This is a genomic window from Candidatus Rhodobacter oscarellae (assembly GCF_001078595.1).
GTDB classification, from domain to species: Bacteria; Pseudomonadota; Alphaproteobacteria; order Rhodobacterales; family Rhodobacteraceae; genus Rhodobacter_B; species Rhodobacter_B oscarellae.
This window is the reverse complement of the sequence record NZ_LFTY01000002.1, coordinates 3735533-3849172: the sequence shown is the minus strand read 5'-3', so window position 1 is coordinate 3849172 and position 113640 is coordinate 3735533. Positions and strand designations below refer to the sequence as shown.

General features: G+C 59.9%; 103 protein-coding genes, 1 tRNA gene and 4 pseudogenes (2 of these 108 only partly in view). 51 read left to right on the top strand and 57 right to left on the bottom strand.

Annotated features, from left to right (window positions below):
- The 5 genes from AIOL_RS23105 to AIOL_RS23085 all read right to left on the bottom strand — a co-directional run.
- Nucleotides 1–63: the start of a DUF4189 domain-containing protein gene (locus tag AIOL_RS23105; RefSeq protein ID WP_235439145.1), read on the bottom strand. 264 nt of this gene lie to the left of the window's left edge; only the first 63 of its 327 coding nucleotides appear in the window; it begins with the start codon at nucleotides 61–63; its stop codon lies off the left edge, out of view.
- A gap of 172 nt (nucleotides 64–235) precedes the next feature.
- Nucleotides 236–4756, bottom strand: a complete 4521-nt coding sequence (gene gltB / locus AIOL_RS23100) for a glutamate synthase large subunit (protein ID WP_049645137.1) — start codon at nucleotides 4754–4756, stop codon at nucleotides 236–238.
- 170 nt (nucleotides 4757–4926) lie between these two features.
- A complete protein-coding gene (locus tag AIOL_RS23095; protein WP_235439144.1) occupies nucleotides 4927–5343 on the bottom strand; it encodes a GFA family protein in 417 nt (138 codons plus the stop codon).
- Nucleotides 5340–5759 carry a GFA family protein gene (locus AIOL_RS23090; protein WP_049645136.1) on the bottom strand — a complete coding sequence of 140 codons (420 nt, stop codon included), beginning with the start codon at nucleotides 5757–5759 and terminating at the stop codon, nucleotides 5340–5342. Before AIOL_RS23090 ends, AIOL_RS23095 begins: the two co-directional genes overlap by 4 nt.
- Before the next feature lie 133 nt (nucleotides 5760–5892).
- Nucleotides 5893–7326 (bottom strand): NAD(P)-dependent oxidoreductase, encoded by a 1434-nt coding sequence (locus AIOL_RS23085; RefSeq protein ID WP_049645135.1) that lies wholly within the window; start codon nucleotides 7324–7326, stop codon nucleotides 5893–5895.
- Nucleotides 7327–7550: 224 nt separating this feature from the next.
- Here AIOL_RS23085 and AIOL_RS23080 point away from each other — a divergent pair, with 224 nt between their 5' ends.
- Nucleotides 7551–8354, top strand: coding sequence for an undecaprenyl-diphosphate phosphatase (locus AIOL_RS23080; protein ID WP_049645134.1), 804 nt, complete (start codon nucleotides 7551–7553; stop codon nucleotides 8352–8354).
- A complete protein-coding gene (locus AIOL_RS23075; RefSeq protein ID WP_394298932.1) occupies nucleotides 8351–9493 on the top strand; it encodes a DSD1 family PLP-dependent enzyme in 1143 nt (380 codons plus the stop codon). Before AIOL_RS23080 ends, AIOL_RS23075 begins: the two co-directional genes overlap by 4 nt.
- Here the strand turns inward: AIOL_RS23075 and AIOL_RS23070 are convergent.
- Entirely contained in the window at nucleotides 9490–10467 is a 978-nt protein-coding gene (locus AIOL_RS23070; RefSeq protein ID WP_049645132.1) for a complex I NDUFA9 subunit family protein, read from the bottom strand. The genes AIOL_RS23075 and AIOL_RS23070 overlap by 4 nt on opposite strands.
- Before the next feature lie 119 nt (nucleotides 10468–10586).
- On the opposite strand from AIOL_RS23070, the gene AIOL_RS23065 reads away from it, so the two are divergent.
- From AIOL_RS23065 to AIOL_RS23050, 4 genes are all read left to right on the top strand, one after another.
- Nucleotides 10587–10673: transfer RNA gene (locus AIOL_RS23065), tRNA-Leu, on the top strand.
- A 359-nt stretch (nucleotides 10674–11032) separates the two neighbouring features.
- Nucleotides 11033–12130, top strand: a complete 1098-nt coding sequence (locus tag AIOL_RS23060) for a site-specific integrase (protein ID WP_049645131.1) — start codon at nucleotides 11033–11035, stop codon at nucleotides 12128–12130.
- A gap of 4 nt (nucleotides 12131–12134) precedes the next feature.
- Nucleotides 12135–12524 (top strand): hypothetical protein, encoded by a 390-nt coding sequence (locus tag AIOL_RS23055; protein WP_160314556.1) that lies wholly within the window; start codon nucleotides 12135–12137, stop codon nucleotides 12522–12524.
- 74 nt (nucleotides 12525–12598) lie between these two features.
- The gene (locus AIOL_RS23050; protein ID WP_152912659.1) at nucleotides 12599–13009 is read left to right on the top strand and encodes a hypothetical protein; all 411 of its coding nucleotides are present in this window, start codon (nucleotides 12599–12601) and stop codon (nucleotides 13007–13009) included.
- A gap of 69 nt (nucleotides 13010–13078) precedes the next feature.
- Here AIOL_RS23050 and AIOL_RS23045 read toward each other — a convergent pair whose 3' ends face one another.
- The 9 genes from AIOL_RS23045 to AIOL_RS23010 all read right to left on the bottom strand — a co-directional run bounded on the left by AIOL_RS23045 (nucleotide 13079) and on the right by AIOL_RS23010 (nucleotide 23155).
- Nucleotides 13079–13633: a recombinase family protein gene (locus AIOL_RS23045; protein ID WP_049645128.1), complete on the bottom strand. Its 555-nt coding sequence runs from the start codon at nucleotides 13631–13633 to the stop codon at nucleotides 13079–13081.
- A 360-nt stretch (nucleotides 13634–13993) separates the two neighbouring features.
- Nucleotides 13994–15388 (bottom strand): MFS transporter, encoded by a 1395-nt coding sequence (locus AIOL_RS23040; protein ID WP_049645127.1) that lies wholly within the window; start codon nucleotides 15386–15388, stop codon nucleotides 13994–13996.
- Entirely contained in the window at nucleotides 15388–16083 is a 696-nt protein-coding gene (locus tag AIOL_RS23035) for an RraA family protein (protein WP_049645126.1), read from the bottom strand. The genes AIOL_RS23040 and AIOL_RS23035 overlap by 1 nt, the downstream gene beginning before the upstream one ends.
- A gap of 96 nt (nucleotides 16084–16179) precedes the next feature.
- Nucleotides 16180–17070, bottom strand: a complete 891-nt coding sequence (locus AIOL_RS26180; RefSeq protein ID WP_082152755.1) for a LysR family transcriptional regulator — start codon at nucleotides 17068–17070, stop codon at nucleotides 16180–16182.
- 523 nt (nucleotides 17071–17593) lie between these two features.
- Nucleotides 17594–18496, bottom strand: coding sequence for a sulfurtransferase (locus AIOL_RS23025; RefSeq protein ID WP_049645124.1), 903 nt, complete (start codon nucleotides 18494–18496; stop codon nucleotides 17594–17596).
- 21 nt (nucleotides 18497–18517) lie between these two features.
- The gene (locus AIOL_RS23020; protein ID WP_049645123.1) at nucleotides 18518–19177 is read right to left on the bottom strand and encodes a peroxiredoxin; all 660 of its coding nucleotides are present in this window, start codon (nucleotides 19175–19177) and stop codon (nucleotides 18518–18520) included.
- Nucleotides 19178–19556: 379 nt separating this feature from the next.
- Entirely contained in the window at nucleotides 19557–20753 is a 1197-nt protein-coding gene (locus AIOL_RS23015) for a winged helix-turn-helix domain-containing protein (RefSeq protein ID WP_160314555.1), read from the bottom strand.
- A 120-nt stretch (nucleotides 20754–20873) separates the two neighbouring features.
- Complete coding sequence (locus tag AIOL_RS25625) at nucleotides 20874–21023, bottom strand: hypothetical protein (protein WP_160314554.1); 150 nt, start codon at nucleotides 21021–21023, stop codon at nucleotides 20874–20876.
- Nucleotides 21024–21133: 110 nt separating this feature from the next.
- Complete coding sequence (locus AIOL_RS23010; protein WP_049645121.1) at nucleotides 21134–23155, bottom strand: BTAD domain-containing putative transcriptional regulator; 2022 nt, start codon at nucleotides 23153–23155, stop codon at nucleotides 21134–21136.
- A gap of 242 nt (nucleotides 23156–23397) precedes the next feature.
- Between AIOL_RS23010 and AIOL_RS26380 the strand changes: the two genes are divergently transcribed.
- From AIOL_RS26380 to AIOL_RS22980, 8 genes are all read left to right on the top strand, one after another.
- Complete coding sequence (locus AIOL_RS26380; RefSeq protein ID WP_049645120.1) at nucleotides 23398–23640, top strand: DUF1127 domain-containing protein; 243 nt, start codon at nucleotides 23398–23400, stop codon at nucleotides 23638–23640.
- Nucleotides 23640–24176 carry a YgjV family protein gene (locus tag AIOL_RS23000; protein WP_049645119.1) on the top strand — a complete coding sequence of 179 codons (537 nt, stop codon included), beginning with the start codon at nucleotides 23640–23642 and terminating at the stop codon, nucleotides 24174–24176. Before AIOL_RS26380 ends, AIOL_RS23000 begins: the two co-directional genes overlap by 1 nt.
- Nucleotides 24177–24301: 125 nt before the next feature.
- Nucleotides 24302–24616 carry a DUF1127 domain-containing protein gene (locus AIOL_RS24675; RefSeq protein ID WP_160314553.1) on the top strand — a complete coding sequence of 105 codons (315 nt, stop codon included), beginning with the start codon at nucleotides 24302–24304 and terminating at the stop codon, nucleotides 24614–24616.
- On the top strand, nucleotides 24601–24894 hold the full coding sequence (locus AIOL_RS22995) for an STAS domain-containing protein (RefSeq protein ID WP_049645118.1): 294 nt from the start codon (nucleotides 24601–24603) through the stop codon (nucleotides 24892–24894). The genes AIOL_RS24675 and AIOL_RS22995 overlap by 16 nt, the downstream gene beginning before the upstream one ends.
- Before the next feature lie 466 nt (nucleotides 24895–25360).
- Nucleotides 25361–26914 carry an AMP-binding protein gene (locus AIOL_RS22990; RefSeq protein ID WP_049645117.1) on the top strand — a complete coding sequence of 518 codons (1554 nt, stop codon included), beginning with the start codon at nucleotides 25361–25363 and terminating at the stop codon, nucleotides 26912–26914.
- 80 nt (nucleotides 26915–26994) lie between these two features.
- Nucleotides 26995–27189, top strand: coding sequence for a hypothetical protein (locus AIOL_RS26045; RefSeq protein ID WP_235439142.1), 195 nt, complete (start codon nucleotides 26995–26997; stop codon nucleotides 27187–27189).
- Nucleotides 27167–28018, top strand: a complete 852-nt coding sequence (locus tag AIOL_RS22985; protein WP_160314552.1) for a DMT family transporter — start codon at nucleotides 27167–27169, stop codon at nucleotides 28016–28018. The genes AIOL_RS26045 and AIOL_RS22985 overlap by 23 nt, the downstream gene beginning before the upstream one ends.
- Nucleotides 28019–28434: 416 nt before the next feature.
- The gene (locus AIOL_RS22980; RefSeq protein ID WP_152912658.1) at nucleotides 28435–29460 is read left to right on the top strand and encodes a hypothetical protein; all 1026 of its coding nucleotides are present in this window, start codon (nucleotides 28435–28437) and stop codon (nucleotides 29458–29460) included.
- On the opposite strand, the gene AIOL_RS22975 is transcribed toward AIOL_RS22980, so the two are convergent.
- Nucleotides 29420–30985, bottom strand: a complete 1566-nt coding sequence (locus tag AIOL_RS22975; RefSeq protein WP_049645114.1) for a winged helix-turn-helix domain-containing tetratricopeptide repeat protein — start codon at nucleotides 30983–30985, stop codon at nucleotides 29420–29422. The genes AIOL_RS22980 and AIOL_RS22975 overlap by 41 nt on opposite strands.
- A gap of 149 nt (nucleotides 30986–31134) precedes the next feature.
- Between AIOL_RS22975 and AIOL_RS22970 the strand changes: the two genes are divergently transcribed.
- From AIOL_RS22970 to AIOL_RS26375, 3 genes are all read left to right on the top strand, one after another.
- Nucleotides 31135–32070: a homocysteine S-methyltransferase family protein gene (locus AIOL_RS22970; protein WP_049645113.1), complete on the top strand. Its 936-nt coding sequence runs from the start codon at nucleotides 31135–31137 to the stop codon at nucleotides 32068–32070.
- Between the two features lie 112 nt (nucleotides 32071–32182).
- On the top strand, nucleotides 32183–32800 hold the full coding sequence (locus AIOL_RS22965) for a hypothetical protein (protein WP_049645112.1): 618 nt from the start codon (nucleotides 32183–32185) through the stop codon (nucleotides 32798–32800).
- 383 nt (nucleotides 32801–33183) lie between these two features.
- The gene (locus AIOL_RS26375; protein WP_369094746.1) at nucleotides 33184–33474 is read left to right on the top strand and encodes a GNAT family N-acetyltransferase; all 291 of its coding nucleotides are present in this window, start codon (nucleotides 33184–33186) and stop codon (nucleotides 33472–33474) included.
- 617 nt (nucleotides 33475–34091) lie between these two features.
- Here the strand turns inward: AIOL_RS26375 and AIOL_RS22955 are convergent.
- On the bottom strand, nucleotides 34092–35132 hold the full coding sequence (locus AIOL_RS22955) for an IS110 family transposase (protein ID WP_049641990.1): 1041 nt from the start codon (nucleotides 35130–35132) through the stop codon (nucleotides 34092–34094).
- Nucleotides 35133–35467: 335 nt separating this feature from the next.
- On the opposite strand from AIOL_RS22955, the gene AIOL_RS22950 reads away from it, so the two are divergent.
- The 3 genes from AIOL_RS22950 to AIOL_RS24665 all read left to right on the top strand — a co-directional run bounded on the left by AIOL_RS22950 (nucleotide 35468) and on the right by AIOL_RS24665 (nucleotide 39564).
- On the top strand, nucleotides 35468–35920 hold the full coding sequence (locus AIOL_RS22950) for a MucR family transcriptional regulator (RefSeq protein ID WP_049645110.1): 453 nt from the start codon (nucleotides 35468–35470) through the stop codon (nucleotides 35918–35920).
- Nucleotides 35921–36434: 514 nt separating this feature from the next.
- Nucleotides 36435–37016, top strand: coding sequence for a toll/interleukin-1 receptor domain-containing protein (locus tag AIOL_RS24670; RefSeq protein WP_082152751.1), 582 nt, complete (start codon nucleotides 36435–36437; stop codon nucleotides 37014–37016).
- Nucleotides 36973–39564: a KGGVGR-motif variant AAA ATPase gene (locus AIOL_RS24665; RefSeq protein ID WP_082152750.1), complete on the top strand. Its 2592-nt coding sequence runs from the start codon at nucleotides 36973–36975 to the stop codon at nucleotides 39562–39564. The genes AIOL_RS24670 and AIOL_RS24665 overlap by 44 nt, the downstream gene beginning before the upstream one ends.
- Before the next feature lie 546 nt (nucleotides 39565–40110).
- On the opposite strand, the pseudogene AIOL_RS22940 reads toward AIOL_RS24665, so the two are convergent.
- Nucleotides 40111–41106, bottom strand: a pseudogene (locus AIOL_RS22940) (IS110 family transposase); the annotation flags it as partial.
- A 172-nt stretch (nucleotides 41107–41278) separates the two neighbouring features.
- Here AIOL_RS22940 and AIOL_RS22935 point away from each other — a divergent pair.
- Nucleotides 41279–42678 (top strand): annotated as a pseudogene (locus AIOL_RS22935) (transposase).
- A gap of 191 nt (nucleotides 42679–42869) precedes the next feature.
- On the opposite strand, the gene AIOL_RS22930 reads toward AIOL_RS22935, so the two are convergent.
- The 3 genes from AIOL_RS22930 to AIOL_RS22920 form a co-directional block, all read right to left on the bottom strand.
- The gene (locus tag AIOL_RS22930; protein WP_049645108.1) at nucleotides 42870–43199 is read right to left on the bottom strand and encodes a putative quinol monooxygenase; all 330 of its coding nucleotides are present in this window, start codon (nucleotides 43197–43199) and stop codon (nucleotides 42870–42872) included.
- A 4-nt stretch (nucleotides 43200–43203) separates the two neighbouring features.
- The gene (locus AIOL_RS22925) at nucleotides 43204–43845 is read right to left on the bottom strand and encodes a LysE family translocator (RefSeq protein ID WP_049645107.1); all 642 of its coding nucleotides are present in this window, start codon (nucleotides 43843–43845) and stop codon (nucleotides 43204–43206) included.
- A 131-nt stretch (nucleotides 43846–43976) separates the two neighbouring features.
- The gene (locus AIOL_RS22920; RefSeq protein WP_049645106.1) at nucleotides 43977–44984 is read right to left on the bottom strand and encodes an AraC family transcriptional regulator; all 1008 of its coding nucleotides are present in this window, start codon (nucleotides 44982–44984) and stop codon (nucleotides 43977–43979) included.
- 115 nt (nucleotides 44985–45099) lie between these two features.
- Between AIOL_RS22920 and AIOL_RS22915 the strand changes: the two genes are divergently transcribed.
- Both AIOL_RS22915 and AIOL_RS22910 read left to right on the top strand, forming a co-directional pair.
- A complete protein-coding gene (locus AIOL_RS22915) occupies nucleotides 45100–46470 on the top strand; it encodes a flavin-containing monooxygenase (RefSeq protein ID WP_152912657.1) in 1371 nt (456 codons plus the stop codon).
- Nucleotides 46467–47366 (top strand): SDR family NAD(P)-dependent oxidoreductase, encoded by a 900-nt coding sequence (locus AIOL_RS22910; RefSeq protein ID WP_049645105.1) that lies wholly within the window; start codon nucleotides 46467–46469, stop codon nucleotides 47364–47366. Before AIOL_RS22915 ends, AIOL_RS22910 begins: the two co-directional genes overlap by 4 nt.
- A gap of 1189 nt (nucleotides 47367–48555) precedes the next feature.
- On the opposite strand, the pseudogene AIOL_RS22905 reads toward AIOL_RS22910, so the two are convergent.
- The 11 genes and pseudogenes from AIOL_RS22905 to AIOL_RS22855 form a co-directional block, all read right to left on the bottom strand.
- Nucleotides 48556–49614: pseudogene (locus AIOL_RS22905) on the bottom strand (IS110 family transposase).
- Nucleotides 49615–49725: 111 nt separating this feature from the next.
- The gene (locus AIOL_RS22900) at nucleotides 49726–50754 is read right to left on the bottom strand and encodes a serine hydrolase domain-containing protein (RefSeq protein ID WP_049645104.1); all 1029 of its coding nucleotides are present in this window, start codon (nucleotides 50752–50754) and stop codon (nucleotides 49726–49728) included.
- A gap of 210 nt (nucleotides 50755–50964) precedes the next feature.
- Nucleotides 50965–51999: a serine hydrolase domain-containing protein gene (locus AIOL_RS22895; RefSeq protein ID WP_049645103.1), complete on the bottom strand. Its 1035-nt coding sequence runs from the start codon at nucleotides 51997–51999 to the stop codon at nucleotides 50965–50967.
- A gap of 30 nt (nucleotides 52000–52029) precedes the next feature.
- Nucleotides 52030–52692: a hypothetical protein gene (locus AIOL_RS22890; RefSeq protein WP_049645102.1), complete on the bottom strand. Its 663-nt coding sequence runs from the start codon at nucleotides 52690–52692 to the stop codon at nucleotides 52030–52032.
- A 32-nt stretch (nucleotides 52693–52724) separates the two neighbouring features.
- Nucleotides 52725–53576 (bottom strand): SDR family oxidoreductase, encoded by an 852-nt coding sequence (locus tag AIOL_RS22885; RefSeq protein WP_049645101.1) that lies wholly within the window; start codon nucleotides 53574–53576, stop codon nucleotides 52725–52727.
- On the bottom strand, nucleotides 53573–53800 hold the full coding sequence (locus AIOL_RS25325; RefSeq protein WP_152912656.1) for a hypothetical protein: 228 nt from the start codon (nucleotides 53798–53800) through the stop codon (nucleotides 53573–53575). Before AIOL_RS25325 ends, AIOL_RS22885 begins: the two co-directional genes overlap by 4 nt.
- Before the next feature lie 11 nt (nucleotides 53801–53811).
- Complete coding sequence (locus AIOL_RS24660) at nucleotides 53812–54171, bottom strand: glycine zipper family protein (RefSeq protein ID WP_082152747.1); 360 nt, start codon at nucleotides 54169–54171, stop codon at nucleotides 53812–53814.
- A gap of 244 nt (nucleotides 54172–54415) precedes the next feature.
- The gene (locus tag AIOL_RS22870; RefSeq protein ID WP_082152746.1) at nucleotides 54416–55609 is read right to left on the bottom strand and encodes a helix-turn-helix domain-containing protein; all 1194 of its coding nucleotides are present in this window, start codon (nucleotides 55607–55609) and stop codon (nucleotides 54416–54418) included.
- A gap of 56 nt (nucleotides 55610–55665) precedes the next feature.
- Nucleotides 55666–56322 (bottom strand): hypothetical protein, encoded by a 657-nt coding sequence (locus AIOL_RS22865; protein WP_049645097.1) that lies wholly within the window; start codon nucleotides 56320–56322, stop codon nucleotides 55666–55668.
- Nucleotides 56313–56900 carry a hypothetical protein gene (locus AIOL_RS22860; RefSeq protein ID WP_049645096.1) on the bottom strand — a complete coding sequence of 196 codons (588 nt, stop codon included), beginning with the start codon at nucleotides 56898–56900 and terminating at the stop codon, nucleotides 56313–56315. Before AIOL_RS22860 ends, AIOL_RS22865 begins: the two co-directional genes overlap by 10 nt.
- A 404-nt stretch (nucleotides 56901–57304) precedes the next feature.
- A complete protein-coding gene (locus tag AIOL_RS22855) occupies nucleotides 57305–57877 on the bottom strand; it encodes a Crp/Fnr family transcriptional regulator (protein ID WP_049645095.1) in 573 nt (190 codons plus the stop codon).
- A gap of 78 nt (nucleotides 57878–57955) precedes the next feature.
- Here AIOL_RS22855 and AIOL_RS22850 point away from each other — a divergent pair, with 78 nt between their 5' ends.
- On the top strand, nucleotides 57956–58504 hold the full coding sequence (locus AIOL_RS22850; protein WP_152912655.1) for a hypothetical protein: 549 nt from the start codon (nucleotides 57956–57958) through the stop codon (nucleotides 58502–58504).
- A 295-nt stretch (nucleotides 58505–58799) separates the two neighbouring features.
- Here the strand turns inward: AIOL_RS22850 and AIOL_RS22840 are convergent, their stop codons facing one another.
- The 3 genes from AIOL_RS22840 to AIOL_RS22835 form a co-directional block, all read right to left on the bottom strand.
- Complete coding sequence (locus AIOL_RS22840) at nucleotides 58800–60140, bottom strand: tetratricopeptide repeat protein (protein WP_049645092.1); 1341 nt, start codon at nucleotides 60138–60140, stop codon at nucleotides 58800–58802.
- A 105-nt stretch (nucleotides 60141–60245) separates the two neighbouring features.
- Nucleotides 60246–60491 carry a hypothetical protein gene (locus AIOL_RS25320; RefSeq protein WP_152912654.1) on the bottom strand — a complete coding sequence of 82 codons (246 nt, stop codon included), beginning with the start codon at nucleotides 60489–60491 and terminating at the stop codon, nucleotides 60246–60248.
- A 150-nt stretch (nucleotides 60492–60641) separates the two neighbouring features.
- A complete protein-coding gene (locus tag AIOL_RS22835; RefSeq protein ID WP_049645091.1) occupies nucleotides 60642–62198 on the bottom strand; it encodes a winged helix-turn-helix domain-containing tetratricopeptide repeat protein in 1557 nt (518 codons plus the stop codon).
- 324 nt (nucleotides 62199–62522) lie between these two features.
- Between AIOL_RS22835 and AIOL_RS22830 the strand changes: the two are divergent.
- A pseudogene (locus AIOL_RS22830) lies at nucleotides 62523–63999 on the top strand (IS1182 family transposase).
- Nucleotides 64000–64402: 403 nt separating this feature from the next.
- Here the strand turns inward: AIOL_RS22830 and AIOL_RS22825 are convergent.
- The 3 genes from AIOL_RS22825 to AIOL_RS22815 form a co-directional block, all read right to left on the bottom strand.
- Nucleotides 64403–64813: a hypothetical protein gene (locus tag AIOL_RS22825; RefSeq protein ID WP_152912653.1), complete on the bottom strand. Its 411-nt coding sequence runs from the start codon at nucleotides 64811–64813 to the stop codon at nucleotides 64403–64405.
- A 628-nt stretch (nucleotides 64814–65441) separates the two neighbouring features.
- Nucleotides 65442–67580, bottom strand: a complete 2139-nt coding sequence (locus AIOL_RS22820) for a hypothetical protein (RefSeq protein ID WP_152912652.1) — start codon at nucleotides 67578–67580, stop codon at nucleotides 65442–65444.
- Nucleotides 67580–68764, bottom strand: coding sequence for a phosphatase PAP2 family protein (locus AIOL_RS22815; RefSeq protein WP_082152744.1), 1185 nt, complete (start codon nucleotides 68762–68764; stop codon nucleotides 67580–67582). Before AIOL_RS22815 ends, AIOL_RS22820 begins: the two co-directional genes overlap by 1 nt.
- A gap of 213 nt (nucleotides 68765–68977) precedes the next feature.
- Here AIOL_RS22815 and AIOL_RS22810 point away from each other — a divergent pair, with 213 nt between their 5' ends.
- Both AIOL_RS22810 and AIOL_RS22805 read left to right on the top strand, forming a co-directional pair.
- Nucleotides 68978–70567 carry a hypothetical protein gene (locus AIOL_RS22810; protein ID WP_152912651.1) on the top strand — a complete coding sequence of 530 codons (1590 nt, stop codon included), beginning with the start codon at nucleotides 68978–68980 and terminating at the stop codon, nucleotides 70565–70567.
- 210 nt (nucleotides 70568–70777) lie between these two features.
- Nucleotides 70778–71137: a hypothetical protein gene (locus tag AIOL_RS22805; protein WP_152912650.1), complete on the top strand. Its 360-nt coding sequence runs from the start codon at nucleotides 70778–70780 to the stop codon at nucleotides 71135–71137.
- A 235-nt stretch (nucleotides 71138–71372) separates the two neighbouring features.
- Here AIOL_RS22805 and AIOL_RS22800 read toward each other — a convergent pair whose 3' ends face one another.
- A complete protein-coding gene (locus tag AIOL_RS22800; protein ID WP_152912649.1) occupies nucleotides 71373–71714 on the bottom strand; it encodes a hypothetical protein in 342 nt (113 codons plus the stop codon).
- Nucleotides 71715–72072: 358 nt separating this feature from the next.
- Between AIOL_RS22800 and AIOL_RS22795 the strand changes: the two genes are divergently transcribed.
- The 6 genes from AIOL_RS22795 to AIOL_RS22775 all read left to right on the top strand — a co-directional run bounded on the left by AIOL_RS22795 (nucleotide 72073) and on the right by AIOL_RS22775 (nucleotide 78250).
- Entirely contained in the window at nucleotides 72073–72903 is an 831-nt protein-coding gene (locus tag AIOL_RS22795; protein WP_160314551.1) for a glycosyltransferase family 2 protein, read from the top strand.
- A 605-nt stretch (nucleotides 72904–73508) separates the two neighbouring features.
- Nucleotides 73509–74117 (top strand): hypothetical protein, encoded by a 609-nt coding sequence (locus AIOL_RS25315; protein ID WP_152912648.1) that lies wholly within the window; start codon nucleotides 73509–73511, stop codon nucleotides 74115–74117.
- A complete protein-coding gene (locus AIOL_RS25310) occupies nucleotides 74108–74566 on the top strand; it encodes a hypothetical protein (RefSeq protein ID WP_152912647.1) in 459 nt (152 codons plus the stop codon). Before AIOL_RS25315 ends, AIOL_RS25310 begins: the two co-directional genes overlap by 10 nt.
- 456 nt (nucleotides 74567–75022) lie before the next feature.
- Complete coding sequence (locus AIOL_RS22785; protein WP_049645082.1) at nucleotides 75023–75439, top strand: VOC family protein; 417 nt, start codon at nucleotides 75023–75025, stop codon at nucleotides 75437–75439.
- A gap of 129 nt (nucleotides 75440–75568) precedes the next feature.
- Complete coding sequence (locus tag AIOL_RS22780; protein WP_049645081.1) at nucleotides 75569–76318, top strand: SDR family NAD(P)-dependent oxidoreductase; 750 nt, start codon at nucleotides 75569–75571, stop codon at nucleotides 76316–76318.
- 894 nt (nucleotides 76319–77212) lie between these two features.
- Nucleotides 77213–78250, top strand: coding sequence for a ketopantoate reductase family protein (locus tag AIOL_RS22775; protein ID WP_049645080.1), 1038 nt, complete (start codon nucleotides 77213–77215; stop codon nucleotides 78248–78250).
- A 202-nt stretch (nucleotides 78251–78452) separates the two neighbouring features.
- Here AIOL_RS22775 and AIOL_RS22770 read toward each other — a convergent pair whose 3' ends face one another.
- The gene (locus AIOL_RS22770) at nucleotides 78453–78767 is read right to left on the bottom strand and encodes a MocE family 2Fe-2S type ferredoxin (RefSeq protein WP_049645079.1); all 315 of its coding nucleotides are present in this window, start codon (nucleotides 78765–78767) and stop codon (nucleotides 78453–78455) included.
- Between the two features lie 200 nt (nucleotides 78768–78967).
- Between AIOL_RS22770 and AIOL_RS22765 the strand changes: the two genes are divergently transcribed.
- A complete protein-coding gene (locus AIOL_RS22765; protein ID WP_049645638.1) occupies nucleotides 78968–80455 on the top strand; it encodes an FMN-binding glutamate synthase family protein in 1488 nt (495 codons plus the stop codon).
- A gap of 39 nt (nucleotides 80456–80494) precedes the next feature.
- Here the strand turns inward: AIOL_RS22765 and dapA are convergent, their stop codons facing one another.
- Entirely contained in the window at nucleotides 80495–81370 is an 876-nt protein-coding gene (dapA, locus tag AIOL_RS22760) for a 4-hydroxy-tetrahydrodipicolinate synthase (protein ID WP_049645078.1), read from the bottom strand.
- Nucleotides 81371–81484: 114 nt separating this feature from the next.
- On the opposite strand from dapA, the gene AIOL_RS22755 reads away from it, so the two are divergent.
- Entirely contained in the window at nucleotides 81485–83590 is a 2106-nt protein-coding gene (locus AIOL_RS22755; RefSeq protein WP_053101352.1) for a lytic transglycosylase domain-containing protein, read from the top strand.
- A 38-nt stretch (nucleotides 83591–83628) separates the two neighbouring features.
- Here AIOL_RS22755 and AIOL_RS22750 read toward each other — a convergent pair whose 3' ends face one another.
- A complete protein-coding gene (locus AIOL_RS22750; protein WP_049645077.1) occupies nucleotides 83629–84540 on the bottom strand; it encodes a DMT family transporter in 912 nt (303 codons plus the stop codon).
- On the bottom strand, nucleotides 84537–85199 hold the full coding sequence (gene mnmD, locus AIOL_RS22745; protein ID WP_049645076.1) for a tRNA (5-methylaminomethyl-2-thiouridine)(34)-methyltransferase MnmD: 663 nt from the start codon (nucleotides 85197–85199) through the stop codon (nucleotides 84537–84539). The genes AIOL_RS22750 and mnmD overlap by 4 nt, the downstream gene beginning before the upstream one ends.
- Nucleotides 85200–85253: 54 nt before the next feature.
- Between mnmD and AIOL_RS22740 the strand changes: the two genes are divergently transcribed.
- Entirely contained in the window at nucleotides 85254–86294 is a 1041-nt protein-coding gene (locus AIOL_RS22740; RefSeq protein WP_049645075.1) for an NAD(P)/FAD-dependent oxidoreductase, read from the top strand.
- On the opposite strand, the gene AIOL_RS22735 is transcribed toward AIOL_RS22740, so the two are convergent.
- Entirely contained in the window at nucleotides 86291–86767 is a 477-nt protein-coding gene (locus AIOL_RS22735) for a potassium channel family protein (RefSeq protein WP_235439141.1), read from the bottom strand. The genes AIOL_RS22740 and AIOL_RS22735 overlap by 4 nt on opposite strands.
- A 39-nt stretch (nucleotides 86768–86806) precedes the next feature.
- Here AIOL_RS22735 and smpB point away from each other — a divergent pair, with 39 nt between their 5' ends.
- Nucleotides 86807–87283 (top strand): SsrA-binding protein SmpB, encoded by a 477-nt coding sequence (smpB, locus tag AIOL_RS22730; protein ID WP_049645635.1) that lies wholly within the window; start codon nucleotides 86807–86809, stop codon nucleotides 87281–87283.
- A 186-nt stretch (nucleotides 87284–87469) separates the two neighbouring features.
- Here smpB and AIOL_RS22725 read toward each other — a convergent pair whose 3' ends face one another.
- The 3 genes from AIOL_RS22725 to hisA form a co-directional block, all read right to left on the bottom strand.
- Nucleotides 87470–88891 (bottom strand): metallophosphoesterase family protein, encoded by a 1422-nt coding sequence (locus AIOL_RS22725; protein ID WP_049645074.1) that lies wholly within the window; start codon nucleotides 88889–88891, stop codon nucleotides 87470–87472.
- Nucleotides 88892–89028: 137 nt separating this feature from the next.
- Nucleotides 89029–89487 (bottom strand): DUF2867 domain-containing protein, encoded by a 459-nt coding sequence (locus AIOL_RS22720; protein ID WP_049645073.1) that lies wholly within the window; start codon nucleotides 89485–89487, stop codon nucleotides 89029–89031.
- A gap of 239 nt (nucleotides 89488–89726) precedes the next feature.
- Nucleotides 89727–90467, bottom strand: coding sequence for a 1-(5-phosphoribosyl)-5-[(5-phosphoribosylamino)methylideneamino]imidazole-4-carboxamide isomerase (gene hisA, locus AIOL_RS22715; protein ID WP_049645072.1), 741 nt, complete (start codon nucleotides 90465–90467; stop codon nucleotides 89727–89729).
- 131 nt (nucleotides 90468–90598) lie between these two features.
- On the opposite strand from hisA, the gene AIOL_RS22710 reads away from it, so the two are divergent.
- Nucleotides 90599–90985: a DUF2147 domain-containing protein gene (locus AIOL_RS22710; RefSeq protein WP_049645071.1), complete on the top strand. Its 387-nt coding sequence runs from the start codon at nucleotides 90599–90601 to the stop codon at nucleotides 90983–90985.
- A gap of 259 nt (nucleotides 90986–91244) precedes the next feature.
- Here AIOL_RS22710 and AIOL_RS22705 read toward each other — a convergent pair whose 3' ends face one another.
- Nucleotides 91245–91721, bottom strand: a complete 477-nt coding sequence (locus AIOL_RS22705) for a hypothetical protein (protein WP_049645070.1) — start codon at nucleotides 91719–91721, stop codon at nucleotides 91245–91247.
- Between the two features lie 331 nt (nucleotides 91722–92052).
- On the bottom strand, nucleotides 92053–92808 hold the full coding sequence (locus tag AIOL_RS22700; RefSeq protein ID WP_049645634.1) for an SDR family oxidoreductase: 756 nt from the start codon (nucleotides 92806–92808) through the stop codon (nucleotides 92053–92055).
- A 421-nt stretch (nucleotides 92809–93229) separates the two neighbouring features.
- On the opposite strand from AIOL_RS22700, the gene hisF reads away from it, so the two are divergent.
- The 3 genes from hisF to AIOL_RS22685 are packed head-to-tail and all read left to right on the top strand — an operon-like array spanning nucleotide 93230 to nucleotide 94709.
- Nucleotides 93230–93988: an imidazole glycerol phosphate synthase subunit HisF gene (hisF, locus tag AIOL_RS22695; protein WP_049645069.1), complete on the top strand. Its 759-nt coding sequence runs from the start codon at nucleotides 93230–93232 to the stop codon at nucleotides 93986–93988.
- A complete protein-coding gene (locus tag AIOL_RS22690) occupies nucleotides 93985–94404 on the top strand; it encodes a hypothetical protein (RefSeq protein WP_049645068.1) in 420 nt (139 codons plus the stop codon). The genes hisF and AIOL_RS22690 overlap by 4 nt, the downstream gene beginning before the upstream one ends.
- Nucleotides 94401–94709 carry a phosphoribosyl-ATP diphosphatase gene (locus tag AIOL_RS22685; RefSeq protein ID WP_049645067.1) on the top strand — a complete coding sequence of 103 codons (309 nt, stop codon included), beginning with the start codon at nucleotides 94401–94403 and terminating at the stop codon, nucleotides 94707–94709. The genes AIOL_RS22690 and AIOL_RS22685 overlap by 4 nt, the downstream gene beginning before the upstream one ends.
- A gap of 225 nt (nucleotides 94710–94934) precedes the next feature.
- Here the strand turns inward: AIOL_RS22685 and AIOL_RS22680 are convergent, their stop codons facing one another.
- The 5 genes from AIOL_RS22680 to AIOL_RS22660 all read right to left on the bottom strand — a co-directional run bounded on the left by AIOL_RS22680 (nucleotide 94935) and on the right by AIOL_RS22660 (nucleotide 101020).
- A complete protein-coding gene (locus tag AIOL_RS22680) occupies nucleotides 94935–96239 on the bottom strand; it encodes a TRAP transporter large permease (RefSeq protein WP_049645066.1) in 1305 nt (434 codons plus the stop codon).
- Nucleotides 96232–96648, bottom strand: coding sequence for a TRAP transporter small permease (locus AIOL_RS22675; RefSeq protein ID WP_049645065.1), 417 nt, complete (start codon nucleotides 96646–96648; stop codon nucleotides 96232–96234). Before AIOL_RS22675 ends, AIOL_RS22680 begins: the two co-directional genes overlap by 8 nt.
- Before the next feature lie 102 nt (nucleotides 96649–96750).
- Entirely contained in the window at nucleotides 96751–97734 is a 984-nt protein-coding gene (locus tag AIOL_RS22670; protein WP_049645064.1) for a TRAP transporter substrate-binding protein, read from the bottom strand.
- An 88-nt stretch (nucleotides 97735–97822) separates the two neighbouring features.
- Nucleotides 97823–99568 (bottom strand): thiamine pyrophosphate-requiring protein, encoded by a 1746-nt coding sequence (locus tag AIOL_RS22665; RefSeq protein ID WP_049645063.1) that lies wholly within the window; start codon nucleotides 99566–99568, stop codon nucleotides 97823–97825.
- A 3-nt stretch (nucleotides 99569–99571) separates the two neighbouring features.
- The gene (locus tag AIOL_RS22660) at nucleotides 99572–101020 is read right to left on the bottom strand and encodes an aldehyde dehydrogenase (RefSeq protein ID WP_049645062.1); all 1449 of its coding nucleotides are present in this window, start codon (nucleotides 101018–101020) and stop codon (nucleotides 99572–99574) included.
- A 106-nt stretch (nucleotides 101021–101126) separates the two neighbouring features.
- On the opposite strand from AIOL_RS22660, the gene AIOL_RS22655 reads away from it, so the two are divergent.
- Nucleotides 101127–101867 carry an IclR family transcriptional regulator gene (locus AIOL_RS22655; RefSeq protein WP_049645061.1) on the top strand — a complete coding sequence of 247 codons (741 nt, stop codon included), beginning with the start codon at nucleotides 101127–101129 and terminating at the stop codon, nucleotides 101865–101867.
- On the opposite strand, the gene AIOL_RS22650 is transcribed toward AIOL_RS22655, so the two are convergent.
- A complete protein-coding gene (locus AIOL_RS22650; protein WP_053101349.1) occupies nucleotides 101864–102523 on the bottom strand; it encodes a nucleoside/nucleotide kinase family protein in 660 nt (219 codons plus the stop codon). The two genes, AIOL_RS22655 and AIOL_RS22650, sit on opposite strands and share 4 nt — an antisense overlap.
- A 2-nt stretch (nucleotides 102524–102525) precedes the next feature.
- Nucleotides 102526–103146 (bottom strand): response regulator transcription factor, encoded by a 621-nt coding sequence (locus tag AIOL_RS22645; RefSeq protein ID WP_049645060.1) that lies wholly within the window; start codon nucleotides 103144–103146, stop codon nucleotides 102526–102528.
- Nucleotides 103147–103316: 170 nt separating this feature from the next.
- Between AIOL_RS22645 and AIOL_RS22640 the strand changes: the two genes are divergently transcribed.
- The 6 genes from AIOL_RS22640 (at nucleotide 103317) to AIOL_RS22615 (ending at nucleotide 108955) form a co-directional block, all read left to right on the top strand.
- Nucleotides 103317–103808 carry a molybdopterin-dependent oxidoreductase gene (locus tag AIOL_RS22640; protein ID WP_049645059.1) on the top strand — a complete coding sequence of 164 codons (492 nt, stop codon included), beginning with the start codon at nucleotides 103317–103319 and terminating at the stop codon, nucleotides 103806–103808.
- A 52-nt stretch (nucleotides 103809–103860) separates the two neighbouring features.
- Entirely contained in the window at nucleotides 103861–106359 is a 2499-nt protein-coding gene (locus AIOL_RS22635) for a hybrid sensor histidine kinase/response regulator (RefSeq protein ID WP_049645058.1), read from the top strand.
- Nucleotides 106360–106388: 29 nt separating this feature from the next.
- Complete coding sequence (locus AIOL_RS22630) at nucleotides 106389–107093, top strand: ABC transporter permease (RefSeq protein WP_049645057.1); 705 nt, start codon at nucleotides 106389–106391, stop codon at nucleotides 107091–107093.
- Nucleotides 107090–107803: an ATP-binding cassette domain-containing protein gene (locus AIOL_RS22625; RefSeq protein WP_049645056.1), complete on the top strand. Its 714-nt coding sequence runs from the start codon at nucleotides 107090–107092 to the stop codon at nucleotides 107801–107803. Before AIOL_RS22630 ends, AIOL_RS22625 begins: the two co-directional genes overlap by 4 nt.
- A complete protein-coding gene (locus AIOL_RS22620; protein WP_049645055.1) occupies nucleotides 107800–108603 on the top strand; it encodes a substrate-binding domain-containing protein in 804 nt (267 codons plus the stop codon). The genes AIOL_RS22625 and AIOL_RS22620 overlap by 4 nt, the downstream gene beginning before the upstream one ends.
- Nucleotides 108604–108727: 124 nt before the next feature.
- The gene (locus tag AIOL_RS22615; protein WP_049645054.1) at nucleotides 108728–108955 is read left to right on the top strand and encodes a hypothetical protein; all 228 of its coding nucleotides are present in this window, start codon (nucleotides 108728–108730) and stop codon (nucleotides 108953–108955) included.
- A gap of 333 nt (nucleotides 108956–109288) precedes the next feature.
- Here the strand turns inward: AIOL_RS22615 and AIOL_RS22610 are convergent, their stop codons facing one another.
- Nucleotides 109289–110332 carry an IS110 family transposase gene (locus AIOL_RS22610; protein WP_049641827.1) on the bottom strand — a complete coding sequence of 348 codons (1044 nt, stop codon included), beginning with the start codon at nucleotides 110330–110332 and terminating at the stop codon, nucleotides 109289–109291.
- Nucleotides 110333–110398: 66 nt separating this feature from the next.
- Here AIOL_RS22610 and AIOL_RS22605 point away from each other — a divergent pair, with 66 nt between their 5' ends.
- From AIOL_RS22605 to AIOL_RS22595, 3 genes are all read left to right on the top strand, one after another.
- On the top strand, nucleotides 110399–111217 hold the full coding sequence (locus tag AIOL_RS22605; RefSeq protein ID WP_049645053.1) for a hypothetical protein: 819 nt from the start codon (nucleotides 110399–110401) through the stop codon (nucleotides 111215–111217).
- A 105-nt stretch (nucleotides 111218–111322) separates the two neighbouring features.
- On the top strand, nucleotides 111323–111892 hold the full coding sequence (locus AIOL_RS22600; RefSeq protein WP_049645052.1) for a hypothetical protein: 570 nt from the start codon (nucleotides 111323–111325) through the stop codon (nucleotides 111890–111892).
- 55 nt (nucleotides 111893–111947) lie between these two features.
- Nucleotides 111948–113640, top strand: partial view of a methyl-accepting chemotaxis protein gene (locus AIOL_RS22595; protein ID WP_152912646.1) — the 5' portion only. It continues 101 nt past the right edge of the window; the window shows 1693 of its 1794 coding nt (coding positions 1–1693); its start codon is at nucleotides 111948–111950; the stop codon falls past the right edge of the window.

Below are 113640 nucleotides of genomic sequence, written 5' to 3'. Positions count from 1 at the left end.
GACGGCCACCGCGCCCCAGCACACCCCATAGGTGCAGCCCGCCGCCACGGGCGCGCTAAACACGGCTAGAAAAAGGATTATCGCCGCCCCGAGGCGGCTGGAAATTTGCAAAGCAATCATGCGACCCACCCAGATCTATCTGCCAAAAAAGATGCATATCCTGTTAAAGTTTGCAACGAAAAAGGGCCGAAACACGTGTTCCGGCCCCGATTCCACGATCTTGGACTGCGTCGCGCTAGGCGATCTCCACTCCGGGCTCATCGCTCAGCGGGTGCGCAAGGTGAGCCAGCATCTCTTTGGGGCAGATCTGCAGGAAGTTCGTCCGCTCGCGGTCCCAATGGGTCAGCAGCTCCATCGCCAGCTGGCTGCCGGTCTCCTCGGCGTGGCGCTCCACAAGGCCCTCAAGCTGTCCCATCCAATGATCCACGGTCACCGGGCAGGTCACCAGGGTCTCCATGTTCATCAGGTCCTGCGCGGTGCCCTCGGGGTCATAAAGATAGGCCATGCCGCCCGTCATGCCGGCGCCGAAATTGGCCCCGATGCCGCCCAGGATGACGGCCACGCCTCCGGTCATATACTCGCAGCCGTTCGAGCCGCAGCCCTCGACCACCACGCTAGCGCCAGAGTTGCGCACGCAGAACCGCTCGCCCGCGCGGCCCGCCGCAAACAGGTAGCCATCCGTGGCCCCGTATAGCACCGTGTTGCCGATGATGGTGTTCTCGGCCGCCACCAGCGGCGAGCTCATCGGCGGGCGCACCACCACGGTGCCGCCGCTCAAGCCCTTGCCGACATAGTCGTTGGCGTCGCCCGAGACCTCCAGCCGCAGCCCCGGCGCCGCGAAGGCCCCCAGCGACTGCCCGGCAGAGCCCGTCAGCTTGATCGACAGATGGTCGGGCTGCAGCGAATTGCGCATCCCGAAGCGCTGCACGATATGGCTCGAGACCCGGGTGCCGACCGTGCGGTGCGTGTTTTGCACCGCGTAGGAAAGCTGCATCTTCTCGCCATCATCCAGGAAACGCTGCGCGTCGCGCACGATCTCGGCGTCCAGCGTGTCCGGCACCTCCTCGCGCTCGCGCTCGCGGTCATAGACGATGTCCATGGCGCCATCGACCGTGATCAACAGCGGGTTCAGATCCAGATCGTCCAGATGCGCCGAGCCGCGGCTGACCTGGCCCAGCAGGTCGGCGCGCCCGATCACCTCGTCCAGGCTCCGCGCGCCGAGGCTCGCGAGGATCTCGCGCACCTCCTGGGCGTAGAAGGTGATCAGGTTGACGACCTTATCCGCCGAGCCGGTGAACTTCTCGCGCAGGCGCTCGTCCTGGGTGCAGACGCCCACCGGGCAGGTGTTGGACTGGCACTGCCGCACCATGATGCAGCCCATGGCGATCAGGGCGGCGGTGCCGATGCCGTATTCCTCGGCCCCCAGCATGGCGGCCATCACGATGTCGCGGCCGGTGCGCAGGCCCCCGTCCGTGCGCAGGGTCACCCGGTCGCGCAGGTTGTTCATCGCCAGCACCTGATGTGCCTCGGTCAGGCCCATCTCCCAGGGCAGGCCGGCATATTTGATCGAGGTCGCGGGGCTGGCGCCGGTGCCGCCGTTATGCCCTGAGATCAGGATCACGTCGGCCTTGGCCTTGGCCACCCCGGCGGCGATGGTGCCCACGCCGCTGGCGGCCACCAGTTTCACCGTCACCTTGCAGCGCGGGTTGATCTGCTTGAGGTCATAGATCAGCTGCGCCAGGTCCTCGATCGAGTAGATGTCGTGATGCGGCGGCGGGCTGATCAGTGTCACGCCGGGGGTGGAGTGCCGCAGGCGCGCGATCAGCTCGGTCACCTTCATGCCGGGCAGCTGCCCGCCCTCGCCGGGCTTGGCGCCCTGGGCGACCTTGATCTCTAGCTCTTCGCAGTGGTTGAGGTACTCGGCGGTCACGCCAAAGCGCCCAGAGGCCACCTGCTTGATCTTGGCGCTTGGGTTGTCGCCGTTGGCCTCGGGCGTGAAATGCGCCGGGTCCTCGCCGCCCTCGCCGCTGTCGGACTTGGCGCCGATGCGGTTCATGGCGACGTTCAGCGTCTTATGCGCCTCCGGGCTCAACGCGCCCAGGGACATGCCCGGCGTCACGAAGCGCTTGCGGATCGAGGTGATGCTCTCGACCTCCTCAATCGGCACCGGCGCGCCCATGGCCTTAAAGTCCATCAGGTCGCGCAGATGGATCGGCGGGTTAGAGCGCATCTTGGCGCTGTATTGCTTCCAGACCTCATAGCTCGCGCGGTTGCAGGCGGCCTGCATCATATGCATGGACTGCGCCTCCCAGGCATGGGTCTCGCCGGACCGGCGCGCCTTGTAGAAGCCGCCGATGGGCAGCACGTCCTGCTGGCCCAGCCAGCCGCGGGCGTGCACCTCGATCAGCTTCTTCTGGATGCCGTTGATGCCGATGCCGGAGATGCGGCTATGCATGCCGGGGAAGAACTCGGCCACCAGGGCGCGGCTCAGGCCCACGGCCTCAAAATTCAGCCCGCCGCGATAGCTCGACATCACCGAGATGCCCATCTTGGACATGATCTTGAGCAGCCCCGCATCCACCGCGGCGCGGTAGCGGCCCATCACCTCGGTCAGCGCGCCGTCCAGCAGCCCGCGCTCGATGCGGTCGGCCAGGCTGTCCTCGGCCAGGTAGGCGTTCACCACCGTGGCGCCGCAGCCGATCAGCACGGCGAAGTAATGCGGGTCGATGCATTCGGCGCTGCGCACGTTGAGCGAGCAGAAGGTCCGCAGCCCTTTGCGCGTCAGCCAGCTATGCACGGCGCTCGTGGCCAGGATCATTGGCATGGCGACCTTGCCCGGGCCCTGATGCTGGTCGGTCAGCACGATATGCGCAGCACCAGAGCGCACGGCGTCCTCGGCCTCGGACCGGATGCGGTCCAGCCCGGCCTGCAGGGCGCCGTCCAGCGCGAAGGTGCAGTCGATCTCGACCACGTTGCCGCCAAAGCTCTCGACCAGCTTGTCGAACTGCGCGTTGGCCACGAAGGGGCTGTCCAGCACCAGGATCTCGGTCTGGCTGCCGTCCTCGTCCAGCACGTTCTTGAGGTTGCCGAACCGGGTCTTCAGGCTCATCACGCGGTACTCGCGCAGGCTGTCGATGGGCGGGTTGGTCACCTGGCTAAAGTTCTGCCGGAAGAAATGGCTCAGCGGGCGGTATTTCTCGGACAGCACCGCGCTGGGCGTGTCGTCGCCCATGCTGGCGATCATCTCTTTGCCGTCCTCGGCCATCGGCGCCAGGACCTGCTCTAGCTCCTCCAGCGAGTACCCCGCCGCGATCTGGCGCTTGCGCAGCTCGGCGCCGCTGAACAGGGGCGCCTCTGTGACGCTCGCCAGCGCCTCGTCGAGATCGGTGATCTTGCCCACCCACTCGCCGAAGGGCAGCGCGCGGGCCAGCTTGTCCTTGATCTCGGTGTCGTGGAACAGCGTGCCCTTCTTCATGTCGACGGCCAGCAGCTGGCCGGGGCCAAGCGCGCCCTTCTCGACCACGCGGGCCTCGTCGGTGGGCACCATGCCCGCCTCGGAGCCCGCGATCACCAGCCCGTCGCCGGTGACCACATAGCGCATCGGGCGCAGCCCGTTGCGGTCCAGCCCGGCGCAGACCCAGCGGCCATCGGTCATGGCCAGGGCGGCGGGCCCGTCCCAGGGCTCCATCACGGCGTTGCAATAGGCGTACATGTCGCGCCAGGATTGCGGCAGCTCTTGCGCCTGCTTGGACCAGCTCTCGGGCACCAGCATGGTCTTGGCCATCGGCGCGGAGCGCCCGGCGCGCACCAGCACCTCGAACACGCTGTCCAGGGCGGCGCTGTCCGACGACCCGGACGCGATGATCGGCTTGATGTCCTCGGCATGGTCGCCAAACGAGGCGCTGGCCATGCGGATCTCATGGCTCTTCATCCAGTTGGTGTTGCCCTTCAGCGTGTTGATCTCGCCGTTATGGGCCAGCATGCGGAAGGGCTGCGCCAGCCACCATTGCGGGAAGGTGTTGGTGGAATAGCGCTGGTGGTAGATCGCAAAGGCGCTCTCGAACCGCTCGTCCTGCAGGTCGGGGTAGAAGTCAGCGACCTGCTCGGCCAGCATCATGCCCTTGTAGATGATCGAGCGGCAGCTCAGGCTCGCGATGTAGAGCCCCTGCATCGTCTGGGTGGCCTTCTCGATGCGGCGGCGGATGACGTAAAGCTCGCGCTCAAAGGTCTCCTCGTCCACGCCCTTGGAGTTGCTGATCAGGATCTGCTCGATCTCGGGGCGGGTGGCGTTGGCCTTCTCGCCCAGGCAGGCGACGTTCACCGGCACGTGGCGCCAGCCGTAGATGTAGTAGCCCATGCGCAGGACTTCGCTTTCCACCACGGTGCGGCAGGCCTCCTGGGCGCCGAAATCGGTGCGCGGCAGGAACACCTGGCCCACGGCGATCATCTCGTCGGTGTTGGGCGTGTGGCCGGTGCGCTCGACCTGCTCAAAGAAGAACGGCACAGGGATCTGCACATGGATGCCCGCGCCGTCGCCGGTCTTGCCATCGGCGTCCACCGCGCCGCGGTGCCAGACGGCCTTGAGCGCGTCGATGCCATTCTCGACCACCTTGCGGCTGGGCTTGCCGTCGATGGAAACCACGAGCCCCACGCCGCAGGAGGCGTGCTCGTCATCTTCGCGGTAGAGCCCGTGCTCGGCCATATAGGCGCGCTTGGCCTGCTCTTGGGCGACCCAGTTGGCGTCATATTTGGTCATATCGTAACCTCCATACTCGTCGATCTGCGCGGCTGGCTTGGATCAGCTCAGCGCGCCGCAGTCGAACCGTCCTTTATTCTTCAAGAAACCCGGCTCGCCGGGATGTATCACCTGCTCCAGCGCGCGCCTCCTGGCGCGACGGGCCCCGCGGGCCTGGTCCCGGGTATCACTTATCGGCCCGCCCCGTCGCTCGGGCCGGTGAAGAACGCCACGATCTCGGCGCCGGTCATCTGGCGGCGCTCGCCCGCGAAGGCGTAGCCGGCGGGCTTCTGGTCGATCCAGACCTCCAGCGCGATGGGCATCTCGCCGGTGTCAAAGAGCCCTGCGGCGAAGCGGTGCGGCCCGGCGGGGTCGGTCATGCGGTACCACAGGCCGGAGCCGCATTCCGCGCAATGGGCGCGCTCGGCCCAGTCGCTGGTCTGCACGACCTTCGCGGGGCCGGTGATCTTTGCGCCGGGCTTGGCCTCGACCGCCACGAAGGGGCCAGAGCACCAGCGGCGGCACATCTCGCAATGGCAGGCCGTCAGATTGTCGCGCGCCAGCTCGGCGGTCACGGTGACCGCGCCGCACATGCATTGCCCCTTCATTCCCTCGCCTCCCGATAGGCGCGCAGTTTCTCTTGCTCCTGCGCCTCTGTCGACTGCCCGGCGGCCTCCCAATGCGGCAGCCAGTCCGGGCGGTGGTCGACAAAGATCTCTTCGCCCATCGTGAACCCGGACTGGTCCTCGAAGAGCCCGACGGGCAGGTCGGTGATCCCGCCGCCCTGCATCTTCCAGTAAAGCGTGCTGCCGCAGGTCTTGCAGAAGGCGCGCTCGCCCCATTCGCTGGCGCGGAAGCTTGCGATGTGATCGGCGCCAGAGACGGTCACGTTCTTGACCAAGGCAATGACAAGCGGCCCGCCGCCGGTCCAGCGCTGGCATTGCTTGCAATGGCAGGCCTGGATCTTGTCAGAGGCGATCTCGGCGTCGAATTCAACCGCGCCGCAGAGGCAATGCGCTTTCATCGTTCCTTAATCCTTTAGGTCAGGACCTGCGACCTGTTGCGCGATCCGGTCAATGTGCGTGCCAGACGATTGCCCGACAAAAGTCCGACGTTTTGCCGACGTTTTGCCGACAGCGAATTTCTCGCCCAAACCGTCATTCCGCCGCCATCACAGTGGGCGCGTTCAGGTACTCCAGGATGCTATCGGCGGCCTCTCGGCCGTCGCGGATCGCCCAGACAACCAGGCTGGCGCCGCGCACGATGTCGCCCGCCGCATAGACGCCCTCCAGCGAGGTCGCATGGGTGCGGAAATCGGCCTTCACGGTGCCCCAGCGGGTGACCTCTAGCCCGTCCACGCCCCAAAGCTTGGGCAGGTCCTCGGGCTCAAAGCCCAGCGCCATGATCACCAGGTCGGCGCCCTCGACGTAATCGGCGCCCTCGATGACCTCAGGCGCGCGGCGGCCGCTGGCATCCGGCGCGCCCAGGCGCATCTTCTGCACCATGACGCCCTCGATGCTGTCACCGGTGAAGCCCTTGGGCGCGGTCAGCCAGACGAACTCGACGCCCTCTTCCTCGGCGTTCTGCACCTCGCGTTGGCTGCCCGGCATGTTCTCGCGGTCGCGGCGATAGAGGCATTTCACGCTGGTGGCGCCCTGGCGCACCGCGGTGCGCACGCAGTCCATCGCGGTGTCGCCGCCGCCGATCACCACGACGCGCTTGCCCGCGGCGTTCAGCTCGCCGTTGTCGAACTCTTCTACCTCGTCGCCAAAGCTCTTTTTGTTGCTGACGGTCAGGTAATCAATCGCCCGCACGACGCCCTCGGCGCCGACGCCGGGGGCCTGCAAGTCCCTTGATTTATAGACCCCCGTGGCGATCAGCACCGCGTCATGCTTGCCGCGGATCGCCTCAAAGCTCAGGTCCTCGCCGACATTGCAGTTCAGCACGAACTCCACGCCGCCCTCGATCTGCTGGTCGACGCGCTTCATCACCACGTCCTTCTCCAGCTTAAAGCCGGGGATGCCGTAGGTCATCAGCCCGCCGGCGCGGTCATAGCGGTCGTAGACGGTGACCTGCACGCCCTGGCGGCGCAGCGCGTCGGCGGCGGCCATGCCGCCGGGGCCCGCGCCGATGATGGCGACGCTCTCGGCGCGCTCCTGGGGGGCCACGATGGGCTTCACCCAGCCCTGCTCCCAGGCCATGTCGGTGAGGTACTTCTCGATGGCGCCGATGGTCACGGTGCCGTGGCCGGATTGCTCGATGACGCAGTTGCCCTCGCACAGGCGGTCCTGCGGGCAGATCCGGCCGCAGACCTCGGTGAAGGTGTTGGTGGATTGGCTCAGCTCATAGGCCTCTTGCAGGCGGCCTTCGGCGGTGAGTTTCAGCCAGTCGGGGATGTTGTTGTGCAGCGGGCAGTGGCTCTGACAGTAGGGCACGCCGCATTGGCTGCAGCGCGCGGCCTGCTCGGCGGCCTTCTCGCGGGCGTACTCGGCATAAATCTCGTGGAAATCCTCGTTACGTATGCTCGCGTCACGCTTTTCGGGCATGTCACGGGCGACGTCTACGAATTGAAGCATGCGTTGCTTGGACATAGCGGCTAGATCTCCCTGGCTCCGCGCGTGGAGCGCCCGTATAGGCCACCCGTTTGCAGAAATAAAGTCAGTTAGTGTGACCTTTTTTCGAAGTTTAGACGGAAATCGGCGGAAATGCCACGCCGCGGGTGCGAATTTAGGTAAGCAGAGGTGACCTAAATGAGTGCTTTTCCGGGAATCCCAAACGGTTAGTGTGCCCAAAACGAATCGGCGGACCCGTTAATATGCCCCTTCTACACCTTTTCTTGGTTGCTGTGATCCAAGGGATCACCGAGTTCCTGCCGGTTTCCTCCTCCGGTCACCTTATCCTGCTGCCGAATGTCACCGGTCTTGCCGATCAGGGCCAGGTGATCGACGTGGCGGTGCATCTGGGCACGCTGGGCGCGGTGATCCTGTACTTCTGGCGCGACGTGCGGCTGGCGCTGTCGGGCCTGCCGGGGCTGGTCACCGGTCGGCTGGAGAGCCCGGGCGCGCGGCTGGCCTTCCTGCTGATGATTGCCACGATCCCGGTGGTCATCGTCGGTGCGATCCTCGCCGCCACCGGCCTCGATGATGCGCTGCGGCGCATCGACGTGATCGGCTGGACGATGCTGGTCTTCGGCGTGCTGCTCTACTGGGCCGACCAGCGCGGCGGCACGGCGCTGCAGGATCGCGACTGGAACAGTCGCCACGCCTGGATCTTCGGACTTTGGCAGGCGGTTGCGCTAATCCCCGGCACCTCGCGCTCGGGCATCACGATCACCGCGGGGCGGCTTCTGGGCTACGACCGGCACGGCGCGGCCAAAATCGCCATGCTGATGTCGATCCCAACGATCCTGGCCTCAGGTGCGCTGAAGGGCGCCGAGGTGGTCGCCACCGCCGACATCCAAGCCGCCCGCGACGGCGCGATCGCCGCGGGCTTCGCCTTTGTTTCGGCCCTGCTGGCATTGGCGATTATGATGCGCCTTTTGCGTTCGGTCAGCTTCACACCCTACGTGATTTACCGCGTCCTGCTGGGCGTGATTTTGCTATGGATTGCATATACATGACCCTCGATGACCTAGAGCTTGGCTATGACATTCCCGCCCGCCCTGGCATGATGGAGGCCGAGATCCTGACGCCCGCTTTGGTGCTCGACCTGGACGTGCTGGAGCGCAACCTCGCCACCATGGCCGCCGAGGCAAAGGCGCATGGCATGCGTCTGCGCCCGCATGGCAAGATGCACAAATCCGTGGACGTGGCGCGGTTGCAGATGGCGCGCGGCGCGGTTGGGCTCTGCGCGCAGAAGGTCTCCGAGGCCGAGGCCTTCGCCCGCGGCGGCATCCCCGATATTCTGGTCTCAAACCAAGTGACCGACCCGGCAAAGCTCGACCGGCTTGCCGGGCTGGCGGCCAAAGGCACGCGGATCTCAGTCTGTGTGGACGACATGCAGAACGTCTCAGCGATATCGGCGGCCGCGACCACCCACGGCATAGAGCTTCACTGCCTGGTAGAGATCGACAGCGGCGCCGGGCGCTGCGGGGTCACCGAGCCGCAGGAGGCCGTCGCCCTGGCGCGCGTCATTGAGGGCGCCCAAGGACTGCGCCTCGAGGGGCTGCAATCCTATCAGGGCGCCGCACAGCATATCGCGGACCCCGCTCAGCAGGCCGAGACACTCGCCAGAGCCGAGGACCTGACCGCGCGCACCGTGGCGGCGTTGGCCGATGCGGGCCTGCCGCCCGAGGTGGTGACCGGCGGCGGCACGGGCTCCTACCGCACCGAGAGCGCCTCGCCGCTCTTCACCGAACTGCAATGCGGCTCTTACGCCTTCATGGATGCCGATTATGGCCGCATTGAGGACCATAAGGGCCAGCGGCTCGACCAACGGTTCGGCTATGCGCTCTTCGTTTTGGCCAGCGTGATCAGCGTGGCGAAACCCGGCCAGGCGGTCTGCGATGCGGGGCTAAAGTCGCTCGCCGTGGATAGCGGCCTGCCGCGCTGCGCCGATGACGACCTCAGCTATCTGGGCGCCTCAGACGAGCATGGCCAGATCGCGGATCCCGCCAACCGGCTGCGGCTGAACGACAGGCTGCGGCTGATCCCGGGCCATTGCGACCCCAATGTGAACCTGCATGACTGGTTCGTGGGCCTGCGCGGCGGCGTGGTGGAGTGCCTCTGGCCGGTGTCGGCCCGTGGCAAGTCCCTCTAGGCGCGCAGGTTTTTCGCCGAATCCTTGATCGCCGCGTATTGCCCCGAGGGGCGGAACCGCCACAGATACTCCGGCAGCACAGCGTCCAGATCCGTGGGCTCGATCCCCAAATCGGCAAAGCCCTTCGCGCCGTCACTGACCACGTTGTCATATTGCAGCGAGGCGACCTGGTCGGGCGTCACCGGCATCGGCGCCAGCCCGCCCGAGACGGCGTTCCCAAATGAGAAAGCCCCGGCCATGATCCGCGCCGCAAAGAACGGCGTGTTCACGATCATGCGGCGGCGCTGGATCACGCCCAGCATGCGCTGCATCAGGTCGCGGAAGCTGTCAACGTCCGGCCCGCCCAGCTCGTAAGTGCCCGATATGCCGTCCAGGATGCCCTTCACGGCGGCCTTGGCGACGTCGTCGACATAGACCGGCTGGAACATAGTGTCCGCCCCGATCAGAGGCAGCACCGGGCCGAACTTGGTCATGGCGGCGAAGCGGTTAAAGAACTGGTCCTCTTGCCCAAAGATCACCGAGGGGCGCAGGATCATCGCGTCGGGCATGGCCTCTCTCACGCCGGCCTCGCCCGCGGCCTTGGAGCGCGCATAGGCGCTGTCGCTCTCGGCATCCGCGCCGATAGCCGAGACATGCACCAGGCGCGCCACGCCCTCCGCCGCGGCGATTCGCGCGATCCGCGCCGCGCCCTCGGCCTGCACGGCGTCAAAATTGTTGGCCCCGCGAGCGTCAAAGGTGCCCACGCAGTTGACCACCGCGTCGGCGCCATGGGTGACGGCCCGCACCGAGGCGTCGTCGCGAATGTTGCAGAAAACGGGCTCGACCTGGCCCACAACGCCGTAGGGCTTGACGTGCATCGCCTCGTTGGGGCGCCGGCAGGCCACGCGCACGCGCCAACCCTGCTTGGCCATCCGGCGCGCAATATAGCGCCCCAGGAACCCGTTCCCGCCGAAAATGGTGACCAGTTGCGACATGGCTAGATCTCCGCTTGTCTCGCTCGCCTGCATATCTACACCGAAAACCGTAAACAACCCGCCACGTTCCCCGTTGACACCGGAATTGAGCGGATATAGATGCCGCTCTCACGACACCGGCCCAGGTGGCGGAATTGGTAGACGCGCTAGCTTCAGGTGCTAGTGTCCGTATGGACGTGGAGGTTCGAGTCCTCTCCTGGGCACCAATGACCCTCGGTCAAAACCTTATTTCTCAGCAAAAACATAGCGGTAAGAGCCCTCTCGGCACAAAACCGGGTACAAGAGAGGTGCAAGGATGGGTGTCGTCTTGCGCTATGTGAGGATTAACAAAGCGGGCCGTTATGAGTTTCGTCGTGGTGTCCCTGAGTGACTGCGGCAGATTGTCGGCTCGCGCGAAATCAAGAAGGTTCTGGCGGACACCGAAGCCAAAGCCGTTGCCATCTATCCGCGTGTCAGGGCTGAGGCGGGCAAGGTCTTGGAGGCAGCGGAGCAGGCACTGAAGGCTTCTCCCTCCTCTTCTGACACCGCCACACCCACCGAATAGGAGGTCTATGAGCGGGCCTCTGTGAGGTTCCGTGAGCTTGTCCCGCCCGATGCTGATTACAGCTACCGAGTTGTGCTGGAACAGTCGCTCATAAGCGGATTCCCCGTCGATCCAGAAAACGGTTACCCGGTGGGTCTCCCTGATGATGTCCGCGCGTTGGTGAACCTTGTGAACGGAGCTGACATCAGGCCTGAACCGACCCTTGAAGACGCCAAGCGCCTCTATCTTGAGGAGAGGTTGGACGGTGGCGAAGGGGATGCGAAGAAGGATGCCAAGCGCCTTGAGAGGGTGTTTGTTCGGGTCAAGGACACGCTGGGCGAATGCCCTGCCTTGTCATCTCTCACCTACGAGCATGCCCGTAAGGTGCGCGATCACATGCTGACTGTGAACGGGCTTGCCCCATCCTCGGTCAAACGCGAATTGAACTTCGTTAAGGCAGCCCTCTCCCTTTGGCAGCGCACTCACCCTCAGGACACCGTTCACAATCCCTTCGCGGGCCTTGAGTATGGCCGGAAGGTGGAAGCTATGGGCAACAAACGGTCACGTGTTGCGTTGCCCCCGAAGGTGCTGAAGGAGGCAAGAGCGGTTGTTCTCTCCTCCGCCAATACAGAGGCCCAGCTTGTGTGGCGACTGTTGGAGGGCACCGGATGCCGACTTGCGGAGGTAACCGGCCTCAGGGAGGAGGATGTGGTGGTGACCGGCGACCTGCCTCACATAGTGGTGACGTGGCATGAAGACAGGCGCGTGAAGGGGCAGGCCTCGGCGCGACGGGTGCCGCTTGTTGGAGACGCTCTCAACGCCGCACAGCAGGCCCTTCAGTTGCCCCTAGAGGGTCACATGGCGTTTCCCCGCTACGGGAAGAAGGGAGGCCCCACGACCGCCTCCAAGGTGCTCATGAACAAGCTGCGGAAGGTGACCCTGAACAAGGACCATGTGGTGCATTCACTCCGCCACAACATGAAGGGCTTGCTTGTGACTGCCGGGGTGGAAGAGTTGGTTCAGAACGTCATCCTCGGACACTCTCTCGGAGGTATTGGCAACAAGCACCATCTGGGAGACGATGCCAAACTAAAGGTAGCCAAGAGGGCAATGGAACGGGCCCTGAAGGTGGAGGATTAGGGGAATGTCACTAAAGCCGCTGACGTGGTGTGGAAGGGCTTACACACTCTCCATCCGACGCCATTGGAACACCTTCTTTGGGCTGGCAACCATCTGCGAAATCAATGGCCCGCACATGACCAAGTTTCTACCCGAGGGGGCAGGCTATCACAGCATGGGGCTTCATGAGATGGTCACCCAAGCCAAGGACTACTTCGACACTCACGACAACTGGTGGTCCTTCTCATGTACGTTATGCGATCAATACTGCGACTTCTTCGTGATGGAACGGCCAAGGGCAGGCAACACCTTCAACGAATTTCACTCTACCTGCAGCAACGACAGAACTGCCGTGCAGGCGCTAGCGAAAGCGTCTCGTGGCTATGCTGGCCCAGAGAAATGGGTCGCAGGCTGAAGTTGAGCGCGGCGTCGGCCTTGCATCCCCGCCGTCGCCGCTTAGTGTGCCTCCAAAAGTACGAGGAGCAGACAATGAAGCGAATCTTCACAACGGGCGAAGTTATAATTAGCCACCCGGAATATGTGGTCTTGAGACAGGCCGGGAAGGTCAACCTTGGGATTGATAACGAGGTTGCAACGAAGGCCATAGCGGCAGGCGCGGGCCCGGCCAAGGGCGGTTCAGCTGCAGCCTTCCATTTCTATTCTTGGCTGGCAATCGGGGTGTTCATTGTCTCGATCTACTTCAGCCTCACCAGCGCATGGTGGTGGTTCATTCCCGGCCTCATCGGTATGTCGGTGATCTGGTCTGCGAATAAGAGTGGCAACGCGGGCAACCTGTTGGATGCCGCGATGTATGACGAAGAGTTTTACGAGCGGTTTCGGTCAGCCGGTATTTGGCAGTATGAGATGGCCGAGGAGGACGCTCAGAAGTACGCCACCTGAGCCGAAAAAGACTGATACAGGGCAGCGCAAGCGAGCGTCCGAACATAAGTCGACCTCCCTGACCTATCGTCACACCTCCTCAAGGATGCGGTAAACACTTGCCCTGCCGATGCCCACGCGCCGGGCAATCTCAGTCGCCCCTACGCCCTCCGCATGAAGCCCTAGCACCTCCTTCGCTTTGGCTCTCGCGGTGGGCTTCCGGCCCTTGTACTTGCCCGCTGCCTTGGCCTTGGCAATGCCCTCACGCTGGCGTTCCAACATGATGGACCGTTCAAACTCTGCCACGCTGCCCAAGACGGTCAGCATTAGCTTGCCCGTAGCGGTACCTGTGTCGATGCCCATAGATAGGATGCGAAGGGATGCGCCCTTGGCCGTCACCTCTTCTAGTATCTCCAACAGGTGGGCCACAGAGCGAGCCAGACGGTCCAGTTTGGTCACCACTAGGGTGTCACCCTCACGGATGTAGTCGAGGGCCTCAGCGAGCTTCTCACGGGCCTTCACATCCACCGAGGAGACTTGCTCCACAAACACCTTCTCACACCCTGCCCCGGCAAGCTCGCGCTCCTGCGCTTCAAGCCCTGCGGTTTGGTCCAAGGTGGAGGTTCTGGCATATCCGACAATCATCAGTCATTCCCACGTCTGTCTCATTGAGCTCCTAGACGATGTAGGGCGATTGTCTCAAATATTCAAGTGCCAACTTTGTAAGACAGCGATGAGAGGAGGCATGAGACGTCTCGCAAGAGCCTGCTTCAATGAGACGCGGGCGGGAGCCGTATGGAGCCCGGCCCGGTGGCGGAAGGTGACCGCTATGGTGCACGATACGACGCTGACCCCCAAACGGGGGAAATCGCGCGGCACCATATATGATCTCAGGGGTTTAAATTTTTGTTGTGAAAATTTCCGACTTCTAATGGCCGCCAAAGAATTTCCCGGCAGCAGCTATGCGGACAAGACGGCCTTTCGGCATTTTTATTTCAATGACTGCTATGAATCTGAGGCGCAAAACCTGCGTAGTGCGAACAAGCCTATTAAAGCCATCGGGATTCCCGCTGTAAAGATTGCCGTTGCTGCAAAATTGGTGTCAGCAGACTCGATACCTGCGGCATTGGCTACCACACCGATCAGTGCCGCCCCGATTGCATAGCCAATACGTTGAACGGTCGGCAATGCACCCACGACAACGGCGCTTTCATTCACTGACAGCTCTTGGGTCGCGAACCGTGGAATAAGGGTCCAAGCCATGCCAAAACCCGCGCCTTGCAAAAGCGCAGCAAAGCCAATCAATGCAATTGGTCCATTCGCCATGCTAACGCTGAGCCCCAATACTCCTATGGCAACGGTTACCAAACCGATTTTGATCATCCGAGCGTCAGACGTCTCGGGCCGACCAGAGACAAGTGCTGCGGTTCCGGCCCATGCAACCGCCTCAATCGCGATCAAGTATCCAGCTTGCAATGGCGTAAATCCATGCAAATTCACCAGAAAAAACGGAGCAAAAGCACCAATGGCGATTGTAGCAGCGGCGAATGAAGCCGCGAGAAGAATCATTGCAGAGGGTCGATCTCGTAGCCTTGGGTCAAAGGCTGGAAGAAGTCTCGTGTTGGAATGTTGCGCATCCTGCCAAAAGAAAATACCCAAAAGTCCAAGCCCGGTGCCGATGAGCGGTAGCGTTCGCCATAGGTGAATTTCTTCACCCGCAAAAGCAATTGCGAGGATACCGGCAATCAATACCGCGAGTCTGACAACAGGCAGTCCTTGTTTCGCGGTCTCCGGCTTGGATCGAATTGGCGCGGCCCAGAAGATAAAGAGACCGAGCAGCATTGCGAAACACGCGAATGTCCAAAAGGCCGCTCGCCAACTGGCGAGTTCAACGAAAAGTCCGCCCATAAGTGGCCCAAGGAAGGCAGACCCCGCCCACATTGTTGAGACGAGAGCCATTGCGCGAGCCCGCAACCTTCTTTCGAAAAGGAGCGTTACGGCAACAAAGGACATGGCCATCAAACCCCCGCCACCGAAGCCTTGCAGCACACGCCCCCAAAGCATGATAGGCATCGAACTGGCGAGTGCGCTAGCCACGCATCCCGCAGAAAAACAGAAAGCCGATTGTGCCATCGGGACACGCAGGCCCATTCGCACCAAAATGAAGCCACTTGCGGCTCCAACGGTAATCGAACCCACCTCATAGAGCATGACGACCCACGAGATAAGGTTTGTGCCGCCAATATCTGCGACGATAACCGGCAGCATCGTCGCCACAAGAAGCCCGTCTGCCGCATGAAGAACGACTGCGGTACAAACAATAAGCAGGGATGCGGCGTGCTGGCGAACTAAAAGGTCTTTCCAAGGCGCTAACGTTTTTCCCTTCTCAATGTCATCCATCAGACGAACTCTGTACGGCCATCCGTCAATGCATCCACTGCTTTTTGGGAAGCCTTACGTCCGCCCGCGATTTCCGCCTCGTAGGCCAATTCCGAGGCGCGGATACCATCTAGTTTTCCGAGCGTTCGGTCGATCGAGGCAAATGGCACTACGACAACACCGTCTTGATCTGCGACGATCATGTCGCCGCTGCTAACCGATTGCCCACCGATCTGAATTGTCAGTCCAACCCTGCCTGGCCCAGAAGTCATAGGTGAATTTGGGTTCAAGCCGGTACACCAAACTGGAAGCCCTACTCTTACAATTCCATCGCGGTCGCGCACCGGGCCATCCGTGACAAACCCCGCGCCGCCGGAATTGCGCAGCATCCCCATGACCAGATCACCAGCCGCTCCGCACTCTTGATAGCCCGCTACAGCATTTACGAGAATATCGCCCGGTTCAATGATGCTTAGCGCCGCCAGTGTTGCAAGAAGGTCGCCCGGTCTGTTGTCTGCCGTCACCGCTGGCCCTGTAGCGACACAAGGCATGCTGTGTCCCCCACCTATTGGCGCTATAGTGGTGGACATCGCACCTACGCCGCCCAAAGCGTCCGCAACATGGCCCGTCGGGACATCCTGAAAAGCTGCGATCTGGGCCTTGGTTGGTCGCAGAAAAGTCTTACAAACAGTGAGGGCTTTGGGTTCTTTGATCATATCGGCACCTTTGAAAACATGCCGATTTCATAGCCCGCAAAAGCGAACACGCCGAATGGTCTTTTTTCATAGTGGGATGAGATAAACTCATGCGCATCAGGACGATGACACTGTGTTCATTTCATTTATCAGCCAATCGCGCAGTCGCTGGCAAAGTGCGGCGTTAGGGCCATCTGGATCAATTGAAAAGAAAATTGGGACATTGGTTGGCAATTTTTGCTGTGAAGCGACCACCAATCTACCTGCTCTAAGATCGTCATCGGCCACACATTGACGAAGAAGCGCCACTCCGCGCCCGTGAACAGCCGCCTGCAAAGCAAGCTCAACAGTAGCGTGGTTTTCTACATCGCCCCTTGGCGTTGTGTCGTTTCCAAAATGCGCCTGCCAATCGGACCAAGACATTCCAAACTGGCGCTCGCGTGTTCCCTCACCCAGTGTAATCGCCGTTTCTGACTGAAATTCTGGCGACGAAAGGCTATTCGAGCCGACTTCGAAAATATCGGGGCTACACACTGGCAGGCAGACGTCATGGTCCACGCTTATGGTTTCGTAGCGGATGATTTCTTCAAACCCGATGACAACATCAGCACCATTCGCGTCGCCGACAGAGACCAATTTAAGCGTTGATGACAGACATTGTGCTTCTAGTCGATCTAACCGAGGCAACAGCCATTTGTTTGCCAGAACAGGGTCACAATGGATAAAAATGTCTGTTCTGTCGTTATCTGCTTGGAGCTGCGACAAACCGTTTTCGAGGAGACCTAGTCCGTTGCGGACTGTCTCTGCGTACAGGACGCCCTTGTCAGTCAGTGCGAGAGCGTTGCCACGCCGTTCAAATAACGCAAATCCGCATCGCAATGATAGTTCTTTGATCTGATGACTGACCGCGCTTTGTGTGATGCCAAGTTCTTCGGCGGCATTCGTAAAACTCAGCAGCCGTGAAGCCGATTCAAAGCATCGTAAATATCTGAGTACATCATGCTTCAATTGTTCGTCCTGTAGGGCTTATCGTCATATCTCATATTGTTGTAAGGCTAACGCCCAAGCACCAGCAACGAATTTGTCCTGGCGAGCCATGAGAGCTGCTAAAGCCGACCTTCGTAAAACGTGCAGCATCGGACGTTCCGGGCTCCTTGCGGACCTCGGATGCGGTGCAGCATTCATCGGTCAACGTAGCCGAGCTACCGTCCAGGACGGCCCAGAGCCGCCTTTGACCTCATGTTGCCAATGCTGCAATGCGGCCCGTCAAAGCGGACCTCCATCGAAAGCGCAGCATTTCCAATTTTCCAATGAACAAGTCGCGGACAAAGCCGTCCTTGGATCAATGGCCGGTTTCCGACGCAAACTTAAATGATACTTTGAGCTGATAGCCATCGAATGGTGGTCAGCTGGTGACAGACACAAACCCTGAGCTACGGACGCCGGTGCAGTTGCCCTCCGGGTGAGACCTTCATGTGAGGGACCGAGCACTTGCCTGAGTGTGCCCGGTCCGACTTAGAGAAGGCCTGATTTATGCCCAAGGCAGTGAAGGGTCCGCGCCCCATTCCGCCCAAGAGCGGTGGTAAACCTGCACCGACGGGAAGCCCAGCAAGCGCAGCGCAACATAGCTGTGCGACGAGGCGAGCCCGACTTGGCAATGCATGATCACCTTTTTGTCCGGCGAGACGCCATGGGACGCAAAATGCGCGCGCAGCGCCTCCGCGGGCAGGAACCGGCTGTCTTCACTCAGGTTTTTAGCCCATGGCACGTTGACCGCCCAGGGGATATGCCCCTCGACGAACATCGAAGGCGGACGCACGTCCACAAGCACCGCTGACGGGTCGCCGCGGCGCGCCAGCACGTCCTCGGCCGAGGCATAGCGGCGCGGGCTCGGCGCCGCCTGGAACTGCGCGCTGTCATGCGCCTCAGCGCCTTCAACCAGCGATCCTGTGGCACTGACCCAAGCCGAGAGCCCGCCATTCAGAACAGCCACATCCCGGTGTCCTAAATACTCCAAGAGCCAGAACATCCGCGCCGCATGAAAGCCGCCCCGATCATCGTAGAAAACCACGCGACGCATTGCCGAAACGCCCAGGGCGCTTAGCAACGTGTTCAGCTCGCCAGTGGGCTTCAGCGCACCAGAGACCGGGCTGTGTTCGGCCACAACCGCATTGGGTTCCAAGTGACGCGCACCGGGGATGTGGCCCGCCAGGTAGTCCTCACGTGGGCGCACATCCACGAGGATTGTGCCCTCACCCTCGTAGCGTGGCCGACCATTGCCGCCGTCCAGCGCTTGGGCCAGCAGTGCTTCGGGGCGCTCCAAAAGCCGCGGGTTTGCATAGTCCATCGCGCCTTTGGCCGGGCCACTGGCAAAGGCCGCAACCGCGCCCAGCGTCAGCAGCCCAAAGCTGCGCCGTGTCATATCAAACGTCATCTCTCAGTCCTCTCAGCAAATTTATGCGGGCGCGCCGACGAGGCGCAGGTAAGGCAGCGGGCTCGACCAGCCCTGCGGGAAGCGCTCCTGCGCCATCTCGTTGGTCACAGCGGGGGTGATCACCACGTCCTCGCCCGGTCGCCAGTTCGCAGGCGTCGCCAGTTGGTGCCGCGCGGTCAATTGCAGGCTGTCCACCACGCGCAGGATCTCGTCAAAGTCACGCCCCGTGTTCATCGGGTAGGAAACGGACGCCTTGATCTTCTTGTCCGGCCCGATCACGAAGACGGTGCGGGCGGTGGCGTTGTCCATTGCAGAGCGTTCGGCTGCGCTGTTGCCCGCGTCCTCGGGCAGCATCCCGTACATTTTGGCGATCTTCAACTCAGGGTCCGAGATCAGCGGGTAGGTCAATGCGGTGCCTGAGAAGTGCTCAATGTCGGACGACCAGCGTGTGTGGTCCTCAACCCCGTCGATCGACAGCCCGATCAGCTTGACGCCACGGCGCTCGAACTCGGGCTGCATCTTGGCCACCGCGCCCAGCTCGGTGGTGCAGACCGGGGTGAAGTCCTTGGGGTGCGAGAACAAAACGCACCAGGCGTCGCCCATCCAATTGTGCAGCCAAAGCGGGCCAAAGGTCGTGTTGCCCAGGAAATCCGGGGCGGTGCTGTTAAGTGCGAGCGGCATAATCTCTCTCCTTGCCAATTTGGTCGCGCGGGATGCGCGACGTCATGGGCCAGGAGGTATGGGGCGGGGCGCCGAAAGGCCTGAAGATGTTCTGAAAGAGTTCTGAAAAAGATGAAGGCCCGTGGACAATCACCAGAACGTCTCAGTTTCAGGCGAATTTTCGTCCAGATCAGGCATCTGAGCGCTGCAATAGCCGCCTATTTCAAGCTCAGATAACGCAAGCTGGGCGAAAATTCGCGAAACCCCAAAGGGGCGCGGCAGATTTTGCCCTGTGCTGCGTTATCTGTCGCTGAAAATCCCAAGATTTATGCACGCCAGATGCCTGGCACAGAGCAAAATCTGTCTCGCGCTGAGTCGGTCTGGTGATTGCCCACGGGCCCTAGGCCACGGCCAATTGGCCGCGAATCCGCTGAAACCGGCCATGGGATGCGAGCGACGCCAGCGCCGGGTCCGCGTCCAGCCAGTAGGTGTCGCGCCAGCCGTGGTCAAAGAGCTCTTCTAGCAGCGTCACGGCGCGCTCTTGTTCGCCCAATACCGCCCAGGCCGAGGCGTGATAGATTGCTAGCGGACTGCCTTGGACGTCGATCTGTTCTAGCGTAGAGGCCGCGGCCAATGCCTCTCCCAAGAGCGCCATGGTCACTGCTGAGGCGCTCAACGCGCGCGCGTCGGTCGGATCAGCTTCCAGGCGCAGTCGGGCACGACGCAGCGCGCGCTCTGCGTTCCGGCGCGATCTGGCTGCGTCGAAGGACCTGCAAAGCTGCGCCGCGATGAGGAAGCCTTTGATGTTTTCGGGCTCCAAAGCGCTGACATTTTCGAGGTAAGCCACCGCCGCGCGCGTGCTCCAGCGAGACAAAAGATGCCAAGCCGCGTTGTTAAGGACAATGGGATCGCGCAAATCCAGCGCCAGCGCCTTGGCATGCGCAGCCTCAGCCGCCTCCCAATGCCCGGCCATGGCCAGCACGTAGCCCATCGCGGAATGCGCCAGAGCCATCTGTGGGTCCAGCTCTATGGCACGCTGAGCCTCGGATTGCGCCTCGTGAAGGCGATGCTGTCCCTCGGACCAATAAGTGTGTGAGCGCGTCAGCGAGATCGAGCGCTCGGCGCGGCTGCGTGGGCAGTTTGGAGCGCGCTCGACGGCCTCGGCGGTCAGGGCGTCGGCGCGTTCGATTGAGCCCCGCCCGCAGCGCACCATCTCGTTGCGCGCCTCAAGGCAGAGAGCGTGGGCTTCGAGGTTCATCGCCCCAATGGACGCCTGGTCGCTAAGCGGCTGCGTTATCACGTCCCGCAAGACGGGCTGCGCCAAGCAATAGCCCGCCTTTGGCACCGTTGCGATGACGCCTTTGTCCTGCAAGGCGCGTCGGATCTCGGCCACCGCTTGCGATAGGCTTTCATCTGTAACGATCACGTCCGGCCACACCTTGTCCAACAGCTCGGAGCGGCTGACGACATGCCCCTGAGCAGTCACAAGAGCGGCCAGCACGCCCATGGCGCGGGGGGACAGCGTGACGGTGGTTCCATTTCTTTGGGCCGTGCGTGAATCCGCCCGCACCTGCCAGTTTGCCAATGTGAAATTCATTGAATGCATCCTGAAATTTCGTGACGCGTTAGGCCAAACGCGACGGGTTGAAAATGTGTTCACGCGAGACGCACGCATTTGTGAACGCCTGCCGCGCGGAAAGGTAAGGGATTCCATTCCTTAGAGCTTAGCTGGTCCCGTCTGGCCCGAGCTTTGGCAGGTCAAAAACCCGAATCGCGGGCGGGCGTCGAAGTAGTTGTGGTCGCGCGGCAGGTAGACCTTGCCGTCGCTGGCGTTGCGCTGCTTCAGCAGCGTAACTGGGCGTATCACCCCGCAACAGAGCGGCCAGACCAAACGCTTACCGCGCGTCGATAGGATCGAGCGGATAAGCGATAGCGATGGGTATTGCCGAACTGCGGGCTGTGAACAAAGAGTCAAATTTACTTTTCGGGCAAACCTGCTCGGCGAAGCGTATTGATCGAAATACTACAATACGCGTCGTCCAGTGTTTTTAGGAGCATCTCTACCTTTGCGATGGTCAGCTCGGGGTCGCAATCAAGGGCTTGCTGGCAAGCCGCTTTGGCCTGTTTTTTTGAACCCTGCGCCGCATAAGACACCGCTTGCACCAGATATGGCCAAAACTCGTCGCCTTTTGATTGTGCCGCTCGTTTGGCATCCTGAAGTGCTTCTTCATACCGCCCCAAATAAAAATAGGCACAACTGCGGTAGTGTAGAATTAGCCAACGAAGCGGGTCATACGGTGAAAGACGCAAAGCCCGATCCAATGGAGCAACCGCATCCTGGGCTCTGCCAAACCACAACAACGCCCAACCCAGGGCTCCGTACGCACGCGCTGAGCATGGGTTGATGTCAACCGCGCGTTCAAGCGCCGTGATTGCGGCGTCTCCGTCGCCGAGCAGTATTTGGATTTGTCCAAGCGAGGAAAACCCCCGGTCCTCACGATTGTCTAGGTCGACGGCCTTCTGTGCATAATCGAGGCTGACCGCCAATTGCTGCGCCGGGTTCAATGTCGTGCCCATAATGACACCGGCTGAAATAACATGGGCGATACCGGCATATGCGCGCGCAAAGGAGGGCGATCGTTCAATCGCTTGCTGTAGGTACTCCTGAGCTCGATTCAGGTTTTCGCGACCGTACTTATTGGCGTGCCACATGCCAATTTGATAGAGGTCCCATGCATCAAGGTTATCTGCGGGTTTGCGCCGCGATCTACGCCGTTCACTTTCAGACAACTCTACACCAACACAGGCACAGATAGTGTCAGTTACTTCGTCCTGCACCTCAAACAAGTCGCCGACATCTCGATCAAACTTCTGCGACCAGACATGATTGCCCGACAGGGTCTCGATCAACTGAGCCGTAACCCGAACCCGTTTCCCGACCCTTCTGGCGCTGCCCTCTACAACATATTGAACCCCAAGTTCCTGTCCGACCTGCTTTATGTCGGCGGGCTTGTTCTTGTAGACAAAGGTCGAGTTTCGGGCAATCACGAATAGCCAGCGAAGCTGGGCCAACTTTGTAATAATGTCCTCGGTAATTCCGTCGGAAAAATACTCCTGCTCTGGGTCGCCCGACATATTATCAAATGGAAGAACCGCGATTGATGGTATTTCGGGCACGTCCTGCGCGCGTTCCAGCCCGAATTGTCGCTCCGGGCCGGCGTCATCGGATGGCACTTTTGACGGCTTGAATTCGGTGACTTCTTCGCCGGGGTCAGACAAAATCCGGGCCGCAAGTTCACGGGTGGCTATGGAAGGTTCGACGCCCAGTTCCGCACGCAGCAATCGCTGACACTCGCGGTACTGTGCGGCAGCTTTGGAGGTTTCGTTATCCAGAACGTATAGTCGCATCAATCGTCTGTGATTGGCCTCGCTAAATGCGTCCAGGGAAACAAGGTCCCGTGCCCGCGCACAAGCCTTCCGGAAACTTTTTTCTTTGGACAAATGTTCGATGGAATTCGTCAGGATATCTGACGCAATATCCCGAGCTTCCGAGCGCATCTCATTGAGCCAGACCGAGGGCTCGGTCGGATCAAATTCAGGCATGAACTCGCCGGCAAAAAATGAGCCGAGCGGACCGGCATCCAGAGTCGCACCTAGACTGGCCAGTTTACGCAGGCGACCAAGATCCGTCTCGAGGGCCCCATCGCATAGCCAAACTTCGCGATTGGTCGTGACGATCACGTCTGAACCCAGCATTTTGCGGAGTTCTGACAGCGATTTGCGAAGACTACCGCGGGCCTGCTCTTCTTGCCGGTCATCCCAAAATAGTGACGCCAACTGATCCCGCCGCCAACGATCCTGGCGGGTGGCAATGCATGCCAGGACCCATAAAGTCTTTCGAGTCGAAGTCGCGATGGCATTTCCGTTTCGGTCCGAAAGCGCCACATATCCTAACACCTGCAGGAACGCCGCGCCCGGTTGCGAAATTGGCTGTTGCATATCCGATCGCTCCAATTGGCACTCTAAATTAGATCGGACCTCCACTCCATTGGCTGTACTTTTTCTGCGCGTATCGGGGCCACTTATGCATGGCGCGGACCGCAAATTGTCCAATCCCACCCCATAATCGCAGATTTTTCACAGTTTTGGAACGTTGCTGAAACGGCCAGTTCCCAGCGCGGCGTCATGGTGCCCTCGATCCAAGCCGGAACACCGGCCCCAGATAGGAAGGAGACGCACGTATGTTGCAGCACCATGAAGCCCGCTCGCTTGGCGTGGGCAAACCCATCACGAAAGTAGGAGCTTGGGCAATCAGGTGGTTGCATCGCTTTCGCGATGCGAACCGCGCTCGTCGGCAGCGCCAAGCGCTGTTGGGTATGAACGACAAAATGTTGGCCGACATCGGCTTGACGCGCTCTGATCTTACGAACGCTCGCAGCCGGAAATCCACTCTCAGAGATCCGTTTTGGCAAGGGTTTCTTTAATGTCGCAGTTCGTTTTTTCTGATCAGCTTGTCACGATCACCGGTTTGTTTGCCTTTGTGTGTCTGGCGACTTGGCCATTGTTTAGGTCACGGCACCAGATACTCTTAGCCCAGCTTGGCGCCGGTTTGGCGTTCGCCGCTCATTACGCGTTGATGGGTCTGTTCGCGCCTTCATTGCTCAACATCATTGGGTCGGCTCAAACCTTTGCTGCAATCTTCGCGACACAAAGCAGATCTTTCAACCGGTTCGGGTATGGCCTTATCCCAGTGATCGTTGCGGGCGGGATATACTTCTGGAACGGGCCAACGTCTGCTTTGTGCATTGCGGCGATGGCGCTGATTGCACTGGGCCGCGTGCAAGCCAATGAATGGGCGATGAGAATTTTGATCCTTGTCGGCGGCATATTCTGGTCGCTCCATGATTTCTTTGTCGAATCCTGGATCGCACTTGGGGCTGACGTCCTGAGCCTTGCGACAGGGGCCACAATGCTGGCGCGACTCGCGATGCAAAAACAGAGGCATAGCGTGATGGCCTAGCCGCCGATCCCGGTCCATCCCATGCCGCTGGCATCAGATGCGACATGCGGCGCCAAACTGCTCACGAGACAAAAAACCAATCAACCAATTTGGGCGCAATCGCCCGTAACCCCAGGAGAATACCTATGGCATTCGTTACCTCAGATACCGTGTCGAAATTGCAAAATGCGTGGGACAAAATCTTTCAAGCTTGGAACGCATGCAGAGATATTGCGAAAGAAAGCACTGAAGCAGGCCGAGAATGGCGTGCAATCGCCGAATTGCGGTCGCTGCAGGACTATGAGCTCGCGGATATCGGTCTATGCCGGTCGGATTTAACACCCGGGGGTCTGGAAATTGCGGGGGCTCGTCGTGCGGCCAGGCAGGCTCTCATCGACCAAGAGATTTCCAAACTTTCCAATTCAGACTCGAGGATTAAACAGTCATGGACATTATCCTAAAACCTCCAAGACAGGCCTATCTGGTGGGCCAACTCGATAGCCGAGGGGCGGGTCAGATCTATGACCAGCTTGTCGAGTTCGTCAGGGGCAAAACCGAAGACGTCACGATCAACACAGAAGCCGTCACATCATTTACCAGAGCGGGCTGCAGCGTCCTTTTTGTCGCGGCCAAGCTCGCGCAGGCGAAAGGCGCGAAAGTGAGGATACGAAATGCAAGCTCCGGGATGGAACGCATGTGCATGGCGACGGGTTTTGGTTCGCTATTGAAATTTGAATAGAGTGATCCAAACATCAACGCACCGCAAGAACGCGGAAGCTATCCGCTGGCACAAACACCCGGTCTCAATAGCAAAGGGAACATTCAGTGGCATTGCCAACGTGTTCAAACGCGACCCTTGGCATAGGCGGTCTTTACGAAGATACCCACCGCCATGCCCCGCCTGAAGGGCTTCCGCATTCCTCGAGAGGTCAATTGAGGTCGACTTCTCACGGCCAAAGTGGACTCCTCGCCGCCATTGGAGGCGGCGCGAAATCTCGACAGATTGGCGGGTCCGGAGGCAAACGAACGGCCCGAACGAGCCATTCGTTAGCTGGCACATTGCTGCAACGCAGCTTTCGCATTCCTGCCGTTCGTATACATCGGGCCGCATTTTAATCCATCGACCTCTGATCAGGAAAAGCGATGCATCAAAGACTTCCATTAAGGGATCTGTTATTTAGAACGCGAGACTGCCGGGGGATTAAATGAGCCAATCCGACCAAATTGATCCCGCATTCGTTACGGACTCTGAAACGCGTGTTGATCGCGATGAGTTCGAGTCGCGCGCGTCTCAAGGAGCGGCCGCGTTGATTGCGCTTGGTGCCGGGGCGGATGTACCCATCGCGATCATCATGCGAAATGATCTAACCCAACTCGAAATCATGCGTGCGGCTGCGCTGGCAGGGACGGTAATCGTCGCCCTAAACTGGCACGCGGCCGCAGAAGAGGTTGCAGATATCTGTGACGACAGCGGGGCGCGTCTCGTGATTACTCATCGGGGTCTTCTCGAGCGCCTACTTCCAGCATTAGAGGGGCGCCAGATCGTTGGCGTTTGTCCGACCCGCAGCCTTTGCGAGGGCTTTGGAATAGGTCCAGAGCAAGCAAAATACGGCGCCCAATTCCCGGAATGGAACGTATACGTTGAGGCGCAGGCACCCTTGCAGAACCGCACGGCTATGCGGCCCTTTTTACGTTACACTTCGGGTTCGACTGGTAAGCCCAAAGGTGTGCGGCGACTGCAAACCGGCCTGCGAAAAGATTTCGAGATTGTATTGCAGAGGGTCGCTTCTGAGATGCTGCGGCTAAGGCCGGGAGCGAAGTTTTTTACTGCTGCGCCACTGTATCACTCGGCACCGTCCACTCTTGTAAGCGCGGCGATGGTGGCATCCGGTGTCTCGACGCTCTTGGCGCCCCAATTTGATGCTGAGGGCTTCCTTGCCATGATCGAGGCGGAACGGGTGACCCACATCTATCTGGTTCCGACCATGATGAGCCGGATGCTCAAACTGCCAGCGGACGTGCGCAACAAATATGACCTTTCATCAGTGGAATTTTGCGTTTCGACCGGCTCTCCGTGGTCGCATGACCTCAAGGTCGCAATGATTGAATGGTGGGGACCCGTATTCTGGGAAAGCTATGGCGCAACAGAGATTGGCTTTATGACGATGGTTTCCTCCGAGGAGGCGCTCGAACGACCTGGAACGGCGGGCCGAATGCAATTGGGCGCGTCGGTGTTGATCTTTGATTCAGAAGGTAATGAGCTGCCGCCAGGTGAGGTTGGTGAGATATATGTCCGCCAGGATGCATTCGGTGGGTTTGACTATTCCAACGATCCCGAGGCTCGCGCGGATGTCGAGAAACACGGGCACTACTCAGTTGGCGACTTGGGTTGGCTGGACGAAGACGGATACCTTTTCATCACGGATCGCAAGAAGGATATGATCGTCTCAGTCGGTGCCAATGTTTTTCCCGCCGAGATCGAAGGCATACTTCTACGTGCGCCATTTATCTACGATGTGGCCGTCTTTGGCGCACCTGACCCGGAATTCGGTGAGCAAGTCGTTGCGGCGATCCAGCCTGCCGCGAATTGGGATCCAAACGTGGCTGAAGTCCTAAATTTCTTGGACGGAAAACTTGCACGGTTCAAACATCCCCGAATTGTGGACTTTCACGAGGCATTGCCGCGCGAGGACAGCGGCAAAGTGTTCAAGCCAAGGCTTCGCGAGCCGTATTGGAGAGACGTTGCACGCCGAATTTGACTGCAAGAGGAGGATCTCGCTGGGCTCACTTCGGTCATGCGGTTGCAGTACACGATGGATTGAAATCGCCGCCGTTGCTCATGGCCCATACCGGACTCTTGACATTGGTTCTCGATGCTGCAGCCGCAGCCCGCTTTCCTGACATTCGCCGCGTGTGCGAAATCCGGTGGTGCTCGAATTCAGCTCTTGCTATTTCTGACGTGCCGCGGGTGCTTGTTTCGGAAAAGAAAACAACTTCGATGCGAGGTGCCGATGACCACACAAACAAGATCTGACTATTCGCTCGGCGTCATCCTGCTGGTCGCAGCAGCGGTTACTTACAGCTCGGCCGGCATCTTCACGAAAGGCGTTGTTGCTGGGGCATGGGCCGTGATCTTTTGGCGCGGCGTTTTTGCAGCCGGGTTCACAACCCTTTGGACGGTGCAGCAGGGTACTTTCAAACATAACTTCTTCGAAATGAAGAAGAGCGGTTGGGCTGTCGGCGTTATCGGGGCTCTTGGAACCGCTGCTTTTATTCCGGCGTTCAAACTGACCAGTGTGGCAAATGTCGCTCTGATCTATGCTGTCGCCCCGTTGATTGCGGCAGCACTCGCCTGGATCTTCATTGGTGAGAGAATGACGACGAAGACTGTCATCGGCACAATCGCCGCCTTCCTGGGGGTGCTGGTGATTGTGTCGGGCTCTGTAGGTGCGGTGAATTTGCAAGGCGATTTGCTCGCGCTTGTGATGACGACGGCGATGGCGACAATTATGGTGATTTACAGGAAGTATCCCCATACGCCCGGCGCTGGCCCGTCAGTGATCCAATCCATGTTTTTGATCCCGCCAGCATTGCTCTTGGGGACCCCATTCAGCACCAGTCCTGTAGAAATCGGTGTTTTGGCCGCATTTGGTCTTCTGTTCGCTATAGCATCTGTAACACTGGCGGAAGGGTCGAAGCGGGTTCCTTCTGGACAGGCGGCGTTGATCGGCGCTTTGGAAACACCTCTTGCGCCGCTCCTGGCTTTCCTGATCCTTTCAGAGGCACCAAGTGTAACAACCTTTGTTGGGGGACTGATCGTCCTTGTGGCCGTCTTGTTTTCGATGAACCAGAAAAGGGATTGACCAACCAAGATGTTTACTTTGAGCATAAGATCCCCTTGGCAGCGTCCGTCTGCGCCGCATCGAACATCAATGACTGGCTTACCAGCCGCTCAGAAGCGTCCGCAGTCTCGCAATTGAAGTGACTTCCATGCTGCATGCAAACGCAGCACGTTTCGAAGACTTCCGCAGTGGGCTCCTTGGGGACCTCGGATGCAGCCCAGCATCCGGTCAGATCGAACTGGATGCCGCGACAAGGACGGCCCAAAGCTGACCTTTTAATTTGAAAACAGCCTCAATCCATTCAGGCATGTTGGAAGGTTCATCCTCACAGAATTTCGAATGAAATCATCCGTCGTCAGCGTGGCTGACTTTGGGATAAGGTGGCGGCGCAAAGAAGCCGATGATGGATGGCCCACTTCCGAAAGAAAGCGCCCCACATGAAGCCCCTCCCGATCCTGATACCTCTTGGTCTTGGCGCGATTGTCATCAACACCATGCCGGTCTGGCTGGCTGAACTGGCAAGCCATCAGCAGGTGTCAGAACCCTTGGCGGGCGGGTTTGGAAGTCTGGTCCTGCTGGCGGCTGCAGTGGCGTGCGTGGGGCCGATTTCAGGGAGATTTGACTACGCCGCTCGGCTGTGCATCCCGGTGTCCTTTGCAATCCTCGCCCTTGGCGAGCGGCTCCCGGTGATTGGTCTTGGCTTGTGTTGTGTCCTGCTGGGCCTGGCGCTTGGTCTTGCGACGAAACGGGCGCTGCGTGGCCTGCAAAAGGTGGAAAGCCCCTTGGAGCTTGTCAGCACGGCGCTCACATTTGGTCTTGGCGTCTCATTTGCGATCTATCTCGCGCTGTTCTCATTTGCCCTGAACGTTATGTGGATACTTGCAGGCACGTCCCTGATCCTGTTGTTGGCGAGGTCCGAAAACGCTTCCATCACGGTCCGCCGAGACCAACATTTATCCTCTGCCGGGCTACCGCTTCGATTTGTACCGTTCTTCGTCATGATGGGCGCCTATTGGAGTTTTCTGGAGCTATACGGCCAATCAATCGGCACGCAGGGCGGCTTGGCACTTTGGCTTCTCTTCAGCCTGATTGCCGGCGCAATTGGGTCATTTCTGGCAGGGCGGCTTCCATCGCGTTACGGGACGGGGTTGCAGACGTTTGCCTTGCTGGCCGCGGCCGTCACTGGCGCGTCCAGCTACGTCTCGCCGAACCTGACTTTGCTCGGCCTGAGTATTCTGGCCAACGGGTTCTTTCTGTTTCTGTTCTTTCCGCTCTACATTTCCTCCCATCAAGATCGAGCGCCAGCGGCCATGGCGAGTTACTTGCTGGGGTTTGCCTTTGGCGGTCTCGCTGGCGCGCTCATTCTGCAGATCACGGGTTACCCGGGTCTCGGGTTGACGATCCTGGCCACTGGCCTTGTCGCTATATGGCCGTGGCCGGGTCTGCTGTCTCGACGATATTGAGACCAGCACGTGCCCAATGCTCAAGCGCGGATGCCACTAGATCGCGGTTCGCGTCCCACATCGCAAGCTCGTCCATAGCGCGGGCCTCGAACGCCGGGAACACGTCGCGCAATATCTCCGCCTCAGATTGGGCGGCTGCATGATCGCCGCAGGCGGAATGGAGCCACACAAGATGCGCATGGTACCAGTAAAAGCCGTGCATGGGGTGGCGCTGCAGTTCCAGCAAGGCTGCGTTAAACATATCGAGGCGCGCATAGCGCCACGTTTTGGCAAAGTGATACCAGCCCGGGTGTTCAGGGGATAACTCGATCGCCTTGTCAAGGAGCGCGATGGCCTCTGCCTCTCGTCCGATGAATGCATAACAGTGACCGATCTCGGACAGTACGTCCGAGTTACCGGGATTGAGAGCCAAAGCCTTGTCCGCGGCTTCGTCGAACCCGGCGATGTCCATGACATAGAGGCGGCACATCGCAAGCGCCGTCTGTGCAAAAGCATTGCGCGGATCAGCGGCGACCGCCCTTTCGGCAGCCTCACTTGCAGGGGTCAACGCATCGAAATCAGCGCGTTCATTGACGTGGTATCGAAACTCTTCAAGTAGCAGGACCGCATAGGCGGCCCACCCGTCAGACGCATCCGGATGGCGCGCCAGAGCGGGTGGAAATGCGTCGCGCAGCGCGGCATGCAGTTGGAAATCATATGTGCGATAGTATCTGCGGAAATCAGCGACCAGGCGAAAGAGGGTCCAACTTTCGTGATGAACCCGTTCTGTCGCGAACCCTCCTTTGCCTTGTGCAACCGGCCCGTGGGGACCGGCCATACGCGCGGCACAGATTTGAGCGATATGGTCTTGAACATCGAAGACCGATTGAACCGTCGCCTCGCTATCAATTTGTTCGGACAGAAGCACAGAACCCGATTGTGTCGAGGCAAGCTGAACGCTGACCCGCAAGCGCGTTTCGGTTCGTCGGACACTGCCTTCCACAATAAAGTCGGCATCATATTTGTGTTTCATTTGCGCAGGATCGAATGCTGCCGTCTGAGCCGCATCGGATGTGGTGCGCGAAAGAACCTTCACGTCTGGAAATCTGGACAGGCCGGTGATGATCTCATCCGTCAGCCCTTCAGGTATGAACCGGGCATCGGGATCGGCGCTTGTATTGCGAAACGGCAGAACCAGTAGGCAAGGTGCATCCTGCTCGATAATTGGCAACGTTTCAATGCGCCGAGCGGGGGTCCTGAGTCGAAAGCCCATGCCGTGCACGGTTTCTATGATTCGTTGATCGGCACCTGTGTCGCCGACCGCATGCCGCGCCTCCTTGATGGCCGTGGACAATGTTGCGTCGGTCACGATGCGTCCGTCCCAGACCCGGTCAATCAGGTCATCCTTACTCACGATCTGATCGTCAGCATCGACAAGGGCGCGCAAGATTCCAGCCGTTTGCCGGGTCAGGCGACGCTGATCATCGCCGCGCTCTGCGGTCATCCGATCAAAGTCGACCCGGGCATCTGAAATCTCGATCTTCATGGGGCAAAGAGTACTCAAATGCGCGGTCGGGGGAAAGCTCTGCAAAATCTCAGACTCTTCTCAGGTTTATCTCAAGCAACGCGTGACGCCGTTCTTTAGGTCTCTACTCAACCCGCCTCACTCGAGGCTTCCGACCGAAAGGACAAACCATGAAGTACCGCAATGCACTGCCTCAGATGGCTGGCAAGCAGATGATCACGGATGGCGGACTTGAGACCACGCTCATCTTTCATGACGGGATCGACTTGCCCCTTTTCGCTGCGTTCAAGGCGCTGGAGACCGATGCTGGGATCGCCGCCATGGACGCATATATGGCCCGCTTTGCCAGAATTGCCGTCGATGCAAATCGTGGATTCATCATGGATACCCCAACCTGGCGCGCAAGCGCACGCTGGGCTGCGGAATTGGGAATGACGCATGCAGACCTTCGGGCAGTCCATCGCGAGGTGATCTGCTCCCTTACCGGATTGCGGGACCAATACGAGACTGCGCAGAGCCCGTTCGTCATCAATGGTGTGATTGGCCCACAAGATGACGGGTATGCGCCGACAAATGTCATGTCTGCCATCCAAGCCGAAGCCTATCACGCCGCCCAGGTCGGCTGGTTCGATGAGTTTGGCGCTGACATGGTGTCTGCGATCACCATGACCTATGCGGATGAGGCTATCGGCATCGCCAGTGTCGCTAAGACACAAGGCATGCCGATTTCAATCGCCTTCACCGTGGAGACGAACGGACAACTGCCATCCGGCGAGACGTTGGCTGAAGCGATCTGCGCGGTAGATGAAGCGACGGATGCGTATCCGGCCTACTTCATGATCAACTGCGCGCATCCCGACCACTTCTCGCATGTCTTAGAAGGCGACTGGACGTCCCGGATCATGGGGCTGCGTGCCAACGCGTCTCGCATGAGCCACGCGGAGCTTGACGCATCAGACACGCTTGATGATGGGGACCCAAACGAGCTTGGCGCGCTTTACGCCGGTCTTCTGCCTCGATTGCCCAACCTAACCGTTATGGGCGGGTGTTGTGGGACGGATCACCGTCATATCGCCGCAATCTGCGCAGCCACGTCCGCAACCTAAACCTCTAAATGCAGCACGCCTTTTCGTGCTCACAACAACAGCCGTGTGCGGTCTCAACCGCACGTGTTCTGTAACGCTGACTTTAACGCAAATCCAAAAAAGGAATTCTGAAATGTTGAAATCTACCCTAACCACACTTGCCCTGTTTGCCACGACCAACATGGCCGCTGCCAACGGCGCGCCTATGTCATTTGACGTCGCCGAAGACCTCAGCCTCTTCATCTTCGCCTCTGAGCCCGTGTTCGAAGATGGCATGCCTGCCTTCGGGAACGCCTTCGTCACGCAGGGGTACATCTATGAAGATGGCACGCTTGATGGCGGTGCTGAAGGTACGCTTGCAGATGGCAGTCCTGCCTATCCCGACAAGGTGATCGGGCGCTGGACATGCGACGGCTTTTTTGTCGGCGACGGCGCGCGCACCACAACCGGCGCGATGGTCATCACGCGGCAGGTGTTTGAGTTCGAGAACGGCGACATCCTGATCAATCAAGGCGCCGAGCTGGCCGATATCGGGGTCGAAGCACCTCGTGCAATCACAGGCGGTACGGGTAGCTTTGCAAACATCACAGGTGAAATGAGCCAGGTGCTGCTCGGCATGACCGATGGCTTCGGAGTTCGCCTGTCAATCGACATCCCATCCCGTGAACAGGCAGCGATGAACGACCCTCACGTGGACGAAACCGATCACGCCGAATGGGATTCCGGTTTTCCAGTCGGACCGCTCAATTAGGGTCGATCCCACCAGAAAAAAAGATAGTCCGGACCCCGCTTTGGGTTCGGGCTGTCCCTGATCTAAGAGGAACGAAACCTGCAATCTTCACAGAAACACGAAATCACCGACGCGTCCGCGAGGGATGCAAGAGACCTTGCCAAACTGATCGACATCGCCGGAGAAGGCATCCCCGCATGGCTCTGATCCAAGCCGCCAGTGACACAAAATCTGTGCTTGAAGTAGGCAGCGACCGCGCCGGACGAGAACGCGGCGGGTTCTCCTACCGAAACGCGCGCATCGCATGTTCAGCCGCCACCACGCTCGGGATGGTGTTGAGCTAACCCATTGACGAGGCCCCGGACGGTGACCTTGATGGATTGCCTGCAGCCATCGCGCCCTTTGTGGCCTTGGAACGCCGCTCGGTCGGCACGAGGTACATCAACGCCCTGGCGGTCTTTCCCCGCTTTCGCGGCCACGGAATTGGCACAACTTTGCTCCGTGCCGCCGAGACACAAGCGTTGGCGGCAGGGTACACCCAGTTGAGCATTCAGGTTTACGCGCAAAACATCGGTGCGACCCGACTTTATGCCAGATCGGGGTATGTTGAAGACGCCCGCAGTCCTGTGCGAGGCCATCCCTGTCAGCCATACTATACCGGTGACGTCCTCCTGCTGAAAATGCAGGTTTCCTGAGGGACGCTGGGGTCAGGCCCTGACGCTGATTGAGGCGGAGGCCATCGAGATGCTTGCGTCCGTGCATGGTGTCGTAATGGCACCCGTTGATGCGCGGCGGAATATTGTGACACGTGGCATCGACCCCAACACCTTGATGGGAAACGATTTCGTATCGGCTCGGTGCTGTGTCAGGGGTCGCGGCTGGCCGAACCCTGCGCATGGCTTCAAAAGACAACACCAAAGGGAATGCTGCGCGGCCTTGTGCATCGTGGGGGCTTGCGTGCCGGTACTCTGGAGGATGGGATGGTAAAATTAGGAGACCAAATTGCAGCAGATACATCCTCGTAATCTGAGTTTCAGCGCGCTGTTTGCGATTTTTCTTGAGGACACGCTGCGTACGAAGCGGTTCTCTGTTTGCGGCTGTGTCAAGTTGATTGGGTCGCGTGTCCGCCGGGGTCGTGGTTCTCTTCGAAGTCGGTCGTGCCGCTTCATGATGGCGTTCGGGGTTGATCGTCCAAAATGTCATTCACGAGGTTGGTCTTCGTTTGACCACCGCGACCGCTTTGGCTGGCTCGATCTGCCACCGTCCCGAGGGACGTCTGACCCGCCCTTAGGCGAGGTTTCTGTTGAGGTTTCTAGGCTCGCACCTCCCTTGTTGCGTGGAAGGTTGTGCCGTCTCGCCAGATACGCAGCATAATCACAGCAAGCTTTCTGGCTGCGGCGACGGCTGCATGTTTGATGCCTTTCCTTTCACTCAATCGAACGGCCCAGGCTCGCAGTGGCGAGGCGCGGCGCACCTGGCTGATCAGGGTGAACCCCGCTGCGTACAGGAGGCGACGGAGGTCGCGATCTCCACACTTACTTATCCGCCCGGACCAATCTGTATCGCCGGATTGGAATCGCCTCGGGGTGAGGCCGAGGAAGGCCCCGACGTCGGTCGCGCGCTTGAAACGGGCCTCATTGTCCAGCGTGGCGATGTAGGAAAGGGCCACCACGGGTCCTACTCCCGGAACAGTCATAAGCCTTTGAGCGAGGTCACTGCCACGCGCGATCTCGCGCAGCTCGTCTTCCATCGCGTCTGCTGCCGCGCAGAGCGCCCTGTGGATCGGGTTGAAGGCGTCCGCCATGAGCTCAATCGCCAGATCGGTTTGCCCGGCCTGAGCAAGCTGGTCGCGGAACCCACCGCGCTGGTTTGATCGCTGGATTGCGGTCATCCGGATGCCGAAGGTCTTGAGAACGCCGCGGACATGGGCCTCCAGGTCCTTGCGCATCCGGATCAGGCGCTCTCGTGTGCCGATCAGAACCCGAACCCTTTCCGAAGCTTCGCTGCGGATATGCACAGGGGTGAACCAACCGGTCCGAGCCAGATGCGCAAGACCTTCAGCATCGCCTCGATCCGTCTTGTTGATGCGACCAGACAAGGCCTTATGCGCCAATCTGGCATCAATGCAGATGATCGGCACGCCGCGCTTGTCGAGTTCGCGGGTCAGCCAGATCGCCAAAATCCCGCTCTCATGCACAACCCGTTCGGCTGCTGCGGCGTGCTCTGCAATGAAGTTGGATATTTGGTCAGGGTCGGTCGCGACCGATCCCCGCGCTATAACATCGCCTTCGATGTTCACCACGCAGATCGAAACTTCTTTGACGGAAACATCAAGGCCTACATAATGTGACAAGGTCGTTCTCCTTCACGGCTGGTTTTGTGAGGCTGATACTATCGGACCTCGTTCGCCTTGGGAGAGCGACCGCCGCAATCACACCATGTCGTTCGATCCGACGAGTTAAACGGCAACTTCGTCCGCGACTTGTTCATTCGAAAATTGGAAATGCTGCGCTTTCGATGGAGGTCCGCTTTGACGGGCCGCATTGCAGCATTGGCAACATGAGTTGAAAGGCGGCTCTGGGCCGGAATTGCGGAATTGGTTTGACACAGGCACTGAAGACAAGACAGAACGCTTCGAATTAATTGGTTGGACGCCACATCCGACCGCATCGAAAGTGAGGAAGCCCCATGTCCAGCACCCCAGAGGTAGAGCGCGGGTCAGACGCCGTTGTTGGCCTGGCCGCCGACATCGTCGCGGCATACGCGTCCCGGAACCAGATCGCGCAAGCCGAACTCCCGGATTTGATGCGTTCCGTGCACGCGACGTTGAACGGGCTGTCTGGCGACGCTCAGGATGTGCACGAGACCACCGAGACCGCGCGCCCAGATCCGGCCGTGCCCATCGATGCTTCTGTGACCCCCGATGCGATCATCTGTCTGGAGGACGGCAAGAGCTTCAAGACGCTCAAGCGCCACCTGCGCTCGGCCTACGACATGTCGCCCGAGGAGTACCGAGAGCGTTGGGGCCTGTCGCCGGATTACCCCATGGTGGCACCAAACTACAGCGCCAAGCGGTCCGCCACCGCCAAGGCAATCGGTCTAGGCCGCAAACCCGGCAAGAGACCCAAGAAGAAGAAGTAATCGCTGTTTCAGGTAAAGCGGTCAGTTTGAGTACCGTCTCAGGGTTGAAGTGTTTACGCTGCCAACGTGCGGAGATGTGACGCCGCAGGACCGCTTTGAGCCCTCTTTGGACGTCAGGGTATTAGAGGTCAATGTCGGGTCTGACGGCGCAAGGACGCCGCCAAGAAACCGTCTTATCCCGACTACGCGACACCGCTTGTTGCGCAAATTTCTTCCATAAAGTTCAAATTTCTTGATAACATTTCATGCGGCGAGCACCAGATAATCCGCCCATTTCGTCCTTAGCCGTCGAGCAATCCTCGAGGCCAATTCCGGTTGAACCAACGAGCGTTCGGGCATGGCAGTTGCCACTTTCTCAGGAGATCACGTCGCCTTTTGCCATATCCATTTTTGGCATGCTTGCACTTATATTATTATTTTGACAGTGAGAGAAAAAAGTTCTTGATTCAGCGGAAGACGGCTAGCTTACTTTGGTAGACGCAACCGTTCGACCAAGGCCTTGAATTCAGCGACAATGACCTACCAGTATGATGCCTTTTTTAGCTATAAGCGACATTCTGAGAGTGACGATTGGCACAAAGAATTGAAGAACAAGATTGAGTTTTGGTTGAGCCACGAGCTTGGGCGCCAAGCAAATATTTTTCTCGACACGGAAGATATACAAACGGGTTCTCGATGGAGATCAAGAATCGCGGGCGCTCTCTCTGAGTCTCGCTGCCTGGTGTGTATCTGGTCGCCAATGTACTTTCAGTCGAAATGGTGCGTTGCAGAATGGCGCACCTTCGAAGAACGCGAGGCAAGACTAAATTGTGATCTTGTCATCCCAGCGCGGTTTCACGATGGTCGTCACTACCCTCAAGCAGCTAAGGACCGGCAGGCGAGTGACTTTCGTGACTTTGTTTCGACGGTTCCAACATTTTGGGAAACTCGATTAGCTGCTGAGTTCGAGAAGAGAAAACTAAGGCCATTCACCGAAGAACTGGCTGCTTCAGTTAGGGCCGCACCAGAGTTCTCGGGAGATTTTCCGATAATTGACGACCCTGGCGCAGAACATGTCACTCGCCGAACGGCCATTTGGCGAATTTCCAATGTCTAAGAGGCCCACCAAAAAGACCCATCTACTTGGTGGCATTTACACCTTTTATTCCTACAAAGGAGGGGTTGGACGATCCATGGCTTTGGCTAACGTGGGTGCCTTGCTCGCGCTAGAAGGCTTCAAAGTGCTTCTACTTGACTGGGACCTAGAAGCCCCGGGGTTGGAGGCCTTTTTCCAAGGTAAGAAGCAGTGCCAACTTGAAGGAAGTGTTGAAGTCACTCCCGGGATCATTGACCTCCTTACCGCCAGGTCAGAGGCTCGGACGCTAGACTGGAGGAGTTGCCGTCTATCAGTAAAATTTCGCGGCTCAGAACTCGATTTTATCTCGGCGGGTCAGCGGTCGCGCGAGTATAGCACGCGCGTACAGAACGTTGACTGGACCGCAATGTTTGAAGAACACGACATTGGCAACTATCTAGAGAATTTGCGAGAAGAAATGAAATTGGAATACGATTTCATTTTAATTGACAGTCGAACTGGCATAACAGATATTGGCGACATTTGTACTGTTTTAATGCCGGATTATTTAATAACTCTGTTCGTCAGCAATCAACAAAACATAAACGGCTGCAAGGAAATTATCCGTAGAGCCAGAGAAGCTCGTCAAAATTTACCAGTTAATCGTAGCAGATTGATGGTTGTTCCAATGCCCTGTCGAGACGAAAGCGACAGTGAGTACGAGGAGGCCTCAAGGTGGCGTTCCGTTTTTGAGTCCAACTTTTCTGAAGAGTTGTTTGAGTGGCTTCCTGCGGAGTTTAACGCCACGGATTATTTCAGCAGAATGTACATCCCGTATATTCCCATTTGGAGTTTTGGTGAACGCTTGCCGATCCTAGAAAGTCGACGGGAACTGCGTGACCCGAAAACGATCGGGGCATCTTACTTGGCTATTGCCGGACTTCTTAGAGATAGACTCAATTGGTATTCGGCGGTTGGAGTTGAGGAACGAAGTTCCATACAAGCCGCAGCAATTGAACTTCAAATGAGGGGAGAGGAAACCCGGGAATTACAAGTTGCCAATGAGCGTTTGCAGCTTGGACTAAGTGCTGTGATGTTTGTCACTGCGGTGGCGTTGTCGCTGGCCTCAGGTATTGGCACATTTGACGGAATGCGTGCTTACTCTTCAAATCCCCTAGTCGCAGGTGGAGTGACCTTTGGCATTCAGGCCCAGCTTCTTGCCACCAGCTGGTGGCTAGCGTCAAACTGGCGTCGTGGACTTTCAGGAATCATCACGGGCGGATTTGTTTTTCTGATCTGTGCCTTTGTGTCGATCTTCTTCTCTACCGCATCGCTTTATCGGGTTATCGATAACGGGCCTGGCGACGGCATTGCGTTGAGGTCCGTTGAGTCCGCCGTCGTTACAATAATCCAAGACTTATCGAAGGGTCTAAATGAACAAATCGCTGCTAGTGCCTCTGGTATCGTTAGTGGCAACTCAGTCGCAAATTGGATTACATCCGTTGACGCAATCGTCAATCAATCCGAAGCAGCGATAGCAGAGATTTCTGAAACAAGCCGACGGCGGCAGGATCGCCTAGCAGCAGAAATAGCAGGTAATCGAGATGAACTCGATCAAGCTCGTGGCCAACTATTTGACTTGGAGACCGCGCAAGCGAAAAAGCAAAATGAGTTGGATGCAATCATAGAAAAGAGAGATCTGGAGTTAGCTAAAATTTCCGAGTCAAGGGCAAAAATTTCCACTGTCCAAGACTTAATTGCCGCTGACACAGTTCGACGAGATACGGAAGCCGCAGCAGGTGGATGTGGTCGAACTTGCAGTGAAATAGAATTATCGATCGCACGAAATGAGCGATCGGTTCAGGCGGCAAATGAAGAGTTGCGAAGAAGTCTCCTTCTGGAAAAGGAGCTGTCAGATCAGGTTCAGGTTCTCTCCAGAACGCTTTCTTCTTTTGTCGATGATATTGACTTGCTGAACCTTCGGGTTGTCTCCTTGGAAGCTCGCATCAATGACTTGCGCGCTGCGTTCGCAAGCGAACCACTTGCGATTGTTGCGCCGAGCGAGCTAAGAAGTCTAGTAACGGAATTTGAGGCCCAAAATTTCTCGGCCTATGAGATTGCTGTCGTGCGTTGTGAAAGCTTGAGGGGCCTTCTGATTGAATCGAATTCGATATCTCAAGATGCCGCTCCGCAATGCTCAGCGCCTGGCATTTCGGTGGAAATTTTACAATATCGTGAGATTCAAGAACGGTTTGAGATATTCGAGGCGAACTGCTCGGTGGCGGATATTCCGAGCCAGAGTCTAGATGTTCAAAAGGTCGTCAACTTTGGCCGAATTTGTTTAGATCGCGCCGGATTGGGAGGTGCCGAGAACACCGCCTTGCGAGCGACGCTGGATGATTTCTCAAGGGTGGCTGCCGCCGATGCCCATGATTTTGCCGTGCTCCAACTGGCATTGTTTGTAGTAAAGGATCCACTCGCATACTTTGCGCTAGCATTGGCAATCGCTATTGACTGCCTGATTTTCATTGTTGCATTCGTTGGAGCCAATGTTCCGAGGCAGCGCTCATCTTTAAAGTCAATTTCATGATGCTCTTGCGGCGCCACCCAAAATCTCGTGGGTAGGATCTGTGACAGGTCCATTTTCATGGAAGCCAGGGCGTGCTTTTCGATTTCGCACCTAGATTGCGCGGTGGTGTTACCTGCCATTGGGGGTTAGCGCAGCGAATTCATACTTTGTTAAGCGACATGTCAGTTCGATCTTATCTCAGCATCGCGCTTGCAGCGAAGGGCCGCTAAGCGGGCTGCGACCGCAGCATCCGGTAGCGGAGCTGAGAGTCCTGTGTGGATGGCTCCTGCATTGCAAGCGATTTTTGCGATTGCGATAGTCTGTCAGTACAGTCGTGTGTCCGGCCTGTTTGCGTGGCGGGTGCCACTGGCCCTGATGAGTTCCGCGAGCAAGGCTCCTATCGGGAATACGACCTTTGAGGGCCGCGACATTCATCGGAGTGTCCTTACTCTTGGTTGACTTCGTTTCGCATCATCACATCAAACGTCTTGCATTTCTTGGCAGGATCAGGCGATCGGCTGCCGGTATTCCTCTCCCTTGGTCAGGATTGCCCAGAGTGAGGCATTGACCGCCATTGGTTCGAGAGAAATGCCGAACCCGGGCGGATTTGTTGGCCATTGCGACGGTGGCGAGCCTGAAGGGCTTCTGGTCAAGTAATTTCGCTGTCCAGATGTCTGCCTTCTCAGGCTTGTTCCTCGCCATGAGCGCCCGTGATGTCATCCCAACAATCAGCAGCTTTCGGATATAGCGATTACCTTTCTTGGTGATCCGTCCAAGCCGCTCTCGGCCGCCACTGGATTTGTTCAGCGGCGTCAGACCCAGCCAAGCTGCCAAATCGCGTCCGGTCTCAAACTGTTTTGCATCGCCAATGGTGGCGACGATGGCCGAAGCTGTTATTGGCCCGATCCCTGGCATACGCATCAGTCGTCGCGCATCGGCATCCAGCCATGCGTGCTGTTCGAGCAGTTTGGTCAGCCCGTCGATCCGAGCATTGAGGCCGTTCAGCTGATGGCACATCACGCCGAGAATACCGTCCGCGATCTCGGGCATTTCCAACTGCTCTTCGGTGCCATGCTCTCTGGCGAACGTGGACACAGCCTCAATGCCCGTTGGCAGGATGTGCCCAAACTCACGCAGGATGCTGCGGATCATGTTCACAACCTGAGTACGCTGACGAACAACCAGATCCCTGGCACGGTGTATGGCAAGAACCGCCTGCTGGTCTTCCGATTTGATCTCAACGAAACGCATGGTTGGGCGGCGCACAGCTTCGCAGATCGCTTCTGCATCGGCCGCGTCGGTCTTGCCACGCTTCACATATGGTTTGACGTATGCTGCAGGCATCAGGCGAACATCATGACCAAGCTTGTGCAACTCGCGACCCCAGTGATGAGCCGAACCGCATGCTTCCATGCCGACAACACATCTCGGCAACGTTTCGAAGAACGCCAGTAGCTTAGCGCGCTTGATCTTTTTGTTGATGATCTTGCGACCAGTCGCTGAAACGCAGTGTACCTGAAAAACGTCCTTGGCCAAATCCAGGCCCACGGTCTTTACTGTCATTGGGTGGCTCCTTTCCTAGCAGTCGATGACAACTGCACTTTGGCACGTTCGATGCCGGTGGAGCAGGAGCCATCCACCTCATCCGGTATGGGCCGATTTTGTTGAAAAAGGGCGTGTTGAAATAATGGATTGGCGGTGATTCAAGGCTTCTGAAGAACGGGAGTTTTGAGCGATGATGGACGATCGGCAAACGTTGCAGGCGGCGTTGTTCTACGAGTTCTCTTTGGAAGATCACGTTCCGCAGGATCACCTTCTGAGATCCATAGATCGCTTCGTCGACCTGGCGCCGATCCGGGTGCATCTTGCTTCGTTTTACAGCGCGATTGGCCGTCCTTCGATTGACCCAGAGCTTATGATCCGAATGCTGCTTGTCGGGTATTGCTTTGGCATCCGGTCGGAGCGGCGTCTTTGCCAAGAGTGAGGCCGTCAGCCCGCCACCGGTTCAAGGGCAAGGCCGAACCACCTTAACCTGGCCTACCGGTGGTTTTGCAGGCTGGATCTGACCGACGCGGTGCCGGACCACTCCACCTTCTCAAAGAACCGACATGGTCGCTTCCGCGAGGGCGATCTGTTCCGTCAGCTTTTTGAGACCGTCTTGGCGCGCTGCATCGCGGAAGGGCTGGTTGGAGGTGACGCCTTCGGCGTAGATACCTCTCTGATCAAAGCGGACGCCAATCGCGAGGACGGCATCGAGCCGAAGGATTGATCGGCGGAAGAACATGCCGGATGGGCGACGGCGGAATACCTGGATACGCTCGACGATGCCGCTTTTGGTGCCGCGACGTCGGTCGAGCCAAGTATGGGTCGCCCGTCGACCCCGCGGCGCGCTGGTCGGCGGCGGATCGCGGCAAGGCGCACTTCATCTACTCGACCAACTATCTGGTGGATCTAGACAATGCGGTGATCGTGGATGTCGAGCCGACTGCGCCGATCCGGCAAGCCGAGAACAAGGCGGCGCGCGACATGATCGAACGCACACGCGACCGGTTCGGCCTCTATCCAGAGCGGCTGGTCGGCGACACAGGGTATGGCAGCGCCGAAATACTGGGCTGGCTGGTCTATGTGCAAGGGATCGAGCCCTACATCCCGGTGTTTGACAAGTCCCGGCGCAAGGATGACACCTTCTCTTGGTCCGACTTCACCTATGACGTCGAAGAGGACGCCTATCGCTGCCCCGCGGACCACTGGTTGCGGCAGTATCGCCGCCCGTTCACGGTGCCTCGTGACGCCGTCGACGAGGACGGCATGCGTCGATATCGCGCCAGCAAGGAGCACTGTACAACCTGTCCTTTGAAGCCGCGTTGCACGCCGCGGGAACCCACACGGAAGATCATGCGGTCTGTCAACGAAGGCGCCCGAGATATGGCGCGTGACATCGCCAAGACGGACGCTTACGTGGACGCAATGCGCGCCCGAAAGAAGGTAGAGATGCTCTTCGCCCACCTCAAACGCATCCTGAAGCTCGACCGCCTGCGCCTCAGAGGACCCAACGGAGCCAGGGACGAGTTCCTCCTCGCCGCAACAGCCCAGAACCTACGCAAGCTTGCCAAGTTGGTCCCAAACCCGTCCTGATCAGACCCGAACGGCGATCATCCGCGATATACATCTCCAAGTTCTTAAACGACCTATTCAACAAAATCAGCCGTCCGTGACGCCGCGATCTGGGCAGATCTTAGAGGATGCTGCGACCGATCTAACGGCGGCAGAGAGCCCAGGCTACCGGAATACTGCGTCGCGGCTAATGTCCGCTCTGAAAGGACGGCTCAATCGACGTAAGGGACGAATGGAGCCCGTTCCCGCCGCTCGACCTTCGGCAGCAACTCTTCTACGGCGCTTCGGAAATGAGCGGACTCGTTGTGCGCATCCCATCCAGCCGCATCTTTGTAAAGTTCGTAAACAAAGAAAGCGTTCTGATCCGAAGGCGACCGGTAGGGCATGAAAAATTTCATGCCTGGCTCAGCCATCGTCGGTTCAATCAGTCGTTCCAAAATGTCGGCGACGGCATCTCCTTCACCCTCTTTTGCGACGATGTCGATCGCCACGACGAACCCATCATTCAAGTTAGCCGCAGCAGCATCAAGATAGTGTGCCATTGGATCAGCTCCTGCTCGCTAGAAGCCGCAAACCAGCGAGTGCGAAGAATGTGCCGAGGACACCTTGAATGACACGGCGGGCCTTGCCGTAGACGCGCACCATCACGGGGGTGGAAAACGCGACCGCGTAGAGAAGGTGAATGATGATCGAGAGCGCGAAAGTGCCCAGAACGATCACAGCCCCGACCCAAAGCGGAGCGCCTTCTTGCAGACCAAGCGAGATGATCGCAATCCAAGCAAGTGCCGCTTTTGGATTCGTCATTTGGATGATGTAACCGCGCTGGAAATAGCCAAACGGCGTGCGGCGTCCGCCAGCCAGTTCCTTTGCCTCTATGTCATGGCTTGAGGCTGCCGACTTGAAGGATTTGTAGGCCAGCCAAAGCAGATAGAGTCCGCCGAAAATCTTGATAAACAGCAGTGCCGATGCATAGGTCGCCAAGATGGCTGAAAGCCCAAACACCGTCAGAAGAGCCCACGTAAACGATCCGGTCGCAACACCCACGGCAAGTGACATACCGGAGGCGCGGTTCACACTCATCGAAGTGCCTATGACAGCAAGGATGTTCGGCCCCGGACTGGCAATGGCAAGAAGAAAGGCCGAGTAGGCCAGAAGAATACCTGGGAGATACAGTGAAATGTCTTGCATTGCATGGCCTTTCGTCGCGCTAGTTTGTTCTCACTATGTTCTACAGAGGGCAACCTGGCAAACCATTTCGCGTTCGCTGTAGCCGACATTGGCGCAGGCGCAGCGAAGTTATGTGCGTCCTCGCTGACGATCTATCGTTTGCCTGCGCGAAGTTCGGCTGCTGAATGCCCCGTCCAGTCGCGCAATCGTCGGCGAAGTGACCTCGTGTCATCAAAACCGAGTTGTGCCGCAATTCTATCGAGAGGCTCGTTTGATTGGAGAAGCAATTCCAATGCGCGCGCTCGTCGGACTTGGTCCAGAATCCTTGTGAATGATGTCCCGGCATCGTCAAGTTTTCGACGGAGCGTTCGCTCACTCATCCCGAGCTGCCCGGCAAGTATCCGCATTGAGAGTTCATTGTTTAAGCCAGCGAGCATGAGTCCTTCGACGTGCGACAAGAACGTCTGTTGTTCGCCTTCCTCCAGTGCGAGCGCGTCAAGCACCGGGACCAAGCCACTCAGAACGAAAGGATCTGCCGTCTCTAAGGGGGTAGTCCACGCAGATTTAGAAAAGACAATTCTGTTATAGGCAGCGCGAAAATTGGGCGTGATACCTAAGACGTCGCGAAACCTCCGCGACTGGGGCTCGTGCTGGATCAAATCCATCTGCTTGAAGGGGCGATGTGATCGGTACAAGAACTGAGCCATCTGTGCGAGATTTGCGAAGAGCTCTTGGGTGAGGAAACTATTGATCGGCGAACTGGGGTCACGGGCTGTCACGTTGATGGCGTGCTCGCCCTCATCCAATTCGACCAAGCTCATGTTGAGCATACTTCCGGTCAGGTGGTGGTAGCGCAGACCGAAAAGGACTGCATCTCCGCAAGTTTGGCTGGCCAATAGGCCCGCCGAGAGAAGACCCGATGTCGCAAACTTCTGTCGCATGCCAACAGCAAGACCAAAACAAGGGTCATCAGCCAATGTGATCGCCTGCTCGATCAAGGATTGGCTCTGCGCGAATGCAATGCGCGGGCGTTGCATATTGAGCAGAGGATTTATGGTGCCATTCCACTGAGGCAGACGCTCTAGAGCCACACCACGCTCTTTCAACTCAAGAAACGTGTAGTACAGCAGGTTCGATGGAATCGTAGCGAGGTCTGACATTACAGCAGCAACTATCACACAGTTCGGCAATTGAGGTGGCCGAATTTGTCCGCTCATTTTCCGCAAGCCGCATAACTACGACACCCTCGAGTTGGTAGCTTATTTGGAGGGAACAATGAGTCAGGAGGTCGAAATGCCTCAAACGAATTTGCCAGTTTGTGTGATTGGCGCCGGTCCGGCAGGGCTGGCGACGGCGCGAGCTCTGCGAGCGAAGGGGCTCGCGTACCGGCAGTTTGATGCAGGCCAAAAGGTCGGTGGTATTTGGGATATCGAGCGCGATGGCTCGCCCATGTACGACAGCGCGCACTTCATTTCCTCCAAGACCATGTCGGGCTTTGCCGCTTTTCCGATGCCTGACCACTATCCCGATTATCCCAGCAATGCACAGATTCAGTCCTACATCGAGGATTTCGCATCGACGAATGATTTGGCGTCTGCCATCGCGTTCGAGACCAAAATCACGGATATCGAAAAACTGGACGGTGGCACCTGGCGTGTCACGACTGATCGTGGTGAGACGACCGAGTTTTTGGGCGTTGTCTGTGCCACCGGAACTCAGTGGCACCCCAAGCTGCCTGACTTGCAAGGTCAGTTTGACGGCGAAATCATCCATTCAAACACCTACCGATCGACCGAAACCTTTAAGGGGCGACGCGTCCTGATTATTGGGGCCGGGAATTCCGGTTGCGACATTGCTTGCGATGCGGCGGCAAATGCGGATGCAGCCTTTATCTCGATGCGGCGCGGCTATCACTTCATCCCAAAACACGTCTTCGGAAAGCCCGCTGATCTGTTCGATCATGAAGGCCCGAACCTGCCACTTTGGCTCGGCCGTCCGATCCTGACACTTTTGCTGCGGATGTATGTGGGCGACGTAACGCGGCTGGGCTTGCCAAAACCAGATCACAAGCTTTTTGAAAGCCATCCGATTCTGAACTCTCAGATTCTGCACTACCTGCAACATGGTGACATCGCCGCGAAGGTAGATGTGGACCACCTTGACGCGTCCGAGGTGGTGTTCAAGGATGGGTCGCGGGAGACCGTTGACCTGATCGTTTGTGCAACCGGATACTCGCAACGCCAGAGTTTTGCGCGGGATTATTTCGAGTATCGGGGTGACCGACCCAACATGCATCTGCAAATCTTCAATCGTGCGCACCGCAACCTGTTCGGGATCAGTCATATCGAAACGAACTCCGGCGCGTTCAAAATGTTCGACCAGATGGCGTTCCTGATTGCCAACTATCTGCGTGATCAAATTGATGGTGCCCAGAGCGCAGGTCGCATGGACGCCATGATCACCGGCCCGGCCCCTGATCTGAGCGGGGGCATCAAGTTCGTCGCATCAGACAGGCACCAGGGATATGTGGACAGCGATACGTTCAAGCGGCACCTGGACAAGGTTTCAAAGTCCTTGGGCTGGAGAACGCTATCCCAAGAGGACCTGTTTGCGCCACGCCCGCAGATGGGCATGGCCGCAGAATGACCGAGTTTCGTTTCGAAGGGCGAACAGCACTCATTTCGGGTGGCGCGGGTGACATTGGCCAAGCTCTTGCCAAAGAGTTGATCGCGCAGGGAATGAAGATTGTCATCGCAGACATCAATCCGGTCGCGACCGGACATGCCTGTGATGCTCTGGGCCCTAATGCCATCCCGTTCATCGGTGATTTAACTGACGATGAGGTCGTTGCGCGCCTGATGGCGACCGTTGAAGATCAGTTCGGCGCGCTCGATGTTTTGATCCCGAACGCCGCTATCACGGATACAACCCGCTTTCACGTCCGCAGCACACAGAGCATTCGCAAGGAGCTTGAGATCAACTTGATCTCACCTCTCATCCTGATGCGATTGGCTATACCGCTCCTGCAAAAGTCTGATGACCCGCGCGTGCTGGTGACAACATCGCTGGGAGGTATTCAGCCTCTACGGGAAACGTCGATTTATTCGTCATCGAAGTTTGGTCTTCGCGGCGCTTGTCTATCGGTTGCTCTCGATGAAGAACTGCATGGTATCAAATTTACAAGCATCGCGCCGACCGCCACAGACACCCAGCAATTGCGCAAGGAAGCCGTTTCAGATGGGAATGTGCTTAACTTCATTGACGTACCGCAAACCCCTCAGGACGTCGCGCGAACCTTCCTCCGCGCGCTCAAAAAACCACGGCTTGAAGTCTACCCGAAGGCAAGTGATTCAATTCTGTCCCGCATCGCAATGCTGTTTCCAAACCTGCAGCCCCGCGTTTTGCCTTTCTTCGAAGCCAAGGGCAGGCGCGGGTTGGCGCGGTACCTAAACGATCTTAAGGACCGTGGTTTGGTTGTTGAAGAGAATGGCCAACACCGTTTGGTCAAGCGACCCGGCCGCGACGTCCCGGCAGTCAAATAAACCGAACCCGGAGGGCACTTTGGCAAATGACATGAGCCCCTTAGTCGATTGCAATGTATGGATGATCACCATTGCAAGCCCGATGGGGGCGCATGCGGCAAAGCTCTTTATCTAAATCGGAGCCCCATGTTCCGGGGATATGTCTGGAGAGTCGGGCGATGGTCCGATGGAAGAGTTGAGCATCCACGACGGAACAATCAGTTGGTTCACGCGGATCGAGAAGCCGGTTCCAATGAAAATGAAATTACTGGACAAATTGTAGACGCTCAGATCCAAGGGTCTGATAAGTTCGGATTGTTCGCATCAGGAACCTTTAGCGGAAACCTCATCAAGAAACCAACTGATGCGGAAACCTGACTGAGATTTATGCCAGCCCTGAGAATAGGCCAAGTACGATCCGGATCGTCTCTTCGGCAGAATATTGTCTGCGGGTGGCGCAGCGGATGTCTTTGACGACCTTCTCGTCGTGGCTCCGCTTGGTTCCGGGTTTCTGTCTCGTTTCTACTCGTTGATGTTTCAATGCTTTAGAAACCCTCTCCTTTCAAATCGACCTAAAATGTCCCAACGGCGCTGATGCCAGACAAGAAAAACAGGTCGCATAGTTGCCTGAGTGAGATTGTACACAGCCATCGTACACAGCCTCAGATCACTTCATTAGTCGATCGAAACTAAAGCCCGGATGCACATTGGATATTCTGGGGCCAGAGCTCCAGCTCCGTTTTTTGACAAGCTGACATTGGCGCAGGTGCAGCGAATTGGCGCTTCGTCCCGCGAACTGTGAGTTGGTCGTAAGTGCAATTTTGCTAGTGCAGTGAATGGCGGCTCTGACGGGCCGCACCGCAGCATGCGCCTAGTCGGATGAACGGCAGCAGTGGGCCGTCCTCATCGGCGGTTCCGATTAGCAAACCCTGATCGACGCTGCACCGCCGCAAGTCGGCAGTGAGCCCAGCATGTATGTATCGGCTGCTGTTCGCAAGTGATCAATTGCACGTCTTCAGGAAGTCGCTCATATGTATCCGGCCTTTCGATCGGCTTGTTGATTGCCGTGGCCCTGTTGGGAGTACGCACGCGCCGCTGTCTCATTACTACCGAGATCAATGATGACCAAATGGGCTCTCAGACTTTGGGTGCGTTTTAATTCCGTTCCATGCAGTTGAGGTTTACGAACATCGTGGTGACCGTGATCTGGTTAGATCCCGGTCGCTATCTCTCTTTCTTTCCAATCAAAGTCCTTGCCAGAGCTCAGAACGCTCCATGCGATCCGGGCCAGTTTGTTCGCCAATGCGACGCTGAGCTTGTTATGCGGCATCCGGATTGAGGCTGCCTCCAGCCAGGCGCCAAAGCTGAATTTGTGCCAGTTCTTTGGCCGCATCATGATGACCTGGGCCGCCTGCACAAATAGCATGCGCAGATACCTGCTGCCGCGTTTGGTGATACTGCCCAATATCGTGCGCCCGCCAGTGCTGTATTGTTTTGGGACCAACCCGAGCCAAGCGGCAAAATCGCGCCCGCGGTCGTAAGCCTCGCCCTTGCCGACGGCCGCAACCATCGCCGTGGATATCAGAGGGCCGATGCCTGGGATGGTCATGAGACGCTGGCAACCCGGCTCCGTTTCACCGACCGCTTTGATCTCTGAGGTGGTCATTTCGATCCGTTTATCCAGCCAAATCCAATCCTGCTGGAGACCCAAGATCAGTTTCCGCATGCGCAGGGACATCTCGCCACTACGGTTGTCCAGAATAGCCTAAAGAGAGTTGCGCAGGGCCGCGACACTGCGCCGGACGGTGATGCCTTGTTCGATCAGAAAAGCGCGGATTTGGTTCATGGCTGCCGTGCGTCGCGACACAAGCCGTGACCGGACACGGTGTAACGCCTGCAAGTCCAACTGCTCCTGTGTTTTCTCGGAAACAGTCTTGAGATTGGGACGCAACGCAGCCTCTGCTATGGCTTCGGCATCGTTGTCGTCGTTCTTTTGACCCTTGTTGAAAGGTTTCACGTAAATCGCAGGAATGATCCGAGGCTCAAACCCCAATTCACGCAATGTCCGGCTCACAAAGTGGGCGCTCAGACAGGCTTCCATGCCCACAATACAGCGCGGCAGCTGCTCAAAAGTCGCCACCAGTGCCAGCCGTTTGATCTTCTTGCGCAGCACAAGCTGGCCATCAATATCAAAGCCAACCAAGTGAAAGACATCTTTGCCGATGTCGATGCCGACTGACATCAGTTCATCAAAATCGTTCTTTGCCATGCTACTTCTCCATGTTGCAGAAATAGGCCAAGCCTAACCTGCTGGGGGAAGCAGCCGGTACATCCCATTACTACCGAATGCTGCAGTCTGCATGAATGTCTTCTTCTGCGATTAGGATTCCGACAAAATGCGCTGCGCTTGCCTTAGCGGGTTCGACCAACTCAGCTTGGCGCTGGACCAGAGGTTTGTTGCGATGCCATTGTTCGACGTGATGGCAATCGCGCCCTCATTTTCAGGACAGATATACAGCGCGCAGGTCGATCCCGCCGTTCCGCCATTTGCAAACAGAATACCAGGGCTCGTTTCGTTCCGCTTCACGCGCATCCAGCCGGAGCACTGCGCCAAGGTTTGTGTGCCGCCACCGCGGCCCAAACCAAAGATCGGCACGGCTGATCGCTTGATGGCGCGGTCCAGCGCCGTTTCGGGTGCATTGATTGCTTGGATGACGCGGCTTGAGAGGCATGCAAGATCGCCGACGGTGGAGCGCAGGTAGCCTGCCCCGGCCAGGGCGTCGAAGGCCCACGGCATAACGGGCGCGCCAGATGTATTTCGCGGTTGCATGAAGCGCACCTGCTGATCGGCTTGTAAGTGGCCGCTCGTGTCTTGCATCCCAAGGGGGCGGATGACCTTTCGGGCGAGCAAGTCGGCAAATGGCGTGGCTTCCCGTAGCGCCATGGCCTCGCCCAACAACCCAAAACCGAGGTTCGAATAGCTGTGACACCGGCCGGCAGCACGCTCATTCCCACGCCAATCTTGCAGCCAGGTGAGCAAATCCTCCCGAGAAAACCTGGCATAGGGACCTTCGGGCCGCTGTTGGAACAGAGCTCTCCAGATTGGGACATAGATGTTGGGCAGGCCGCTTGTATGAGATACGAGACGCTCTGGCGTGATCCAGTCTGGCACATCCGACAGGTTATCCGATACCTCAGACAATGGCGCGCGTGGGTCGATTTTTCCTTCGTCGACCAGCACGCAGAGTAAGATGCCGGTGAACACCTTGGTGATCGAGCCGATCTCGAAGATGAGGTCCTCCCACTGGGTGTCTGGTTGGTTTGGACCCGATCCGACGACCTGACTGGTCCCGTTGCGCAGGCTGACCGCGACGGCTGTGTGCCGTGATCCCTGGTAAGGCTTCATCATTCGGCGGAGACCGCCAGTGACTGATCGCATGGTCATGGTGCTATCGGTGCAGAAAGCTGCGCATTGGACCGGTCGCGCGTTCGGACCGCAAAGACGGATCATCTGTCACAAGACGCTCCACGGGGTACGCGCTAAGGGTCCCGACAAACATCGCAGCAAACAAGACGATCGAGCTGGCAAGAAGACCCGCGACCCATTTCAAAGCCGTTTTCATCTTGGGCCCCCATGTTTTGCGACGAAGCTCAGCACTTTGAACATGAAACCGATGGGTCTGCGCGGGGCGTCCGTTTGGTTGAAGGTACCGATCACGTAGATATCCGGCTCGGGCGCGTAATAGGCGAAGGATCCGCTGGCCCCGGAATGCCCGATCAGCTCGGGTGTTGCGCGCAGCAGCGTCATCCAGCGGGGCAGCTTGATCCGCATCAGGCCGTAGCCATAGTGCAGCGGGAAAAAGAGCCGGTTCCATTGGCGCATCTGCGCGGCGTTCTCTGGTTTGAAAAGTTGGTTCTGCATGAAGGCACGTAGAAAGATCATCATCTCGTCCAAGGTTGAGATGATGCCCCCGTCTGGCCCCATACTGGTCAGGATCCGAGGAATCTTGAGCAACTGATCCTTGTGATAAACGGGAAGGCCGACGTCCGTTCCAGTCAACACCGCGGTTTGCGTCAGTCCCAACGGCGCGCAGATGCGGGTTTGCAGGGCTTGGTCAAGGCTCTGGCCCGTTGCTGCCTCGATCACCGCACCGAGCAGTTGGAAATTCGTGTCGGAATAGTAGGAACGCCCGCTGCCCGGCGCGGTCTGCGGCGCCAGCGCCTGCGTCATCCGCAAAACCTCGCCCAGGTCGTAGCTGCGATCTTTGCCAAGCTTGAGATCGTTCGCCAGATCGCTTTCGTAATAGTCGGCAAGGCCAGAGGTTTGATGTAGCAATTGGCGGACGGTCAAGACCGCCCCGTAGTCCACGCCCTTCACCACATGCAGGCCCGATAGGTCCACATCCGTCAGAATGCTCTGGACGGTCTGGTCCAGCTCGATCTGACCTTTTTCCACCAGTTGCATGATAAGCGTTGCGGTGAACATCTTGGCGACGCTTGCAATCGGAAAGCGGGTGTCGGGCCTGGCCTCCCCGGCACTGCCTTTGAAATCCACCCGACCATCACCGGATTGGACGCGCAGGATCACGGCATGGCTGTGGGCCTTGCTGCATTCCTTGTCGATCAGAGCTTGCAGGATTTGGTCGAGCGCCATTGATCTAACCCCTTTTGTGTTTGAAACACCTCAGGCGTCGTCCCGACGAAAAATGAGTGCCAGGCCAATGGCAATGAACCAAGCAATTGCGCCGAGCCCAAAGACAGCCCCTGCCGCGTCGCCGAGAACTGGGATCAGGGTCAGCAAACCACCGGCGCCGGTCAACAGGCCAAGGCCAACCGTCACTTTGCCAAGGCTGCGGCCGACCAATCCGGCGATGCTGACGCACCCGATCCAGACGCCTCCGGCGATTTCGTTGCCGCCGCCCAGGCCAAGTTCGACCGCGTGCAGGGTTTCCCAAAGGGTCACAGCTTGGTCGAAATCAGTCGGCGCCAGATTGGCCGCACTTTCCACTGCGACATTGGCGATCATACCTGCGCCAAGCACAAGGGTCGCCCAGACCAGCCCAAGTGCACGGGTCACAGCCGCCCAGTCGGGTGTGTTGTCGCTCAGCCGCGAATGAATGGCGACTACCAGAACAATCAATGCCAGCGCATTCAGGATGTAGATGACGCTGTTCCACAGGATCAGCAGCGCGGCATTGGTATCAATAAAGCCAACAACGCCCCGTACGTCGATATCATTCGTGCCAAAGCCCAAAGGTGCCAGCAGCGTGACAAGAACGGCAAAGCCGAACAGATATGTTGCTGCGCAGGTGAGGCCAGCAAGGCCTCCGACTGTCTGAAGTCTCATGGTTGGTCTCCAATGCGTTTTTGTTCTGCGGATCAATGCTTCTGGTCTATCAGTGTTTTGAAATGATCCGCCAGTTTATGCTTTCCCGAGGGTGGCGCGGTCATGTTCATGGCGCCTGCGGTCAGGAAAAACTGCGCCGGGCCCGCGATCCTGCGAGGCGCAAGGCGTGGCAGGGCCCAAAGCGCCGCCCGCCTCAGAACATCAGGCAGATGCGTCACCCGAGGCGACTTGCCCAGGACGTCAAAGCAAAGCTGGGCGAGATCATTCTGTGTGAAGGTCTCGGGCCCGCCGATTTCCGCCCAGGCGGCACGCTCATCGACGGCGTCGAAAACGGCTGCTGCAAGATCAGCGCCATGGATCGGATTGATCCTGTATTGCCCGCTTCCGAACAACCAGACGCGCCCTCTCTGCGCCATCTTCAGGAAATCGCCCATGTCAGAGAAGTATCCGGTGGGCGCTATGATCGTCGATTGGATCTCAGCCGTCCGGAGCTTCCGCACAAAGGCCGCCTTAGCAGCCACAAGGGGCACATTTTCCATGCAATCCGCATTGAGGACGTGGACAAAGGCAAAACGCGCGACATTGCTGCGCAATGCCTCTTCCAACAGGTTCACATTGGCCTGGTAGTCCACATCCCAATACCCGACGCCATCGGTTTGTCGTGTGATGCCCAATGCGGAGACCACCAAATCAAAGTCTTCCATGATACCCGCCAAGGACTCAGACCATGTGGCCTCCGCTTCGACGATCCGGTCGGCAGGCAAGTCGGCGTGACCGCTTGATTTTCGGACCAACGCCGTAACCTGCCAACCGCGGGTCTGGTACTCCTTGCAAAGAAACCGGCCGAGATACCCAGTCGCTCCTGCGATGAAGACGCGTTTCATTGTTCTGGTCTCTGTCGTTGTGGCGCGCGATGAAACAGATCGGTTCGGAAAATCTCAAACTGAGTGGCTGTCAGACCGCGGAAGGTCTGCTTGGGCAGTCCGATGTCTTTTCTCAGGTGGTCCGATCCTTGGTAGGGTGTGGGCAGCTCAGTATGAGCCGCCCCCGTGAGAAGTTGATAAAGCGCGTGGAACCGACGCGCGCGAAGACGAACGATGTCAGCCATGATGCCTGCTCCTAGCCAACAACCCGGTGGCCGCGGCCGCGCAGGCATTCGACGACAATGGCTTCCCGCCGTTCGCTGGCATTGACGGCTCCAGCCGCGCCTCCGGCGAGTGCGCCGAAAATGGCACCGCCAAGAGCGTCGCCCTCATCATCAACCTCGCCCAGAATAGCGCCGGTCCCGGCTCCCAATGCAGCAGCGCCGACGGTTGCCTTATCAAACTGGCGCTGGTTGCGCGCCAGCGATTGGCAGGCGGCAAGATCTGATTGGAAGGCCGCGGTGGGCTGACCATCCAGGATGGGTTGGTAACTTGCCCCACTGTCGGCGCAGGCCGCGACGGCAAGAACGGCGGGAAGTACTATTAGATGTTTCATAAGTTAGGTCCTTTTCAGCATTTTGGCCGCCGCTTCTGCCGGACATTCCGAGCAGCTCATGGGCGATGCGAGAAGGGATATGGCGGGCTCGGCATGTCCCGCGACCGGACAGGCTGGCCCGCACGTTCGGACAAGCTGGACCGAACCGGCTAAGATTTTATTATATGTGTTTCAGTGGTTTAAATCGAAACGGAATCTGGTGATCAAGGCGTTCAGCCAGCGCAGCTGAACGTCCCAGGTGCCGTCATGGCTTGTGGGTTGCCCGCCATTGGGAAGGGGTTTGATCGGTGACCTTCTTGAAACTGGTGTTGAAGGTCGATTTCGCGTTGAAGCCGACGGCCTCGCTTATCTCAATGATGGTGTCATTGCTGTGGATCAGCAAATCGCAGGCATCGCGGACACGGCACTGGTTCACGTAGTCGTAGAATGACATGCCGACCTTGGTGTTGAGCAGCTCGGACAAATGGATTGGCGGAATCGCGATCTCGGCCGCCAGACCGCGCAGGTTCAGCCCGTGATCTCGCCAAAGCTGTCCGGCTGCCATGCGTTTCTCCAACCGAGCCGCAAGGCGGTCCATATCTGCGTCCGTAAGACCGGACCGCGCATAGCGTGATGAGGGTTTGTCCTGCGGGGCTGGTTCATCCGGCTGAGATGCATCATCAAGCACGGCTCCGGTCCACTCAGGGAGTGGCGGGTTCGCCCGCAAGGCGAAGATGCCAAACGAAACAGGCATGATGACATCAAAGAGCAATGACCAGATGCCATCGCGCAGGGGCCTCTGACCCACCATTTGTCCAATCTCATCGGTGATGACTACAGCCGCGATGATCAGGATTGTCGCCACCAGGGCATCGAGCCAACGCAGCGTTTTGCCTTCAAGATCGGAGAATACGTCTCTGATGTTCCGTTTGTGCAGGATCAGCCGCCGAATGCAGATCGCACCGTAGACCGTCAAGGTAATTACCCAAACGATCCAGAACGCTGTCTCGCCTGTGTTGATGAGGGCTCTGTGCCCTTCTGAAACGTCGCCCTCGACGAGGCCGAGCCGCAAATCTCCCGGCAAGATCAGGGCCGGGGCCAGGCAAACAAGCCCGGCGAGAAAGGGCAAGAGATGAACCAGATCGGCCCGGAACAGCTTGGGGGCCGCGCTCGTGAGGGCGCGCACATAGAAGTAAAGCGCGACCATGAACCCCGGAATGATCACATCATTCCACCGATAGAGTCCGGCGGGGCCGACAAACCTGTCCGAATAGGCAAACGAATTCAGGCCGTCGCAGATATTGACCGTGAAAAACGCGATCATCGCCCAGATATGCATACGCGGCGGATGGGTGTCGCGCAGTCGGAGCAACAGGCCAAGGAGCACAAAGACCGACACAGCCAATGCACCCGCCAAACCGAGATGCTCCCAATAGAGATTTTCGCGAATTTCCATCATCAAACGACCTCACTTGAGGTCTTTCTAACGTCTGCGCTGGAAATTCATAGAAGCGGCTATTGGGCAGCCCGTTGTAAGGCGAGGATAGTCTCCAAGGCCAAATCCCTTCCCTGTGCGTAATCTTCGAACCGGATTGGCACGTGGTGATCTGGACCGTAGCCGTCGGTCTTGGGGCGATAGAAGTAGTTGAGCCAGTAACAGGCATTGGGGAGGCCGCAATTCCCGTCATAGGCGTGAAAACCCGTGGAGAAACGCAGCACCGCGCCGCTATTGGGCAGCCGCAAATCCCCACCCTCAGACCAGAACCGCATCCTGTCCCCGACCTCCTGGCCAACAACTTGCACCTGCCCGGGCGCGGCCGCCATCTGTAGAAACACAAGGCTCGTGATCCCGGCAGAGAATGTGGCCGAGGATGTCAGCGCATAGATGGGTGTTCCGGCCGGCAGCGCTCCAGGCAGATCGGTCATGCCCCGGTAAGTCTGGGTGTAATCTCCGCCGCTGTTGAATCGCAGGTCGATGATGACAAAACTAGGTGGATCGCTACGGGCCGCCTCCAGAACCTTGTCTAGAAACGCCGCAATGCTCTGGCCTTCAGCGTCGTCGTTCTGCCTGAGCTGCAAATAGAGCGCCCCGTTTTCCAGCCGCTCAGTCCGGAACGGGGCTGCGCTGTCCTGCAACCAAAGGGGGCGTTGGGTGTCTTGAGTCAAGGCCATCCAATCGCCGTGAGCCGACGGTGTGAGATCGGGGTGCAGTAGATCGAAGGGCGACAGACGCGCGCCGTCCGGGTCGGGGACAAGCGCCTCAAGCCGCCAATCCGGTCTATCCGAGCACCAAGGAACTCCACGTGTTCCGCATGGGCCCAGAGAATGTGCAGCCCATCCTCAAACAGGACAGTCCGAATGGGTAGGCGCTGCAAACGACGCGATCGCGGCCCCAGGTAGACTTGCGTATGTCCATTGTCCGCGAGCGCGGCCACGCGCGCGATCCCCAGCTCAAAAGCGCCCAGCGACAGATCATCCACGGTGGCTTTGAGCGTCGCAATCAGCCGAAGCGCCTCGTCGCGCGCGCGGTCGGTGTAAGACCTATCAAGGTCCAGAAAGTGCCGCAGATAGTCTAGGTCCTGGGCCATCGCTTCAGCCGGCGAGCGGGGAGTGGCGTAGTCAGCTACGGGCGGCCTGGGATTAAAATAGAGCTCTCGTCCCAACTCCCAGACGACCAGGTAGAGCGCAGCGCACAGACAGATGAGACCAGCAAGTATTGAGAGGTGACGTAAATGTTTTGTCTGTCTCATGATTGCGTCCTTTGCTTAAGCGGTCCGTCTCAGCAGCGAGCTCTGCGGAACAATCTGGCAGGATCGCGGGGTTGGCGCGACCGAACCAGCTTGCACAAACGTTCGGTCAAGCTGGTTCGAACATCGGGACTTTGGGACAATTTTGCCGAAGACAATGGCGGCGCGTGAATAACCGTTCAGGCCGCTGAAGAACACGACATGTTGCATGAGGGCTACTGAAAGACGCATAATCGGCCCTTCACTTAAGACCTTCGAGCGATAGGTTTGTCCGCACTCTACCAGTTGGCGCGTTGTGCAGCGAAAAGTCGTTTCCCCTGGACCAGCCGTTCCTGTAACGCGCGGCGAAGGTTCTTGAAGAGCCCAAAGTGACGGATGCTGCGCTTTGCACGAATGGCCGCTACCTGTCAGTGTTTATTGTCGGTGCGTAAGCGGCTCATTGTGACAGGTGTAATCCCTAAAAAAGATGCAATCATCATATGGGGAAAGATGTCTTCATAGCCGGGGAATTCTTGGCGAAACCAAGTGAGCCGCTCAGCCCCTTTAAGAGCGGCGAGGCACCACTCTCGATCTACCTTCCGGCTTAACGCGTCACGCAGAATTCCATTGGCCCAATTTCGGACGGGTTCAGATGAAATCATCCGCTTCGAAAGCAGATCACTGTCGATCCTTGCAAGCAGGGCATCAGTCGTTGCCGCAATGGACACAAGCGACACACCGTTGCTCGTTCGAGCGATATTTGGCGTGATAACGCAGGGACCCACGTAAAACCCGACGCTAACTTCCTTGCCGTCTTGGTCGCAAATACTGCTCACCAAGCAGCCTTCCAAAAGAACGAATTCGTCTGTTTCGGGTTGTTCCTGCCGAGCAAGGTGCACCCCCTTGTTCAAACGCTTTTGTTTCCAATCAGATGCAAAATCGTCCGCGCAAGCCATATCTGACAGGTCAGGTGACTGCATCAGAAACGTCCGTAAATCCATCTTCGCGTGCCTTATCAAATGATAATGCGGGTGGTTTCGTCTGAGGGCATGTGTGGCACAGATCAAGGAGCTTACAAAATGACGAACCGAATTCTGTCAAAGCAAATTGGAATTATTGCGGTTGGCTCAGGACTGATAGGTGCATCAATCTATTTGCTGATGATCAATGTCACGCTCGCCCATATCGAAGCGGTCTCAGGGCACGTCCCCTTCGACATGCGTCCTTTCGGCTATAGCTCCAAAGAGGCGGCGAGGCTTCTTGAAGCGTTAGGAGTTGAAGGGCGCGCGTATTATCTCAGTCATCAAATAGCTTTGGATACCCTTTATCCAGCGATGCTTGCGTTGACTTTGATCGCCACGACCTGCTGGTTTGGGCAACGCATGCCAAACAGAAAACTTGTCCGCTTTGGCATTGTCCTTTCGGTTGGTAGCGCTCTGTTCGATTATGTCGAAAACCTTGGTATCGCGGCCATGATTTGGAACTGGCCAGAGGTTTCCGTTCCACTGGTTTATGCCACTAGCACAGCCACCATTCTTAAATCCGTTTTAACAACCGCAGCTGTGCTGCTGACGCTTCTGGTGGGGTTTAACTGGACACGGCTATCTAAAGCGAACCTTCATCCGTAGCGGGTCAAAGGCAGCTTCGTCCCGCACATTGTGAGTTCGACCATCTTCGATCTTCGCAAGAGCAGCGAAGGGCCGCTAAGCGGGCTGCGACCGCAGCCTCCGGTAGCGGAGCTGAGAGTCCGGAATGGGCCGTTCCTCAACGAACGCACCCCTCAGATCCATTCGGTACATGCTGCACCGGCATTGGGCGGCTCTGAGCAAATCGTGCCACCTGTATTTGTTGTTCCATCTTGCCCGACTCAGAAGGCCGAGCAAGACGATTAAGGCCGCGTAGGCCTTCATTTTTCAGCGTTCTTCACTCGGCAGCGACATGGCCCTTGTGAGATGGCTTCGCACGCTTAAGAAAGCTATTGTTGATTGGGCTGTGCGGATTCACCGCTAACCTTTCGGCGGCCAAGGCCTCTGCGGCCCCAATCTTTCCTGATCGCACGGCTGCTTCTGTTAGTGTCCAATCAATGACGTCACGCTGTGCATGACTTCCGCCGAAAGAGTTCGCAATGAACCTTGCCGGGTGAAGAATATCGACTGCTTGGTCGTACTGTCCTGCCCAAAAGGAACGGAAGCCCTGGATCAGCGGCATGCCAGTGACTTGCGCCCAGCGGGCTGTTTCGCCCTCGGACTCGCCTGCAGTCCTGTACTGATCCAGTATCCGGTCAACCTCGCTTTCGCGACCTGCGCCAAGATATGCCATGGCTGCGTGCCAGTCATTAAATGGATATAGCCGCCCATCCGCATGCGCATCCCAAGAATTTGCGACTTCGGTCCATCGGTCGCCGACATCGTGCCCTTCCATGTGCAGCCTCCACAGCAAAGCCGAGGCATCTACCAGATCAAGAGCAACCTGGCTCTCTTCGCCGCGAACCCGCGCATCGTAGAGCTGGATAACCTTTTCGGATTTGCCGACATCGAGATGGTAGAGCGCGTTGTGCCACCAATTGTGAACCTTGAAGAAGTTGTCGTCCCCTGACCAGTGCGGCTCACGTGATGACATCCACTTTATCCCCTCCTCGGCGCGACCCTGCATTTCAAGAACATGCGCGACAGCGTGATGCGCCCAGCAATCGAGGGGGTCGCGTTCAATCGCTTCCTTGCCGACAGCTTCAGCTTGGACGTAGTCCCCGGCCTCCTCCAGACCGAAGGCATACATGCCCAAAACGACCGAATAGCCTGGTTGATCTTCCGACCATTTCGGCAAGACCCGCGCCAAGCGGTCACGCAGATTGCGTGCGTTCGCTCGGTAGAAGTCCATCAGATGACCGGCCTGAAGGCCTAAGATGTCATATGGGAACTCGTTATTGTGGCGATCAAGCCGCACCGCGGCCTCGGTCCAGTTGTTACCGAGAAGGGCCTCCAGTGCCGCCAAGTGAGAAATCTCCTGTTCGGTTTTCGCAAAGCGCTTCGCTGTTTCAAGAATTGTCTTTGCTTCAGAGGCAGCCTCGGGCTCTGTCGCCAGCCCAAAGAGGTAAGCCTTGAGGATATACGCCATCGCGAATTCTGGCGCGGAATCTATCGCCTGATCGCAGAGTGCTACTGGATCTCCCCGATAAATATTGAAGGCGCGCAGGGCTGCATCATAGTGCTTGATGGCGGTTTCAGTTGCGCCTGTTGCGCAAGGTGAATGGATAAGGTTTTTCATTTTTTCCTCGTGGATTAATGCTGGCACCCCTTCAATGGCATCTATTGAAGTCGAAAGAGGCAGCGTGGATTCTTGTGGCTGGAAGGAAGCTTGAGCACACTGGGGTCAAAGATTTGAGCCACCGCGTACAAGCGAAGTAAGTGTTCCAGTCGCTTCGACAGCTGAGCGCTCAATACCCATGTCTCGCAAAAGATAGTCGGGCATGTTCCGCAACTTTTGCATATCTTTGCGGTGTCTGTACAAACAGCGCAATCTGCGGAGTAATCCGCCGACTTGGTTTCCGATGATGGGAACATTCACGTTGGCATCATCGCGAAGTGCATCAACAGATAGATCTGTAACAATTTTCATTTGTCGTCTCCGATAGCTTGAGGTCAAAAAAACCGAAAACAACACGTCTTCGGCCTGCTCTGCGAACTAGCGGAACTTAAATTTCAAGGCTTGGAGAAAACCTGCAGAAAATCCTTAGATTCTTTGGATGGATGCAGGGCGCATGGAGATCTAGAATCCAAGTCGCTCAAGATTATGTTGGAAAAGGTGCCTCAAGTTGGGGTTTTGAAATGGCATCATTTGAAAGATATCGTCCTTGTTTATGGAAGGGCTACGATCTCGCAATCGCCGAGCCCAAAACTCAGCACCCGGTCGGTTTTCGGCAGCTTGGTTAGCAACCAAGGCGAGAAGAGGCATGACAATTGTGGAACGAGGTGATCGCGCTGCTCTCTCTGACCATAAAACAGCTTCTTCTAACTTCTCCATGTCCATGAGCGCACAAGCTTTGATCCACTGCATGCTAGCAAGGAATGGATCAAGCGGGCTGAGTTTCATAGCCTCTTCAGCGCGATCCAGCGCGTCGGAACTCCTCCCAAGGACAATTTGAGCCCAAGAGTAAGCGTAGTGACCATGAGAATAACTTGGGCTAAGGGACGTTGCTTGTTCAAACCACTCCGCACTTTCTTTAACATCTTGGGTCAGCCAAAAAACGCGCCCCATCGCATAGCATGCAAATGGATCAAGCGGATCAAGTTCGAAGGCGCGCATTGCTGCTTCACGACATGGCAGGATGTTTTTGGTGCGCTTGCCGTCATACTTGTAGAATGCCTTTTGAAAATACGCACTGGATAGTGCCGCATGGGCGCGACAAAACGTGCTATCAATTCGCGATGCATGCTCAAATAGGTTTATTGCCTTCTGATTGTCCGCGTCATTGAAGTGGTAGTAAAGCTGGAGACCGGTGTGGAAGTTGGTCCAAGTATCTAGTGTTGTTGGTTCTGCTGAGTGCGCTGAGCGTGCCTCATTTTTTGAGATGTTCAACTCCAACTCAACAAGGCAACGCGCGATGATCTGTTCGCGCAGATCAAAGATGTTTTGTACATCAGCGACAAATCTTTCGGCCCAAACCAGTTTCCCGCTTGTCGCACTTGCCAGCTCAACATTGATGGATAGGCGCGGGCCTATCATTTCAACGCTACCGCTAAGGCAATACGAAACACCGAGAACCTTCCCAATTTCTATGATGTCTTGATCGTCGCCCCGAAACTTGAAAGACGAGCCACGCGCAACAACTGAAAGCCATCTCAACCTGGATAACGCGACGATCAAATCATGTGGGAATGCGTCGGAAATGGATTTCAGCTCACACAACTCGTTGAGCGCCGTAAATGGCAGAACGGCGATGGACGGTTTCAACGTAGTGAGGACAGGTTCTGCGTCAGTTTGTTGACCCTTTTCACTCAGCACCCGAGACCTCGATAACAGCGTGGGTTTTATCTGAAACCTTAAACCTCGCTTGTAATGTGTTCTCAGATACCGTTGTTTTTTTGAGTCGTCTCCGAGTGCTTTGCGAACCGCTCGGATCCTACTTGAGATCGCCGCTTCAGAGATGAAACGGCCATCCCAGATTTTTTCAATTATTTCGTCCTTTGTGACAAGGCGATCATGGTTCTCCACAAGCAAATGTAAAAGCGCAAAAACCTGAGGCTCTATCCCAACCAACTTACCGTCACGTCGTAGTTCGCAAGTATCTAAGTCGAGCTCAAATTCCTGAAAACGGTAGATCAATGTGGCAAACTCCCAAATGCCACACTGATACTAAACAATAAAAAAAGTCGAATCTATTCAATAACCGGACATTCGGTTCAATTGTGCAAATAGCAGCTTTGTCCGCGGACTGTGAGTTCGAGCACCACCGGATTTCGCACACGCGGCGAATGTCGGGAAAACGGGCTGCGGCTGCAGCATTGAGAACCAATGTCAAGAGTCCGGTATGGGCCGACGCAAGATGCCGCAATTGCAATGCTGCGCGACCCGGTCGACGGCTGCTAAGGGCCGAGGGTGTGTGGAAACTCCAGATGATGTATATTTTGGCAAAGGCTGGAGGCAGGCATGTCGGGATATATCGAGGGTGCGGAGCGGGGTCAGGTTACGCTTTTTCCAGACCGGCTCGAGGATTGGATCGACGAGGACAATCCGGTTCGCGTGATTGATCTCTTTGTGGAGGAGATTGATCTTGGGGAGATCGGTTTCCTGAGAGCCTTGCCGGCGCGGACAGGGCGGCCTGGGTATCATCCATCAGTGCTGCTGAAGCTGTTCATCTACGGCTATCTGAACCGCGTGCCCTCCAGCCGCGCGCTGGAGCGGGAGGCTGTTCGCAATGTCGAGGTGATGTGGCTGACCGGGCGGTTAGCTCCGGACCACAAGACGATCGCCGATTTTCGCCGCGATAACGGCCCCGCCATTCGGCGAACCTGTGCGCAATTCGTCGAGCTCTGTCGCCGGATCGGGGTGCTGAAGGGGGATTGCGTCGCCATTGATGGCTCCAAATTCAAGGCGGTCAATAATCGAGATAAGAATTTCACCAAGGGCAAGGTCGCCAGCCGTACCGCCCATCTGGTCGCGAGCATTCAGCGTTATCTTGATGAAATGGTCCGGATCGACCGTCAGGAAGAGGGTGAGGTCCGGGCCGAGAAGATCGCCAACCTGGCGCAACGCTGCGAGCGCATCCGGCAGGAGATCGAGTGCCTGGTGGACATGGGTGAGGCGCTCAGACAGAGCCCGGACAGTCAGATCTCTCTGACTGATCCGGATTGCCGCTCGATGGCCACCAGCGCCAAAGGCAGCGGTTTTGTTGGCTACAACGCCCAGTCGGCGGTGGATACCGAGACCCATCTGATTGTCACGCATGACGTGATCAATGCCGGGCACGACCGTGAACAACTGTCGACGATGGCCAAGGCGGCGAAGGCCGCTCTCGTGCGCGACGAAATGAGCGCGGTGGCAGACAAGGGCTATTTCAGCGGCCGGGAAATTCTGGTCTGCCACGAGGATGGCACCACCACGACCCTCCCCCGGCCTGAGACCTCGGGCAACCGCAAGAAGGGCAAGTATGTGAAGGCCGACTTTGCCTATGACGCGGATGCGGATATCTACCAATGCCCGGCAGGCGAGACGCTGACATATCGCTACACGACTGAAGAGGGCGGCCTGGTGGTGCAGCGATACTGGACCACCGCCTGTCTGAACTGCCCTGTCAAGGCGCGCTGCACCACGGGCAAGGAGCGCCGGATCACCCCCCTCTCATCGCTGCAAGCAGCGACTGCGGGGCAATGGATGGGAGCACGAACATCTGGTCGACGAGATGCGCGACCGCCTGATCCGCGACCCGGCCCTAATGGGCCTCCGCCGCTCGACCGTCGAGCACCCGTTCGGCACGATCAAGGCCTGGATGGGAGCGACGCATTTCCGGATGCGAACGCTCACGAACGTCCGAACCGAGATGGCATTCCATGTCCTCGCCTATAACATCAAACGGGTGATTTCCCTGATCGGGGTGCGTGGGCTTCTGACCGCCCTTCCGGCCTAAACCCGGGCGTCCGGCTCAAATTACACCGCAGAAAACGCCCTGAGAGCTCGGTTTTGCCTCCCTCCGGCGAAATGCGCCCCAAAATGACCCAGAAACCGGAAAACCCAAAAGAAACCAGTAGAAAACCCTGAAAGCCAAAGTACCAAAAGAGTTTCCACACACCCTCGGCTCGAAGCTGACATTAACGCATCTGGTGGAAGCGACCGAGTTTCCCCCAAATATCACTTTCGCATGAACCGAAAGGCGGGCCGTTGCTCCCACCAATCAACCCTTCCTTGGCTTTGTTTCCGGTCAGTCTTCGCGGCGGGCTCTTGTGTTTCTCGCTGCAACCGCTCGGCTTCATTATCAGCTACTCAGCACGGTAGGTGATTGTCCAGCTGTCACGTGGGAATCTCCTACGCGTCTATGCGGCGAGCGACATTTCGAACACTTCACCGGTCTCAGGTTCCGGGGTCAAGCCTTTGACCACGTCGATGACGGAGGCGCCCCAAAATGTCCGACAATAGGCGTTGGCGGCTTCGGCAATCGTCTTGTATGCGTCGGGGCAGCCACGGATGAATAAGGCTGTGCGGTCGCGGTCGGGGAACAAGAAGACCGGGCAGGTCAGCACCTCACGAACCTTCGGGGCTTCACCTTCACGAGCACCGCGAATGAGCTCCTGCATGAAGCCAAGGCGCCGGGCCGGAGGTGTCGTGTAGAGGCTTTCAGCGAGGCGAGACGCAAGGTCGAACTTCTCCAGTTGGACACGGTGGCGCTCGGTGCTGTTCGCGGCATTGGCGGGGGTCTTGGCCCGTGCCTTCCGCTTCTTGGCCAAGTCGCGGCACCCGGCGCTGCAATACACCTTGTTGGAGCGATATGGGAACTGGGTGCCGCAGACGGGGCAGCACGCTGATGTGGGAGTGTTGGTAGGGGTCATGGGCCGGTTGCTTTCGGTCGGTTGGGATTGAACAGGGAAGGCCAGCCTTCAAGCCGGACCAAAGGAACCGACCAAGGAAGCATCAGACCAGCGAGGCTGACCTTCGCTATTCAGCGAGGTGGAGGAGATAGAGGAGAGATTGCACGTTAATAGGCACCTAGGTGGCTGGATGTCGTCGGAATGACCGGCCGGATACTCCGGAATGCGCAACAATGGCAGCTTTGACGGCGCTTGGCTCGCTCCAATTGCACCAGGGAGAAACAAACACTCTCTGCGCTTTTCTCAATTTGAAAACAGTGTTCTACGGCCTAAACCGCGCTTCTGAAAGTCAACCGCTGTCATATGAGCAACGGCCGGTGGTGTGAGTATCCCGTTGGAAGCGCGCAATAGTCATGCTTCGGAAGAACGTGCACGGCCTAAAGGGCCCTGGCAATTCCGGTTTCGTCACAACTCGGGAGCAGGATCAGGTAACGGAAGCCTGCCCATAGCATGAGTTCCGCCTGAGCAGGGGGAAGGTTGGTGCCGATCAAACCGGCGGCGGGGATACCCTCCGCGTCGGATCTCGCGGATATCCAGTTTCAGGCGCCGACAGCCGCCCTCTGCCAACCTTGTTTTCAGCCGCCATGCCCCAAGAAGCTGGCTTGTCCTTTTCTGCATGTTCCGCGATCTCTCGGAGTCGTTTGACGGCACTGAATTTCGCAAGGCCTGCTGCATCCAACTTGAGCATTAGGTCAACTATGAGGCGTGTGGCCAATGCCGCGGAGAAGCTGGTGCCCCGAAACCGGGCAATCGATCCCGCAGCCGTGCCAGCTGCGAGCAGTCCGCGCAGCGTCGGAGTCTCGTCGGCGGGCAGCGAAACATCGAGAGCGTCCTGCCCCTTTTGCGGCGCGTAGGACCCCCAAAATGCCGTCGCGGAAAAATCGGATGGCCGTCCATCTGATGCCCGGTATGACGCCACTGTGATGATGCCGTTCAGCGCAGCGATTGAGTTTATCGTGCCTTTTCGCTGAACATGGCTGAACTTCCAGTTGTCAAGATTGGATTGTGACACATCCAGCTTACCATTGGAATCGTAGTGTTCAACCAATGGGTAGGCAAACGTGTCACGGACGCGACCTGACCCAAGATATTCCTCATGGGGGACATCCGTGTTGTACGTGTCATCCTGCAGCCGACCGGAAAGATATTTCGAGTATTTCCAGCCATCAAAATACGACCTGCGGCTACGTTCTCCGTCGGGTTCGGCAGATTGATCAACCTGAACGCCCATATAAACATGATCAAATTGCGTTGGTTGATCCACCTCGACGGACCATAAACCTGCCACCGCCTTGAGTTGCTTGCCTGTCAGGCGGGCATCGTCTGCGGTAGGAGGAATGCAGACGACGTATCGAAATCGGAATTCCTCTCCATTTTCCGCATCGCGCTTGATACGCTGGCAGTAAATTCGCGCGCCCGACGCGAAACTCTTGTATTCGCCATGTTTTCCCCGCCATGGCTCGACCGCTTCTCCTAATGGAGGCTGGATTCGAATTCTAAGTGGGTGATCTTCCTGAAGCTCCTTAAGCGCACTCGTCCAGATCTCTACAAAATTTGATGTATAATCCTCTGGCTGTACGCGCAAAGCCTGATGGGAAAAACTGTCGCTGTTATTCATCTTACGACGGGCCTGGCAGCGCATTTGATTGTCGTTGCCAGCTGGCATCACGATTTCTAGCGGAACACCTCTCTTTTTGAGGAGCTCGCTTTTGAGCCATTCGATAGCTTTCTCGAATGGAGAGCTTCCGTCCTTGGGGCCAGACTGCTGACCATAGGAAAGGTTAACGACGATTGGGAAACCGCCAGTCGGCCCATGATGCGCCTTCCAGATCGCATCCGCCAAAGCGACAATTCGCACCAAAGCGTGTATCGAATAAAATTCAAGGAACGTACCGCCCATCCCGATCGTACTGCGACGAGGAAGGGTCACCGCAATAATCGGCCGCCGCTCTAAGTCCTTTTTGTCGATGTTCGGCGCATCAAACCCGGCCGCAAGGTCAAGCACTGCCGTACCGTGGCCGACGCGACGCGACAGCGTGTGCAACCCGTCCGACTTTAATGGCTCATCTAGTCCGGCAGCGCGGTTGAACAACGTTTCGTCCAGCGAACGGCTCAGGTCTTTGCCATCGCTGAACTCTTCCAAAAGGCGGTTGATGTCATGGGTATAAAGCTCTTGCCCGAACGGGAGGTACTTAGCCTGATTTTTGTCGAAGCTCGCGCCTTGCTGCCACGCGGCAAGGATGCGTGTTTCGCCCTTTTCCGTTCGAAACCGCGGGTGACCCAATGCTATGGCCTCATCGATCACGGCCGTGATCACCGCATCCTTTGGAACAAAGGGAACATGTTGCCCTATGTCGTCGGGCGTTCCACCCTTGATGGTCGATGGGTCCGGGTTCGAAACGGTGCATGGGATGGGAGCAATTACGTCCAACCCAAAGTGCGCCGCTTGATCAGCCACGAGAATCTTTTCGTCTTCCGCCGAGCCCCAATACAAAGTGTATGCCTTGAACAGCTTCTCAAGGTCCCCGTTGCCCAGGTTGGAAAGACCCGTATCCCCCATGGCAAGCCACCAATCCGCATAGGGTGACCGTTCGTCGGCGGGCCACTTGCCAACTGAATTAGTCATCATTTCTTGCCAACGTGTCTTGGCTTACGCTCGGTTCGACGCTCGTCTAATGCTTCGCACCAGAGCCGCGTCAGGATTGGGCTGACACTGTCTTCCTTCGGGCGATTTTTTGGTTCACTTGTTTTCCTGTCGATGCAGCTTTTCTCAAGCCAATCGAGATCGAAGTCAGCTTTGCTGTCGAACGTGGCATTGTGGATTGGCACGCCTGAACCCGTAACGCTGTCGCTTGCCGGGAACTCCAAGATTGTGAGGCCCTGCTTAGCGAACTCTTCGTGTTTGCCGAGCGCTGCCGCTGCGACCGCCTCGCCGATCGTGCAGCCCAAGAGCGCGCCCGCCGCGGAATCCACCGGGAAATGCACGCCGGCAATCGTTCTGTTGACGGCAATGCGCGCGGCCATTTTGAACGGCATCGCACGGGCCTTCAGCCCGACCTGGGCGCTCTCGCCCGTCATGACGCGATGCAATACGGTTGCAATAGTAAAGGCTTCAGTCGCATGCCCAGACGGGTAGCTGGAATGATCCGGTGTCTGGATCGTCGGCTGCACCTTAAGCGAATAGTCGATCGGCCTCGGCGCGCGGCAGATATGCTTGGCCAACACCTCCACGCGCAGCGCAAGCCTGTAGGCGGTGTAAAGCAGCTCGAGCGTCTTCTTCCGCCGCGCTCCATTCAAAAGGAAGATCCCACCGAAATAAGACATAAGATCGTTGATCTGAAGATTGATCTCGTCAATCCGGTCGACCCGCAAATCGCTATAGGCCCGCACCCAAGACAGCTGCTCTTCAAAAAACGCTTGATCGGGCCGAGAGATCGAAAGAAGCGGCGCACCATCTAAACTTAAGACGGCCTTGCCACCCTCCTTTTTCATCGAAAACGGCGCCGCCAACTCGGAATCCATCAGCCGGACGCGGCTGACAGTGTCGAGGTAATCGATGTCACCATCTTCCGCGCTGAAGAGCGGGAAATCGGGATTCTCCGTGCCTTCACCGAACCAAGAGCCGACCAATCCGTCATGCGCCATGGTAAGCGTGTAGCTGAGCGCGCCCGATCCCGGCCCACCGGAATGGACGCCCGCGCCGCTTCCCGCCCCGGAACCAGCGCCCGATCCTGCACCACTGCCGGCGCCACTGCCCGCACCGCTGCCTGCACCGGATCCGGCACCACTTCCTGCACCCATGTACGACATATCGACCTCCCCACGAAGTTTATCCTCAGGCAGTTAAATATACGGAACTCTCTCTGGCAAACTTAATTTCTGAGCCCCGCTTAAAATTCACGCAAGATTCACGGAGCGTGGCAAAGGCCATTATTGTTAGACGACAAGCGAAATTCTTAGACTGCAAGCGAAGATCTGTTATATAAACGGGCGCAAGGGTGGAAGAGTATTGGGGAAAAACGCATGACTGGCAAAGGCAAGATTTCCGTATGCCTGCGCGGTTGTTTCCGAGTGCTTAGCGACAAAGGTGAGAACCTAACGCCAAAAAGTGCCAAGGCACAGGGATTGATAGCCCTGGTGTTGTCGAGTGACGGGTTTGAACGCGGACGTATTTGGCTTCAGGACAAGCTTTGGAGCGACCGGCCCCAAAAGCAAGGCGGATACAGTATGCGTCGGGCCCTCAGCGACATCAGACTCTCCCTCGGCGATTACGCGGATATACTGATAACTGACCGATCGCGGGTCAGTTTAGACCAGAACCGAGTTGACATCGAACCCGCCATAGCAGGCCAAGACGACGAGTTTCTTGAAGGGTTGGACATAAGGGACCAAGAGTTCAACATTTGGTTGGCGGGACAGCGGTCAGCAACAAAGGTTCCGCGTTTGGCTGTCGTTGCGCCAGCTCTCAACAAAAGGCCAAACGGAACGCTTTCCATTCTATTTCAATCCGAGACGGGGAAACCCGGCAAGCGGCAGTTAATCGAGAACATGTTCATCGACCAAGTGGAGGCCTCGATCCGCGAAGAGCTGAACGTTGAGATCATTCGCCAAGTTCCAATGAACGCGCCGCCTGGAATCCTTGTTGTTTCGGTCCAGGCATATTCGCCGATTGACGGACAACTCTACTTGCGCGCCAGCATTGAGGACATAGATCAGAATCAGGTTCTCTGGTCGCAGATGGCAAGTGCTCAACAATGCGGCGCCCCGGCGACCTCGGACACCAAAATGAGGACGCTTGCGAATGGACTAACCGTCGCGCTCAAATGGGCAGCTTCCCGATCGCGCCCAGACCGAACCGGAGACACCGACGCCAATCTCTTGGCTCTAATGGCGGTCAATAAGATCTTCACGCTTCAACCGGACAACCTGGTCGAGGCAGAGGCCATGCTAAGCCAAGCTTTCGATATCGAGCGGCGTGGTGTCTACAAAAGCTGGTTGGTGCAACTCTACACCATTCAGTTGGTCGAGCGCATCAAGCCGCTCGACGCGATCTCGGACAAGAGCGCAGCCGCCTGTGCGCACGCTCTGGAGTTGGAGCCCGAGAACTCCAACGTTTTGGCGTCCGTCGCGGATGCAAACCTTGCCGTCAATCGCAACTTTGCACGTAGCGCGCAGCTTGCTCAGATGAGTGTCGAGGCCAATCCGTCTAATCCGCTTGCCTGGTGGACCATGGCGGGCGGGCATCTTTATTTGAACGAGACCGCCAACGCCTATCGCGCCGCAACCGTCGCTCAAGAACTCGCCGGAGGAACCAGACTACGCTTCTGGACCGATGTTCAAAGAGGTTTGACGGCGTTGGTCAATGGAAAGACTGTTGAGGGCCTGCGCAATCTTGAATCCTGCAGCGCCCTTTCTCCACGATTCAGAGCCCCTTTGAGGTATCGCGCGGCAATTTATGCCTCGGCGGGCATGACGGAGGCCGCCATGGATTGTGCCGAGACCCTCAAGAAGCTTGAACCGGATTTCAGCTTCGACCGAATGGCGAACGACCCCAGTTACCCGGTGTCGCTCATGCGCAAGCACGGCATGCTGGACACGCTTCAGTTGGACTGAGAACTTGAGCCATCGGAAAACCTAATTTTCTGGCCAGCCTCAAAGAATCACGCTGCTTTCACATCCTCTAACGTCTCCTGCTCACGAAGCAATAAAGGAGCCGTCGATGCAGCACGAGAAGGTCATTTTTTTTCCTGTCGATGCCGAGTTGCAGAAGCGTAATTCGATACGGCCTAGTGCGCGCGGTCGCCTGTCCGTCGGAGGGCTGACGTGACCCGCCATTCCCCATTGACGCGCGGCCAATTTCAAAGCCTCAGACTGCAATCTCTGCGCATCTTGTTCTTGTGCTATGACCAAGAGGTCAACGCGATGGATGCCGGGGAACCCCGGTTGGCGCATCAACTTTACACCAATAGGGAACGGATAAGAGCACTTCTTCTCGAGTTAAGGCGTGCCGAAACGGTTTTCAAACACTCCAAAATTTCGACAAAAGAAGCCGAGAACTTCCTGAGCGAATTGGTCCGCGCGCTGAAGAACGCCCGGAGCCTTTTGGCGAATTCAGGCACCGCCTTGCAAGGTTCCGAAACCGCCATTGCACTTCTCACCGATTTAGCTGGACGACTCAAGTGACCCGCGTTTGGTTGGCCGCCGCGGCATGGAGCGGCGCGTTTAACGATTTATTAATTCTTCTATCCCGCGCCATTTGAACTTACGAAAACAACTCGCGCGCCTCGGCAATTGGCTCATTACCTGTTTCATGGGTAAAATTTTCGGAAGCATCTATTGCCTGTGACTTCGTTTGTTCACCCCGGACGGGGACTCAAGGTAAAGTCACGCTGCCTCATTAGATTTGACCTCAGTCAACTCAATGGAGGCGTTTGATGAAGAAACGAAGCTTCACCGTCACAAAAGACACGCTCTTTAATCGGCTTCCAGACGCCACTAGAGGCATTCGCTCAACAACTCGGCGTCGCACTTGAAATGTGAACCCAGCCCCCTCCCCCTGATCGCTGGTTGTCAGCATCGCTTGCCCTTCCAGACCGTCGAACTGGATGGCGGCGCCGCGCGATCCGGCGTGTTTGACAATGTTGTTTAGGGCCTCCTGCGCAATCCTGTAATAGGTCACCTGAACCTCGGGCGGCAGGCAGACATCAGCCCCGATCTGCACTTCGACCGCGGGCGAGGGGCCGAACTTTTTGACCAGCATGTGCAGCAATTGCCCAAAACTCCGGCCCACGTCCATTCCGACCCATGCATGCAGCGACCCAACCGAACCGGGCCACAAATGACTGCGAAGAGAAGTGTGCCTTCGCCAAGGCCAATGGCGTCCTTCCAGGCCGCGAGAGGCTTATGTGGGAGCATTATGTTGTTTTGGGGCGGTGGGCAGGATTGCCCACCCTACGCGTGCTGAGAGGATCGCCCCCGCCCCTCGCCCGGTTTCGTTGACGGGGCATCAGCCAGACGGTACTGAGGCTCGAAAAGGGTGCCATTGTCATTGAGACCTGTCGAGGCCTTTGGTGAACATATTGGGCGGATCGAGATATTAGAATGCACTTGGCGGAAACATGAACATCGCTGCAATTACAATGGTATACAAAGGGTATGACACCCTAAGGCGATGGTACCAGCATTACGGAGAGCTGGTCGGCTACGACCAGCTTTATGTTGTCTCACACGGCGGCGACCCAAAACATCGCGAGATTGCCAAGCGGGCAAATGTGATTGATATCCCCAGAACGGGCCTGCAACGCTTTGACCACAACCGCACCATAGCGCTCAATGGCCTCACGCGGTTCTTAGAGGTCTATTATGACTCCGTTCTGCGCACCGATGTGGACGAGTTGGTGTTCTTTGACCCCGACCTCTATGGCAGTTTGTCGGATTGTCTCGCGACGGTCACTTGCGATGTCTGGTTCAGCCTTGGGTTCAACGTGTACCCGAATGCGGTGGACGGGCCCTTATCCAAGGACCTGAAGATCTCGGAGCAACGCGATCTATGCGTGTCTTCGGCGAGCTACTCAAAGGCGGTTGTGGCGCGGAACGGAATATTCATTGGGCATCACGGCGCGCGGGACGAGACCCATCGCGACGGGCAGCGTATGGGGTTGCCGCGTGGGCTGTACCTTGCCCATATCCCCTATGCGGAGCACCCTGATGCCGGTGTCATGGACAGCACCACCGAGATCAGCCGCCGCTCTTCAGAAACAGCCAACGAACTGGCAAGCGTCTTGGCGCTACCAGTCATGGATGGCGAGAAAGAGCTCGACGAGGTTTTCGAGCTTTTGTCGCAGGGTTTTGGCCGCTTTCGGCGAAAGAGGCCCGGCATCTGGGTCGTGCCACAGATAAAACGCGAAACCGCGTTTCGTTTGCCGGCCCGTTTCAAGGGCTGCTTTTAGAGCGCAGTGCAGCCGCACGCGGGGGCCAAAGGGCGGCGCCCGAGACGGTCGTTTAGGCCGATAGTGGACCGGCGACCTATTGCGTCTCCTGGACTCAGCTGACGCGTAGAAAGCCAAGGGGTGCGTGACCTCGCGCACCACCCATCGAAATCCCAACAAATCCCGCCCCCGCCGCGCGGCTGGACCCCTATGGCAAGATCCCCGAGTTCAATTTCTCGGCCCGCCGGGTCAGCAAGGCAGCGGCGATACCGGCGGAGTAACACTCGCGGGGCACCGCGGCGGAGGGCCAGAACGGCCGGTTGCGTTTGGGCTCGGATGGCAACTCTGAGCCCAACTTGTATCCCGGGACCGGTGCGCGGAACGTCCGCGAATTTAACCATGGCAAAACGCTGCCGAAATCTATTTGGCATTGTCAGGGCCTGGCTGGCCCTGTACGAAATGAATAAATCGCTGAACTGGTTAATGTGATGAACGCAAAGGAATGAATTTTGTTGGAAGCTGAACTGATTGACCAAGGATATGAATTTGGTTTTCCCCAAGATCAACATATCATTTACTTGATGTCACCTCGTAGAAATGAAGCTAACTCTTCGTAGGATTGCGGAATGAGAGTCTTGATAATTCTATTTGTTTCCATGCTGGCAGCCTGCACGCCGGAAACCCGCCCCACAGCATCAACCGCAAAACCTGCAACGCAGCCCCAAGCACACCTGGCGGGTGGCTACCATCCGTTCTCTTTTGCAGGAGAACCGCGCGGGCGCGACCAGACTTTCATATTTGGCTCTGTGGTGCGCGACAGATCGGTGTCAGCCAACAAAGGTGTTTACTTAACTGTCCAAATGTTCGCGCAGTCCAAGCCGGGCAATCTAGGGCGCGGCAGGTTGCCCGCCGAGCTTTTCCCGGATGTCACCGGCTCCCAGATTGCAAATGTGCACAGTTCGATCTTGAACCGGTCGAATTCAAACAGCGTTCTGAACTTGGCCAAGACTATTGCATCGCGTTCTATTTGTGCCGGGCGCCGCGCCGTCGCAGATGACAGGAAGCGGACACGCACCACCAAACCCGAAGATATCAACAAGATCATCGTTGCAAGCGGTGGTCAGGTTCTGGGCGCCGATGTGTCGGATCTCAACATCCAGTCAAAACCTATTCCCACCGTCGATTGGGCCGCAACCAACAAAGGTGGCGTGTCGGTTTACCTCAAGTGCGCCTAAGCTGGCTGCCGGCGCTATTGCTGCTGGGCTGTTCCCCGCAACAGGCACAGATCGCGAACCCAATCGCGGATCCATTGGTCGGGCAAACCTCTGTGTCGTTCACTCCGCAGCATGGGTTTCAGATTGAATATGTGGAAACGGTCGCCAAGAGTTGGCTTTGGTATCCGGGCAACCGGGTGAGCCTGCCAGCGATCCGGCGGTCAAGCGCGACCGAGATCTGCTACACCTACGGAAAATCGACATTCAATCCGGTGACGAGTCAATCTGGCGGAACTAAAACCTGCATCCCCAAATCCATCGCTGATTTCACAACGTTGGCGTCTGTTCCGGGCGATGTGTTCGCGTTGTCCACGGGCAAAGTGCCCTACAATCGGAAGAAGTGTGATCCTACCCGGGTTTTTGCCAATGCGCCAATCGATCCGGATCTGTTCCGACGCGGGTGTGAGTGACGCGTAATGTGCTCTTTTGGTTCCTTCGGAAGATTGCCTGACCGACGCCATCATTGATGTTGAGCGACAAATACGGGCGCCACGGCTATCGGATGATCTCAGTAAGCCGTAGGCTGCGTGATCTCGCGCACCACCCTCGGACCTCCAACTAACCCCAAACCCACCGCGCGCTCTGTTAACCCCACCATTTGCCATACGAGGTGCCATACGCAAGGCCGACACTTTGCCGACGCTTTGCCGACCGGCGATTCATCCACAAAATATGCCATTAACCCACCGATTCGCGGCCCCGCCCCCGGATCCGCCGCGCGCAGGGTTAACCCCTCGGAAACGACCCCCGCGACCAGCCTGCCGACCCGACCCCCGTCTGGCCCCTATGGCAAAGTTTCGGAATTCAATTTCCCGCCCCGCCGGGTTAGCATATCGGTGGATATTGCAGCTCAGCGAGGCCACGGCATGATCGCCTATGTCACCGTGGGGGCGGATGACATCGCCCTTGCAAAGCGGTTCTATTCGGCATTCCTCCCCGCCCTTGGATATGGTCTCGAGGAGGGGCATGAGGGGCTCAGCTACGCGCTGCCTGTTGCGCCGGGGCAGACCTCGGCCCTGCCGGATTTCTACGTCACACCGCCCTTTGATGGGGGTCCGGCCTCGGCCGGGAACGGCAGCATGGTGGCCTTCCAAGCGGGCAGCCAGCAGCAGGTGCGCGAGCTTCATGCGGCCGCGCTGGCCGCGGGCGGTTTTGACGAGGGCCCGCCGGGTTTCCGCGCCGCCTACGGCCCGCATTTCTACGTCGGCTACCTTCGGGACCCGCAAGGAAACAAGGTCGCGCTGTTCTCCAGCGACCCGAAGGAACCTGGGCGGGACGGGTAGCGCGCCTCACGCGGGCGAGGGGCCGAACTGGGCGCGCCCTGGTCGAGCGAATGCGGCGAACCCGCCGGTTTCCTCTGACCGCAAAGGGCGGTATGCCGCTGGCGAACGCCCAAGCCTTTGGAGACCGCCATGAGTTTCGCCAACTACCCAAGCCTGAAGGGCAAGACCGTGATTGTGACGGGCGGCGCCGCGGGGATCGGGGCCGAGATCGTCAAGGGCTTCGCCGCCCAGGGCGCGCGGGTCGGGTTCATCGACCTGGACGCCAACGGCAGCGCTGAAATGGCGGCCGCACATGACGGGGTGACTTATGAGCTGGCCGACCTGCGGGACATCCCGGCGGTGCAGGCGGCGTTGGCGGCGCTGCGCGAGCGGCTCGGCCCCGCGCAGGTGCTGGTGAACAACGCCGCGCGCGATGACCGGCACGACTGGCGCGAGGTGACGCCGGAATACTGGGACGAGCGCATGGCCACGAACCTGCGGCACATGTTCTTTGCGATCCAAGCCATTGCGCCGGACATGATCGTCGGGGGCGGTGGCGCTATCGTGAATGTCGGCTCGAACAGCTGGTGGGAGGCCGGCGGCGGTTTCCCCGCCTACGCGACGGCCAAGTCCGCGGTGCATGGCCTGACGCGGACCATGGCGCGGGACCTGGGCGCGCATCGCATCCGCGTCAACACCGTGGTGCCGGGCTGGATCATGACCGAACGTCAGAAAGAGCTTTGGGCGACGCCCGAGGCGCTCGAGAACCACCGCAACCGGCAATGCCTGCCGGACCTCATCGACCCGGTTTACGTGGCGCGTATGGTGCTGTTTCTCGCCTCGGACGACGCGGCAATGTGCACGGCGAACAACTATATGGTCGAGGCAGGCTCGATCTAAAACGCCCTGCCTTTTGACCTGCGGCATCGGGTTCGGGGCAAGCGCCCGCAATTCAAACCTGTCCCACCGCGTTTCTTCGCAAGGCTTGGTCCGGGGCTTACTGCGGGTCGCTACCCTCCGGAGTCGACCTAAGCTGGAGCTGTGCTCTTTATTGGGCGCAGTGCAGCCGCGCATTGGGTTTTGTTAGCAAAATCTTGGTGATTCGTCCCGGATCATAGATCCGGGTGGGAGCCGCGGCTCGTACCCGCTCGTACCCGCGGGGTTCCCACCCATATTTAGGTTCTGTCTCCGGGGTTAAGAATTCGTTGAGATTTGCCCGCCGCGAGGATTCGTCGCGGGACCGCCGAAGCGCTCAGCGTATCCGGTTCGTGAACCACGCGCTTGATTGGGTTCTTTGGCGGTTGCCACAGCTTGAGGTCAAACATCGCGGCTGTGGCCGCTCGGACCTCACTGCGCCGGGCGACGCAAGGCGTGGTGAGCTTGGTGACCCGCTTCACGACGCCGACCTCGCCGGGATGCCGCAATGCGCTCAGCGACGGCGGCCTCTTGCTTGGCGTTGACGGGAACGATGATCTCGGAGGGCGGCATCTATCGCGCCCTCGAGCGGGCTTGCAGCGCCAAAAGAGTGATTTCGTCCAGAGCAGCGACTGTCTCAAGGCCGGTTTCCGTCATCGTTATCCGCCGGGGTCCGTGATTCGTACTTGCTGACCGCCCTGCAAGCGCGCCCTTCTGCGGCAGGGTAGCAAAGTTTCTCTTTGGGGCGCCCGAGCGAAAGGAATGTACTCGACCAACGCTCCGCGAAGTCAAAATCAGGATTTGACAAAGAAACCGGTTGGCATTGGCGCTTAATGGCTTAGATCGGTAAAAAAATGTTACCAAAACTAGGGTAGAACGATGCGCATCATGATCCTTGGGGCCTCCTACGGCTCGCTATTGTCGACAAAGCTTCTTATGGCGGGGCATGACGTCACGCTGGTTTGCCTGCCGGAGGAAGCCGCGCTGATCAACGCCGACGGCACGGTGGTGCGCATCACCCTGCGGGGCGAGGACGCGCCACGGTTGATCAGATCCGCCGACCAGCCGGGCAAGCTGGACGCGGTGGCCCCCGGGGACGCCGTACCGGGCGACTATGATCTGGTGGCCATGGCCATGCAGGAGCCGCAATACCGCGCGGCAGAGGTCAAGGACCTGCTTGCACGCATCGCCGCCGCGCGCGTGCCCGCAATGTCGATCATGAACATGCCACCGCTTGCGTATCTTAAGCGCCTGCCCGGGCTCGACGCCGAGGCGCTGCGCGGATGCTTCACAGATGCCAGCGTCTGGGACCCGTTCGACCCCGAGCTGATGACGCTCTGCTCGCCGGATCCGCAGGCCTTCCGCCCGCCAGAGGAGAAGCTGAACTTTCTGCATGTCGGGCTGCCGACGAATTTCAAGGCCGCCGCCTTTGGCGACCCCGCGCATACCGCCATCCTGGAGCAGCTAGAGGCAGACATCGCCGCCGTGCGGCTGGACGGCAAGGACGTGCCGGTGAAGCTGCGCGTGCATCAGTCGCTCTTTGTGCCCCTGGCCAAGTGGTCCATGCTGCTGACCGGCAACTACCGCTGCGTGACCGAGGGCGAGGCCCGCCCGATCAAGGAGGCCGTGCATAGCGATATCGAGACCTCGGCCGCGATCTACGCGTGGGTCAACGCGCTGGCGCGCAAGCTGGGCGCGGACCCCGCGGACCAGGTGCCCTTTGAGAAATACGCCAACGCGGCGAACGGTTTGCTGAAACCCTCCTCGGCTGCGCGCGCGATCTATGCCGGTGCGCCGCATATCGAGCGCGTCGACAAGGTGGTGCAGCAGATCGCCGGGACCCTGGGCATGCAGATGGACGCCGTCGACCAAGGCGTGGCCATTGTGGACGCCAAGCTCGCGGCGAACCGTTCCTAAAAGGAACGCCTACGGCGTGCATGTTTACCTCGCGTCCTCAGGCTGACGCCTTGCGGGCGCTCGGGGCTAGACGCGCGGCGGCGCATCCCGCGGCGTTGCGTTCGGCGCGCCGTAGCGCCGCCGTATTTTTGGCCAAGAAGAAGAGCCTCGCGATCCGCTTTTGGCAGCGCTGTCGTTTCGTCGTCACCGGCGCGTGGGCGGCTCATTCTGCCAGCTGCAGGAACACCGCGCCACTCTCGACCTTCACCGGGTAGCAGCGCAGCGCCTCGCAGGCCGGGGCGCGCATCGCGGCGCCGGTGCGGTAGTCGAACTGGCCGTTATGCATGGGGCACTCGATCACGTAGCCCATCACAAGGCCGTTCTCGAGATGCACCGCCTCATGGGTGCAGAGCCCGTCCGTGGCGAAGAACTCATCCTGCGGCGACCGGTAGATCGCGTATGTCTGCCCGCCGCGGTCAAAGCGGATCAGGTCCTCTTGCTCGATATCCTCGGTGGCGCAGGCGCGGATCCAGGTCATGCCCGAATTAGGGCCCTGGATCCGAGCCCGGTCAAGGGCATCTGAACGGGTTTTGTGGGCGCGGTCTTTCAGGCGCAACACCGCGCGCACGCCGGGAGGCGCTTCACCTTGGATCACAGTATCGCGGGCCGGGTTGCGCAGCGCCGTGGAAGCGCGGACAGTTGCGCCAGTGACCGTTTGGGAGATGTTTGATGCTTTATATGGAGTTCACCGCCCGCTCGCTGGAATTCTTGGCGCTGACATTTGTGTTCATCGTCGGCCTGGGCGTTCTGCTGGTCGCGGTGCTGTTTGTGATCGACCGCACGCAGACCGCGGACGCCGTGCGGCGCAACTACCCGGTGCTGGGGCGGTTCCGGCACATCTTCACTGAGCTGGGCGAGTTCTTCCGGCAGTATTTCTTCGCCATGGACCGCGAGGAACTGCCGTTCAACCGCGCGCAGCGCGACTGGGTCAAGCGCGCCGCCGGCGGCAAGGGCAACACGGTGGCCTTTGGTTCGACGCGCAACCTCGGCGTGCCCGGCACGCCGATCTTTGTGAACGCCGCCTTCCCGCCGCTGGATGAGCAGGCCACCAGCGCGCCGCCGCTTGTGATCGGGCCCGGCGCGCGGCGCCCCTACGCGGCGCGTTCCTTCTTCAACCTCTCCGGCATGAGCTACGGCGCCCTCTCCCGACCCGCGGTCGAGGCGCTGAGCCGAGGGGCGCAGGGCGCGGGCATCTGGATGAACACCGGCGAGGGCGGCGTCTCGCCCTATCACCTTTCAGGCGGCGCGGATCTGGTGTTCCAGATCGGCACCGCGAAATACGGCGTGCGCGACGCGGCCGGCGCGCTCAGCGACGACAAGCTGCGCGAGGTGGCCGCCCATGAGCAGGTGCGCATGTTCGAGATCAAGCTCGCCCAGGGCGCCAAGCCCGGCAAGGGCGGCATCCTGCCCGCCGAGAAGGTCACGCCCGAGATCGCGCAGATCCGCGGCATCCGCGCGGGCGAGGCCAGCATCTCGCCCAACCGCCATGTCGAGGTGGACGATTTCGGCGACCTCTTGGACCTGATCGCCCGGGTGCGCGAGGTCACGGGCAAGCCCGTGGGCATCAAGACGGTGATGGGGGACCCGGAGGCGCTGCGGCCGTTCTTTGCGCTGATCAACGCGCGCGGCGAGGCGCCCGACTTTATCACGATCGACGGCGGCGAGGGCGGCACCGGGGCCTCGCCCCTGCCGCTGATGGACCTTGTGGGCATGACGATCCGCGAGGCGCTGCCCCTGCTGGTGGATCTGCGGGACGAATACGGCCTGAAGGACCGCATCCGGATCGTCGCCTCGGGCAAGCTGATGGTGCCGGGCGACGTGGCCTGGGCGCTCTGCGCGGGGGCGGATTTCATCACCTCGGCGCGCGGGTTCATGTTCTCGCTGGGCTGCATCCAGGCGCTCAAGTGCAACCAAAACACCTGCCCCACGGGGATCACCACGCATAACAAGCGCTTCCAGCGCGGCCTGGTGCCCGAGGAGAAGCACGCGAAGGTCGCGGCCTATGCCAAGGGCATCGTCAAAGAGGTCGAGACCATCGCGCATTCCGTGGGCGTGCAGAGCCCGCGCGAGATGCGGCGGCGGCATGTGCGCATCGTGCAGGACACGGGCCGCTCGGTTCTGATGTCACAGCTCTTCCCGGGCAGCGCAGCGGGCGGCGCGCCGTAGGTTTGGCAGCGGCGCCCGCCCTTTGTGAGCGCCAGCGCGCTAGTTCAGAAGCCCAGCCTGCACCATGGCGTCCTTGACCAACGCCTTGGTGCCGTCGGACAGCCCGACATGCGGCAGGCGCACGTCCTCCTCGCAGCGGCCCAGCAGGGACAGCCCGTATTTGGCGCCGATCAGCCCGGGCTCGGTGAACACCGCCTTATGCAGCGGCATCAGTCGGTCCTGGATCTCCAGCGCCGTGGCAAAGTCGCCCTCGGCGCAGGCGTCCTGCAGCGCGGCGCAGAGCGCCGGGGCCACGTTCGCGGTGACCGAGATGCAGCCCACTCCGCCCTGGGCGTTGAAGCCATGCGCGGTGGGGTCCTCGGCCGACAACTGCACAAAGTCCGGCCCGCAGGTTATGCGCTGCATCGACACGCGGCTCAGATCCGCGGTGGCGTCCTTGACGCCAACGATCCGTGGCAGCTTGGCCAGCTCGCCCATCGTCTCGGGCGTCATGTCGACGACCGAGCGCGGCGGGATGTTGTAGATGATGATCGGCAGCCCGCAGGCGTCATGCACGGCCTTGAAATGCGCGTAAAGCCCGCCCTGGGTCGGCTTGTTGTAATAGGGCGTGACCACCAGGATCGCGTCGGCGCCCACGGCCTCGGCATGCTTGGCCAGGCGGATCGACTCTTCGGTGGAGTTCGACCCCGCGCCCGCAACCACCGGCACCCGGCCCGCGGCGGCCTTGACGACGGTCTCGACAACCAGGTCGTGCTCTTCGTGGCTCAGCGTCGGGCTCTCGCCCGTGGTGCCCACCGGGACCAGCCCGTCCGTGCCGCATTCGATCTGCCAGTCAACCAGGCGTTTAAGCGCGTCCAGATCCAGCTTGCCGTCCTTGAACGGCGTCACCAGGGCGGTTAGGGACCCTTTAATCATGATGCGCTCCTTTCGAATTCCCCTTGCGGCTCGGCGAAGTCCGGCCAGTCAAGCGGTTGATGCCAAGTTTGTGTGTTTGCCTCGCGGCCATTGCCCGCTACCCTCCACCCCGTAATGGGTCAAGCAAGAATTGAGGTTTGGGCGCTTGCGAGCGTCGCGCTGGTGATAGGGCTGGTGCAGGGGGCGGGTGCGTTCGCGGCTACGGATTCGATCCGGCCCGCGCCGCGGCCTGGCTCTGTGGTGCCGGTCACGGGTGCGCCTGTTGCCAACAGCGAGGCCGCGCCAGCAGCGGTGCCGCAGATTCCCGCCCTGGCCGCGCGGTCGCCCATACCGCGCCCGGCAGCGCTCTTGGATGGGCACGAATTCCGTCTCGCCCTGGTCTCGGCCCGCAAGGAGGACTGGGACGACGCCCGACGCTTGGCGTCGCTAGAGGGGCCCGTCGCGGTAGACATCATCGAATGGCAACGCCTGCGCGCGGGCCAGGGCAGCTTCGAGGACTACCAGGCGTTCCTGTCCAGGAATGCCGACTGGCCGGGGCTCAAGCTGCTGCGGCGGCGCGGCGAGGCCACCATCCAGGACCGCCCGAATGCCGACCGCGTGCTGGAATACTTCAAGCCGCAGGCGCCGCAGACCGGCCAGGGCGCGTTGCGCCTGGCCGAGGCCCATGCGGTGAAGGGCGATTTCCAGAGGTCGCGGAAGGCGTTGATTGAGGCCTGGCGCGGCCTGCCCATGAGCGCCGAGGAGGAGGCCAAGTTCCTCGCCCAGCACGGCCAGGCGCTAAAGCCCTACCACGCCGACCGGCTGGAGGACGCGCTCTGGCGCAAGGACCGCGACGCCGCGCGCCGGGTGCTGAAATTCGCCCGCGGCGATCAGAAGGCGCTGGCCGAGGCGCGGCTGGCGCTGCAAGCGCGCTCTGGTAACGCCGACAAGCTTTGGAAGGACCTGCCCGCGGCGGTGTCCGGCGATCCTGGGCTTGCCCGTGACCGCATGGAATGGCTGGTCGCCAAGAAGCAGCGCAGCCAGGCCGCGGACCTGATCATCGCGCAAAGCAAGAGCGCCGCGAAACTGGGCCGCCCCGAGGCCTGGGCGCGCTGGCGCCGCATCCTGGCTCGCCAGGAGATGCGCAACGGCAACCCCCGCCGCGCCTATGCGCTGGCCAGCCAAAGCCACATCGCAAAGGGCTCGGACCTGGCGGATCTGGAATGGCTGGCGGGCTATATCGCCCTGCGCTACCGCGACGACCCAGAGGCAGCGCTAGAGCATTTCACCCGCTTCCGGGCGCAGGTCTTCACCCCGATCAGCCTGGGCCGCGCGGGCTATTGGGAGGGCCGCGCCTATGAGGCGCAGGGCCGGGCCGAGGCCGCGCGCGAGGCCTTTGGCAAGGCCGCCAAGCACCAGACCAGCTTTTACGGGTTGCTTGCGGCTGAAAAAATTGGCGCCGCGATGGACCCCGCGCTGACCGGTGCCACCGATGGCAAACCGCTGGCCGAGACCGCTTTCGCCAAAAGCTCGGTCTTTGCCGCGGCACAGATCTTTTTTAAGTCGGGCGAGCCCTATGAGGTCACGCGCTTCCTGCGCCACCTCTCCGAGAGCACCGCCCAGGACGAGCTTGTCGCCCTTGGCAGCTTTGCCGCCTCCCTGGGCGATCCCTATATTGCCGTACGCGTCGCCAAGCAGATCGCCCGCGAGGGCATGGTGGCGAACCGGGCCTATTACCCGCTGACCAATCTGGGCCCAGACAGCCTGCCGGTGGAAAAGGCGCTGGCGCTGGCCATCGCGCGCCGCGAGAGCGAGTTCTGGCCCACCGCGGTCAGCGGCGCCGGGGCGCGCGGCCTGATGCAGCTCATGCCCGGGACGGCCGAGCAGATGGCGGGCAAGCTGGGCCTGCCCTACCAGTTCGACCGGCTGACCACCGACCCGACCTATAACGTGCGGCTGGCCAGCGCCTATCTGGCGCAGCTCACCGAGCGCTACGGCAACAACATCGTGCTGATCTCGGTGGGCTACAACGCCGGTCCGGCGCGCGCCACGCGCTGGATGGAGACCAATGGCGACCCGCGCCGCAGCTCGGTGGACGTGGTCGACTGGATCGAGCACATCCCCTTCGACGAGACCCGCAACTACGTGATGCGCGTGGCCGAAAGCCTGCCTGTCTATCGCGCGCGGTTGACCGGGAAGGTGCAGCCGATCCGGCTGATGGAGGAACTCCAGGCGCGGTGATGGCCCCGCGCCGCCGCCCGGATCGCCAATCCCCTTAGTTATTCCCGGACCTCGCCCAAAGCCGGGCTCTCGGGTTGCTGTCGCGCGGCGGCGCGTTGCTCGCGCCAAAGCGTGAACAGCCCCGCGCCGACCACAATGCCTGCGCCGATGATCACGCTCACCCGTATGGTCTCGGCGAAGACCAGCACGCCCAGCGCCGCGGCGAAGACCAGATGCAGGTAGGCAAAGGGCTGCACCGCGCTGGCCTCGGCCACCTCGTAGCATTTGATCAGGGTCCAGTGCCCGGCCACGCCCGAGATGCAGAGCAGGATCATCCAGGCCCAGTCGCCTTGGCTCATCGGCTCCCAGAACCACAAGCCCACCGCGGTGGAGACCACCGCGCCCACCACGCCGGTGTAGAAAAAGCTGGTCGCGGCGCTGTCGCGGCGCGCGGCGTAGCGCGTCAGCAGCGCGTAGAGCGCGAATAAAAGCGCCGAGCAGACCGCCACCAGGGCCGCGCTGGAGAACGCGACAAAGCCCGGCTGCAGGATCACCAGGACGCCGACGAATCCCACGCCAATGGCCAGCCAGCGCAGCCGCCCCACGCGCTCGCCCAGGACCGGGCCGGAGAGCGCCGCGACCAAAAGCGGGTAGCTTGCGAAGATGGCGTGGCTCTGCACCAGCCCGAGCAGGGTGAAGGCGCTGACCATCACGCAGATCTCGACGGCCAGCAGCACGCCGCGCCCGATTTGCAGCCCCGGCTGCTCGGTCCGCGCCGCGGCGCGCAGCCCGCCCTGCGCCCGCAGCGCCAACGCGATCACGAAGGCGGCAAAGAACCAGTAGCGGATCATCACCACCATTAGGACGTTGTATTCCGACGCCAGGTGCCGCGAGAACCCGTCTTGGATGGCAAATATCGCCATCGTCAGGGCCATCAAGAGGATGCCCTTGCGGGTGTTCTGCGTGGTCACACCAGGCGCCCGGCGGTCATGTGGCGCTTGCGCCCAAAGCCCGGGAGCCGCTCAACGCTGAACCCCGCCTCTGCCAGGGCGCGCCGGACGGCCCCGGCGGCGGTGTAGGTGGCAAAGCTGCCTTCCGGCGCGGTGTGTCGCGCGACCTGCGCCATCAGCGCGGGCTCCCAAAGCTCGGGGTTCTGCGCCGGGGCAAAGCCGTCCAGGAACCAGCAATCGGCTTGGCCGCCCCATTCGGGCAGGGTTTCGCGCGCGTCGCCCAGAACCACATTCAGATGCAGCGTGTCGGTGCGCAGGTCCTGCCCGCTCTCCCAGGCGGCCACCAGGGGCGCTGCCAGCTCGGCCAGGGCGGGGTAGGCCTGTAAGGCGCGGGCCATGTCCTCTGCGCTCAGGGCGAAGGCCTCAAAGCTGGTGAAACGCAGCGGTCCCTCCAGGCCCGCGTCGATCCAGGCGCGCCATGCGACCAGCAGGTTCAGCCCGGTGCCAAAGCCAAGCTCGGCGATGTGAAAGCCGGGGCGAAAGCGCTGCGGGATGCCGTTGCCGCGCAGGAACACGTGCTCGGTCTCGGCCACCCCGTCCTCCAGCGAAAAATACGGGTCGTCAAAGCGCCGCGAAACCGGCACTTTACCCCGCCATTCTATCTCTGCCCGCTGGTCCATCGCCGCCCGCTCGCCTAAGGTTTGACCGAGCGACAATGGGCAAGGGGCGCGGGATTGGCAACGCCGGATGTGACGATCATGGGGGCAGGCATATTCGGCCTGTCGATTGCCTTCGCCTGCGCGCGGCGCGGCGCTGCGGTGCGCGTGGTAGAGCGCAGGGGCGTCGGGGCGGGGTCCTCGGGCGGGGTTGTGGGCGCGCTGGCGCCGCACACGCCTGAGAACTGGAACCCCAAGAAGCAATTCCAGTTCGAAAGCCTGACCATGGCGCAGTCTTTCTTTGCCGAAGTTGACGCGCTCTCGGGGCGCTCCAGCGGCTATGCCCGCCTGGGGCGGGTGCAAGCGGTCGAGAACGCCCGCGGGCTGGAGCTGGCGCAGGCCCGCATCGCGGGCGCCCGCGCGCATTGGGCCGAGGCCTATCAATGGCAGGTCCTGCAGAGCTGCGGCGATTGGGGCCCGCAAAGCCCGACCGGGCACTGGGTGCATGACACGCTGTCGGGGCGCATTCACCCGATGATGGCCTGCCAGAGCCTGGCCGCGGCGGTCGCGGCGCTGGGCTCTCAGATTGCTCAGGGGGACGAGGCGCCTGACGGCACGCCCGTCATCTGGGCAACAGGCGCTGAGGGGCTCGACGCCCTGTCGCATGAGATCGGCAAACAGGTGGGCAACGGCGTGAAGGGCCAGGCGCTGACGCTTGGCTTTGAGAGACCCGACGCGCCGCAGATATTTGCCGACGGGGTGCATATCGTGCCGCACCAAAACGGCACCGTGGCAATCGGCTCTACCAGCGAGCGTGCGTTTGATGACCCAGTGGCAACGGACGCTCAGCTGGATGCCCTGCATGCGAAGGCGTTGGCGAAATGCCCTGTATTGCGCGACGCGCCCGTGGTGCAGCGCTGGGCAGGGGTGCGGCCGCGGGCGCGGTCCCGCGCGCCGATGCTCGGGAACTGGCCGGGCCGGCCAGGGCATTTCGTGGCCAATGGCGGCTTCAAGATCGGCTTTGGCATGGCCCCAAAAGTGGCCGAGGTTATGGCGGATCTGGTGCTGGAGGGGCGCGATGCGATCCCAAACGGTTTCCGGGTCGAGGACAGCCTCTAATCGCCCACCCCGGCGGATTGGTGCCGCCGGATCCGCGTCATCACGTCGATCAGCATGGCCGCCTGCAGCCCGATCATCAGCAGGCCGTTGAGGCTCTCTAACCCGCTCAGCAGGCGCCACTCATCTGGCAATAGGATGTCTCCGAACCCCAGCGTGGTGTAGCAGACAATCGAGAAATACGTGGCCTCCTCAAAGCTCTCAAACAGCCCCAAACGCAGATAGACCAGCGCCCATAGGGCGATGGCGACAAACACCGCGCAAAGGAACCAAAGCACCGAGGCGCATAGAATGGCGAGCCGCTTTGGGACCAGGGGCGGGGTCGAAAGCCAGCCCGCGCGCCGCGTGAGCACCTGTTCGACCGCCAGAAAGCCAAGGCCGGCGACCACCGCCGTGGTCACGATCAATCCGGCGCCAATGGCGATCTGTGCGAACATGCATCCGGTATCGGCGGGACGCAGCGAGGCGTCAAGCATCTGGACTCGCGCCCTGCGGCTGCCTACATGGGCCAGACCATGGCCAATCAGAAGACAGATCCGAACTATAAGGTCGTCGCCGAGAACCGGCGCGCGCGCTACGACTATGCCATCGAGGATGACCTGGAATGCGGGATCATCCTTGAGGGCTCCGAGGTGAAGTCCCTGCGCGGGGGCGGCGCCAACATCGCCGAAAGCTATGCCGAGGTCAGCGATGGCGAGCTGTGGCTGGTGAACAGCTATGTCGCGCCCTATGACCGCGCCCGCAGCTATCCGCATATCGAAAAGCGCCGCCGCAAGCTGTTGGTGTCGAAAAAAGAGCTGGCGCGGCTGTGGTCGGACACCCAGCGCAAGGGCTTCACGCTGGTGCCGCTGGTGCTTTACTTCAATCATCGGGGTATTGCGAAGCTGAAGATCGGCATCGCGAAGGGCAAGAAAACCGTGGACAAGCGGGCGACCGAGGCCAAGCGGGACTGGGGCCGGCAAAAGCAGCGTTTGTTAAGGCATGGTGAATAGCCAGAGCGCCCGTTAACCACTTGCGTGGCAACGGTTACCCCCTCCCTACCGCCCTTTATCCTTAGGCGATTCGGTGGAGATTTGCTTAACGCAGCCCGTGCCGGGCGGAAGGTCACCGACGGCTGCATGGCTCGTCCCGGCGCGCAGAGGGGGTGCCAACGCCCTCCGCCCTTCCGGGTGCGGATCTTAAGCGGGCTCGTTCGACCAGGTCTGCGTGTTGTCTTGGTCAAAGAACGCCTCGGTGATGCCATTCTCGCCCAGGGTGATGCGCATGAAACCGTTCTTGACCAGCCCCTTGGGGTCGCTCGGCTCCAGCGGCGTGCTGGCGGCGAAATCCACCGTGCTGATGTAGTCGCCCGCCTTGTAGGGCGGCGTGGTGGCGCGCTCCGTCACCAGGCCCCAGGGCGCGCCATAGGGCATGGACGCGTGCCCGGTGCAGCGCATCTTGCAGCCCAGCGTACCGGCGGTGTCGTTGTAGACGATCCCGTTATGCTCGTGCCCGAAGTACCAATATTCCGGCAGCGTTCCCGAGAAAGCCGTCGTCACGTCCTGCAACAGCGACCCCCCGTCCTTCACCCGCTTCTTGGTGCCGGTCAGGTCATAGGGGTTGTGATGGGTCATCAGGATCGCGCGCCGCTTGGTGTCGCGGTATTTCTGAACGAACTCAATCTGCTGCTGGCATAGCGCGCCATACATATACATGAAGTCGGGGCTGTTATAGGCGCTGTCCAGGCCAAAGATCTGCCAGGTGCTGTTCTGCAAAAGAAAGTAGCTCTTGTTCTGCATATGCGCGAACGTGGCAGAGCTAAGCGCGTCGTCGAAAAGCCCCCAGGCGCCGGGATACATCTTGTGGTTGGAGTTCATGGTGAAAGAGATGCCGGTCCCGATATCGGGCCAGAAGTCCACCAGGTTGGACTGCTCGGTGCCGGGTCCGAAATAGAACTTCTCCGACAGCTTGGGGGTGCCGGTGTAATACACGTCGCCCAGGTGGATCAGGTAGTCCGGCGCCTTCGGGGAGGTGATCGCGCCGCGCACGGCGACCGCGCCGCCCTCCGCGGTGCCCCAATCGCCGGCGATGGCCAGGGTCACTTCGCCATCCGGCATGCAGATCGGCTCCGGCATGTCGGCCCCGAAATGCGCCTTTCCGTGCACGAACTCGGTCAGCAACCCGTTCACGATGCACAGCACCCAGTGGACGTTAAGCTGCTCGTAGGGCGCGAACCCATAGGCGGTGCCATCCGCGCCGATATAGGCGAACTCGGCGAATGTGTCGGCAAACGCGCTGAACGCGTCCATGGTGATCGTGGGCGGCGGGATCAGGCCCTTGTCATCGGCAAGCTTCAAAAGCGTCTTGGCCTCGTCCGGCAAGAGCGGCGAGACCTGCGGCGCGTCCATGTTCTTGGCCAGGAAGGGAAGGATGCCGAATTCGGGGTTGTCGAACGCCGCCCCCTGCGGGCTAAGCGCGCTGTCCGCCGACTGCTCGAGGACCACGCGCAGCAGCGCGTCCTCGGCCTGTAGGAAGTCGTAAATCACGTTGCCGGCAGAGACGTGGGCGTCGATCGCGTCTGGCAGCGCCGCAAGGGCCTGCGGCTGGATGAGGTCGGCCATGGGGTAATCCTTTCAAGAAAATATGCCCCATGAGAACGCGAAAAAGGCGATCTGTCGAGTCTTGGATCGACCCTTGGGTGTGATTTGCCATGGTCAGCCCGCCGTCATCCCGCGCTCACTCCGCCGTCAGCCCGCCGTCACCCCGCGCGCGAAACCCGCGCCACGGCGTCGCGCACCACTAGGATGTGGAACGGCATGATCGCCGCCAGATAGGCCCGCCCCAGCCAGTTATGCCGATGCACCCAGGTCGCCAGCGAGACCTGCCCGCCCTCCGCCCGCACCGCGATGCGAAAGTTCAGATGCCGGTCGTTGAATCCTGCGATGATCTCGGTCTCGGTCTCTTGCTCAATCGGAAAGGGGCCCAGCTTGGGCCGCCCCTCCGGGCCGGTTCTCAGCAGCCCGAAGGGCGCGACAAGAACGCTGCGCAGCCCCACCAGAGCGCGCACCCAAAGCGGGAAGGCCACGATCCTTTCGGCCGCCGCGCGCAGGGGCAGTTCGGACGGCACGGCGTAGCAGTCGACGAAGTCATCCGGCGCGATGCGGGTCTGCAAGGCGCTGTGCTGCGGCAGGGGGATGGCACGGATTTCTGTCGGCATGCGGGGCTCCCTTCTCTGGCTTAGATGGGGGCCGTGGCGGGCCAATGTGATGCGGCAGGCCGTCGCGCGGCCAGCGTTCGCTCTGTTAACCATGCGATTTGCGGGCAGCGTGCCCGACGCAAGTCCGACGTTTTGCCGACAAAAGTCCGACACCGGATTTGCCAATAAAATAAGGCCTTAACCTATGATTCGCAGGAAAGGCGGGCGCGCGGCGGTCACGTCTCGTTAAGGTATCGCGTTCAGCCCCCGGCCGAGCCCGCGCCCTTGAGCACCCCCAGCCCCTCGCCCAGGTCAATCGCGCCGTCATAGAGAGCGCGCCCAGAGATCGCGCCATCCAGGGGCGCGCCGCAGCTCTTCAGCGTGCGCAGGTCGTCCAGTGAAGAGACCCCACCAGAGGCGATCACCGGGATGCTCACCGCGTTGGCCAGGCCCGCTGTGGCCTCGACATTCGGGCCCTGCATCGCGCCGTCGCGGTTGATGTCGGTATAGATGATCGCGGCCACGCCCGCGTCCTCGAATTGCTTTGCCAGATCAATGACCTGCACGTCGGTTTCCTCGGCCCAGCCCTTGGTGGCGACGCGCCCGTTCCGGGCGTCGATGCCCACGGCGACCTGGCCGGGAAAGGCCCTTGCGGCCTCGCGCACCAGGTCGGGGTTCTCCACCGCGACGGTGCCCAGGATGACCCGCGCCAGGCCCTTGGCTATCCAGGCCTCGACGGTGGCCATGTCGCGGATGCCGCCGCCCAGCTGCGCGGGCACATCCACCGCCTTCAGGATGCCCTCGACGGCGGCGCCGTTCACCGGCGCGCCCGCAAAAGCGCCATTGAGATCAACAAGATGCAGCCACTCACAGCCCGCGTCCTGGAACGCCCTCGCCTGCGCCGCGGGGTCGTCGTTGAACACCGTGGCCTGCGCCATCTCGCCCTTATAGAGCCGCACGCATTGCCCATCCTTAAGGTCGATGGCGGGGTAGAGGATCATGTCGTTTCGCCCTTGATTTGCTCGCGCCGCTCCTTGGCAGGTCGCCGCGTTACTTGCAAGCGGACCCGACGTAAGACTTGATCGACGGGCGGGCGATTTGGCACAGTGCGCACAGGTCATGGGAGGATGATATGAAGAAGCTAATTCTGGCCAGCGCGGCTTTGATTGCAAGCACGGTTTTCGCGGCCGCGGACGCGGTGCACGGAACCTGGAAGTCGCCCACCAACGAAGACGGCGCCTATCTGCACGTCAAGATCGATGCCTGCGGCAGCGACATCTGCGGCGTGATCACCAAGGTCGGTGGCGGCGGCGACACGTCGTCGGTCGGCAAGCAGATGATCTGGGGCATGAAGCCCAGCGGCGGCGGCGTCTACAAGGGCGGCAAGGTCTGGGCCCCGGACAACGACAAGACCTATCGCGGCAAGCTGACGCTCAGCGGGTCCAACATGGTCAAGATCGAGGGCTGCGTGCTCGGCGGCGCGGTCTGCCGCGGCGAGACGTTCTCGCGCATCAACTAAAGCGAAATGCCCGCAACATCAGTAGGTTATGCCGCGCTTCGCGTCAAAGCCGAACGCTGTCGCGGGCGCTTCCTGTCAACTTGACGCCCCTTGTTTGGCCGCGCCCTTTTGCGCACTGGATTTCATATCGTTTGAAACGTCGTGGTGTATTCGCGCGCCCGCGCAACCCCGGACGACACGCCGAATGAGCCCAACCAGCGAAGTCGGCCCTCCCGCGGGAGGGCCTTCTATTTTGCGACATTCAAAGTGAGTTTTCTTGTTAAGGCAGGTATGCAGCGCCGCTGATTTGGTTGGAGAACATGCCGGTTGCTTGGTCGGTCACTGAATCGAATGTTCCGCCGCCAGTGATGCCAGTAAATGTGCCCGTCCCGCCGACATAGCTCCAAGTGCCCATTAAAGACCCGTTGGCCCCGAAGCCAGTCACTGACCAGCTGGTTGCGGTCGCGTTACCGTCGCCGTCGCCGAAGATGCAATTTCCGCCGCCAGTTGCTTGATTCACAACAATTTCGATAGCGCCGAAACAATCGCCAGACAGGCTTGAAAGTGGACTGTTGGGGTCGGCAGACTCAAATGCCTGATACTCAGTCAAAGCTTGCAGAATGACATGACCTTCACCAATTACGTGAGCCTGTGTTTTCTGCATCCCGGTCCCGACAGAAGAAACATCCAAGACCTGGCCAGCGTAAGAAATTGATGCGCTGGCGAAAAGCAAAGTTACATAAATAAAAAACTTCACAATGATATCCTTTCTAAAACACCGCACGGTTATTGTGCGGCCAAGCAACTATGACAGCGATCTTTCAAAAATCATACTTTTCTCTTTGACGGCTTTACTTGACGCACTCACTCACCGTCACCGTCTTTTATGCAACCTGCGTCCTGCCGTAGGATAGATATTTGGCCCTCCCTTTGCGGTGATACCTCACTATACATGGAAATCGCCGTTCATGCTGCAAGCAGCACTGGGCAAAGTGGGCTCATAGCGGCCCCTTCTTTTTTGTGCGGGTGCTGATGGTCGCTCTGCGGGCGGAGTTGCCGTTGACCACCAAGTGACCAACGGCAACTTCTTAAAGCAGGCGCGTCGCCATGCCGCCGTCGACTGCTACCGGAGAACCTGTAATGAAACTTGCCCGGTCTGACAGCAAAAACAACGCTGACTGAGCGATCTCCCTGGGTTCAGCCATGCGTTTCAGGGGATGCAGCCCAGCGATGAGTTCATGCGTTGCGGGGTCATCACCAGCCATATCGGTGTTCGTACCGCCAGGTAAAATTGTATTGATGCGAATGCCTTGCGCCGCATGATCCGCCGCCAGAGACTGAACGAACCCTATCAATCCGGCCTTCGATGCGGCATAGGCGCCCATCCCAGGCATACCACCGTTGCTGTAGCCAACAAAGGTTCCCGTAAACACTATCGCCCCGCCGCCACGTTTCTCCATTGCAGGAAGCTGAGCTTTGGCCGCGAAGAATGCGCTGGTGAGGTTTGTTGAAAGGACGGACTGCCAATTGTCTGAATTCATTTCTGGAATTGGACCCATATCACCCAGAATGCCTGCATTGTTGAATGCGCCATCCAGGCCACCAAATTGCTTCTCTGCCAAATCAACAAGATCCTTGGCATAAGCTTCGTCGTTCACATCACCCGCGAGGCAAACAGCGCGCCCATTGCTTTTCGTGATTTGCCCGACGAGCATGTTCAGCTGTGTTTCGCGGCGCGCGCCCAACACTACATTCGCCCCCTCCGACGCAAACAGAAGAGCTGCCGCCGCACCGATTCCACTGCTCGCCCCGGTGATGATGATAGTTTTGTCATTGAGTTCCATAGTCATGCCTTTCAACAGTTACATGGCATCCAACTAAGGAACGCAACAGGTGTGGAGCGACCCGTTTCATGCGCTCGTAAAGCGACCAAAATGGAAAGCGCAAGAACTGGGTCGGTTGAACGCCTGCACGCGCAAGACGCGGTTCGTGAACATTGCAGCATCCATCTCTTAGGCTCACAACGGGCCTTACCATTCCACTGCAAGGTGCTGCCCGGGTTAGGGGTTTGCCTTTCACCGCCGTGGCTATGGTTACAGAGAGGCCCGAGAAGCCGGGCGGCGGCATGCCCGACATGGGCGGCATTGCGCGCAAGAAAGTGATCTCAATACGCAATCTCTGCCAAACATGTTTCGCCGCAACTCTCTGGCCAACAGCCAAGCTTGGCCATAAAAGACCGCGTGAACCCTAGATCGAGGCGAGAGCTTGCTGAAAACGCGTATCATCCCGTGTCTGGACGTGGCCGAGGGCCGCGTGGTGAAGGGCGTGAACTTCGTCGATCTGGTGGACGCCGGCGACCCGGTGGAGGCCGCCAAGGCCTATGACGCCGCCGGCGCGGACGAGCTGTGCTTCCTGGACATCATGGCCACCGAGGAGAACCGCGGCACCATGTTCGACCTGGTGCGGCGCACCGCCGAGAATTGCTTTATGCCGCTGACCGTGGGCGGCGGGGTGCGCACGCATCACAACGTGCGCGATCTCCTTCTGGCCGGGGCCGACAAGGTCAGCTTTAACTCCGCCGCGGTGGCGAACCCGGACGTGATCGCCGAGGCCGCCCAGCGCTTTGGCAGCCAGTGCATCGTCTGCGCCATCGACGCCAAGACGGTCGCGCCGGGCCGGTGGGAGATCTTCACCCATGGCGGGCGCCGCGCCACCGGCATCGACGCAATAGAGTTCGCGCGCACCGTCGTGGCCAAGGGCGCGGGCGAGATCCTCTTGACCTCGATGGACCGCGACGGCACGCGGGCCGGGTTCAACCTGCCTTTGACGAAAGCCATCAGCGACGCCGTGAACGTGCCGGTGATCGCCAGCGGAGGCGTCGGTACACTGGACCACCTGGTCGAGGGCGTCACCAAGGGCGGGGCCAGCGCCGTGCTGGCTGCCTCGATCTTCCACTTCGGCGACTACACGATCGGCGAGGCCAAGGCGCATATGGCCGCCGCCGGGATCCCGATGAGGCAATGAGTCTGACCTGGGAAGATATCACGGTCCTTGAGGGCGACTGTAAATCGACGCCTTGCGACTGCTGTGGCAGGCATACTGTGGAATTGCGTGGTGATCTCGAGCATGATGGGAATTGGCTGGGGTTCTATTGGACAAGCCACGCTCGCGGTCACCTTGAGGTTTATCCCACCATCATGGTCGGCGTCGGCGATTGGTCAGAAGGCGCGGCACCAGAGTCACGCCTGATTTTTGGTGTGGAGTTCAACAAGGAGGCCGAAAGTTTCAGATTGCTTGACCTCGCCTCTCACGGAGACAAATCCGTCGCTGTATACCTCGACAGGTTGGACGTGCTGGACACCCCATTTGCGCAGGACGCGTTTGCAATGACTGATGCGGTCTTCATGAAAGACAGTCGCATGGAGGAGTGGCACTCATGAGCCTAAGCAAGCTCGCTGAGACAATCGCGGCTCGCAAGGGCGCGGACCCGGAAAGCTCCTGGACGGCAAGGCTGTTGGCCAAGGGTCCCGAGAAATGCGCCGAGAAGTTCGGCGAGGAGGCCGTTGAGGCGATCATCGAAGCCGTCAAAGGCGACCGAGACGCGCTGACCGCCGAGGCGGCGGACGTGCTTTATCACCTGCTGGTCATGCTGGCGGCGCGGGATGTGGCGCTGGAGGATGTGCTGGCCGAGCTGGAGCGGCGGGAAGGCATCTCGGGCATTACTGAAAAGGCTGCGCGCAAGTAGGGTTTTGGCCCGGAGCGCCCTTGGCGCGCGCCAAATCTCTTGTAAGAGATTTGCACTTTCCTTCCAAGGAAAGTGGGCCCGCAAGCGGGCAAGAGGATGCGGCAAAATCTTCAATGCGGGTCGCATTGAAGAAACTCTTGCAAGAGTTTCGCAATTTTCTTGCAAGAAAATTGTGACGCACCAACGCCCGCTCCAGGCCAAGGTTCACCGACAATGGAACCTACGCTACCCCTTCATCTGCGTCGGCAAGAAGGTCGCGATCTGCGGGAAGAGCACCAGCAGAAGCAGGCACACCGCCATGGCGAACCAGAACGGAAGCACGCCGCGGAAGATCGTTGCCATCGGCACGCCCTGCGCCACGCCCTTGACCACAAACACGTTGATCCCCACCGGCGGCGTGATCAGGCCCATCTCGATCACGATCACGCAGACCACGCCGAACCAGATCGGGTCGAAGCCGAACGCCGTGATGATCGGATAGACCACCGGCATGGTGACCACCAGCATCGCCAGCCCGTCAAAGAACATGCCCAGGATGATGTAGCCGATCAGGATCAAGAGCAGCGTGCCATAGGCGCCCAGCCCCAGCGACTGCAGCCCCTCGGCCAGGGTGGCCGGGATATGCGTCAGCGCCAGGAACGGCCCGAAGACATGCGCCCCGATGATGATCAGGTAGAGCATGGCGGTCATCACCACCGTTTCCATCAAGATGTCCGGCATCTTGGAGATCTTCATCGCCCCGGTGCCCAGCGCCAGCACGGTCACCAGGAACGCGCCGACGCCCGCGGCCTCGACCGGCGTGAAGACGCCCAGGTAGATCCCGCCGATGGAGACCAGGATCACCCCGATCAGCGGCATGGACATCAGCGTGGACCAGAGCTTTTCGCCCCAGGTGGTGGTCGGGCCCGCCGGGCCCTGCTCGGGGTTCAGCGTCGTGACGATCACGATCACCACCACAAAGAGCAGCGACAGCAACAGCCCGGGCAGGATGCCCGCGATGAAGAGCTTGCCGATGCTCTCCTCGGTCAGGATCGCGTAGAGCACGAAGCCCGTCGAAGGCGGGATCAGGATGCCCAGCGTGCCGCCCGCCGCGACGGAGCCCGTCGCCAGCCCGTCCGCGTAGCCAAAGCGCTTCATCTGCGGAAGGGCCACCTTGCCGATGGTCACCGCCGTGGCCACCGAGGACCCGCTGACCGCCGCAAAGGCCGCGCAGCCCATCACCGTGGCCGCGCCAAGCCCGCCGCGCAGGCGCCCGATCCAGGCATAGGCCGCCTCGTATAACTTCTGGCTATACCCCGCGGCCCCCGCCACGTTGCCCATCAAAACGAACAAAGGAATGATCGACAGCCCATAGGCCGTCACCGAGGAATAGGTCTCTGACGACATTGTCGCGATCGCGGCGCGCGAGCCGTCCAGCCACCAGATCCCGCCAAACCCCACCACCAAAAGCGACATACCCACCGGCAGCCGCGCCACCAGGCAAAAGAACAGCGCGCCAATACCGATGACGCCGATCAGTGTCTCACTCATAGCCCCGCACCCCCCTGCGGAATTGCGCGACCAACTGCCAAAGCAGCACCAGCCCAAAGAGCCCCATGCCGACGGTGATCGCCGTGTAGGGGACCCAGACCGGGATCTCGATCATATTGGTGACGTCCTCGTATTCCCAGGCGTCCCAGGCCTTGTCATAGGTCTTGGTGATCAGGAGATAGAGCACGAAGATCGACACCACCCGGGCGAAGACATCCGCCACAAAGCGGCCCCGCTCGCCCAGCTTGCCGTCCAGGATGTCCACCCGGATATGCGCGCCCTGCCAGGCCGCGTAGGGCATCGCCATCATCACCACCAACGCCATGCCCATTTTGACCAGCTCTGTATCGCCCAGGATCGGGTCATTCAGCACATAGCGCGCGAAGACCGCCCAGGTCACTAGCAGCATGAGCGCAAAGAGGACGAGCCCCCCGAGTAGGGCGACCCCTCGCAAAAGGCGCTCAGGTAAACCCCGAGCGCCCTTCTTCAGTTCGGGAAGCTCCGACATCGCTTACTTGAGCGCTGCCGCCCATTCAGCGGCGCTCACCCCGTCGGCTTCCAGCTCGGCGATCATCTTCTCGGCCAGCGCGACGGAGGCGGCGTCGAACTCGGCCTTCGCCTCGGCTGACAGCTCAACGACCTCACCACCGTCGGCGGCCCAGGCCTCGAGCGCCTTCACGCCGGCGGTCGACATGGTCACGTGGCCACCCTGGGACATCTCGGCGCCCGCAATGGCCTCAAGCTTGGCTTGGGTGTCGGCGTCCAGGCTGTCCCAGCTGTCGCGGTTCATCACCAGCATGAACACCGAGTTCGAGCCGTCCATTCCGGTGGTCACGTATTTGGTCACCTCGCCCAGCTTGAAGCTCTTGAGAACCGAGGTGTCCACCAGCACGCCGTCCACGACGCCGGTTTCCATCGAGGTGTAGACCTGCGTGATCGGCATCGACACGGCGGTCGCGCCCCAGGCCTCGACCACCAGGCCGGTGTTCTTGGACGGCACGCGGATCTTCAGGCCGGCCAGATCGGACAGCTTCTCGACCTTCTTGTCGGCCATCAGCAGCTTGCCGGGTTCAGCGGTCCAGACGCCCAAGAGCTTGGTGCGGCGGAACTCATCGCTGATGATGTCGATGTTCTCCCACATCTTCTTGGTGATGTCCTCGTTTCCGGGGACGATGCCCGGGAACTCCACCAGCAGGGTCTTTTTGAACTGCGAGGCGGTGTAGCCCGGCAGCGCGTAGACGATGTCGGCAACGCCGTCCAAAACGCGGTCATACTGTTTAACCGGGCCCTTGCCCAGCTCGCCGCCGGGGTAGACGCGGATCGTGGTCGCGCCGCCGGTGGCCTCGGCGATCTGCTCTGCCAGCGGCAGGAACATCTCGTTATGCAGGTGGTACTTGGTGGACGAGAAATGCGCCAGCTTTAGCTCGTCAGCATAGGCCGCTGTCGAGAGCGCCAAAGCCGCCGCCCCGCCCAGGATGGTTTTCAGAATTGTCATGGTTTCCTCCCATTGATGTGAATTATATAAGCGATTCCTGCGATCCAGCCTAATCTAGATTTTGCTCCTGTCATAAGCTGAGGGCATTTCAGTGCGGCCCCGTGCGTTCAATGGCGATATTCAGCAGCACTTGGCGCTTCTCTTGGGTCGCGACCTTGATGGCGCGCCGCAAGGCGGCCTCGACCTCGGCCCCATCGGTGACGGTCTCGGTATAGGCGCGGCTCGCCTCGGCGGTTTTGGTGAAATCCGGGCTGGGCCGCAGCGAGGTCAGCGGCACGTCATTGGCCTGCGCCGCGCGCCCGCCCTTGTAGAGCCCCTCGACCGAGTGGCGCACCGCGCCCCATTCCTCGTTGTTGAGCACCAAGGTGATCACCGGCAGCTCGAGCGCCTCCATCACCTGATGGCACACGGCCGGGTTCGCGAACATATAGGAGCCATCGCCCATCGTGGCGAAGACCAGACGGTCGCGATCGGCCAGCTGCCCGCCAACCGCGGCAGGCAGCCCCCAGCCGAGACCACCGGAATGCGGCTCTTGGAAGTAGTTCAGATGCTCGTCGAGCTCCAATTGCGGCAGCGGGCAACCCAGCTCGTGGAACACAGAGGACTTGCGCCCATTGGCGGATTGCTCGCGGATCAGCTTGCCCAGGATATGGGCGACCCATTCCTTGGACGTGACCTGTTTGTTGCCCTTGGCGGCGGTGGCGCGCACCTGCGCGCGGTTCTCTTCGGCTAGCGCCGCGACCCTTTCGAGACGGGCGGCGATGCTATTCGCATCGCGATCCTGCGCGTTCACCGCCTCGATCAGCTCGAGCAGCACCGTCGATGTCTCGCCCGCGAGGGTCACATCAGAGCGGAAGTTGCGGATCGGCGTGTTGCGCGTAAAGAGCGGGTCCGGGCCGATATTGATCACCTTGGCGTCCTCGGGCGGCGACGCGCGGTCTGGGAACCACGGCGCGAGCGCGTTGATCACCACCACAACGTCGGCCTCCTTCAGCAGCGCGTCTGGGTTCCAGCCCACATGGCACGGGCTGGCCATGGGGATCGCGATCTGGTTGGCCCAATACATCGAGACGGGCAGCGCCCAATCCTCGACGAACCGCGCCAGCGCGTCAAAGGCCTCTTGCGACCCCGCCCCGCGCTGCGCAATCACCAGCGGGCGCTTGGCCTTGGCGATCAGCTCGGCGGCCTGCGCGAGATCATCCCGATTGGCCGCACCGCGCGAGGGCGCCATCTTGGACGGCTGATCGAGCCCCGCGGGAGGGCAAGGCTCGCACAATACCTCGCGCGGGAGGCTCAAGTAGACCGGGCCCGTGGGCGTGGAATTCGCGACGGTCCAGCCGCGATCCAGCACCTCGGACACCTGGTCTGCAAATTTAAGCTCGTAGTCCCATTTGCAGGCCTCGCGCACCAGACCGGTCTGGTCGTACATCTCCTGGCCCCAGCCAATCGGCACGGTGCGCGCGCCGAAGCGGTCGCTCTCGGCCACAGGGGTGCGCCCCGACATCACGAACATCGGGACCTGGTCGCAGGCGGCGTTGATCACCCCGGTGGCGCCGTTCGACAGACCCACATTGGTGTGCAGCATCACCGACTGCGCCTGCCCGGAGATCTGGTAGTAGCCATGCGCCATGCCCACCGCCACCATCTCGTGCGGGACGGTGAGCGGCTCTGGCAGGTCCAGCCCCTCGTCGCGGGCCTCGATCAGCCCCTCGATGATCGGCGGGAAGTCCGTGCCCGAATTGGTGAACACATAATCCACGCCCAGCGCCTTGAGCTTGCCGAAGATCGCGCCGCCTGCGGACACGCCTTTTGTCTGAGATCCATCCTTTGCCATGGGTTAGATCGGGTAATGCTGGTTGGGGTCTTCGATGGTGATCCAGCGAAGCTCGGTGAACTCGGCGATCCCGGCGGAGCCGCCAAAGCGGCCATAGCCGCTGGCTTTGGTGCCGCCGAAGGGCATCTGCGCCTCATCCGCCACCGTGGGGCCGTTGATATGCAGGATGCCGGACTGCACCTGCATCGCCAGCTCCAGCCCGCGGCGCGTGTCGGCGGTGAAGATCGACCCGGTCAGGCCGTATTTGGTGTCATTGGCGATCTCGACCGCATGCGCGGCGTCGCGGGCGCGGATCACGGTGGTGACCGGGCCAAAGCTCTCGGCGGAGTAGATCTCCATCTCGGGCGTCACATCCGCCACGATGGTCGCGGGCATGATCGTACCCTCGGCGGGCGCGCCGCCGGTCGTCACGCGGGCGCCCTTGGCCACCGCGTCCTCGATCAGCCCGGCGACATGGTCCACCGTGTCGCGGTCCACCACCGAGGCGATATGCACCTGCTCGTCGGGCTTGCCGGTCTTCATCGCGGCGGCCTTGGCAGTGAAGGCGTCAAGGAACTGGTCATAGATCCCGTCCACCGGGATGATCTTTTCCGCCGACATGCAGATCTGGCCCTGGTTCATGAAGGCGCCGAAATTTGCCGCGTTCACCGCGCCCTGCAGGTCGGCATCCTCCAGGATGATCTGCGGGGCCTTGCCGCCCAGCTCCAGCAAGCAGGGCTTGAGGTGCTTGGCCGCGCGCTCGGCAATGATCTGGCCCACGCGGGTGGAGCCGGTGAAGTTGATGCGCCGCGTCAGCGGGTGGTCGACCAGCGCGTTCACCACCTCGGGCGCGTCCTCGGCGGCGTGGCTGACCACGTTGAGCACGCCCTTGGGCAGCCCGCCATCAATCATGCACTGCCCGATCAGGACGTGGATGCCGGGGCATTTCTCGGAGGCCTTCATCACCACGGTGTTGCCGCAGGCCAGGGCCATCGCAAAGCTCCGCACGCCAAGGATCACCGGCGCGTTCCAGGGCGCCATGCCCACCAGCACGCCGCAGGGCTGGCGAATGCCCATCGAGAGGCAGCCGGGCTTGTTGGCCGGGATGATCTCGCCCTTGATCTGGGTGGTCATCGCCGCGGCCTCGCGCAGGATGTTCGCCGCCAGCATCACGTTAAAGCCAATCCAGGGGGCCGTGCCGCCGGTCTCTTTGGCGCCGAGCTCTGCGAATTCGGCAGAGCGCGCCTCGAGCGCATCGGCGCAGTCGTTGAGGATCTTGCGGCGCGCCGCGGGCGCGGTGGCGGCCCAGGTCGGGAAGGCGGCGGCGCAGCTTTGAACAGCGGCGTCCACATCCGCGGCCTTGCCCGCAGCCACGGTCGTCACAACGTCGCCGCTGACCGGCGATTTCCGCACGAAGGTCCCGCCATCCGCCGCGTCCACTGTTTCGTTGTCGATAAGCAGCCCCAGGTCCATCGCTCCCCCTCCCCTTGATCTCAATAATTAAGATTGCTATCTTATATTGTGAGAACACGAATCACTTTTGTCAAGCGCCGTGTCTCGCGCGACGGAGGGGCGCCGAATGAGCACACCGCTGAACAACTCCATCCTCAAGGGATTTGATATCCTAGCGCTCTTCACCCATGAGGCGCACGAGATTTCCACGGCCACGGTGACCAAGAAGCTTGGGATGAACACGGCCACGGCGCATCGGTTTCTGATGACGCTGGACCGTGCCGGCGCCATTCGCAGCACCCGGCGCGGGCGCTTCGCCCTAGGCCCCAGGATCGAAGAGCTGGGGCAGATCACGGCGCGGCGGCGCACGCTGGCGGCCTTGGTTCAGCCCACGCTCGACGCGCTTTGCGGGGAGCTTGGCGAATCCATCATGGCCTGCCGTTTGGCACAGCACGGCCCCAGCTGCATCGCCTACGCCAACTCCAACCGACCGATCTCGTTACAGGTCCGCGAGGGGGCCTTGCTTCCGTTTCACACGACCGCGCAGGGTTACCTTTGGCTGGCCGAGATGCCCGAAGACGAGCGGCGGGAGCGGCTTGAGAGCGCCTCGTTTGCGAGCCTAGAGAAGCCGGATCTTGCCGCGGTGGAGACCCGAATTCAACGCGTATACGCCCAAGGATACGCCACGAACGAGGGCGACAACGAGCCCGACCTGGGCGCGGTGGCGGTACCGGTGCGCAATATAGACGGGCAGATGGTTCTGTCGATGTCGGTCTTTGGCATGCTGCGCCGCTTTGACGGCGCCTTCATTGACCGCGCCCGCGCGGCGCTTTTGGATGCCGCCGCGAGCGTCGCGCCTGAGCTTTAGGCCGTCAATGGCAACGCGCCGTCGACCTGGCTATCCGCCGCGCGGCTATTGGCGTAGACGAACCGCGCATTGGGCAGGTCATTCTCTTCCAACTTAGCGACGATGGCATCCTCGCTTAGGCCGTGATGCTGCCAGCGCGCGCGCAGCCGCCGGCGCAGCTCTGCCTCGCTGACGCGGATGATCGCCGAGTGGTCGAAGAGCCCGGCAAGACCGCGCCAGGGCGCCTGGTCCAGAAGCAGGTAGTTCCCCTCGACAAGCACGACCTGCGCGGTTTGCGGGATAAAGGCGGCCCCGGCGCGCGACACTTCGATCCCCCGGTCAAAGACCGGAACGGCGATCTCGTCCTCGGTATTCTGGCGCAGCCGCAACAGCATCGCCGCGAGCCCGCCGACATCGAACGTATCGGGCGCGCCCTTGCGGGCCAGTCGGCCGCGCGTGCGCAGCACCGCATCATCGAAGTGATACCCATCCATGGCCAGGACAGCCGCCCTGCCCGGAGAGCCCGCGTTCAGCCCGTCGACGATCGCCTCGGCCATCGTCGACTTCCCCGCACCGGGCGGCCCCACAAGGGCCACGATCTGCCGGGCGCCGGTCGAGAGCCGCTCTATCTGGTGGGTAAGCCCGCCCACGGAGAGCATCCCTGCAGACGCGCCCATCCTCAGACGAACCCCTCATCGCGCGCCACCAGCGCCGCCTGCGTGCGGTTGCGCACCTGCATCTTCGCCAGGATGTTCTTTACATGCAGCTTTACCGTGACCTCTTTGATGTCCAGATCGAGCGCGATTTCCTTGTTGGATTTGCCCAAACATAGCTTGCGAAGCGTCTCGGTCTCGCGCGCGGACAAGCCGCGATAGTCAGAGCGTTGGATCGAGGCGCTCGGCGACCGCTTCTCGGCCCGAAACGGAAAGTAACAGTCACCCGAAAGCACCAGCCGCACCGCGCTGACCAGGCTGTTGGCCGAGAGCGACTTTGGGAAAAAGCCCACCGCCCCCATATCCATGGCCTGCTTGGCCACCTCGTCGGGCGCCTCTCCGGACATCAAGGCGAAGGCCATCCGCGGGTGTTTGGCCATCGCAGCCCGCAGCCCGTCCAGCCCGTCCATCCCGGGCATCTTGTAGTCGAGGATTGTCAGGTCAAAATCAGCGGGTCGCCCCAGCAGCCGCAAGGCCTCGGGCAGCGTGGACGCGGTCGTCGCGCGCAGATCGGGCTGCTGCGAAATGAACGCGGCAATCGTGTCGCGCACCAGGTCATGATCATCTGCGATTAGAATCCGTTGCATGGCCCTACTTACTTGCACGCATAATTCCCAAGCCTATCACCCGGCACGCCTGAAATCAGCCAAATCCTATCCTTTCGAATAGGCCACCTATCCTCATTACCCAACACAGCCAGAACAGAATATCGTAGCCTGCGAATGACCTCGGCTTCTGTCGCAAAAGATTGTACAAAATGCCACCACTCACGCGGAATTTCCTGGCCCTTGTTTTTTGTCTCGGGGCATCCACAGCAAATTCCGACACCGTTACCTGTCTTCTGAGCACGCAAGACCAGGAAACCGGGGTCGCCCATTCCCTTTCGCGCGCTGACCTTGACCGGATGCAGCAGGTCTCTTTCGAGACCACCACCGTCTGGACCGAGGACGCCGTCAGCTTTGCAGGCGTGCCGCTTCGCGCGGTGCTCGCAGAATGCGGCGCCGACCTAGAGGACGCGCGTAGCGTGGTGCTGACCGCGCTCAACGCCTATTCGGTCGAGGTCCCGCTGGCCGAGATCGGCGACACCTATCCCATCGTGGCGACCCGGATGGACGGCGAAGTGATCCCCGTGCGACAGAAAGGCCCCTACTGGGTGGTCTATCCCTACGATTCCGACGCCTCCTATCGCACCGAACAAGCCTACGCCCGATCCATCTGGCAATTGCGCGAAATTTCCATAATGGAATGACACCCCCGCCTGCGGTAGCTATGCGCAAGGGATTTCGCGCGGGCAACATATCATGATGCTAACTCGGCCAGTAATCCTTGCGACCATCGCGGGGCTGATACTGCTTTTGGCGACGCTGGCCACCAACCTGCAGCGCGAATTGCGCATGCTGTCCACCGCGGCGAGCGACAACCTGCAATGGTCCTTCCTACAGGTCGAGACAGAGATCGCCCTGCTGGCCGCTGCCATCGCCGAGGAACGCGCCAGCCGGGCCCCAGATGACGCCCGCATTCGGCTGCGCACGGATATCGCGCTTAGCCGCATTGGGCTGATCTCGCAGGGGCAGGCCTTTGCCGTCATTGCGGGCAATGAACGCGCGGTCGGCCATCTCAGGCAACTAGAGACCTTCGCCGGGCAAGCCGCCAGCCTCATCGACAGCGTTGAAACGATCTCCAAGAGCGAACTGGGCGCCCTCGCCCCGCTGACCGCGGCGGCGATGCGCAACGCCCGCATGCTGGCCGTCGCCGGACTGACCGAGATAGCACGGGCGGGGGATAGCGCGCGCGATGATTTTGCCCAGACGCTGAGGCGCTCTGGGCTTCTGGCGGTGGGATTGATCGTTGGGCTTCTTTTGCTGCTCTTCGTGCTGGATCGCCTGCTTGTCCGCGCCCGGAGGGCCGACGCCGAGCTGCGTGCCACCACCGAGCGCGCCTCGGCCACCGTGGCGGCCGCCTATGACGGCATCATCCTGGCGGATCATCGCTGGAAAATCCTAGAGATGAACGAGGCCGCGACGCAGATATTCGGCTGGACCGTGGCGGAGACACGCGGGAAATGCCTTGGCGAAACGCTCATCGCCAGGACGGATGGCAACCCCGATTGGAGCGCAATCAGCGCCGAGCCTGCCAGCGCCGGGGACGTGCCACGCCGGATGGAGCTCTGCGGGCAAACCAAGACCGGCAAGACCTTTCCGCTAGAGCTTAGCATCGCCCGCACAAGCCACCCCCAAGGCGACATACATATCGCCTATATGCGCGACATCAGCGCCGAAAAGCGGGCCCAGCAGGCGCTTATCGACGCCCGCGACCAGGCCCGTCGCACCGACCAAGCCAAATCCCAGTTCCTCGCCGTCATGAGCCACGAGATGCGCACGCCCTTGAACGGCATTCTGGGCGTTCTGGACCTGCTGGAGACCACCGACCTGGACGCGCAGCAACGCCGCTATGTCGACGTTGCCGCCGCCTCGGGTCAGATCCTATTGGAGCACACCGACGAGGCGCTGGACATCGCGCGCATAGAGGCCGGGGCCTTCACGCTTGAAGATGCAAGCTATTCGATCCCCGAAGCGCTGGAGCGCGTCGTCAGCGTTCTAAGAGCCCTCGCCGCGGAGAAGGGCCTGACCCTAACCCTCGATGTAAAACCAGAGGTCGCGTCGATGGCATGCGGTGACAGCGGTCGCCTCACTCAGATCGTGACCAACCTGGTCGGCAACGGCATCAAGTTCACCCAGAGCGGCGGCATCAGCGTCGTGGCGTCGGGAACGCCCCAGGACAGCCCGGACCGCTTCACCATCTCGGTCAACGACACCGGGCCCGGCATCCCGAGCACGCATCTAGACACGATCTTTGAGAATTTCGTGGCGCTGGACCCCGGCAAGGGCCGGCAGATACGCGGCGACGGGCTGGGCCTTGCCATCAGCCGCAAGCTCGCCCAGCTGATGGGCGGGGATATCGACGTCACGAGCGAAGTCGGGGCTGGCAGCACCTTCACATTAACGCTGCCCTTCATTCCAAGCGCCCAACCGGAGGCCCGGTCGACGCATCCACCGTCATCCGCGATGCCGGCCGCCGAGGAGGATCAAAAATCGATCCTGATCATGGAAGACAACGCGATAAACAGCATGGTCCTGACCGAGATGCTGCAGCGCCTGGGCCACAGGGTCAGAACCGCGACGGACGGGGCCGAGGGGCTCTTGATCGCTCAGGACGAGGCCTTTGACACGCTGATCATCGACATCAGCATGCCAAAGCTCACCGGGATCGAGGTCACCGAACGCATCCGCGCCGGAGACGGGCCAAACCAGGCAAGCTACATCGTGGGGCTGACCGCCTTCGGCTCCAACGAGTTCCGCGACGCCGCATTGGCCGCTGGCATGGACGCGTTCGCCAGCAAACCCATCCGTATAAAAGAGCTTGGGCCGATCCTGGACCGCCAACCGGTTCCCACCGCCACCGGCCCCGGCGCAAGCGCCGCGATTGACGGCGAAATCCTGGGCGAACTGGCCGCGACCCTGGGCCATGACAAGACCGTTGAGACCTGTGAACGCTTCTTTACCGAGGTCAACGCCATGGGCACCGCCGCGCCATCGGGCCCCGCGCAATGGCAAGAGCTTGGGGCCGAGCTGCATAAGCTGCGCGGGTCCGCCAGCATGCTTGGCCTCACCCAGCATATCGCGCTGATCGACCGCGCGGCCCGCGCCGCCGATGACACCGACCCCGCCGCTCTGGAAGCGGTCTTCGACGCCCTGCCCAAGCTGCGCGCCAAGATTGCGCCCATGCTGCGCTCGGTCTAAGACAGACCAAACGAGGGAATTCGTCAGGGATGCTGGACGTTTGGAACGGTTTGGCCGCGGCCTTCTGGCTGGTCGTTAGGCTGGACCCGGACCTCATAGAGATCACGCTGCGATCTCTGCAGGTGACGCTGACGGCGCTTGTGATTGCCTCGCTGATCGCCCTGCCCTTGGCGGCGCTGCTGGCGGTGCGCCGGTTCCGCTGGCGCCGCGCGGTGATCGCGGTGCTAAACGCCCTGATGGGGCTGCCCCCGGTTGTGGTTGGGCTGGTGGTCTACATCCTGCTGAGCCGCTCCGGCCCGTTCGGGGTGTTTGGGCTGCTGTTCACGCCCACGGCGATGATCATCGCCCAGGTGATCATCATCGTGCCCCTTATCGCGTCCATCGCGCATCAGTCCCTGCGCGAGCTGTGGACCGACTACCACGACCTTTTGATCTCGCTCAACGTCACCCAGCGGCAGAAGATGCAGACGCTCTTGTGGGACGCGCGCCGCGCGCTCTTGACCGCCGCGCTGGCGGGCTTTGGCCGCGCCATCGGCGAGGTCGGCGCCATCATGATCGTCGGCGGCAATATCGACCATGTGACCCGGGTTCTGACCACGGCGATTGCCTTGGAGACCGGAAGGGGCGATTTTGCCTTGGCGCTGGGGCTGGGCTTTGTGCTGATCGCGCTGGCCGTGACGGTCAACCTGGTCATCCACGGGCTGGGCCGCACCGAACGGGAGGGCCGCTGGTGAGCGCTCTGCTCCCCCTCACCGTGACCGGCGCCGAGGCGCGCCGGCGCGGCAAGACCCTGGTCGGCCCGGTGGATTTGACCATGGATGGCCCCGGGACCACCGTTGTCATCGGGCCAAACGGCTCCGGCAAGACCACCCTGCTGTCGCTGCTGCACGGCACCGCGCGGCTGAGCCGCGGCACGATCACCTGGAACTGCCCGCTAGAGCAGGCCCGCGCGGCGCAGGCCTTTGTGTTTCAGCGCCCCGTCATGCTGCGCCGCAATGTGCGCGACAACATCGCCTATCCGCTGCAGCTCCGCGGGACCCGCCGCCCCGAGGCCCGCGCGCAGGCCGATCAATGGGCCGAACGCATCGGGCTGGGCGACATGCTGGACCGCTCCGCCGGGGCGCTTTCCGGCGGTGAGCAACAAAAGCTCGCCCTGGCGCGCGCGCTGATCCTAAAGCCCGAACTTCTGTTCCTTGACGAGCCCTGCGCGGCGCTTGATGGTCGCTCCATGCGCGAGATTGAAACCATCCTGGCAAACGCCAAGGCCGAGGGCACCAAGCTTGTCTTGGCGACGCATGACATGGGCCAGGCCCGCCGGATGGCCGATGATGTGCTGTTCCTGTTGCATGGGCGCGTGCACGAGGCGCGCCCGGCGCCAGAGTTCTTCGCAGGCCCCGACACCGCGGAAGCCCGCGCCTTCCTCAAAGGAGACATCGTGGAATGAGAAAGCTCATCCTTGCCTTGGCCCTCTTGGCCTTGTCGACGGCGGCGCAGGCCGGCGAGACCCTGCGCATGGCGGTCACAACATCCTTCCACAATTCCGGGCTGGCAGAGGTCCTGCTGCCGCGCATCAAAGCGGATCTGGACCTTGACGTGCAGCTGCTGGTGGTGGGCACCGGGCAGGCCCTGCGATTGGGCCGCGCCGGCGATGTGGACGCCATATTGGTGCACTCTCGCGCCGCCGAGGAGGCCTTTGTGACAGAGGGCTACGGCACGCACCGCAGAGAAATCATGTATAATGACTTCGTGCTGGTGGGACCGTCGGACGACCCCGCACGCATCTCGGGCAGCGCCGACGCGGTCGCGGCGTTGCGCGCCATTGCGAGCAATGCCACCACCTTTGTGAGCCGTGGCGACGACAGTGGTACGCATAAAAAAGAGCTGCGCCTCTGGCAGGGCGCGGGCCTCGCCCCTGAGGATTTTGAGCGCTGGTACCGCTCCGTCGGCGCCGGGATGGGCGCCGCGCTGAACGCCGCCGCTGGGATGGACGCCTATATCCTTGCCGACCGCGCGAGCTGGTTGAACTTTGGCAACAAGGCGGGCCTGGCGCTGCTCTTTGCCGGTGATCCGGAGCTTTTTAACCAATACGCCTACCTGCCGGTGAACCCGGACCGGCATCCGCATGTCCAGGCGGCGCAAGCCGGGCGCCTGGAGGCTTGGCTGGTGTCGCCTGTGGCGCAGGCATTGATCGACGGCTATCAGATCGGCGGCGAGACGCTCTTTGTGTTCAACGCGACACCCTAGGCGCCCATTCCAACGCGGGGATTCCATGGCGCGCCGGGCCGCGCTATAGCGTTCCATATGCGCGGCTTGCACAAAGCGCACAATTCAGGGACCTTCTGGGCCAAAGAACGCGGATAGGCATCTCATGCGCTTCGACAGTTTAGACGATTTCATACGCCACGGCGCCGACGCCTTGGCCAAGGGCCCGGTGGCGATGATCTTCGTCGAGGACTTGGTGGAGGTCGAGGCCACCATCCGGCACCACCTTAAGCTGCGCTTCCGTAATGGGCCAGTTGATGTCAAGGACAGCGTTTTCACCCTCAAAAACCCGGGAACCGACGAAGGTTTCCGGGGTGCCTGCCAGGCGCAGTGAGGTTCACAGCGGAGTGATTGTGCTGTGGCGATGGGGAATATGCCAGTGTTGTTGGCCTCGCCTGTCGGCATGCCTGCTCACCGTGATGTGTCTGCGCCGGGCTCGTGCTTCCGTCCGTGGTCAGCGCAATGGCTGCCAACTTCATACCTTGTCCGGTTCGGCTCCCGAGTGTCGATCTTCAGGGCGCGCTCAACCCTGGAACGGGTCGGCAGATGGCAGCTTGCGTACATCATCGGGGACCGCGTCCCGGCTGGGACACTGGTGGGCCGGCACCGTCAGGTGCGGCCGAACGCTCCTTGTGCTGAAAACATTTCAATCATGGATGCGGGGCGCTCAGGCGTTCTGCCGGAGCGCCATCGCCTCGTCACGGGTGAAGCGGAACCCGGTTCCATCCACCCACATCCGGTGCAGCACCACGCCGATGCGACGGGCCAGCGCCACGGTGGCACGTCTCTTCCCACGACGCTCGGCAAGGCGCAGCGCCCAGGACTTGAGCCAGTTCGGGCCGCCATGATGCAGCATCACGTTGGCCGCCTGGTAGAGCGCCGCCCGGAGACCTGCGTCTCCGACCTTGGTGATCGCGCCCACAATGGACCGCTCGCCGGATTCATCCCGCCCCGGCGTCAGCCCGACCCAGGGGCCAACATCACGAGATCGTTTGAAGCGTGTGGGATCATCGATCGCGGCCTTCACCGTCAGCGCAACGACGGCACCCACACCGGGCATGGTCATCAGCAGGCGACAGATCGGATCGATCTTCGCCTGATCGCGCACCATCTTCTCGAACCCCGCAAGTTCCCTTCGCAGCTCTGCGCGGGCACGCAGGATCGGCTCAATAGCCGCTTTCAGCACAGTATTGCCCGCCGCCAGGTCCCTGACCCGCTGGTCATAGCGACCTTTCGAGACGGGTCCCATCTTCAGGCCAAAGTTGCGCAACACGCCCCGCACCGACAGTTCCAACTGGATCAGTACCTTCTGGATCGCCTTGCGCGCCGTCAGCAACACGCGTGTTTCCTGAGCAGGAACCGACTTGCAGTGCACGGCGCTGAACCAACCCATCTGCAGGAGATGCGCGATCCCCTGTGCATCCCGCCGATCCGTCTTGATCGGGCTTGCTTTCAGCGCCGCCTTCACTTGCCGCGTTTCCATCAGGATCGCGGGTAGCCCGGCCTCGGTCAGCCCCTTGTGAAGCCATTGGGACAGTGGACCCGCTTCCAGGCCAATCCCGGTAATCTCGCAGGGCAAGGCCTTGAGGAAGCTGACCAACACTTCCGGCTCGCTGGCGACGTCAGTTTCCTTCAGGATCTTGCCGCGATCACCGAGCACGCAAACAGCCGTGCTTGCCAGAGAGACGTCCAGTCCGATAAAGATATCCATGTCGTTGTCCTTTCTATTCTTTGGAATTGAGGCGCGCCATCTGGCAAGACCTCGTAGACACGCATCATGCGTATCAAAGGGCAACGACACCCTCTCTGCGACACCGCTTCAAGCGTAACGACCGAGATTCGCGCCGAGGCCCATTACGGTATCTTCAAAGAGATCCTGGTCTTCGCCCCCGACGAGCTGGCCCTGCCGATGGATCTGTCCGAGACCGTGCATCGCATCCGGTACTCCATGATGCGGCCCAACGCGCTTGAGATCGCCGTGAGTGCCCTTTCGGACGCCGCGCCGGGATTGTGGCTCTATTACTGCTACAACGCCGAGTTCCTGTTCTACCCGTTCTGCGAGACACGCAGCATTGACGAGATGCTGGCCTTTCACACCGAAGAGCGGCGCGACGCGGTTTTGACCTATGTCGTTGACCTCTACGCCTCGGATCTGGAGGCCACGCCGGACGCCGTCAGCCTGTCGGACGCGCATCTGGACAAGTCGGGGTATTACGCGCTGGCGCGGCCCGACGAGGTCGGCCACCCCAAGGAACGGCAGCTGGATTTCTTTGGCGGCCTGCGCTGGAGGTTCGAAGAGCACGTCCCCACCGACCGCCGAAAGATAGATCGCATCGCGATCTTTCGGGCCCAGCAGGGCCTGAAACTCCGCCCGGATCACACGTTCTCTGACGAGGAGTACAACACCTACGCCTGCCCGTGGCACCACAACATCACCGCCGCGATCTGCTCGTTCCGCACGGCGAAGGCGTTGAAAAGCAACGCCGGATCAAAGTTCGAGATATCCTCTTTCCGCTGGCACAACTCTACGGCGTTCCAATGGCATTCCCAGCAGCTATTGGATCTGGGGCTCATGGAGCCCGGGCAATGGTTTTAGTCTATTTTTTGAATCTCGCATTTTAGGACAACTGCGCTGGTTAGGAATTTCGAAGGTCTTCATTGCTAGACCCCGACTCACATCGATCATAGTCGGAGATTTTTAATGTACCGTTCGACCCTTGCCGCCTTCGCAATCGCGGCCGCCACGTCTGCATCGGCGAATGAATTCGCCCCTGCGATGGAAAGCTTTATGAGCACGGAAATTATGAACTGGGCGAATGACGCCGTCATTGTGTCCGCCATCATGGACCAGAACGCGCGCTACGCGGGCCTTGCCCAGGCCGATATCGACGCAATGGACCAGGCTTGGCGCGCTGAAGTTGGGATGGCCAATGCGCCAACAATCACGCCCGTTTTGATGAACTCTGCCTCAGATTTCTTGCGACAGCATGTCGCCGCATCCGGTGGCATGATCACCGAGGTCTTCATCATGGACAACCACGGCCTGAACGTCGCCGCATCCGACGTGACATCGGACATGTGGCAAGGCGACGAGGCCAAATTCAGCAAGACCTACCCAATGGGGGCTGGCGCATTCCACCTAAGCGACGTTGATTTCGATGAGTCCACGCAGACCTATCAGGGCCAGATCTCAATGACGATTGTGGATCCAGCAAGCGGTGCGCCCATTGGCGCCATCACGGTTGGCGTCAACGCCGACGCGTTGCTGTAGACGACCACTTCCCGGCGCCTCGACCGCCCGATTGTGACTGGATTGGAATTGAAAAGTGACCGCAAGCCAAACTGAAATCAAAGTCTCACGCTCAATTTCCGTGTTCGTAAAGGCACTCTTTCTGATTGCCGGCACTGCAGCGGTGGTTGCGGCGGTGCCCGCTTTCCAGTCCTCGCAGATGCTGACACGGATCGTCCTGAGCCAAGTCACCGATCACGCTGAAGTGGTCAGTCATACCTTGGCCAACAGCTCGGCCTCGGCGGTCCGGTTCAAGAAATACGATAAGCTGCTGGAAGAGATGGACACGCAGTTGACCCGCGATGCTGACATCCTGAATGGAATGCTCGTTTTCGATGCGTCCGGCAGTGCTGTTGGGTCGGTTGGCGCGTTGGATGAGGCCCGCGTTTCTGCGCTATCAGCGCTTGCCACGCAGGCGTTGGAGACAGGTTTGGTCCAGGAAAACCGTGCTTCGCTATTGTGGGCCGTGCCCGTGGTCATGGGCGCCGGTGACAGGGCCCAGGTTGTTGGCGTTATTGCCTCGGACTGGACGGCCCAGTTGAGCCTAAAAGCGGTCTATAGGGAGAAGATTGAAAGCTGGATTACGGCCGGCGGGGTGTTTGTGGTCTTGCTGCTTTTTGGCGCTTTCTTTCTGCGTCGTTGGATTTCGCGCCCATTGGTGGACGTCACGCAGGCAATGAAGAAAGTCTCGGAGGGCGATCTTGATGCCGCCGTACCGCACCGAAATGTCGGGGACGAAGTCGGCCAGATGGCGAGGGCACTGGAAACTCAACGCCTCAGCCTGATTGAGGCAATGCGCCTGGACGAGCAAGCAAAGCAGGCAGATTCCGATGCCCGCGCGGCGGCCGATAAAGTTGCCGCCCAACAAGCCGCCCAACAAAGCGTCGTCGAACAGCTAAGCGTGGCGTTGCATTCCTTGGCCGAGGGCGACCTCACCAAGCCAATCGAGACCACTTTCGATCCGGAATACGAAGGCCTGCGCGAAGACTACAATACGACGCTGGGCGTGCTGCGCAATGCGATGTCTGTCGTTCGGCAGAACGCAGACGGCATTGAATCGCATAGCAACGAATTGAGCGAATCTTCCGATGAACTCGCGCGCCGCACAGAGAACCAGGCCGCCACGCTAGAGGAAACCGCAGCGTCACTTGGGGAGTTGACGAAATCCGTAACCTCGACCGCGCAGGGCGCCAAAGAGGTTGAAGGCATCGTTCTTGGCGCGCGCGCGGACGCGGAAGCGTCGGGCGAGGTCGTGCGAAACGCGGTAGATGCGATGACGCAGATCAACGAGAGCTCTAACCAAATCGGTCAGATCATCAACGTTATCGAAGACATCACATTCCAGACGAATCTGTTGGCACTGAATGCCGGTGTCGAAGCCGCGCGCGCCGGTGAGGCCGGGAAAGGCTTTGCGGTCGTGGCGACAGAGGTTCGGGCCCTGGCACACCGGTCGTCTGAGGCTGCGACGGAGATCAAAACTTTGATCGACCGCGCAACGTCGCAGGTCGGGCGCGGCGTCGACCTTGTGAACGAATCTGGCACCGCGCTGGAAAACATCCTAAAGCAGGTCTCCAACATATCCTCGCATGTGACGGAGATCGCCGGGTTAGCTGCCGCGCAGTCAGATGGGTTGAACGAAATCAATGACGGCATTGCACATCTGGACAACGTGACTCAACAAAACGTCGCCATGGTCGAAGAGGCAACCGCCGCGACCCATAGCCTTAAGA

Bases quoted from the DNA above. Each gene is read 5' to 3' on its own strand.
- AIOL_RS23085 (WP_049645135.1), bottom strand. From the start codon at position 7,326: ATGTCCAAGCAACGCATGCTTCAATTCGTAGACGTCGCCCGTGACATG.
- AIOL_RS23050 (WP_152912659.1), top strand. From the start codon at position 12,599: ATGAAGCGAATCTTCACAACGGGCGAAGTTATAATTAGCCACCCGGAA.
- AIOL_RS24675 (WP_160314553.1), top strand. From the start codon at position 24,302: ATGGCATTCGTTACCTCAGATACCGTGTCGAAATTGCAAAATGCGTGG.
- AIOL_RS22810 (WP_152912651.1), top strand. From the start codon at position 68,978: ATGACTGGCAAAGGCAAGATTTCCGTATGCCTGCGCGGTTGTTTCCGA.
- AIOL_RS22770 (WP_049645079.1), bottom strand. From the start codon at position 78,767: ATGACCTGGATCCGCGCCTGCGCCACCGAGGATATCGAGCAAGAGGAC.
- AIOL_RS24665 (WP_082152750.1), top strand. From the start codon at position 36,973: ATGTCACTCGCCGAACGGCCATTTGGCGAATTTCCAATGTCTAAGAGG.
- AIOL_RS25315 (WP_152912648.1), top strand. From the start codon at position 73,509: ATGAGAGTCTTGATAATTCTATTTGTTTCCATGCTGGCAGCCTGCACG.
- AIOL_RS24670 (WP_082152751.1), top strand. From the start codon at position 36,435: ATGACCTACCAGTATGATGCCTTTTTTAGCTATAAGCGACATTCTGAG.
- AIOL_RS23095 (WP_235439144.1), bottom strand. From the start codon at position 5,343: ATGAAGGGGCAATGCATGTGCGGCGCGGTCACCGTGACCGCCGAGCTG.
- dapA (WP_049645078.1), bottom strand. From the start codon at position 81,370: ATGATTAAAGGGTCCCTAACCGCCCTGGTGACGCCGTTCAAGGACGGC.
- AIOL_RS23045 (WP_049645128.1), bottom strand. From the start codon at position 13,633: ATGATTGTCGGATATGCCAGAACCTCCACCTTGGACCAAACCGCAGGG.
- AIOL_RS22900 (WP_049645104.1), bottom strand. From the start codon at position 50,754: ATGATGAAGCCTTACCAGGGATCACGGCACACAGCCGTCGCGGTCAGC.
- AIOL_RS23000 (WP_049645119.1), top strand. From the start codon at position 23,640: ATGTCGCAGTTCGTTTTTTCTGATCAGCTTGTCACGATCACCGGTTTG.
- AIOL_RS22890 (WP_049645102.1), bottom strand. From the start codon at position 52,692: ATGAGACTTCAGACAGTCGGAGGCCTTGCTGGCCTCACCTGCGCAGCA.
- AIOL_RS22885 (WP_049645101.1), bottom strand. From the start codon at position 53,576: ATGAAACGCGTCTTCATCGCAGGAGCGACTGGGTATCTCGGCCGGTTT.
- AIOL_RS22600 (WP_049645052.1), top strand. From the start codon at position 111,323: ATGTACCGTTCGACCCTTGCCGCCTTCGCAATCGCGGCCGCCACGTCT.
- AIOL_RS22925 (WP_049645107.1), bottom strand. From the start codon at position 43,845: ATGCAAGACATTTCACTGTATCTCCCAGGTATTCTTCTGGCCTACTCG.
- AIOL_RS22635 (WP_049645058.1), top strand. From the start codon at position 103,861: ATGATGCTAACTCGGCCAGTAATCCTTGCGACCATCGCGGGGCTGATA.
- smpB (WP_049645635.1), top strand. From the start codon at position 86,807: ATGGCCAATCAGAAGACAGATCCGAACTATAAGGTCGTCGCCGAGAAC.
- AIOL_RS22870 (WP_082152746.1), bottom strand. From the start codon at position 55,609: ATGATGGAAATTCGCGAAAATCTCTATTGGGAGCATCTCGGTTTGGCG.
- AIOL_RS22985 (WP_160314552.1), top strand. From the start codon at position 27,167: ATGACCACACAAACAAGATCTGACTATTCGCTCGGCGTCATCCTGCTG.
- AIOL_RS22930 (WP_049645108.1), bottom strand. From the start codon at position 43,199: ATGGCACACTATCTTGATGCTGCTGCGGCTAACTTGAATGATGGGTTC.
- AIOL_RS22710 (WP_049645071.1), top strand. From the start codon at position 90,599: ATGAAGAAGCTAATTCTGGCCAGCGCGGCTTTGATTGCAAGCACGGTT.
- AIOL_RS22895 (WP_049645103.1), bottom strand. From the start codon at position 51,999: ATGGCGCTCGACCAAATCCTGCAAGCTCTGATCGACAAGGAATGCAGC.
- AIOL_RS22725 (WP_049645074.1), bottom strand. From the start codon at position 88,891: ATGGCCGACCTCATCCAGCCGCAGGCCCTTGCGGCGCTGCCAGACGCG.
- AIOL_RS23075 (WP_394298932.1), top strand. From the start codon at position 8,351: ATGACCCTCGATGACCTAGAGCTTGGCTATGACATTCCCGCCCGCCCT.
- AIOL_RS22640 (WP_049645059.1), top strand. From the start codon at position 103,317: ATGCCACCACTCACGCGGAATTTCCTGGCCCTTGTTTTTTGTCTCGGG.
- AIOL_RS22655 (WP_049645061.1), top strand. From the start codon at position 101,127: ATGAGCACACCGCTGAACAACTCCATCCTCAAGGGATTTGATATCCTA.
- AIOL_RS22855 (WP_049645095.1), bottom strand. From the start codon at position 57,877: ATGGATTTACGGACGTTTCTGATGCAGTCACCTGACCTGTCAGATATG.
- AIOL_RS23070 (WP_049645132.1), bottom strand. From the start codon at position 10,467: ATGTCGCAACTGGTCACCATTTTCGGCGGGAACGGGTTCCTGGGGCGC.
- AIOL_RS22840 (WP_049645092.1), bottom strand. From the start codon at position 60,140: ATGAAAAACCTTATCCATTCACCTTGCGCAACAGGCGCAACTGAAACC.
- AIOL_RS22920 (WP_049645106.1), bottom strand. From the start codon at position 44,984: ATGTCAGACCTCGCTACGATTCCATCGAACCTGCTGTACTACACGTTT.
- AIOL_RS22665 (WP_049645063.1), bottom strand. From the start codon at position 99,568: ATGGCAAAGGATGGATCTCAGACAAAAGGCGTGTCCGCAGGCGGCGCG.
- AIOL_RS22780 (WP_049645081.1), top strand. From the start codon at position 75,569: ATGAGTTTCGCCAACTACCCAAGCCTGAAGGGCAAGACCGTGATTGTG.
- AIOL_RS22970 (WP_049645113.1), top strand. From the start codon at position 31,135: ATGAAGTACCGCAATGCACTGCCTCAGATGGCTGGCAAGCAGATGATC.
- AIOL_RS22630 (WP_049645057.1), top strand. From the start codon at position 106,389: ATGCTGGACGTTTGGAACGGTTTGGCCGCGGCCTTCTGGCTGGTCGTT.
- AIOL_RS23090 (WP_049645136.1), bottom strand. From the start codon at position 5,759: ATGAAAGCGCATTGCCTCTGCGGCGCGGTTGAATTCGACGCCGAGATC.
- AIOL_RS22660 (WP_049645062.1), bottom strand. From the start codon at position 101,020: ATGGACCTGGGGCTGCTTATCGACAACGAAACAGTGGACGCGGCGGAT.
- AIOL_RS22735 (WP_235439141.1), bottom strand. From the start codon at position 86,767: ATGCTTGACGCCTCGCTGCGTCCCGCCGATACCGGATGCATGTTCGCA.
- AIOL_RS22755 (WP_053101352.1), top strand. From the start codon at position 81,485: ATGGGTCAAGCAAGAATTGAGGTTTGGGCGCTTGCGAGCGTCGCGCTG.
- hisA (WP_049645072.1), bottom strand. From the start codon at position 90,467: ATGATCCTCTACCCCGCCATCGACCTTAAGGATGGGCAATGCGTGCGG.
- AIOL_RS22680 (WP_049645066.1), bottom strand. From the start codon at position 96,239: ATGAGTGAGACACTGATCGGCGTCATCGGTATTGGCGCGCTGTTCTTT.
- AIOL_RS23040 (WP_049645127.1), bottom strand. From the start codon at position 15,388: ATGGATGACATTGAGAAGGGAAAAACGTTAGCGCCTTGGAAAGACCTT.
- AIOL_RS22785 (WP_049645082.1), top strand. From the start codon at position 75,023: ATGATCGCCTATGTCACCGTGGGGGCGGATGACATCGCCCTTGCAAAG.
- AIOL_RS22815 (WP_082152744.1), bottom strand. From the start codon at position 68,764: ATGTCGTACATGGGTGCAGGAAGTGGTGCCGGATCCGGTGCAGGCAGC.
- AIOL_RS22980 (WP_152912658.1), top strand. From the start codon at position 28,435: ATGAAGCCCCTCCCGATCCTGATACCTCTTGGTCTTGGCGCGATTGTC.
- AIOL_RS26045 (WP_235439142.1), top strand. From the start codon at position 26,995: ATGGCCCATACCGGACTCTTGACATTGGTTCTCGATGCTGCAGCCGCA.
- AIOL_RS22615 (WP_049645054.1), top strand. From the start codon at position 108,728: ATGCGCTTCGACAGTTTAGACGATTTCATACGCCACGGCGCCGACGCC.
- AIOL_RS22610 (WP_049641827.1), bottom strand. From the start codon at position 110,332: ATGGATATCTTTATCGGACTGGACGTCTCTCTGGCAAGCACGGCTGTT.
- AIOL_RS23010 (WP_049645121.1), bottom strand. From the start codon at position 23,155: ATGCAACAGCCAATTTCGCAACCGGGCGCGGCGTTCCTGCAGGTGTTA.
- AIOL_RS22605 (WP_049645053.1), top strand. From the start codon at position 110,399: ATGCGTATCAAAGGGCAACGACACCCTCTCTGCGACACCGCTTCAAGC.
- AIOL_RS23055 (WP_160314556.1), top strand. From the start codon at position 12,135: ATGTCACTAAAGCCGCTGACGTGGTGTGGAAGGGCTTACACACTCTCC.
- AIOL_RS22860 (WP_049645096.1), bottom strand. From the start codon at position 56,900: ATGAGACAGACAAAACATTTACGTCACCTCTCAATACTTGCTGGTCTC.
- AIOL_RS22990 (WP_049645117.1), top strand. From the start codon at position 25,361: ATGAGCCAATCCGACCAAATTGATCCCGCATTCGTTACGGACTCTGAA.
- AIOL_RS22775 (WP_049645080.1), top strand. From the start codon at position 77,213: ATGCGCATCATGATCCTTGGGGCCTCCTACGGCTCGCTATTGTCGACA.
- AIOL_RS22620 (WP_049645055.1), top strand. From the start codon at position 107,800: ATGAGAAAGCTCATCCTTGCCTTGGCCCTCTTGGCCTTGTCGACGGCG.
- AIOL_RS22965 (WP_049645112.1), top strand. From the start codon at position 32,183: ATGTTGAAATCTACCCTAACCACACTTGCCCTGTTTGCCACGACCAAC.
- AIOL_RS22645 (WP_049645060.1), bottom strand. From the start codon at position 103,146: ATGCAACGGATTCTAATCGCAGATGATCATGACCTGGTGCGCGACACG.
- AIOL_RS22975 (WP_049645114.1), bottom strand. From the start codon at position 30,985: ATGAAGATCGAGATTTCAGATGCCCGGGTCGACTTTGATCGGATGACC.
- gltB (WP_049645137.1), bottom strand. From the start codon at position 4,756: ATGACCAAATATGACGCCAACTGGGTCGCCCAAGAGCAGGCCAAGCGC.
- AIOL_RS22800 (WP_152912649.1), bottom strand. From the start codon at position 71,714: ATGCTGGTCAAAAAGTTCGGCCCCTCGCCCGCGGTCGAAGTGCAGATC.
- AIOL_RS24660 (WP_082152747.1), bottom strand. From the start codon at position 54,171: ATGAAACATCTAATAGTACTTCCCGCCGTTCTTGCCGTCGCGGCCTGC.
- AIOL_RS22720 (WP_049645073.1), bottom strand. From the start codon at position 89,487: ATGCCGACAGAAATCCGTGCCATCCCCCTGCCGCAGCACAGCGCCTTG.
- AIOL_RS22765 (WP_049645638.1), top strand. From the start codon at position 78,968: ATGGAGTTCACCGCCCGCTCGCTGGAATTCTTGGCGCTGACATTTGTG.
- AIOL_RS26380 (WP_049645120.1), top strand. From the start codon at position 23,398: ATGTTGCAGCACCATGAAGCCCGCTCGCTTGGCGTGGGCAAACCCATC.
- AIOL_RS23025 (WP_049645124.1), bottom strand. From the start codon at position 18,496: ATGACGTTTGATATGACACGGCGCAGCTTTGGGCTGCTGACGCTGGGC.
- AIOL_RS22670 (WP_049645064.1), bottom strand. From the start codon at position 97,734: ATGACAATTCTGAAAACCATCCTGGGCGGGGCGGCGGCTTTGGCGCTC.
- AIOL_RS23080 (WP_049645134.1), top strand. From the start codon at position 7,551: ATGCCCCTTCTACACCTTTTCTTGGTTGCTGTGATCCAAGGGATCACC.
- AIOL_RS22865 (WP_049645097.1), bottom strand. From the start codon at position 56,322: ATGGCCTTGACTCAAGACACCCAACGCCCCCTTTGGTTGCAGGACAGC.
- AIOL_RS22650 (WP_053101349.1), bottom strand. From the start codon at position 102,523: ATGGGCGCGTCTGCAGGGATGCTCTCCGTGGGCGGGCTTACCCACCAG.
- AIOL_RS23015 (WP_160314555.1), bottom strand. From the start codon at position 20,753: ATGAATTTCACATTGGCAAACTGGCAGGTGCGGGCGGATTCACGCACG.
- AIOL_RS22685 (WP_049645067.1), top strand. From the start codon at position 94,401: ATGAGCCTAAGCAAGCTCGCTGAGACAATCGCGGCTCGCAAGGGCGCG.
- AIOL_RS22915 (WP_152912657.1), top strand. From the start codon at position 45,100: ATGAGTCAGGAGGTCGAAATGCCTCAAACGAATTTGCCAGTTTGTGTG.
- mnmD (WP_049645076.1), bottom strand. From the start codon at position 85,199: ATGGACCAGCGGGCAGAGATAGAATGGCGGGGTAAAGTGCCGGTTTCG.
- AIOL_RS25325 (WP_152912656.1), bottom strand. From the start codon at position 53,800: ATGGCTGACATCGTTCGTCTTCGCGCGCGTCGGTTCCACGCGCTTTAT.
- AIOL_RS22950 (WP_049645110.1), top strand. From the start codon at position 35,468: ATGTCCAGCACCCCAGAGGTAGAGCGCGGGTCAGACGCCGTTGTTGGC.
- AIOL_RS23035 (WP_049645126.1), bottom strand. From the start codon at position 16,083: ATGATCAAAGAACCCAAAGCCCTCACTGTTTGTAAGACTTTTCTGCGA.
- AIOL_RS22910 (WP_049645105.1), top strand. From the start codon at position 46,467: ATGACCGAGTTTCGTTTCGAAGGGCGAACAGCACTCATTTCGGGTGGC.
- AIOL_RS23020 (WP_049645123.1), bottom strand. From the start codon at position 19,177: ATGCCGCTCGCACTTAACAGCACCGCCCCGGATTTCCTGGGCAACACG.
- AIOL_RS22675 (WP_049645065.1), bottom strand. From the start codon at position 96,648: ATGCTGCTAGTGACCTGGGCGGTCTTCGCGCGCTATGTGCTGAATGAC.
- AIOL_RS22995 (WP_049645118.1), top strand. From the start codon at position 24,601: ATGGACATTATCCTAAAACCTCCAAGACAGGCCTATCTGGTGGGCCAA.
- AIOL_RS22700 (WP_049645634.1), bottom strand. From the start codon at position 92,808: ATGGAACTCAATGACAAAACTATCATCATCACCGGGGCGAGCAGTGGA.
- AIOL_RS22795 (WP_160314551.1), top strand. From the start codon at position 72,073: ATGAACATCGCTGCAATTACAATGGTATACAAAGGGTATGACACCCTA.
- AIOL_RS22850 (WP_152912655.1), top strand. From the start codon at position 57,956: ATGACGAACCGAATTCTGTCAAAGCAAATTGGAATTATTGCGGTTGGC.
- AIOL_RS22820 (WP_152912652.1), bottom strand. From the start codon at position 67,580: ATGACTAATTCAGTTGGCAAGTGGCCCGCCGACGAACGGTCACCCTAT.
- AIOL_RS25320 (WP_152912654.1), bottom strand. From the start codon at position 60,491: ATGAAAATTGTTACAGATCTATCTGTTGATGCACTTCGCGATGATGCC.
- AIOL_RS22690 (WP_049645068.1), top strand. From the start codon at position 93,985: ATGAGTCTGACCTGGGAAGATATCACGGTCCTTGAGGGCGACTGTAAA.